Origin of the sequence: Flavobacterium tyrosinilyticum, assembly GCF_023656565.1 — a bacterium.
GTDB lineage: Bacteria > Bacteroidota > Bacteroidia > Flavobacteriales > Flavobacteriaceae > Flavobacterium > Flavobacterium tyrosinilyticum.
On the sequence record NZ_JAMOKG010000001.1, the window covers coordinates 1,195,383 to 1,310,725 of the forward strand.

Sequence of the window (115,343 nt, forward strand, 5' to 3'; positions counted from 1 at the left end):
AGTTCTGCTTTGAGAGTTCTGCTTTGAGAGTTCTGCTTTGAGAGTTCTGCTTTGAGAGTTCTGCTTTGAGAGTTCTGCTTTGAGAGTTCTGCTTTGAGAGTTCTGCTTTGTGAGTTCTGCTTTGAGAGTTCTGCTTTGAAAGTTCTGCTTTGAAAGTTCTGCTTTGAAAGTTCTGTTTTGAAAGTTCTGTTTTGAAAGTTCTGTTTTGAAAGTTCTGTTTTGAAAGTTCTGTTTTGAAAGTTCTGGTTTGAGAGTTCTGGTTTGAGAGTTCTGGTTTGAATGAAGTAAAATGTTTCACGTGAAACATTTTTATTGATTCCAGAATTTGAGAATTCCAGTTGACACGTTTCAGTTTGAACTTGAAACTTGAAACTTGAAACTTCAAAACTTCAAAACTTCAAAACTTGAAACTTCAAAACTTGAAACAAAATATAAAGTTCCACGTGGAACAAAGAAAGAAATAAATCTAATTCTAAAAACCGCGTTAGCGGTTTTTGGAGAATAATAAAACAAAATGTTTTTAGAAGAATACGATGTTATTGTGGTTGGTGCAGGCCATGCTGGTTCTGAAGCTGCGGCTGCGGCTGCAAATTTGGGATCGAAAACTTTATTGGTTACAATGAGTTTGCAAAACATAGCACAGATGTCTTGTAATCCTGCGATGGGTGGAATTGCAAAAGGACAAATCGTTCGAGAAATTGATGCGCTTGGAGGATATTCAGGAATTGTTTCTGATAAGACTGCAATTCAGTTCAAGATGCTGAACAAATCAAAAGGACCTGCAATGTGGTCGCCAAGAGTTCAAAGTGATAGAATGCGTTTTGCAGAAGAATGGAGAATGATGTTGGAGGCGACTCCAAATCTTGATTTTTATCAAGAGATGGTAAAAGGATTAATTATTGAAGACGGAAAGATAAAAGGAATTAGAACTTCACTAGGAGTGGAGATTCGTTCCAAATCTGTGGTTTTGACAAATGGTACTTTTTTGAACGGTTTAATTCATATCGGAGAAAAACAATTCGGAGGAGGAAGAGCAGGAGAAAGTGCTGCAACCGGAATTACAGAAGATTTGATCAAAGCAGGTTTTGAAGCTGGAAGAATGAAAACAGGAACGCCACCTCGAGTAGATGGGCGTTCTTTGGATTATTCTAAAATGAATGAAGAAAAAGGAGATGCAAAGCCAGCTAAGTTTTCTTATTCAGATGTGACCGCTCCATTAACGCATCAACGTTCTTGTTACATGACATATACTTCGTTGAATGTTCATGATATTTTGAGAGAAGGTTTTGATCGTTCTCCAATGTTCAACGGAAGAATCAAAAGTTTAGGACCAAGATACTGCCCATCGATTGAAGATAAGATTAATCGTTTTGCAGATAAAGAACGTCACCAATTATTTGTTGAGCCAGAAGGATGGAATACTTGTGAAGTTTATGTAAACGGATTTTCAACTTCACTTCCAGAAGATATTCAATTTAAAGCGCTTCGTTCTGTTGCAGGTTTTGAAAATGTAAAATTCTTTAGACCTGGTTATGCTATCGAATATGATTTCTTTCCACCAACGCAATTGAAACATACTTTAGAAACGAAATTAGTTGAGGGATTATATTTCGCAGGACAGATTAACGGAACGACAGGTTATGAAGAAGCAGCTTCTCAAGGATTAATGGCGGGAATCAATGCGCATTTAAAAGTGCACGAAAAAGATCCATTAATTTTAAAACGTGATGAAGCATACATCGGAGTTCTAATTGACGATTTGATTACAAAAGGAACAGAAGAACCATATCGTATGTTTACATCGCGAGCAGAATATAGAACATTGTTGCGTCAAGATAATGCCGATTTCAGATTGACTCCAATGTCATACGAAATTGGTTTAGCTTCTGAAGATCGTTTAAGAAGAATGGAAAAGAAACTAAACGAATCTGAAAAGATGGTTCAATTCTTCAAAGAAACAAGTGTTACAATTGCCGAAACAAATCCGATTTTGGAAGCGAAAGAATCAGCACCAATTTCTCAAGGAGATAAAATGTTCAAGATTTTTTCTCGTCCACAAATTGAATTGGAAGATATGTTGAAATTTGAAAAAGTTTCATCGTATGTCGAAGAGAATAATCTGGATGAAGAAATTGTAGAGCAGGCAGTAATTCAAGTTAAATATTCTGGTTATATCGAAAAAGAAAGAAATAATGCAGATAAGTTGAATCGTTTGGAAGAAGTAAAAATTCCAGACAATTTTGATTATAATAAAATTAAATCCATGTCTATTGAAGCAAAACAGAAATTAAGCAAGATTCGTCCTGTAACTATTTCGCAGGCTTCAAGAATCAGCGGAGTATCACCAAGTGATATTTCCGTGCTTTTGATTTATATGGGAAGGTAAATAATTTTAGATTTTAGATTGCTGATTTCAGATTACTGTAATATTTTGAAAATGACTTGTTCCACGTGAAACTATTTTTCGGTTTTTTATTTTCAGAATCCATTATAAATCTAAAGTCAGAAATCTAAATTGTAGCTGTTCCACGTGAAACCTTTTGAAGATTTTAGTGAAAGAGTAAAACAGTATTTGATAAAAGCAACTTTACAGGTATGCTGAATTATAAAAAGTGAAAAGAAATCTAAAGAAGAATTAAAAATAAAAAAGACAAAAAAATCCTAAAAGCGTTATAATTTCGTTTTTAGGATTTGCTATAAATTAAACCCAATATCTATAAAATTAAAAAATGAACGTTTTAAACAAAAAACATTTTCTTACGGTAAAAGACCATTCTGTTTCAAAAGAAATTTTTGATTTGTATTACGATGAAGAATTAGATATGCTAATTACTTCTCCACAACCTGAACTTCAAAATTTAGGTAAATATTACGAAAGCGAAGATTATATTTCGCATACCGACAACAAACGTTCGTTATTTGAAAAAGCATATCACTTTGTGAAAAATATTGCTCTTAAGAATAAATTGAATTTAATTAATAGCCAACAACCACAAAAAGGAAAACTTTTAGATATTGGAGCAGGAACTGGAGATTTTCTTCTAACTGCAAAAAATGACGGTTGGGAAACGATTGGAGTAGAGCCGAGCGATCGAGCTAAAAACATTGCAAAAGAAAAAGGAATTTCTTTTGTAGAAGAATTAAGCACTTTAGAAAATCATTCTCTTGATGTAATTACTATGTGGCACGTTTTAGAACACGTTCCAGATTTAGAATATCAGATCCAAGAATTGAAGCGTTTATTAAAACCAACTGGAACATTAATTATTGCGGTTCCGAACTACAAATCATTTGATGCAAACCATTATCAAACTTTTTGGGCTGCCTATGATGTGCCAATTCATTTTTGGCATTTTTCAAAAAAATCAATTCAAGTGCTTTTTGAGAGAGAAGATATGAAATTGGAAAAAGTTCTTCCAATGAAGTTCGATTCTTTTTACGTAAGCCTTTTGTCTGAAAAATACAAAACAGGAAAGATGAATTATGTTAAAGCTTTTTTCATTGGTTTAAAATCAAATTGGAAAGCGAAGAACTCAAAAGAATATTCATCGCATATTTATATTTTAAAAAATAAATAACACAAAAATATAGAAGGCCATTTTACCCTAAAAGGACAGAGTGGCTTTTTCTGGTTGATATAAAAAAAGCAAAAAAGCATCTAAAATAGTGCGATAGCGTTGGTTTATGATGATATTTTTTTTAATAAATAAAAACAATATCATAAATTTTACGCATTTTTTAAACTTTATGTTGATGCTATTGATTTTTTTATATTTTTGTCTTCAATACTTAAAAAAATAGAATTTAAAAAAATGAAAAAAGCATTAGTTATTATCGCACTTTCAGTTTTCGCAGTTTCTTGTAACAAAACAGCAGAGGTAAAGGAAGTAAAAACAGCTTACGTGGATACTTCGGTTTTGATGAAAGAATACACTGAGGCAAAAGATTTAGAGGCAAAGTACAAAGCTCAAGCGGAAGAAAAAGGTAGACAATTACAAGCTGAGATTTCACGTTTTAAACAAGACGCTGCTAATTTTCAAAGCCAGGCACAAGCAAACGGTCAAGCTTGGGCACAGCAAAGAGGAGCTGAATTGCAAAAGAGAGAGCAGCAATTAGGTTATGCACAACAAGCATTAGCACAACAATTACAACAAGAAAGTGGTGTTGAAATGGATTCTCTTGTTAGCGGAGTTAAAAAATTCATTAAAGACTACGGAAAGAAAAACGGTTACTCTTACATCTACGGAACAGGAGATGCTGCTACAATTTTGTATGCTGAAGAGAAATACGATATTACAAAAGAAATTATCAAAGCTTTAAATGATAAATACAAAGCAGAGCCAAAAACAGATGCAAAACCAGCAGCTGAAACAAAAGAAGGCGAAGCTAAAAAATAAAACTACCAAACTAACTAAATTACTGAAAACCTAAATCCACTGCGATTTAGGTTTTTTCTTTTTATAAAAATGCGGTAATTTTATTTTTTTAATACAAGCCCAATGCAGAACGTTTCAGAAGCGGCAGCTTATACTTTGCAATTCATCAATCAGACCCAGAAATCTATTTTCCTTACGGGAAAAGCAGGTACGGGAAAAACTACGCTTTTACGCGAAATTATTGCCACAACGCATAAAAATACTGTGGTCGTTGCACCAACCGGAATCGCTGCTTTGAATGCGGGTGGCGTAACCATTCACTCCATGTTTCAACTTCCGTTTTCTGCGTTTATTCCATCGTATGATGTAAGCGCGCAATTTACAGAAACGGTGAAATTTGAAAACAAAGAATCACTTCGCCGCCATTTCAAAATGAATAACGTCAAGCGAAATGTAATCAAAAACATGGAGCTTCTTGTGATTGATGAAGTGAGTATGATGCGTGCCGATTTGTTGGACGCTGTCGATTTCATGATGCAGACGGTTCGAAGAAATACTCATCCGTTTGGCGGAGTTCAAGTTTTGTTTATTGGAGATTTGCTGCAATTGCCGCCAGTGATTCGCGATGAAGAATGGCGAACACTGAAAAACTACTACCGTGGGAAATTCTTTTTCCATTCTCATGTTCTCCAAACGTATCCGCCGATTTATATCGAATTGTCAAAAATTTACCGCCAGACCGATGATGCTTTTATTTCGGTTTTGAACAATTTGAGAAATAACCAGATCACTCCAGAGGACATAACTATTCTAAATCAGTATGTTAAGCCAGATTTTGACTTCAAAGAGAACAAAGGCTATATCACGCTGACAACGCATAATGCTAAGGCTGATTCTATCAACTCGCAGTCAATCAATGATTTAGATGGTAAAGAATACATATATACGCCATTTGTGGTAGGAGATTTTCCAGAAAAGATATTTCCTGTTGAAGAAGAATTGAAATTGAAAGTGGGTGCGCAAATCATGTTCGTCAAAAATGACTTGTCTTTTGAAAAGAGATACTTCAACGGAAAGATGGGTGTAATCAAATCGCTTTCTGATGAAGAAATCTTTGTTCACTTTCCAGAAGAGAACATGACACTCGAAGTGGAGAAGTACGAATGGAAAAATATCCGTTACAAAGTTAACGAACAAACCAAAGATATCGAAGAAGAGGTTTTAGGAACTTTTGCGCATTATCCAATCAAGCTAGCATGGGCGATTACGGTGCACAAAAGCCAAGGTTTAACTTTTGACAAAGCAGCGCTCGATGTATCGCAAGTTTTTCTTCCTGGGCAGGCCTATGTAGCACTTTCGCGTTTGCGTTCGTTAGAAGGGCTTATTTTGCTTTCTCCGATGCAGATGAATGGTATTTCGAACGACCAAGATGTGATGGATTACGCTTTGAACAGGGCAACTGAAGAAACTTTGGAGAAAGCGCTTCACTTCGAAACCAAAAATTTTATTCATAACTATTTGATAAACAGTTTTAATTGGGGAGAATTAGCGCAGGAATGGAGAAATCATCGTTTCAGTTATAACGAAAATGCGGCCGGTTCCGAAAAAACGAAACATGCGGTTTGGGCGCATAAACGAATGGAAATCATGGAACAGCTTTTAGATCCTTCGCAGAAATTCATTTCACAGCTCAATAAAATCTTCAGCAAGGAAACGGTCGATTTGTTTTATGTGAAAGAAAGGGTAGAGGCGGCCTACGATTATTTTTTCAAGCCGATGGACAAATTGGTCGATGATCTGATTTACAAAATGGCTGAAATTCAAAAATTTAAAAAAGTAAAAGAATTCTACGAAGAGCTTAACTTTTTGGAAGATCTGCAGACCAAAGCGGTTTTGAGATTGATGAAAGCCAAGTTATTGATCGAAGTAGTTGTGGCTGGCGAAGAAATCAGTAAAGAAAAGTTAACATCGCCAAATATTAAAAATTACAAAACGAACAAAGCAGAAAGGATTCGAGAAGAGCTGAAAACGACAAATACGGACATTTTTAGAGCCGAAGAACCAGTTGTTCGATACAAATCAACTAAGACGGAGAAAAGTGAGCTTAAAACGGCTAAAAAAACGACAGTCGAAGAAACATACGATTTGTGGATGGAGAAAAATTCGGTTGAAGATATTGCAAGAATGCGTAAATTAAATGTTCAAACGATCGAAGGCCATTTGATAAGACTTATTCAGTCGAAGAAAATCGAAATTACTGATGTTCTTCCGTATGATAAAATTTTGGCTTTGCGAGAAGCTTTTCAGTTTTATCAAGAAGAATCTTTGAGTCCTTTGAAAGAAAAATATGGAGATGAATTTACTTGGGACGAACTAAAAATGTTCAAAGCGAGCATCAATTGATTTTATGAACGTCCTACTTGAAACACGGTTTTCTTTTTTTCAAAAATCTAATTCCTAACGTATTAAATTATTTTTGACATGAAAAGATTTAAAATATTTCTAACAATTCTGGTATTTAATTCTTCATTTTTGATTGCCCAGGATTTGAAACCAGAATATCAAAAGTTCATTTCGAAATTTATTTTAGAAGTGAAAAACGGCGATAAAGAAGCAATTGCAAAACGTATAAAATTCCCTTTAAGCGAGATTATCCAATTCCTTCGGTGAAGGATAAAGCAGATTTCGTGAAAAGATATAACCAAATTTTTGATAAGGTTTTAATTGAAAAAATAACAAAATCGGATCCAGCAAAAGATTGGTCAGAAGTGGGATGGCGCGGAATTATGCTAAATCGTGGAGACATGTGGATCGATATTGATGGAAGAATTATCAGCATCAATAATCAATCGGAGGAAGAATTGAAATTGAAAAATTCATTAATCGCAAAGCAGAAAAAAAGCGTAAATTCTTCACTTTCAAATTTTAAAGAACCTGTTGCAGTTCTTGAAACCTCTAAGTTCAGAATTAGAATTGATGATTTAGGAAATGATAATTATCGCTATGCTTCTTGGTCGATCAAACAGGAAATGACTGAAACTCCAGATCTTGTAATCGAAAAAGGAGTTTTTGTTGCAGACGGAACGGGAGGAAACCATTACTTCGATTTTAAAAAAGGCAATTTCAAATACCGATGCTATTTTATTGTTTTGGGAGAAAAAGATTCGCCGCCAGCAATATTGACCGTTTATCAGTCTGGAAAAGAAATCCTATCTCAAGACGCCAATATTGTTTCACGATAAACATTAGAAAGAAGCTATTTTAAAAAGATATTTAATTTCCACATAGAATTATATGCTGAACCTCAGAGAGGTTAAATATTTATAGAATCAAATAAAACAAATGAAAAAAGCTCGAGCGGAGCGACATATTTATTATAAAATTATGTCGCTCCGCTCGAGCTTTATATTGTAAATATTTATTCTTAGCTATAAATATTTTGCTTCTCCGAAGCTTAAAAAAGAAAATGTTCTTTCTATTAAAACGCTATTTAAATATTTGAGATTATTTTTTCTAATTCTTTTTCTTGAGAAATTTGCGTAAGCTTCAATTTCTGAATTGTAACTTCATTCTCTTTGGTTTTAATTTTTTGCTTTTGAATCTCTTCGTCAGAAACCGATGTAGTTGAGATTTTGTTTTCGATTTTCTGATTAGCGATTTCCAACTTTTCAATTTTATCTCTAGTCGATTTTAACTGGTTTTCAGCCTTAACAAGAGTGTTCTTTTTGGTTTCCAATTCTTTCTGTTCTTTTTTGAGTACAGCAATTTTGTCATCAAGCTTTTTATAATTTTCTTTAAGAACTTGCTGTGTTTGAGCTTCGTTCTTCTTTATTTGATTTTCTTGATCAGAATTGTTTTGTTGTGCAAAAATGGACTGAGAGCCAAGTAGTAATAAAAAAGTAAAGGTTTTAAAAATTGTCTTCATGATTGTATTAAATTTTATGAAGACGAATTTATTTGAATAGAGTTTAAGAAGTGTCCATTCAAAGATTTTAAAACAACAGAATAAGACAAAAAAAAATCCTGCTCTTTCGAACAGGATTAAAAGGTATTTTATAGATTTTCGACCAGAATCCAAGCTTGTGGATTTTCGCCTTTTTGTATTTCTTTTTGAGCTTGTTCTGCTTCTTTCATTGTAGCATAACTTCCGTACAAAACAGGAAATAAACCGTGTTTGTTTTCTTTTAGCATCCTGGCTTTGAAACCATCTTTAATTAATTGGTTATAAGCTTTTCTAGCATTTTGTTCACTTCTAAAAGCACCCGCCATAATGTGGTAAGGCATTGTGGTTTCGACAGTTTCAACAGCAGCAGAATCTACAGAAAGAGTTACAGCCGGAAGTGGACTTTTGATAAAGAAAGTGGCTTCTTGAATTTTGTTTTGCACTTTTTTCTGAACTGCTTGTTCTACAACAAGTGTTTGGTTATCAATTTGATTTTGGTATAATGGATAACCAATGCTTCCTGTAATTCCTAGTCCTAAAACCAGAATTGCAGCATATCGCAAGAACGGATTCGAAGATTTGGTTTCTTCTTCACTTTCGTATATCAAAACAGCATCTTTTTCTTTTGCTGCAATTTTTTCGATTTTTTTCTCGAATGCCTCTTTTTTCACCATTGGAGAAACAAAAGGACTCAATCCAAAAGAAGCAGATAAATAGTTGGTCTGATCGTTTGGCTTGAAAACAATGTTGCTTTCAGAATTTAAACGTAGCTCTCCAATATTTTTTAAAAGAATTACGCCATCTTCTTCTAATGCTTTTTTCCAATTCAAAATTTCAAAAGCAATTGCGCTAACAGCAAAACCATAAGATGTTTTTTCTGCTTGAGCAATATGATTTGCCAACAATCCGTCGTTATTTTTGATACGGCTGTTAAAAGAAATGGTTTTTTTTGGTGGAAAAAACGAATTAGTGCTTTCATTTAGCTGCGCCGAATGAGTTTCTGTTAAAAATGCACCAAACCCTGGAACCGTTACACACTGATAACGATACAATAACTGTGAGATATATACTTCGATTTTCATAGTAACAAAGTTAGACAACGCGTATAGTTATCAAAATTTTATTCACAATTTTTATTAACAATTCAGAATTATTTTTAGGCAATTCGTTTTCAATTAATTAAGTGGTAGGTTTTTCTTATTTAAAAAGCATCACGAGAATTATTTTTAAAATTTATTAAGAAATTACTTTGTTTTATAGATATTTGCGCCTCATAAAAAGTAGATTTATTTTTTCTATTTTACATAATGTTAAAAACAATGAACGATCAGGAATTATTTAATTTACTTGCCTTATTAAAGGTTGATGGAGTGGGAGATATAATGGGCAAAAAGTTGCTTAATTCTTTTGGCGATGCTTCGGCTATTTTTAAAGCTAAAAGTTCGCAATTAGCAGCGGTTGATGGAATTGGAAGTGTTTTATTGAAAAATCTGAAAGATAAAAGTGTTTTTGAGAAGGCAGATAAAGAACTTTCGTTTATTAAAAACAACAATATTCAGATTTCTTTTTTTCAGGACGAAAACTACCCAGAACGGCTTAAGCATTGCATTGATGCACCAATTCTGATTTTTACCGCTGGAAATCTGGATTTCAAAAACAAAAAAATAATTAGCATTGTAGGTACACGCCAGATTACTTCTTATGGAACAGATTTCTGTAAAAAATTGATAGAAGATATTGCTCCTCTTGATCCTGTAATTGTAAGTGGATTTGCTTATGGAGTTGACATCGTGGCGCATCAGGCAGCAATGGATTTTAATTTGCAAACTGTTGGCGTTCTAGCTCATGGCTTAAATCAAATTTACCCGAGAACTCATAAAAAGTACATGGCCAGAATGGAAGAGAAGGGCGGATTCATAACCGAGTTTTGGAGTGATTCGAATCCGGATAAAGAAAAATTTGTTCGTCGAAATCGTATTGTTGCTGGGATGACTGAAGCTACAATCGTGATAGAATCTGCTGACAAAGGCGGATCTTTAATAACGGCAAATATGGCTAATGATTACAATCGCGATGTTTTTGCGGTACCAGGTAGAGTGACAGACAAATATAGCCAGGGCTGTAATAATTTGATTAAAACTCAGAAAGCAAATGTGTTAACAAGTGCCGCAGATTTGATTTATATGTTGAATTGGGATATTAAAGAAAATCCAAAAACGATTCAGAAACAGCTTTTTGTAGAATTAGAACCCGTAGAACAAAAGGTTTATGATTTTCTCCAGAAAAACGGAAAGGAATTACTTGATCTTATTGCAATTGAATGTGAAATTCCAATTTTCAAACTGTCAGGAATTTTGATTGGGATGGAATTAAAGGGCGTTATAAGGCCGCTTCCTGGAAAACTTTTTGAGTCAATTTAACGCAGAAAATCCTATATATTATTTTCTTGTAAAGTGTTTGTACAATCGATATAAAATGTAAATAAGCAATAAACCAAAAACGATATTTAGAATTTGAAATACATACGGTGGAACATTGTAATCTTCAATATACTTATCCATCTTTTTTATTTTTAAGAGGTTAATATACTTGAAGTTACGAAAAATAATATTATTTCATAAAAAAACCGCTAATCTATTTGATCAGCGGTTTTATTTTAATTTTCTTCATATTCAAAAAAAGCTTCTTCCGACCCAGCTCCATCTAAAAGACAAAAAGCGGCATATGAAATATCTATTAGCCAATTATCAATTTGTAAAATTTGCTGTTCTGTAATCAAATTATTGCTTTGTAGCATTCCTTCTGGATGAACTGCCCACATTCGACCCAAATGACAAATTCCCCAAATTGTATTAATTATTCTTTTATCTATAAAGTCTTTTTCCATTTCAGGAGCGAGAACCTTTAAAGATTTCATAATCAAGTGATAGTTTTCTTCATGCAAAATTCCCTTAAATGGACGTAATTGCCCCAGAAAACCATTTTGCCATCTTTCGCTTTCTATATTTTCGTGGTTACCACTCTGGTACATTAATTCCTCAATTGCATCTTCTTTCGTCATTAATAATGGATTATATTTTTTGATTATTTTGCAAAACCTAAAACCTCTCTAACCTTTGCCAAAACACCATCGGCAATTACAGAAGCTTTTGCAGCGCCTTTTTTCAACAAAGCGTCAACTTCTTCAAGGTTGTTGATGTAGTAATTATATTTTTCTCTTTCTGTTTTAAATTTTTCTGTAATCAATTCAAACAAAGCTTGTTTCGCGTGACCGTAACCGTAATTTCCGCCTAAATAGTTGGCTCTCATTTGGGCAGTTTGCTCTTCATTTGCTAGCAATGAATAAATAGCAAAAGCATTACAAGTATCTGGATTTTTTGGAGCTTCAAGCGGAGTCGAATCTGTTTCAATACTCATTACCTGTTTGCGTAATGTTTTGTCGTCCAAGAAAATATTGATAATATTATTGGCAGATTTACTCATTTTTCCTCCGTTTGTTCCTGGAATCAACATAATGTTTTCCTCAATTTTAGCTTCAGGAAGTACAAACGTTTCACCCATTTGGTGATTGAAACGAGCCGCAACATCACGAGTAATTTCTAAATGCTGCAACTGATCTTTTCCAACCGGAACAAATTCAGCGTCATATAATAAAATATCAGCAGCCATTAGCATCGGATATGTGAAAAGTCCTGCGTTAACATCGTCTAAACGATCTGCTTTATCTTTGAAAGAATGCGCTAAAGTCAATCTTTGAAATGGAAAAAAACAGCTCAAATACCAAGTCAATTCTGTAGTTTGAACCACATCAGATTGTCTGTAGAAAGTTACTTTTTCAGGATTTAATCCACACGCAAGCCAAGCCGCAGCTGTGCTATAAGTGTTTTCTCTTAAAGTCTTTCCGTCTTTAATCTGAGTGATGGAATGCAAATCGGCAATAAACAAATAAGATTCATTTGCTGGATCGTTTGATAATTCGATTGCCGGAATAATTGCGCCTAATAAATTTCCTAAATGCGGTGTTCCTGTACTTTGAACACCAGTAAGTATTTTTGCCATTCTCGTTTTTTCTTATTCTTGATCCGCAAAGTTCGTTTTTTTAGCGCAGAGTTCACAGAGTTTTTCGCAGAGTTTAAGAAGATTTTTTGAGTTTTTTGAAGTTCACAGTATTTTTTTACCGTTTTCAGTTGTTATTTATGACTCTTCTAATACCATTTTTCAAAAGAGTTTCGTTAAAGTTAATTAGCAAACCTAATTTATAGTTTCCTAGTTTCAAATAGGTCAATGTTTGCGCTAGATGGTTTACCGTTAAAGCTTCAACTGCTTTTATTTCAATTATGAACTTGTTTTCAATCAGTAAATCGATACGATAGCCACAGTCTAGTTTTATTTCCTCAAAAATTAACGGCATTGGTTTTTCCTTTTCTACTATGAGGCCTTTTTGCTTGAGTTTATAGAATAGACATTCTTGATAAACATTTTCTAATAAACCGGGTCCAAGTTTTCTATGTATTTCGATTGCTAGACCAATTACAATAGTCGAAATTTCATTTTCATTCATTTTTTTATTTAATTTTAACGCAGAATTTCGTATAAATATATAAAAATTTATTCAATAGATTTTGAAAATTTGAGCTAAACTCAAGTGAATATAAATCTTTGTGAACTTTTACTTTAGTAAATCCCGAAAATTAAATTAAACTTCTTAACTCTGCGGAAAAACTCTGTGAACTCTGTGCTAGAAATAAAAGAGTGAGGAGAATAAATTCTATATAGAAAATTCATTTCGGTTTTCTTACTTTTGAAGCTATGAAAATATTTAAAATTGCTTTTTGGATTCTTTGGAGAGTTTGGTTTTACATTTTGATGGCCATTCCAATACTCATTATGTTGCCTTTTCTGGTAATTTCTATCCTTTCTGAGAAAGGATATCCATATTTCTTTAAAATGGCCCGCATTTGGGCTAAATTTATCCTTTTCGGAATGGGTTTCTTTTATACCGTAAAACGCGAACAGAAGCTCATTAAAGGCAAAAGTTACATGATAGTGGCCAATCATACCTCTATGACCGATATTATGCTTACGTTGGCTTTAATTAAAAATCCGTTTGTTTTTGTTGGGAAGAAAGAGCTGGTAAAGATTCCGCTTTTTGGATTTTTCTATAAAAGAACTTGTATTTTAGTTGACAGAAGTTCGTCTAAAAGTAAAAATGAAGTTTTTAAAAGAGCTCAAAATAGATTAAATCAAGGTTTAAGTATTTGCATTTTCCCAGAGGGTGGAGTTCCAGATGACGAAAGTATTTTGCTGGATGAGTTTAAAGACGGCGCATTCAGATTAGCGATAGATCATCAGATTCCGATTGTCCCTATTGTTTATCCAGATAATAAGGAACGTTTTTCGTATACTTTTTTGAGTGGAAGTCCAGGAAAAATGCGAGCTAGAATTTTACCTTTCGTAGAAACACAAGGATTGACAAGTGACAACAGAAAAGAATTAAGAGATCAAGTTAGAAACATGATTTATAATGGTTTAATGGATTATCAAAAGGAATAACTATAAAAACATTATGTAAAATACAAAAGCCGGTAGATTTAATTATCTACCGGCTTTTCTTTGAATTAAAAACCCCCTATTTTTATTCAAAAGTTATTATCTGTGAATTATCTTTTCTGAAATAAAACGCAATACTTTTTTAAATCTCAATTTGGTTTTTCTTCGGTTTTTACTGTACAACAATTCCATTTTTTCTTTCATGGTTAAAAATATTAATGGTTGATAATAAAGAGTTTAGTTAATAACTCAAGTTAATGTCACATTATTATAGATGTAGAAAAATTAAAAAGGTTGCGTCAAAAATTAAAAAATTTGATAAAACCCGTCAGATGAAGATGCCAACGGGTTTTTAATCAAATAACCAACCAACGTAAATTCTAAAAAAAACTCGAAATTGATATATGGCAGTACCAATTATAAACTGCTTTTTTATAGAGATGAAAGTTTTGTAAAAAGGTTGCGTTAAAATTTCATTTTTATTTTGAAATAAAAAAAGCCGAGTAATTTTTACATTACTCGGCTTTAAAAAAAGCGTCTTTTTTCGACTTATTTTTTAGGCATTTGCCAATTCTTTTATATGTTCTTTAATTTTAATTTCCAGTTCATCAGCAAGTTCTGGATTATCTTTAATTAAAGTTTTAACAGCGTCACGACCTTGACCTAATTTTGTATCGCCGTAGCTAAACCAAGATCCTGCTTTTTTAACGATATCAAACTCAACTGCTAAGTCTAAGATTTCACCCGTTTTAGAAACACCTTCTCCGTACATGATGTCGAATTCGGCAGTTTTAAATGGTGGTGCCACTTTGTTTTTAACGATTTTTACTTTAGTTCTGTTACCAATCACATTTTCACCATCTTTAATTTGAGCAGAACGACGAATATCTAAACGAACAGAAGCGTAAAATTTAAGTGCGTTACCTCCAGTTGTAGTTTCTGGATTTCCGAACATAACACCAATTTTTTCACGAAGCTGGTTGATAAAGAAAACAGTACAGTTTGTTTTACTGATAGTTCCAGTAAGTTTTCTCAATGCTTGAGACATCAAACGTGCGTGAAGACCCATTTTAGAATCTCCCATTTCACCTTCGATCTCACTTTTCGGAGTTAAAGCCGCCACAGAGTCAATTACAACGATGTCTATAGCTCCAGAACGAATTAAGTTTTCAGCAATTTCTAAAGCCTGCTCTCCGTTGTCTGGTTGAGAAATAATTAAATTCTCGATATCAACATTTAATTTCTCAGCATAGTTTCTATCAAATGCGTGCTCGGCATCGATAAAGGCAGCAATACCACCTGCTTTTTGAGCTTCTGCAATAGCGTGAAGCGTCAAAGTTGTTTTTCCAGAAGATTCTGGACCATATATTTCGATAATTCTTCCTTTCGGGTATCCGTTTACTCCAAGAGCTAAGTCAACACCTAGTGAGCCAGAAGAAATCGTTTCTACTTCTACAATGGCTCTGTCGCCCATTTTCATTACGGTTCCTTTTCCGTAGGTTTTGTCAAGTTTGTCAAGCGTTAATTGTAGTGCTTTTAATTTGGCTTCTTTCTCTGAACTCATTTTTTTCTAATATCTAAATTATTGTTTTGTCTTTCTGGATAAAAATAAGAAAATTCTTCCGTAATCTTATTGATCTGTTTTATAATTTGTAAAATTACTTCTTTTTTTGAAGTTTGATTGTTCCAAATTGTCACAAAATCGTTCTATAAAAATAAAGCCTTTAATTCTGTAGCATCAGAAGGTTTTATTTTTCCAGCAAGCAATAAACTCAATTGTTTGCGACGAAGCGCTGCATCAAATCGCTGAATTTCTAGCTCGGTTTCTGGAATAATTGCTGGTACTTCAACTGGTCTTCCGGTATCGTCAACAGCAACGAAGGTGTAAATTGCTTCGTTGGCTTTAGTTCTGTTTCCAGATTCGCGGTCTTCTACCCATACGTCAATAAAAACTTCCATCGAACTTTTGAATGATCTTGAAACTTTTGCCTCTACGGTTACAACGCTTCCAAGAGAAATTGCTCTATTGAAGGCAACGTGATTTACAGAAGCCGTTACTACAATTCGTCGCGAATGCCTGCGGGCTGCAATACTTGCGGCGCGGTCCATTCTGGCTAATAATTCACCACCAAAAAGATTGTTTAAAGGATTTGTTTCGCTCGGTAAAACTAAATCAGTTAAAATAGTAAGGGATTCTGAAGGATGTTTTGGATTCATTTTTTTAAATAAAATTTGTTTTAACGCCTAGAAAAAGGCTTTTTTTGCTACAGATTTAACAGATTAAAATGATTAGAAAAATCTGTCGGAATCTGTGAAATCTGTGGCATATTTTAGTTCAACCAATAAACAGCCATAACGGCTGGTATAAAATAAATAACAATGGTTCTCGCACCATCGTAATCTTTTGCAAGTCTTTGACCGAAAAGCATCATTAACAAACAGATGCATGAAAATATAGCTCCGTAAAAACCAAATTCTCTGCCATTATTTGTAAATAATTGTATTCCCCCAACAACACATAAAATTCCAGAAATTAGTTCCAAAATTAGTAAGTGTAAAAGAGCCAGAGGAACCTGATTTTTTAATGGTGTTTTGGCAAAGTGTTCTTTTAGCCAAGCTACATTATCTTTCCAATAAAAAATTTTTTCGTAACCCGATTGTAAAAAAGTTAAAGCTAGAAAAGCTAAAAGTAAAATTGAGGCAACATTGTTCATTATGAATTATTTTTTATGAATTAAACGAGTCAATTTGATAGATAAATCGGTAAGGATTATTTTTGCATTTCCATTTCTTTCAATATGATATAGGGCATCTGAAAGTTCTTTAAATATTTCGTGTATGTTATTTCCGTTTACGAAAGGAGCAAAATTTTCTAATTTGAATTTATCGACTTTCGGCTCTATATAAACCAAACTAGGCGTCTGATAATTTAGCATTAGAGCTTGTCTAAACATTTCGATACAATACTGAATAAATTTTTTCTGACTCTCGCGTCCCAACGTTGCAATTTGCTCACTCCAAGAAATTAAATCTTGAATGGCCGCAGCATTTCCTTTTGCTCTAAAAGCAGCACGAACCCAATTTACAAACCATTGTTCGAACGGAAGATCATCATCATCTTCTTTTAACAAATGCAATGCTTTGCTAAAATTACCTTGCGCCTGATGCGCAATTTTTTTGGCTAAGCCGGCATCTATATTTTCTTGGGCAATTAAAGCATCGGCAATAACTTTTTCTGGCAGTCCGTTAAAATGAATTACCTGGCATCGCGAACGTATGGTTTGGATAATATCTTCTTCGTTTTCAGAAATCAGAATAAACATGGTTTTTTCTGAAGGTTCTTCCAGAAGTTTTAGAAGTTTATTGGAAGCGGCGATATTCATTTTATCGGCCATCCAGATAATCATGATTTTGTATCCGCCTTCATACGATTTTAGCGCAAGCGATTTTAAAACTTCCTGTGCATCTTCAACACGAATTTCTCCTTGTTTGTTTTGTACACCCAGAATTTTATACCAATCGAACAAACCTCCGTAAGGCATTTCTTGAATAAAACTACGCCAATCCTGAATAAAATCTAAACTCTTAGGTTTTGTTTTTACGTCTTCGGTTGTAACGGTTGGATAGATAAAATGCAGATCGGGATGAGAGATGTTATCAAACTTTAGATTACAAGAATCGTTTCCGTTTGAATTTTCGTCGCCGGTATTGCTACACAAAATATATTGAGCATAAGCAATGGCAGTTATTAATGTGCCACTTCCTTCTGGACCAACGAATAATTGTGCATGAGGAATTCTACCAGAAGCAGCACTTTTTATCAAGTGGCTTTTGATGTAATCTTGACCTAAAATTTGAGAAAATTGCATTGCGCAAAGATAGAAGAAAATGTGTAGTCAAAAATTTTAGAGATAGATTATTTAGCAGTTCACAATTTTCAATTTCGGTGCCGAAGCGAGGAGATGATTTTTAAAATTTTCGGATCACTTTCGACAGAATTTTGTTAATAAATATCTTCAAGTGAGTAAATATCAAGATGTTTTTGTTAATATTTTTTTTCGAAATTCGACAAACGTAGGTTTTTTTTGGCTATTTATAGAGTTAATTTTTTATTTTTTATAGATAATCTCTTACGATTTTTTAATTAACATTTTTAACAAAAAGCCCGTTAAAACGCACATTTTCTCGACATAAGACTGGTTTTTAAGGTTTTTTTAAGGAAATTTTTTGAAAAAAAAATTCATTAGAGTTGTAATTTAAGTTAATTTCTATATTTTTGTTTTTATCAACAACCAATTATAAAATAAGAATCTATGAAAGGGAAAATTATTCTATTTAGTGCTTTTTTTATCTTAACTACTGCGGCTGTTTCAGCACAAGCTAAAAACGCACCGAGAAGTATTATTAGTACAACTGCTCTTATCCGAAAATACCATGATCAAAAAGAATTAAGTGGTATGCAAAAGGGTGAACTTTTGGAATTATACATCGAGCGTATCAAAGTATTAGTTAAAACTCTCCCTTACATTGCTTTGGTTACTAAACCTGGAGTTACTATGGCCGACCTTGGTATTCCAGACGATAGTGAACACAAAAAAGTTTTGGATGCTCAAGCAGTTGGTACAACAACATTTTTGGATACAACTGTAGAATTCCAAAGAAAAATGATGCCTTACTCTGATAAAGGAAATCTAATCGCGGCAATCTTGTTCTACGAAAGTACATTGAAATCATTACACGAGTTCAACGATTTGAACGAAATGTAATAAAGCATTTTTTTTGAAATTTTTTTCTGGAAAGTCTCAGTAAAATATTGCTTTGACATTCTTCGAAAACAAAATAAAAAAAACTCATTCTTGAGGGTTCTGTAAAATTCCAGAAAACTTGAGAGGAGTTTTTGTATTTGCGCATACCCAAATTTATTATTAACCGTAATACCCCCCTTATCATGAAAAAAATTACTCAATTGATCTGCGTTCTTTTGACAGTTACGAGTATGAGTGCTCAACAAGAGAAAGGAATTATGGGCTACACTAATTGGTTAAACAATTGGACCGAGTTTAAGCCTAATAAAGTTGACTATGGAGAAGCAAACCAAATTTTAGCAGGAAATATTTCTGTTAATACTAAATTGCTAAAAAGAAATATCTACGTTCTACAAGGAAACGTTTATGTTACAAACAATGCTGTTTTAACTATCGAACCTGGAACTGTAATTATTGGTGATTTCGAAACAAAAGGAACATTGGTAGTTACAAAAGGTGCACAATTAGTGGCTGATGGTTTAGAAACAGATCCAATTGTATTTACTTCAAACCGCAGCATGAAAAAAGCTGGAGATTGGGGTGGAATTGTAATCCTTGGAGATGCACCAATTAACAAATTCGGAAATGTTGGTTCTTATAACCTTGACTTAGATCCTACAATGACTACTTACGGTGGTGATAATGTAGCTTCAAACTCTGGAGTTTTAAGATTCGTTAGAATCGAGTTTGCTGGTAAAAAAGTAAAAGGTTTAGATACTTTCAACGGATTGACTCTTGCAGCTGTTGGAAACAAAACTGTTCTTGAAAACATTATGGTAAGTTACGCTGGAGGAGATTCTTTCGGGATCTTAGGTGGTGACTTAAATGCTACAAAATTCGTATCTTATAAATCAGTTAACGACGACTTTAAATTTTCTCAAGGAGTTCAATGTCGTTTCTTCAACTCTTTAGCAGTTAGATCTTCTTACTTCTCAAGTACTAAAGATGGATCTCGTTGTATGGAGGTTAAATCTTATGAGAAGAAAAGTGAAACAGACTTCACTAAAAAACAAACTTTAGTTGTTGCTAGTAATATTACAATGGTTAACGACAGCGAAAACATTAAAGCTGACATTCAAGCAGGTTTAGTAAAAGAGGCTGTTTATGTAGCAGAGAATGCTTCTCTTGAAATGAAAAGAAGTGTAATCTCTGGATTTAACCCTGCTGTATTATTAGATAGCAAAACTGAAATCAATGATGCCAACCTTAAAAAAATCAAATTTGAGGAAATGTATTTCAACTTATGTAATGGAAACATCTTTACAGAGTACAATTCTAACAATGAAGATCTAGAAAGCTGGTATGGAAACAGTGTTTTCTTTAACGTAATGTCACAAAGTGACAACAAAGAAACATTCATTGATATGTTCAATCCAAAAAAACCAGATTTTAGATTACAATTAGGAAAAATCACAGCTTCTAGCGGTAATAGATAAATAGTTTCGATTTTTATTTCCCACGCGTAAATTTTATTAATTAAGTCCCCAGACACAATTTATGTATCGTCTAAAGGGCCTAAATAAAGATCAAAACATAATGGTATCTACGAAAAAATATTTTTTATATATAATATTTTTGGTTTCGCCTATTTCGTTAACTCTATATGCACAGAATACAGCAGAACAACCTACAAAGGCTGTTGGTTCTGAGCACAGTTTAACTTTGGCTTGTAATAACCAAAAGAACAGTAATAATAGTGCTGTTATTGAAAACAGCAATTTTAATCAGTTTATAGTAGGGATGTCCAACCCCAAGGACAGCCTTACTATAGCGGCTGAGTCAAATACATTATCTAACGATTGTGAAGAGAATTCTACACTTGCGGCTACTTCAGTTCTTGCAAAAGAAGTGATTGAAAACTACAAGTATGATTTCTCAGAAACATTCATAGATATCTTGTTTTTTGAGCGTATAGATCTAGCAAGAACACGCACTATATGATTCAAAAAATTACTTTATCTTTTTTTAAAGTTTTAATATTATTTAGCATTTTACTATTTGCTAGATCGAATGCCTATGCCCAAACTATAGCGCCTCAAACCTTTGATGGGTTAGAAAAACTTTGTGCTGGTAATTCGTTCAACGAGTTTTATGCTTCTTTTAGTTATATAGATTTTCCCGCAGGTACTACCTTCGTAGTGGAGCTTTCAGACGCTGCGGGAAATTTTACTACCCCTGTTGCCACAACTTTGCTTCAAACGGTTGATGTTTCTGCAACTCAAAAAACAATTAAATATGCAGTGCCTACAAATTTAGTTGGTTCTGATACCTATAGTCTTAGAGTAAAAAGTTCAACAGGCGTTACGAGTTCAAGATTTAGAAATTCTTTAGGAAATACTGCATTTCCTGCATACTTCAAACCATACGAATCATCTTTCTTTATCAATGGTAAGACTGATACAGCGATGCTATGCGCTGGTGGTAGTTTAACCCTTTCTGTTAGTGCAGAGACTCCTTCTCCAATCAATATTTCTAATATTAAATATAAATGGTACAAAGACGATGTTCTTATTGCTGGACAATCTTCTAAAGATATCGTTATTAATAGTACAGGAAAATATTATGCAGAGATCGATTATGGTCAATGCTCTGATGTTAACTTTAGTTCTAATCGTGTTAATGTTGTCTCTTCTTCTAGTGGATCTAACGTGACAATTAATTCAAGTTTAGGAAACCCGTTTTGTGCTAGTGGAACAGGTACTATTTTAACTGCAACTTCTGGAAACAGCTATGCTTGGAAAAAGGATGGAGTCTTGATAGCTGGTGCTACTAACCGTACTTACTCTACAAACGAATCTGGAGTGTATTCTGTTGAAGTCGATTTTGGCGGATGTAAAGCAACAGGAACTATCGATTTGAAAAGCAATAGTTTCGACGCAAGTATTGATGCTGAGGATGGATATAAATTAAGCGAAGGAGAAACAGTAACGGTTACGATTACTACAGATGCGGCAGATGCAACTTACGAATGGTATTTAAACGATAATTTAATTCCTAACGAAACAACAAGATCTTATGTTGTAGCTGTTAAAGGTAATTATAAAGCTAAGGTTTCTTTGGCATCTGGATGTGTTTCTAGCAAAGAATTTACATTTAAGATAAATGGCGATTCAGGCCCATCAAGTGTTATTCCAAACATTATCAAATTAAGTGGTATGAATCCGTACTGGAATATTCCAGACGAATATAAAAATGCAAATACAAAGGTAATGATCATTAGTTCAAACGGAGATATGGTTTTGGATGTAATGAATTACCAAGGCGATTGGCCTCAAAACAATGTAGATTTTAAGAATGTAAATCCCGTTTATTACTATGTCATTCAATCCGACACAGGTGAAAAAAAAGGATCAATAACTGTTATAAAATAATATGAAGAAACTTTTACTATTCATCACGTTATTTTACGGTTTATCTAATGTACTCTATTCTCAAAACGCAAGTGAGGATGGAGTTGTTTCGTTTTCATTACCTATTAGAAATTCTTTGAAGTTTAATAGATATTTAATTAACCCGACATTTAGTTTTGTTAGAGAATCAAATCCATATGTAAGTTTCTATAACAAAAGGCAGTGGGTACAATTTGAGAATGCTCCACAGACGTATTTGGCCAATTATTCTGGTCGTTTTAGAGAAAACGAAGCATTTGCAGTGGGGTTATTTCAACAAAATTACGGGCTTATGACTGTTTTTGGCGGAGTTGCCAATTTCGCTCATAACATCGTTTTAGAAGAAGATAGTAACTTGACTTTTGGTTTAAATGCAGGTATTTATCAAAGCGGACTAAATACAGGAAAAATCATATCTGATGATTCAACGATTTTAACTGGAGATTTTCCAAAAAGCACACTTTTAACTGTAAATCCTGGGATTAACTATGGTACAGCGTTTTTAGATTTCGGATTGGCTATTAACAATTTAGTACTTTATAATTTTGGATCTGGAATGGTAAAAGAAGATCCAGAAAGAGCAATTCAATTGCACGCCATGTATACTGGATATATTGACAGTTATGGCTTTTTTGATAGAAGTAAATTCTCTGGATTGGTTAGAACAGAAATTAAAAAAGATAAAACAGTTATTTCTGGTCTAGGAATGCTTGCACTTCAACAAGGAGTTTGGGCACAAGTAGGCTATAATACATTATATGGAGTTTCGGCTGGACTTGGGGTTAATATTTCTCCAAGTATTGCTATAGAATACAATTACGAAAGAGGAATGGGCAATTTCTCTAATTTAGGTGGTTCTCATGAATTCGCTATTGCCTACAAATTCAAAAATAGAAATTACTATTACGGAGATGATGATGAAGGTTCGTTGATTGATCCTTCAAAACCAAAATCGGTACCAGCTAAACCAAAGTCAGAAGCAACTCAGGTTAACAGAACTGAAATTGCAGAAAAGAATAGATTAGCTGCAGAAGCAAAAGCAAAAGCAGATGCTGAAGCAAAACAAGCAAGACTAGCAGCAGCAGAAAAGGTGAGAGCCGACGCTGAAGCTGCAGCAAAAGCAAAATTAGAAGCAGACAATAAAGCTAAAGCAGATGCTGAAGCTGTTAAAATAAGATTAGCTGCAGAGGCAAAAGCAAAAGCAGATGCCGCAGCCGCAGCGAGAGCACAAACTGCAACAGCAAATAGAGCCGTTGCTACAACACAAAAAACACAAGCTCAGTTAGCTGCTGATAAAGCAAGAGCAGATGCAGAAGAGCGTAGAATAAAATTAGCTGCAGACAACAAAGCTAGAGTAGATGCAGCAGCAGCAGCGAGAGCACAAGCGGCAGCAAATAAACCAACAGCAACAGCTGCTCAAAAAACGCAAGCTCAATTGGCTGCTGACAAAGCTAAAGCTGATGCAGAGGCAATGAAACTGAAATTGGCTGCAGATGCCAAAGCGAAAGCAGATGCAGAGGCAGCAGCAAAAGCAAAAGCTGAAGCTGGAAAATCAGTTCAAGCAGAACAAAAAACAGCGGCACAATTAGCTGGTGATAAAGCTCAAGCAGATGCTGAAGCAATGAAATTGAAATTTGCTGCAGATGCCAAAGCAAAAGCAGATGCAGAAGCGGCGGCTAAAGCAAAAGCAGAAGCTGCAAAAACCGCTCCAGCCCCACAGAAAACAGCGGCACAATTGGCTGCTGATAAAGCAAGAGCAGATGCAGAAGCGGCAGCAAAAGCAAGATTAGCCGCAGCTGAAAAAGTAAAAGCAGATGCTGAGGCAGCAAGACAAGCTAGATTGGCAGCGGCAGAGAAAGCAAAAGCCGATGCTGAAGCAGCAAGATTGAAATTAATTGCAGACAATAAAGCTAAAGCAGATGCTGCCGAAGCAAAACGTAAAGCAGATGCTAAAGCAAAAGCTGAAGCTGCAGATATGCAGTCAATTTTAGCAGCAGATGCTAAAGCCAAAGCAGACTCAGATGCATTACAAGCAAGATTAGCTGCAGAAGCAAAAGCAAAAGCAGCTGCAGAGGCTAAAACTAAAGTTTCTATCGATGCAGCAAATAAAGCGAAACTGGCAGCTGATCAAAAAGCAAAAGCTGCTGAAGAAGCTGCACTTAAAGAAAAATTAGCTGCAGATGCAAAAGCAAAAGCAGATGAAGAAGCTAGACAAGCACTTATTGCCGCAGAAGCAAAAGCAAAAGCTGATGCAGAAGCGCTGAAAATAAAACAAGCTGAAGATGCACGCCAAGCACAATTGGCGGCAGAAGCAAAAGCGAAGGCCGATGCTGAAGCACTTCAGGCAAAACTTGTAGCAGATGCAAAAGCGAAAGCTGATGCCGAAGCTGCTGCAAAAGCGAAATTAGAAGCTGACGCAAAAGCAAAAGCCGATGCTGAAGCTGAAAAAGTTAGATTGGCTGCAGAAGCAAAAGCACAAGCTGACGCCGAAGCAGAGAAAGCAAGATTAGCAGCTGATGCAAAAGCTAAAGCCGATATGGAAGCTTTACAAGCTAAATTAATTGCAGATGCTAGAGTGAAAGCAGATGCCGAAGCAACGGCGAAGGCAAAAGCTGAAGCTGAAGCGAAAAAATTACAAGATGAAGAAAATGCTCGTCAAGCGAAATTAGCAGCAGACGCAAAAGCGAAAGCAGATGCAGAAGCTGAGAAAGCGAGATTGGCAGCAGAAGCAAAAGCAAAGGCTGACGCCGAAGCAGAAAAAGCAAGATTAGCAGCCGAAGCAAAAGCGAAAGCCGATGCTGAAGCATTACAAGCTAAACAAGTAGCTGAAGAAAAAGCAAGAGTAGAAGAAGAAGCTCGTCAAGCAAAATTAGCCGCTGACGCAAAAGCAAAAGCGGATGCTGAAGCAGAGAAAGCAAGATTAGCAGCCGAAGCAAAAGCGAAAGCCGATGCAGAAGCATTACAAGCTAAACAAGTTGCTGAAGAAAAAGCTAGAGTAGAAGAAGAAGCGCTTCAAGCGAAATTGGCAGCAGATGCAAAAGCAAAAGCCGATATGGAAGCTCTTCAGGCAAAACTATTAGCTGATGCAAAAGTAAAAGCAGACGCAGAAGCAACGGCAAAAGCGAAAGCAGAAGCAGAAGCTAAAAAATTACAAGAAGAGGAAGAGGCACGTCAAGAGAAATTGGCTGCGGATGCAAAAGCAAAAGCCGATGCTGAGGCATTAAAAGCGCAACAAGTTGCAGAAGAAAAAGCTAGAGTTGAAGAACAAGCTCGCCAAGCGAAATTAGCTGCAGATGCGAAAGCAAAAGCAGATGCTGAAGCTCTTCAAGCAAAACTAGCTGCAGATGCAAAAGCAAAAGCAGATGCTGAGGCTCTTCAAGCGAAATTAGCTGCAGATGCGAAAGCAAAAGCAGATGCTGAAGCTCTTCAAGCAAAACTAGCTGCAGATGCGAAAGCAAAAGCAGATGCTGAGGCTCTTCAAGCAAAACTAGCTGCAGATGCGAAAGCAAAAGCTGATATGGAAGCTCTTCAAGCTAAACTTCTTGCAGATGCAAAAGCAAAAGCTGATGCAGAAGCAACAGAAAAATTGAAAGCGGAAGAAGAAACTAGACTGTTAAGAGAAGAAGAAGAGCGTCAGGCAAAATTAGCGGCGGACAAAGCTAAGGCAGATGCAGCAGCGGCGGCACTAGCAGCGAAAGCGAAAGATGATACTGGAAAAAGTATTGAAAACTTGACTCAGTCTGTAGAAAGTACAAGTAAAGTACAAACAGATTTATTAGATCAGTTTAAAGCAACTGTTGCGAATAAGCAAAAAGACTTAAACGATTTAAAAGAGGAGAATGATTTAAGTGAAAAAGGTATTTATAAAGAGCCAAAACCATTTAAGAGTGTAGCGGCAGAAAACAGTCAGATTGAAGCATTAAAAGTTCAGATTGCTGATGCAAACAACAGCATGAAAAATGAAATTGCGAAGTTGACAAATCTTTATAACGAAAGAAGTAAAAAGTTCCCTAAAGATGATCCTTTGAATAAAGCTTATCTTGAAAAGATAAACGAATTGAAAGCGGCTCAGTTAAAAATGGAACGAGAAGGTGCAGCATTAATTGCCGATTTGGAGCGTATTAAAACAGACACAGAAGTTGAGCGTAAACGTAGAATTAAACGTGCAGCTTATGAGAATGATGAAGGAAGATATGCCCAGGACGTTGCCGCTCTTAAACGAATAAAAGAGACAACAAAAGTAAGTAGCACACCACTGAAAGCAAATGATTTTGATTTTGGTGAAGAGCAGTCAAACATGCAGATTATTAAAAATATTAAAAACTCTGATAGTGGATATTACTTGATTCTTGCCGTACACAACAGTGTGCAGAAACGAGATGAGTTTTTAACGAAAGCAGTAGCTGCGGGACTTACAGATGTGAATTTCTTTTATAATGTGACAACAAGTAAATATTACATCTATTATGAAAAATACGACGGTCTACAAGAAGCGACAAAAGCTTTAGAAGCGAAAGGGAGCAAGCCATACAACGGTAGAATGGCTGTCGTAAAAATTGAGAATTAATAGAAATATATATAGATAAGTTAGTCCTTCTGAGTTTCAGAAGGACATAAATAAAATGTTAAGAATGCTATGATTTATTTTTTAATGCCCCTTAAAAAATTAAAAAAAGGCCACAACAAAATGAAGACTATGAAAAAACCTACTATTTTTAAAGTATTTATTGCAGCTGTATTTCTCTTGCTCGGTATTTCTTCTTACGGTCAGTTAAGAAAGAATTTCGATCCAAGGTATAATACCAGTTTAAAAGGAGATATTTTAGTTATTGGAAACAATATCTTAAATAGAGATGGAGGTGGAAGAAACAACCGTCCAAATAATGCTTTCGATTCTCAAGGTACCGGTACTACGGCGAACGATAACTTGGATATGAAGTATATCGACATAGACAATGATGCAGCAACTTTCAATTCTAGTTCGGCAACATTGGTTATTCCAGATGCCAGTAAAGATTGTTACGAAATTGCTTATGCCGCTTTATATTGGTCAGGAACTTATCAAGGCTCTGATAGAAACAATATTAATAAGGTTAAATTAAAAACGGGCACTAGCGCTTATAAGGATATAACAGGAAGTATAATTTGGGATGAAGGAGCATCAGGAGTAAACAATGCCTATCTTTCAAAGCCTTATGCTTGTTTTAAAGAAATTACGGCAGAAGTTAAGGCTGCTGGTCCAGGTCTATATACTATAGCAGATTTAGTTTGTTCTCAAGGGTCACTTAATCCTGGAGGTGGAAACTCTGCGGGATGGAGTATTTACGTAATTTATAAAGATCCAAAACTGCCAAGTAAATATATTACTAGTTTTGATGGTTTCAGTATGATTAGAAGTACTGATCCTCCTTTGGATATTCCAATTAGTGGCTTTACAACTAATCCTGAAGGAAATGTAAATGTAAAATTAGGATTTAGTGCCTTAGAGGGGGATAATCCTTTAGAGGGTGACGGATTACAATTTAAAGGTGGAAAATCTACTCTATGGGGAGATGTATCTTCATTAGCTAGGCCAATTACGCCAGCTGTCCCTCCTTCTAGAGGTAACGCAGGAACTCCTGCAAAGCCTAACTTTTTTAATAGTACAATTACAGACGGTGATGCAATTATGACCAATCGTAATCCGGCCAGTAAAAATACATTGGGTTATGATGCCGGAGTGGTTAAAGTTTTAAATGACGGCAATAATATCATTCAAAATAATGAGACGAGTGCGACGCTAAGAATTAATACTTCGCAGGATTCATACTTTATGTTCTTTACTGCCATATCGGTTGAAATTATTGAACCTAAAATTGTACTTACAAAAATTGTTAAAAACTCGAACGGAGATAATATTGGAGGACAAACGGTAACATTAGGTCAGCAATTAAATTACGAAATTGGTTTTAAAAATACAGGTAATGATGATGCGACTTCTTTTACAATTCGTGATCAATTGCCTATCAATATTATCTTTAATTATCCAACAGATTTATTGCCATTACCTGATGGTGTAACAGTAAAAAGCTGGAATCCTGCTACAAGAAGTATTGTTTTTGATGTTCGTAGTGATATCGTTAAAGTAGGTTTAACTGAAAAAACAATAAAATTTAAAGTACAGGTAATTCCTGATTGTACAATGCTTGATGAAGCTTGTTCAAACAGTATTGATAACTCTGCGTACGCTACATATAAAGGTTCTCAAAATACCTCTTTCACAATATCGGATGACCCGAGTGTGGATACTAACACAGGATGTATTTTGGTACCAAAAGCAACCAACTTCTTAGTAGGTGTTGAGGGTTGTCAATATGATAGAAAACGTACTTTGTGTACAGAGACGTTGGATATTACTGCAGCAAATGGTTACTCAACATATACTTGGTATAGCGACAAAGAAAAAACAAAAAAAATAGGAACAGGACAGACTCTTACAGTTAAAGATCCTGGAACTTATTATGTTTACAATGAAGCACCAGCACCATGTAGATCTATTTTTGAGAAATTTACTGTTGAAAGATTTGGTCAAACTGCTAAGAATCCAGTATTGGATGTTGCAGATCAAATTGTAATTTGTCCTAATGACGGTAAAGAATTGCCAAAGATATTTTTGTGTGGAGCAAATGCGTCAAGGCTAATTAAGACAGGAATTAATGATAGTTCTAATATTGTTTGGGAAAGGCTTGACACAAGTAGCTGTAAAGCAGTAACGAACGAAAATTGTGCTAACGAAAGTACAGATTGTAAATGGATACAAGTAAGTACTGGTCCTGATTTTACTGCAAAAGATGCTGGACAATACCGTTTGACAATTAATTATTCTGGCAGCTGTTTCAACCGTTTTTACTTTAATGTTTTCACTAATCCATTAGCACCAACAGAAGAACATGTTGATCTGCTTTGTGGTAGCAATGGAAGTATTACAGTACGTGACGTTCCTGCAGGATATCAATATGCAATTAAAACAAGTCCAACTGCAACTATCCAAGATTGGGAATGGCAAGACAGCAATACTTTCCCTATTTACAATCCAGATTCGTATACCATTTATATTAGACAAAAAGGGGTAACTACAAACCCATGTATTTTCAAAATACCTAATATTTTAATCAGAAGATTAAACCTAACATTAGATGGTAAGAAAACAGATCCGATCTGTCCAACTGATTTAGGAAGTGCAAGTGTTGGAATCAAAAATTTTGAAGGACCATATTATATTTATCTTTATAATCAGGCAACTGGACAAATTGAAAAACAAGATGGTCCTGTTACAGCTTTAGATTATAGTTTCTCATCTTTAAGCTACGGAACTTATGGTAAAAATTATTATATCAGAGTTACAAGTAGTCCTATAGACCAGACTCCAGCACCAAAATGTGATGTGTCTTATTATTTTGAAATAAAAGCGCCTTCAAGCCAGTTAAAAGCATTTGCAACTTTGCAAGAACCTTTTACAGCTTGTAGTGATGGTAAACTATTATTATCAGCATCAGGAGGAAAAGCACCTTATGCTTATTTTATAAACGGATCTCCAACACGTGTTGATACCAATCCGGTTATTATTACAGAAGCAAAAACATACGAGATTAGAGTCGTTGACGATGCTGGTTGTTCTGCAACAACTTCTATTACTATACCAGAAGTTTCAAAACCTACTTTTGATGTGAATCATACAAGTAGTGTTTGTTATGATGGAGCTTCATCTATTAGAATAGAAAATATTGTAGCAAATGGTAATACTCTTGCTTATAGTATTACAAATGGCCAAAGTTTTTCAGCAAATCCTGTGTTCTTAAATGTAGGGCCAGGTACTTATAAAGTTGTTGTTAGATATAGTGTTACTTACACAGTAAACAATGTACAACAAAGAAAAGACTGTTTTACTGATCCAATCGACGTAACAATTACAGGACCAACTTCTGCACTTACTGCATCTGCAGGTGTAGCTGCTTTGGCAGGATGTAGTTTACCTGATGGGAATGGTGTAAATCAAGGAGGTAAAGTACGTATTAATAACGTAGAAGGAGGAACTCCGCCTTATCAATATGATTTTGGAGATGGAAAAGGATGGATTCCAAATAAAAATGAAGCAGATGTTTTACCAGGAACTTATGTATTAAGAGTTAAGGATAATGCGGGATGTATTTTTACCATTCCTTACGATGTTGTTTTAGGTCCAAAACCAGGAGACCCAACAATTGATGATCCAATTACAACTTATACTTGCGACGGAAAAGCTTCAACAACTGTAACTGTTAGAAATCCTCAAAACGCAAATTATACTTACGAGTATTATATAGACAATGTACCAAACACGCCTATAACTAATAATGTCTTTACTAATGTTAAGGCAGGAACGCACACTATAAAAGTGAAGTATAAAGTAACTTCTGTTCCTACTTACAGTAACTTATTAAGAGAAGATTTTGGTCGTGGTCCAGATGCTAAAATACCAGGTATTCACCCAGCTTATTGTTGGGAACCACAAGATGATGTAGAAGATTGTGGTGTAGGTGGTTATATGCCTATTTTATTAAATGATGGTGAGTATGTCGTGACGAAAGGACTTCTTCCTGCTCACGTAGGTGGTTTCAATTGGAATTTACCAAAAGACAATACCGCTGTAATCAATAATACTCCTGGAATTACCGATGGTAGATTCTTAGCAGTAAACGTTGGTGGAGTTGTGCCAATTGGTGGTGTTTTATATAGTAAAACAATTAATGATGTTATACCAAATCAGGATATTCAGGTATCATTGTATATGCTTAACTTATTAAGTAAGAATAACAATTTGCCATCTCCTAGATTAACTATTCAGCTTCAAAAGAATGGTCAAGTTATAACAGGTGCATCTAAGGATACGCAAGAAATTCCAAGAGATGAAAAATGGCATAACACTACCGATTTAGGTAATGGTCAGGTTTTAACTTTAAATCCAGGAAATAATACCTCTTTAGAATTTGTAATTTTATCTTATAGCCAAGTAATTGATGGTAACGACTTAGCGGTTGATGATATCTGGGTACGCCAGATTCCTGAAACTTGCGGTGCAGAGAAAGATTTTACAGTTATTGTAGAGGATAGCAAAGGCTTTAAAGCCGATACGCCAATTGTTGATAACTTGACTTGTATTGATAAAGCTGACGGAATAATTACAATTCCGGTTAGTAACTTTAATCCTGCAACAGGATATTATTATACAGTAAACGGTGGAGGTTTACAAAATTCAAGTGCTTCACCTCTAGTTTTAGATAAATTAGCTGCAGGAAATTATACAGTAGTTGTTCAGTATGATACTGCTGGAAATTGTTCTACAAGTTATTCAAGAAGTGTAACTGCTCCAGAAGCTGTTACTGCATTGGCTACTGTAACGACTCAGCCAACTTGTATAGATGGTGCTGTAATTAAGGCTTCTGCAAAAGGCGGAAAACCAAATTATAAATATCAGTTAGAACGTCCAGATGGAACAATTGTAATAGCATTCCAGACTGAGGATACTTTCAACCTACCAGTAACTACTACAGGTGACTTTGTAGTGGTAGTAAAAGATTCTGGAGATTGTTCTTCAGCAGCTTCTGATAAGGTAACTGTTGTTGGAGCAGTACCTCCTACAGCGACTTTAGATCCTAGTTCAGATCTTTGTTATGATGCTGGAAACAAAGCAACTTTGGTTGTAAGTGTTAGCGGCGGAAAAGCACCTTACCATTACAGTTTAGATGGTGTGAATTATCAGGATTCAGAAAAATTCGAGAATTTAGGTTCAGGTAATTATACAATCTACGTTAGAGATGCAAATGGCTGTAACGCTACGCCACTTACAAATATTGCGATAGGAACACAAGTTACAGCATACGCAGAGGTAACAAAAGCATTGGATTGTACAAATTCGCCAAACGCGCAGATTACAATTACAGCTCAAAACGGAACACCAGGCTATACTTATGAAGTATCGGTTAATGGAGCTCCTTTTGCAGCGATCGGATCTAATGTTTACCCAGCGTCTGCAACTGGATCATATGTATTTAGAGTTACAGATTCTAAAGGATGTCCTGCTTTAACAACTGCAGTAACTGTAGATGCTAAACTTACACCGACAGGATCTACTACTCCAATAAACCCTAAATGTTATAACGGTAATAACGGAAGTTTTACAGTTATACCAGCTGGCGGAAATGGTGGACCATACGAATTTAGTTTTGACGGAGGTAATTTTACCACTTCTGCAACACATTCTAACTTAAATGCATTTGTTGGTGCAACAAATACAAAAACGTATAAATATCAAGTAAAAGATGGTAAAGGATGTCTTTCACCTATTTACGATGTTATATTAACTAACCCAACAGAGGTTAAAGTTTCTGGTAGCTTCCCTGCTAATACTACATGTAGCTCTACAGCAGTAATTACAATTATTGGTGCAGGAGGTGCAGGTAACTATACGTACAACTTTGATGGAGGTACAAATTATAATGGTGTAACGACTAAAACAGTTACTTTAACAAATGCTGAGCAAACGATTAAATTCTATGTAAAAGATGGAAATGGATGTACAGCAGAAGGTGAAGTTAAAGTTCCGGCATTTAACCCGCCAACAGGAATTACAATTTCTAATCCTGCTGCAATTACGTGTAATGCAGGAAGCACAACAACAAGTCTTACATTAACAGCAAATGGAGGCATTGCTCCGTATACATACGAAGTTACTGCTGGACCAGTTACGCCAGCAGCGCAAACTGGAAACACAGCTACATTTACTGGTCTAACAGCAGGCTACTATGAATTTAAAGTAACAGATGCAAGAGGTTGTACAGCTACAGGATCAAAAACTATTGCTGATGGAGTTAAAATCAAAGCTGAGGGTTCTAAAACAGATGAGCTATGTGTGGGTTCTAAAAACGGTAGTGCTACATTTACTGTTTCTGATGTAAGCAGTACGGGTAATTTTACTTATACTTTTACGCCTAATACAGGTACGCCAAATGTTAATGGTAATAAAGTTACCTATACAAATTTAGCACCTGGAACGTATACTTTCGTGGCTACAGATAGAGCAACAGGTTGTATTTCTGATAGCAAACAAGTAACTGTTGGTGCAGCTACTCCAATTACTTTTGATGTTGCTGCTTCAAAAATTAGCTGTAATAATAAATTTACAACAATAACAATTTCAAATTTACAGGGAGGAACAGGCAACTATTCTTATGCATTTGCAGCAAGTGGTTCAACTGCTCCATCAACACCTTACGGAACAACTTTAACAGTAGACACATCAGTTCTTACAACAAGTATTGATGTATACGTTAAAGATGCAAATAATTGTGCTGTTAAGAAAACAGTTTCTGTTGGAACAGAGGATCCTCCAAGAATGGATCCTATTGCAGCACAATGTTACCCAGGAAGTCCAATTTCTGTAAAAATTACAGGTGCATATGCATTGCCAGCAACATTTAGTAAGGATGGTACTAATTTTGGAACAGCTGATACATTTAATTTAACGCCTGGAACTTATAAATTAACGGTAAAAGATAAATTCGGTTGTACTGATTTTATTAATTATATCGTTCCTGAGCAATTAACAATTACTCCAAAAGTAGAAGAAGATATTACTTGTACAGCAAATACAACTATTACTCTAACTTCTGCAGGAGGAACAGGAACACGTACTTATGCAGTTTCATTCAATGGAGGAGCTTACTCAACAGTAACAAGTCCTTACACAGCAACTGCAGCAGGAACTTATAAATTTAGAGTTAACGATACTGCAAATCCAGTTTGTTATGCTTACACAACTGATATTCCAGTTACTTTAAAACCAACAACTTTAACAATAAGCACATCTAAAGTTGATGTACTATGTAATGGAGCATCTACAGGAAGTATATTGGTTACACCAACTTCAGGAAAAGCTCCTTATACTTATAGTATTACAAAAACTACAGCACCATTTACAAATTATACTGTAAATAATCCTTCTGGATTAAGCGCAGGTACATATACTATTGTGGTTACAGATGCTATAGGATGTACTTCACCAGCGACAGCTTCAGTTACGATTAATGAAAATACAAAGGTAACTGCATCTGCAGTTGTAGATCCGTTTACATGTAATACTTCAAATGTTAAGGAGTCTAAAGATGTAACCGTTACAGCAGGTGGAGGAGTTGGTCCTTATACTTATAGTTTTAATGGTGGTTCATTTGAAACTAGTAATAAATTTGAGGTTAAAGATAATCAAGCTCCACAAACAGTAAAATTTACTGTAAAAGATAGTAAAGGTTGTTTAAGCGATGAGGGAACTATTTCTATTACACCTCTTAGTTTACCTGAGATCGACAAAGTAGATGTAACGCCTATTTATTGTGATCCAGTAGCAAGCAGAACTAGTACAGCGACTATTACATTATCAAAAGGATCTGGAACATATACAATTGTTTCAGGACCAACAACTAATACCACAGGAGCAACAAATGGAGTCTTCACAGGCCTTACTGCTGGTGATTATGTTTTCAGAGTAACAAACGCGAATGGTTGTTATGATGATTTTTCTAAAAATATTCCTGCTTTAGTTTCTATTAAAGCTACAGCAACAAAGCAGAATGATGTTTATTGCTTCAATGGAAATACAGGAAGCATTAAATACGATTTAAGTAATTTTACTTCTTACAGTTATACAGTAAACGGTATAGCAACAGGAGCAAATAAAACTGATGCATCATTCGTATTGTCTAACTTAGCAGAAGGTAATTATGTTGTAGTGTTTACAGATGACACTACTTTATGTACAATTAGTACAACAGTTAGAATTAACCAGCCAACTGCAAAAGTATCTGCTGTTGTAGCTCAGGTAAATGCCAATTGTAAAACTGCGACTTCAAAAGTTACGGTTACTGCTAGTGGTGGTACACCTGACTATAAATATGCTTACATGCAAAATAATGTTGTACCAGCTGATGGAGACTATATTTTATTAGCTTCAGCAGATTTAGATCCAACAGTTAATACGCAATGGGATGTTTGGGTAAAAGATGCTAATGGATGTACAGAAAAAGTAGATGTTACTATTACTACAGATCCTGTACCTTCAGTAAGTGCTGTTGTAGCGAATCAGTGTACTGCTTCAGGAAGTAATTTCCAAATTGTTGCTACAGCATTAAGCGGAGTTGCTCCTTACACGTATACAATTAATACAGGTGTTACACCTAGTCCTGCAAATACATTTACAGTTCCTGCAGGTACATATACAATTACAGTAAAAGATGCCAATGGTTGTCCTGCAACTACGGTGGTTACTGTAAATGATCCATTAACTGCTGAAGCAGTACTAGATAAAGATATTACTTGTGCTTTACCAGCCGAAGCAAAAATTGATATTGAGATATTTGGAGGAAAAGCACCTTTTGGATACCGAGTTAAAATTGGAGCAGGCGCTTACAGTGGTACTCCAAATCCAATTACAGGAAATACTTTCTCTTATTATCCAACTTCATTAATTGGAAATACATACGAGTTTGAAATTACAGATTCGAATGGTGTGCCTTGTACAACTATTACTAAAGTTATTACAACAAATACACCAGCTACAGTTACTGCTTCTGCCGTAAAAGTTGATCCTACTTGTAATGGTTTTGACGATGGTTCTGTTGAAATAACAGCTACTGCAGGAGTTTCTCCATTTCAATACAATTTCAATGGTCTTGGTTTTGGTACAAAATCTGTTTTTGGTGGGCTAATTGCTGGTACTTACAGCTATCAAGTTAGAGACGCAAAAGGTTGTGTTTCTACACCTCAAGACATTACATTGGTTGACCCTGCTAAAATTGTTGCATTAGTTACTCCAACTATCATTGAATGTAATGATAACAAACCAGGTAGTATTACAGTTGATATTACTTCTGGCGGTGTAGCACCTTTTACATATACCATTTATAACAATACATTCACACAAGTAGTGCCTCCAGTTGTTACGAGTGCAACTTCAGTAACTTTTGGTGGAGATCCATTGGATCCAGCAGTTCTAACTTATGGGGATTATTACATAACAGTTGTTGATAGTAAAGGTTGTGAGTTTAAAAGCGCAAAAACACGTATTGAAACTAGACCATATATTGAAGCAACAGGTATAGCTTCTTCTGGAACATGTGCTGCCGGTGCATCTGTTACAATCAATGTATTAACTGCGGCTTACCCAGTAACGTATTCAATTTTTGGTCAGCCTGCTACAGCAGTAGGTCCAACGATGGCTACTTCAAATACATTTAATGGATTAGATCATGGTACAACATATCAGTTCCAAGTAATTGATAATGGTGGATGTTTCACAATTGTTGAAGTTACAACACCTCCTTCACCTTCATCTATTGCACTTGATCCAATTGTTAAAGAAGATGTACTTTGTTTTGGAAATGCTTCAGGTAAAATTGATTTTACAGTTAGAAACTACGGAGCTTTAGTGTCAGAGATCAGATACGAAGTTCGTGATGAATTGACAAATGTTTTAGTTCCTGGTTTTAGCGGAGCTTTTACAGGATTAACTGGAGCACCAGCTTTTGGAACTATAACAGGACTTAAAGCAGGTAATTATACTTTATATTTAAAAGAATTCGACGGAACAGAATGTAACGTTTCTCAAAAATTCCAAATTACGCAACCAGTTCAAGGACTTACATCTAGTGTACTTTCTAATAAACCTGCTACTTGTGACAAACCTGCTCAGGTTACATTAACAACGACAGGAGGAACAGGGCCGTATACATATTCTTATGCTGTAGCACCTGCAACATCTACTACATTTGCTTCAGGAAATGTTTTAAACTTAGATCCAGGAGCTGCAGGAACAGATTTAGTGTGGAATATTACAGTTAAAGATGCGAATGGTTGTACATTCCCATTACAAGTAACTATTACAAAAGATCCAAGTCCAGTAATTGCGTTAAGTGTAGTTAACAAATGTGCTGCGCAAGATGCATTTACAGTAAGAGTTTCTGAAGTAACTCCAGGTAAAGGAGCTTATTCTATTAGTGTAGACAGTAACAACGCCTATACAAGCATTACAGGTGGATTACCATACGATGTTACAGGATTGCATTCAGGTTCTCATACTATTTACATTAAAGATGCAAATGGCTGTATTGATTCTAAAACAATTTTAATTGATGCACCTATAAAAGTTGTGCCTGAACTTGGTACATTGCCAGACTGTGGAGTTAGTAATGGTTCAATTACTTTAACGCCATCAGGAGGTTCAGGAGCTTATACCTATACAATTTCGCCAACTTATCCAAGCGTTGTAATCGCTGGAAACACAATAAGTGGCTTACCAGATGGTACTTATACAGTAACCATGACGGATAATAATAATAATGATAATACAGGTGTTGCATGTATCACTTCAGCTCAAATAACATTACCAAAAGGAATTGATGTTACTTTTGATGCTCAAGTTGTAAATGTTGCTTGTAAAGGTGATGCTACAGGAAGTATAAAAGTAAACTTGCTTGCGGGTAATACTGATACTCCGTATACTTACCAAATAGCATTACAATCAGGAGCACCTTTACCATCAGGTATTGTGCAGACAGATAATGTATTCTCTAATCTTCCAGCTGAGACTTATATCATTACGGTTACTTCTGGAAGAAAATGTTCTCTAGCTTTACCTTATACAGTTAGTGAGCCAACAAATCCATTAACAGCTTCGCCTTCAGTAACGCAATATGCTTGTTCAGGTGGTAGCGATACACCAGAAGCGGCTATTATTACAATAAATGCTTTAGGTGGTGCTGGTGGATACAAATATAATTTTGATGGCGGTACTGACTATTACGATAGCAATGTATTGCTAGTAAGCGACGATAAGAGTACAACACCAAGAACGTTTAATTATTATGTAATAGATAAAAACGGTTGTAAAACTAATGGTACAGCTACAGTTGATCCTTTTGTGAAATTGTCAGATATTGATTTCGCTGTAACAGTGGCTCCAACTTGTCCATTAAATGTTGCTACAATTACTTTAACGGCTATCGACGGTAATACACCAATTGCCAAATACGAAATGGTTTCGCCTACAAGTATCGATAACGGACCAGTTGCTGTATTTAATAATATTCAGCCAGGCGTTAATTATATCTTTAGAGTTACGGATTCTAAAAATTGTTCGATCGAAAGACCTTATAAATTAGATCCGATCGCTCCAATTGATATTGTTAAAACATCACAAATCAATGTAAGCTGTAACACAATAAATGGAACCAATAACAACGGTACAGCAACTTTCACAGTTTCAGACTTTAGTGCTTCTGGTTACACAGTTGCAGTTACAAGTACTCCAGCTTTGTTACCTTTCAATCCTCCAACAACAGCTGGTAACATTGTTACCGTAACAGGTCTTGTTGAAGGAACTTACACGATAACCGTAACAGATAACACAACAAATTGTTCTAAATTTGCGGATGTTATCATTACAATGCCAGCGCCAATAGTGTTTACAGCATCTGGTACTAAAGTTTATTGTACAAATACAGATTCTCAAATTACAGTGACAAGTGTAGTTGGAGGTACGTCTCCATACACTTACGCAGTTGTACCAGGAGGTACAGCTACTGCGCCAACAGCATTCCCATATGCTATCAACGCGCCAGCGACAGTTAGTACAGGTTTAACAAACTTATCTTGGGATGTTTATGTTAAAGATGCAAATGGCTGTATTGCCGGACCAGAAAACGTAGTTATTATTTACAATGCTGCGCCAGTTCTTAATATGCCAGCACAGCAATGTTATGTAGGAACTGATTTAACAGTAGATCTTGATGCTCTTGCTACAACTTACAACAACGTGAAATCATTTACAGTTGATGGAGTTGCTACAAGTAGTCCTGCAACATTTACAAAGGCAGGAAATTACAAAATCGTCTTAACAGATGATAACGGATGTACTGCGGAGCGAGATTATATTATCGAAGAGCGCTTAACAGCTGCAGCAACAGTAGAGAAAGATCTTTATTGTGAAGTAGGTAATGAAGCAGCAAAAATTGTTGTTGAAGTAAAAGGTGGTGTAAAAAATTATACATACCAAATGTACTTAGACGGTGTTGCGGTATTCCCAGCTCCAAAAACAGCTACGGGTGATTTTACAGAATTTGTAACTGCTGAAGGAGATTACACTTTTGAAATCTCAGACAGTAACGTACCATGTACATTTACAACTATTCCTGTAACGGTTACAGATCCAGAGCCAATTACTCTTGGAGATTCGCATACAGATGTATTATGTTGGAATGACAGCAATGGAACTTTAACAGTTGTACCAACTGGTGGAGTAGAACCATATTCATACGTGCTTTCTGGAACAGTTACAAATACAACAGGAGATGTAAGTGGTGTTTATACCGATTTACCTGAAGGTACATATACGGTTCAAGTTACAGATGGTAAAGGTTGTACGACTACTTCGGCTAATATTATAATTATTCAGCCAGATGAATTAAAAGCAACACCTGAAATTACACCAAATAATGCTTGTAATACATTTACAGAAATTGTAATTACTGCTACAGGTGGTAAAGGAAAATACCAATACAATTTTGACGGAAATGGATACGATGATACAAATAGTATCTCTGTACCAAATGACGGTTCAGTTCTATCGGTTACGTATACAGTTAGAGATGCTAATGGTTGTGAAACACCACCAGTAACAGTTCCGATTGTTCCATTAAACAAACCAAAAGCTTTAGCATTCTTAGCAACTGCTATTACTTGTAATCCTGCAAACGCTACTAGTACTGTTACAGTAACTGCGACAGACGGAGTAGGTGCATTAAAGTTTAAAATTATAGAATTCAATGGTGCGGCTACTACGCTTTATCCTCCAGTTTCAACAACTGGAAGTGCAGATCCAGCCGTATTTACAGGATTGCCATTTGGTGAGTACAAATTTGAGGTAACAGATAGTTTTGGATGTTCATTCACTGATATATTGACTATCAAAGACGTTGTTAAAATCCAAGCTACAGGTGATGCTTTCGCGAAATCTTGTATTGGTACAGACGACGGAAAAGTAGTCTTTACAATGTCTGATTTCAAAGGAACATATACGTATTCAGTAACTAAAGACGGTGCTGCTTTTGTTGGACCAATTACAACTGCTGATACAGAGGTTACTTTAGCTAACTTAGCAAAAGGTGATTATGAGATTAGTGTAGTTGATGATATAACAACCTGTCCAACAACTTTCAAAGTTACAGTTAACGATCCTATCGATGTAACTGTTTCCGAAGAAGGTAACGTAAATGCTAATTGTAAAATTGGTGCTGTAGTTACAGTTCTAGGACACGGAGGAGCTGGAGATTATACCTATTCTTTTGTTGTAGCAGGTGCAACTTACGGTGCATTTGAACCAGAAGCTACTAGAGTATTAGATCCTGCTACGCCTAGCTGGTATGTATATGCGAAAGATAAAAACGGATGTATCTCTCAACCAATAACAGTTAACATTACAACTGATCCGTTGCCAAGTAACTTTACAGCAAAAGTTACATCACATTGTGCGGATAGTAATGGAAATTATGAAATTGTAGTAGACGATTCTGCTGCGATTGGAGTAGGTCCATTTACATATAGTATTGGTGGAGGATTCCAAATTTCTAAATCATTTACAGTGAACGTAGCAAAAGCTTACGATATCACAGTACGCGATAAATTTGGTTGTGAAACTAAGTTCCCAGCATTAGTGACTATTTTACAGCCTCTAGAATTGAAAACTGAAATTTTAGATTGGCCAAGTTGTAAGGAAGGAGACGGAAGAATTAGTGTTACAGCAACTGGTGGTTCAGGAAATTACAGTTATTCAATTGACAAACAACCAGCAGTAACGACTACGACAGCTGAATTTACAGGTTTAGATTCTGGTTCTCACACAATCGATGTGATTGATACAACGACTAAATGTCCAATTTCAACAATGGTAGTTATCGCTCCTGCAACCAAAATTATTGGTTTTGAAGCAAAAGCTACGCCTGTGACATGTTTCAGTTATACAGATGGTAAAATTAGAGCAAGTATTACTCCAGAAGTAAACGACAACCCTATATACAAATATAGAATCAACAACGGTCCACTTCAAGAAAGCGGATTGTTTGAAGGATTAGCAGCTGGAGATTACAGAGTTGAAGTATTCTCAGGAAGAGGTTGTACAGCTTTTATTGATGTAGAAGTAAAAGGACCTAAAGCAATTGTGGTTCCAGATCCAGCTGTGGTGCAGTACTTATGTACTAGCGGTAACACTAGCAATTTTGCAACAATCACAGTAACTGGTGTTACTGGAGGTTCTGAAAATTATGATAAGTACGAATATGAGTTTATTAAAAATGGTGTAAGAGTTTACAAAGGAGAAAGAAATGTGTATACTCAAACCGATTTTACAGGTGGAAATTTCGTAGTAAAAGTTTATGACGAAAATGGTTGTGAGGGTACCAATCCAACAACTTGGGTAATTAATCCATTCATCCGTTTAGACAAAGTAAATGTAAGAGTTGATGATGCAATCACTTGTCCTACTAAAGAAAACATTACAGTATCAGTAGATGCGACAGGAGGTACACCAACTAACTTAGAATATTCAATCGCTTATTCTTCTGGTGCTACTGTACCAGGAAATGCGCCAAATGCAAATGGAGTATTTACAGATTTAGGAATTGGTGAATATATCATCACAGTTCTTAATAAAGATACTGGCTGTTTATTGCAGAAAGTTCACAATGTGTTTGATCCAAATACATTCAGTATTCAAGCAGTTGCTGTAAATGGAGAAATTTGTTTCAATGCTACTGATGGAAGCGTAGATTTAACTTTTGTAGACAATCAGATAGTTCCAAAAGACGATGCTGGTAGATTTGATTATGTAGTGACTGGTCCGTCGCCAAGTACAGCGGTAGTAGCTTCAGGTCAATCACCAACAGCAGGTCCACAAAGAGTTTCTAATTTGAGCGCTGGTTTATACAAAGTTGTGGCTACTTTAGTAGGTGATCCTAGATGTTCAGTAGAAACATTATTTACGATCAGTCAGCCAAACGAAGCATTAGTTGCAACATCAGCAAAAGTGGATATTACATGTATTGCTGGTAACAATGACGGTGAAATCTCTGTTAGTGCAACAGGAGGTTGGAACACATCTTACCAATATGAATTAGTAAAAGATGGAAGAGTTGTAGAAAATTATTCAAGTAAGACAAACTATCCAGGTCTAACAGCAGGTGTTTATACCATAAACGTTAAAGACGCTAAAGGTTGTATGGCATCTACAAGTCAGACTTTAATAGTGCCACTGCCTATTAATGCTACAGCAAGTGCAAACGTTACGACGTTACCATGTTTTGGAGATAAATCTGGTGTAGTTACCGTGAGCCCTCCAACAGGTGGTCAAGGAAGTAACTATATGTATACTTTAAATATACTTTCTGAAGATCCTGTAATTTCATCAGGACCATTCTCTTCTCCAGTTTTCTCTGGATTAGGTGCAGGAAGATATAGTGTAACAATAACAGATGGATTCTCTTGTGAGTTTACAACTAATGAAGTTGAAATAAAAGATCCACTAAAAGTATTAGCTACTTTAGTAGAGTCTAGAGCACAAACTTGTCAGACTTTAACACAGCTTACGCTAAGTGCTGAAGGAGGAACAGGACCATATACTTATAGTGCAGATGGAACAACGATTTTAGGTTCATTCGCTTCTTCAATTTCATTTGAAGTGCCAGTAGGTTCTTATAAGTATTTTGTTTTTGACTCTATAGGATGTAGAAGTGTTGTCTCTAATACAGTTACAATCTATGCATTAACTCCATTAGATATTAAATTGGATGTTTCAAGCGCAGTTGTAAAATGTACTGGAGAAGCTACAGGGGTAATCACTGCAGAAGCAGTAGGAGGCTTAGGTCATTATTCTTATACATTGTTAAACGCGACAGACGGAATTGTTCGTCCAGCTCAAGACAATGGAGTATTTGCTGATCTTCCAATTGGAACATATCGAGTAGCAGTTGAAAGTGTGGATTGTAATGATAGATCTGAATTGGTTGTTATTACAGAACCAAGAGAAGCTTTACAAGCTCAATTTAAACCAACTGATGTTACTTGTTTCGGTGAGAATAATGGTAAACTTGAAATAATTGCTTCAGGTGGAACAGGAGTTATTAAATATGCAATTTCTCCAAATCTGAATCAATTTGATACTAAAGTATTATTTGAGAAATTAGCGCCTGGTGACTACCAAGCAATAGCTCAGGACGAAAACGGATGTTTTGTATTGTACGATTTCACAATCTCACAACCAAGACCTGTAGTTGTAACTGAGGTTCCAAACTCAATGATACCAGAAGTTTGTGACGGAGATAAAGATGGTGCATTTAGTATCGAAATTAAAGGTGGTACTTTACCTTATAGCGTAAGTTTAGATGCTCCAAACGGACCATTTACTGCAGGTACTGCAACACAAACAGTGTTTGACTTTACAAACCTTAAAGGTGGAGCACATACAGTATATGTGAAAGATGCAAACAACTGTCCAGTAGATTTCGTAGAGAATATGCCAAATGCTGTAATTCTTAACCCAACTGCAGAAGTAACATATGATTGTGTTAACAATGCACAGGCAAACATGGTAGTAGTAACAATCGATGCTTCTATCACAAACCCTGCAGAGGTAGATTACTCTCTTGACAATAATGGAACATTCCAACCAAGTAACATTTTCACAAATGTTGCTCCAGGAAGCCACTTCATTGTTGCTAGACATACTAACGGATGTGAAGTGCCAACTCCAATTTTTGAAGTAGCAGCTGTTGATCCAGTAAGTTTAATTGACGTTACAAACCAAAGCAAAGACATCAACACAATTGTTGTTAAAGCTTCTGGAGGAGTTGCTCCTTACGAGTACAGCTTCAATGGTGAATCATTCTCATCATCTAATAGCTATAGAATCTACAAATCGGGTGATTATGTAGTGATCGTAAGAGACAAAAATGGTTGTGAGGCAACAATTACAGTTCAGGGTACATTCTATGACTTCTGTCTGCCAAACTACTTCACTCCAAACGGTGACGGACAAAATGATACTATTGGTCCAGATTGTGGTGCATTAGCATACAAAGAGCTAACGTTCGATATTTATGATAGATATGGTAGAGTAGTTGCGAAATACCATGTAGGTGAAAAATGGGACGGTAGATATCATGGAAACGAATTGCCAACAGGTGATTACTGGTATGTTCTTAAATTAAATGATCCGAAGGATCCAAGAGAATTTGTTGGACATTTCACTTTATACAGATAACAAAATTATAGCCCCAATGATGTTATCTAAAAATATTATTACAATGAAAAAGCTTATTTTATCCTTAGTACTCATGGCTGTAACAACAAGTTACAGCCAAGAGTTAAACCTACCGGTGTTTACCCAGTATTTAGCTGATAACCCTTTTATTCTTTCTCCTGCTTATGCTGGTATTGGAGATAATCTCCGTATTAGAGCCAATGGTTTAACACAGTGGGTCGGAATTAAAGACGCACCAGATAACCAATCATTGTATGCAGATTTTCGTGTTTTAGATCGTTCTGGAGTTGGTTTGTCATTGTATAATGATAGCAATGGTAATACAAGACAAACGGGAGCCAAAGTGTCATTTGCGCACCACTTGATCTTAGATTATCGTACAGAACAATACCTTTCATTTGGTATTTCGTATAACATCAATACTTTTCGTTTAGAAACCAATAATTTTACGGGAACTGACGGAGGGATAACAGACGATCGCCGTACATCAAATAACAACTTTGATCTTAGTGCGCTGTATCGTAACAGAGGGTTTTATTTTAGTTTCAATGCCAACAACGTATTGAAAAAGAATATTAGTCTTGAAAGAGCAAATGAACCAGATCTTTTATCGAACTTTCAGGTATATTCTGGATTTACTTTTAAAGATGGAGAAAACAGACGTATCGAATACGAACCATCGGTTTTCTTACAGTACTTTGCAAATGACCAGCGTTCTACAACCGATTTTAACTTCAAGTACAGACGTTACAATCGTTACGAAGATTACTATTGGATTGGAGTGTCTTACCGTTTCTTAAATGACCAGTTCCCAAAACCATTGGCAATGGGACCAATGGCTGGTTTTATGAAATCTAAATTCTATTTTGCATACTCTTACCAGTTAATGTTTAATGGACTTGGAACGTATAACACAGGAACACATTCCATCACAATCGGATTCGATTTCTTACAATCTATCAGTAACTGTCCTTGTACACAAAGTCCAGTTCACGATTAGACAAGTAATTTTTATCATTTTTGAGAATTATTTTGTTTGTTTTCATAATTTACAACGTTTTCGTTTTTATTAATGGATTATTTTTAGTTTTTTGAAATTTAGACTTCATTAAAAGTTCTATATTTGTTATTCTTTCAAAAAATTAAAAAAATTAGCAGATGAAAACTTTAAACGATTTCGATTTTAAAAATAAAAAAGCAATTATCCGTGTTGACTTCAACGTGCCATTGGATGAGAATTTTAATGTAACAGATACAACACGTATTGAAGCTGCAAAGCCAACAATTGATGCTATTTTAGCTCAAGGCGGAAGTGTGATTTTAATGTCACACCTTGGAAGACCAAAAGGAGCAGAAGAGAAATACTCTCTAAAACATATCTTAAAAACAGCTTCTGATATTTTAGGAGTTCAAGTAAAATTTGCTGAAAACTGCGTTGGAGAACCAGCTCAAACTGCAGCAAAAGATTTAAAACCAGGCGAAGTTCTTTTATTAGAAAATTTACGTTTCCACGCTGAAGAAGAAGCAGGAGATGTAGCTTTCGCTAAAGAATTAGCTTCTCTTGGAGATATTTATGTAAACGATGCATTTGGTACAGCTCACAGAGCGCACGCATCTACTACAATTATTGCACAATTTTTTGAAGACAAAAAATGTTTCGGAACATTATTGGCAAAAGAAATTGAAAGTTTAAATAAAGTTCTTAAAAACAGTGAAAAACCTGTAACTGCTGTTCTTGGAGGTTCTAAAGTTTCTTCTAAAATCACTGTTATCGAAAATATCTTAGATAAAGTAGATCACATGATTATTGGAGGAGGAATGACTTTTACTTTCATTAAAGCGCAAGGAGGAAAAATCGGAGAGTCTATCTGCGAAGATGACAAATTAGATTTGGCTCTAGAAATTTTAAGATTAGCAAAAGAAAAAGGAGTTCAGGTACATATTCCTGTTGATGTTATTGCTGCAGACGATTTCTCAAACAATGCAAATACTCAGGTTGTAGACGTAACTGCAATTCCTGACGGATGGCAAGGTTTAGATGCAGGTCCAAAATCTTTAGAGAACTTCAAAAAAGTTATTTTAGAGTCAAAAACAATTCTTTGGAATGGTCCATTAGGAGTTTTTGAAATGGAAACTTTCTCTAAAGGAACAATCGCATTAGGAGATTATATCGCTGAAGCTACAGAAAATGGAGCATTTTCTTTAGTAGGAGGTGGAGATTCTGTTGCAGCAGTAAAACAGTTCGGATTTGAAGACAAAATGAGCTATGTTTCCACTGGTGGCGGGGCAATGCTAGAAATGTTAGAAGGAAGAATTTTGCCTGGAATCGCAGCGATATTAGACTAAAATATCACAATTAACATTTTTTTAAACACTTTTCTTCAATAAAGGGCTTAGATTTGCAAAAATACAACTCTTGTAATAGATTGAATTACAGAATTTTAAAATAATGTTATATGATTGTAAAAAAATTATCATTAGTGGTTTCCGCTTTCTTTTCTTTAGCTGTCTGTGCACAGGAAACGGCAAAGACAGATGTAGAACTGAAGCCAGAGGTTAAGCTTTCATATTTAGATTCTATTAAAAGCACATTCAAGAAAGATCATTTAGCTACAAAAGTAGACAGTCTTTGGATGAACGAATTGGTAAGTCTAGATATTTATGATGATCTGACCAAAGACATTCAAACCATTAACAAAGATGTTACTGTTGATGAAGAACTCCCAACCGAATTGCTAAAACAGCGTTTGGCGGCGATGAATCAGAAATCACCTTTTGAGATAGAATACAATCAAGGTTTAGAAAATATAATAAAGTCATTTCTTAAGAACCGTAAAAAATCGTTTTCTCGATTAATGGCTTTATCAGAATATTATTTCCCAATGTTCGAGGATGCTTTTGCCAAACAAAACGTTCCTTTGGAAATAAAATATTTAGCCGTTGTAGAATCTGCTTTAAATCCTAAAGCAGTTTCTAAAATGGGCGCTACGGGACTTTGGCAGTTTATGTACGGAACCGGAAAACAATACGCTTTAAAAATCGATTCTTATATCGACGAAAGAAGTGATCCTCTTAAAGCTACAGCAGCAGCTTCAGAATACATGACCAAAATGTTCAATATTTTTGGCGACTGGGAACTGGTTTTAGCCTCTTACAACTCAGGTCCAGGAAATGTTACTAAAGCAATTCGTCGTTCTGGAGGAAAAACAAAATACTGGGACATTCGTAATTATCTTCCAAAAGAAACTCAAGGTTACGTTCCCGCTTTCTTAGCAACAATGTATCTTTTTGAATACCACAAAGAACACGGAATCAATCCGGAAAGAGCTGTGGTTAAAAATTTTGAAACAGATACTGTAGCGATCAAAAATCAAATGTCTTTCAAACAGATCGCCGATTTGTTAGACATGCCACAATCACAGATTCAGCTTTTAAATCCGTCATACAAAATGGGAGTAGTTCCATTTTATCAGGGTGAACAGCATTTTATCAGACTTCCGAAAGATAAAGTAGCAACCTTTGTATCAAACGAAGAGCAAATTTATGCTTATGTAAAACACAATACAGAATTTAGATCAACATCTTCTAGATTAGCTGTAAAATATGCTCCAAAAGCAAAACCTGCAACAGTTAAACCTGCTGCGATTGAAAGTGGAGATTTTGAATTTTATAAAGTTAGAAAAGGAGATAATTTAGGTGCAATCGCTTCTAAATATAATGTGAGCATTGGCGAGATAAAAAAATGGAATAATTTAAAAACAAATGCCGTTGCAATTGGCAGAAGTTTAAAAATTAAATCGGAAGAGCCAACACCATCAGCTATTAAAGCAAATGCAATTGTAGATAAAAAAGAAGAAGCAATCGCAGCTGCTGAAAATAAAGAGAAAACAGCTGTCGATATGGACTATGTTGTAGTAGCTGGAGACAATTTAGGTAGCATTGCAAAGAAATTCGGTACGACTATTGCGGAGTTAAAAGAACTTAACGATTTAACTTCAAATAACATTGGTTTAGGAAAAACACTTATTATTTCTAAAGCAGCAATAGTTATAGAAGAGCCAGCTTCAACAGCAATTGCATCAAACTCGGTTGATTCATTCAAGAAAAAAGCACCTTCTAAAAACGTTAGTGAAGATTATTACGTTAAAAAAGGAGATTCTTTATACAGCATTTCTAAAAAATATCCTGGAGTAACAATTTCAGATATTAAAAAATGGAATGGTATTAAAGATGAAGATATTAAACCGGGAATGAAACTTAAAATAAACGGATAATAGAAAAATCTTATTAAATTTGGGTTTTATTTCATAAATTAAAAAAATGAATAAAACCCATTTTTTATTGCTATTAATTCCATTTTTCCTAACTGCTTGTTTTAAAACTGAAAAACAAAGCGAAACAGTTTCTGGAAAGACCAATACTATATCGGTCATTATTGATGATCAGTTGTGGTACGGAGAAGTAGGCGATAGTATTAGAAATAAATTTGCCTCACCGGTTCTTGGACTTACTCAAGAAGAGCCACTTTTTACCATTAATCAATATCCTGCGAGATTGCTTGAAGGTTTTGTTACCGACAGCCGAAGCATCATTGTAGTCAAAAAAACAAACGCAGAGAAATTCGAAATCATTCGAAGCACAACCCTTCCTCACAATACCTTTCGCATTTACGGAAAATCGGTAGACGATATTATATGCAGTCTTGAACTGAACGCACCGCAAATAATCAAAATTATTCACGATGCCGAAATTCAGAAAATTCAAGAAGATAATAGTGCTTCATTGCTAAATAAAGCAATTATTAAGAACAAATTTCACATCAATATTCAAATCCCGACAGGATATGAATACATGTTGCATAAAAAGAAATTCATTTGGCTTAAAAAGGAAATTATCAGTGGTAATACCAGTTTATTAATTTACCAGATTCCGCTATATAATTTCAAGAAGAAAAAAGACGTTGTAAATGCTATTGTCAAAATGCGTGATTCAATCGGTAAATACATTCAGGGACGTGAACCCAATACACAAATGATTACCAGCGAAGCTTACGCACCTTATTTCTCAAAAATAATGTTGGACAATAAAGAAGCCTTTGAAACAAAAGGAACATGGGAATTGAAAAATGATTTCATGACTGGACCATTTATCAATTATGCCATTATAGACCCAACTTTTAATCGTGTTTTGGTTATTGAAGGATTCTCTTATTCACCCTCACATCAAGAACGGGATCTAATGCTAGAACTTGAAGCCATTATTAAAACAGTCAGAATAGACAAACGATAGGGGATTTGTTTTTTGTTTCAGGTTTCAGGTTTGAAGTTTCTTTGCGATTCAATTCGTTCAGTATGTCAACATGAAACTTGAAACTTTAAACCTGAAACAAAAAATTTCGTACTTTTATTCATAACAAACATAAAAACAATTAGTTATGAAAAAATTAACCACAACCTTAGTACTAATAACACTGTGTTTTATTTCTTGTAAAAAAGAAGTGAAGGAAGAAGCCACACCTACAACAGCGACAGATTCTATTAAAACGGAAGAACCAGTTGCTGAAGCACCATTAGATTCTGCAGCGCAGATGAAAGCTTGGCAAGATTATGCAACACCTGGAAATCCACATAAAATACTGGCTGATGAAGTTGGAACATGGAATTGTGATATGACATTTTGGTCGGATGCCAATGCAAAACCTGAAAAAGAAACTTGTGTAGCCGAAATTAAAATGATCTTAGGCGGACGCTTTCAAGAAGCAACTTACAAAGGAACTATGATGGGACAGCCATTTGATGGTAAAGGCACTGTAGGCTATAATAATGCGAGTAAAGAATACATCTCCACATTTATTGATAATATGGGAACTGGAATGATGATTGGCAAAGGAAAGTATAACGAAAGTACCAAGAGTATAGATTACGACGGAGAAATGGCCGATCCAGTAACAGCAAAAAATACCAAGTACAGAGAAGTTTACACTATCGTAGATGCTAAAACCCGAAAAATGGAAATGTACGATACAAAAAATGGAACTGAATATAAAAGCATGGAAATAGTAATGACGAAAAAGTGATTTTCTAGTTAGTTACAAAGAAGCAAGGCGCAAAGACACAAAGATTTATTCTAGGAAATATAACTTTGTGTCTTTGCGATTTCTATAAGAAACTTTAGCACAGCTAAAAAAATATATAACTTAGCGCCTTCGCGCCTTTGTGGCAAAAACAAAGTAGAATGGAATTAAAATGGAAAATAAAGCCTTTTGAGGCGTTAACGGTTCATGAGTTATATGATTTGCTCAGATTGCGAAGCAAAATCTTTGTAGTCGAACAAAATTGTGTTTATTTAGACCTTGATGGCAAGGACAAGAAAGCATTACACCTTTTGGGGGAATTTGAAGGTAAAATAGTAGCTTATTCGCGCTTATTTGATGCGGGGATTAGTTTCGATAACGCTTCGATCGGAAGAGTCGTTGTAGATCAAAATTACAGAGACAAAAAATGGGGACACGAATTAATGCGAGAAGCTATAGCTCAAATTCAATCCAATTTTGGAAAAGATAAAATTACTATAGGAGCACAATTGTATTTGAAGAAATTCTACGAAAGCCACGGTTTTGTTCAAACAAGCGAAATGTATTTAGAAGATGATATTCCGCATATCGAGATGATTCGAGAATGATTAAAATGAAGTAAAAAATCCACAAGGGTTTTTTAGCATATTCCAATAAGTAAAAAAAACTTAGAATCTTAGCATCTTAGAATCTTAGAAAAACTAAATTTTAGTAATCACAAACTCCACCCGCCGATCGTAAGTATCGCCTCGGCCTAAAGGATATCTATTGCCGCATCCAATATAGGTCATGCGGCTTTTGGATACTTTTTTAGACATTAGATAATGAAAAACAGTTTTGGCACGATTCCAAGAAAGTCTCCTTTCTTTAGTAGCTCTATCAATTCCGTCGCTGTAAATTTCGGGTGTACAGCAAACGTGTCCGCGTATTTCAAAATTTAAGTTTCGATGATCTTGAAGCGTTGTCGCAATTTTATCTAGTTCTTTTTTAGAATTGGGAGTTAGTTTGGCGCTTCCAATTTCAAACAAAATAGATTCCAGACAAACTTTATCGCCTACTTTTAACTTGTCTTTAAAAGAAGTGTGAATTCCTTTTCCGAAACTATTCTTTTTAACCACAATTAAGTCCACCCGCCGATTTCGGAGACGTGTTTCGTACAGATTTTCTATCGTATCTGCTTTTACAACAACACGTCCTTTTCCTTCCAGAATAACAATTTTACTTTGATTGAATCCTTTTTTGATCAACAGATCCTGAATCGTATTGGCTCGATTGTTTGACAATCTAAAGTTATACTCATCATTTCCTCGATCATCACAATAGCCATAAATCTGTATAGACTCTACTTTAGAAGTGTCTATGTTTTTTATAAAATTAGAAACCACACTGATTTGCTTTTCTGTCAAATCATACTTGTCGAATTCGAAATAAATAGTCTCAACAGGTTTTTGTTGTGCGTTTACTGTATAATATGAAAAAAGAATCAGAGCTAGAGTTATCTTCATTCACTACATTTTTAAAATCGTCTTATATTCTGTCTGGTTATTTAATACGCTAACTGCTCTTTTAATTTCAGAATTGTTTTTTAAGTAATACTGATATAAACCTTCCTGATATTGGTATCTTTTAATCAATTCTTCCAAAATCATGTTTTTAATCTCTTTTTGGTTTTTATCTAGTAAAGTAGTTTCGCTTTTTTCTAAAGCATTTAACAATTGCTGATATTCGGCAGTAATGGTCTCGTCTATTTTTTCTTTTTTAGCCGCAGCTAAAGTATTTTTTAAAGCCACTTCGGTGTCTGTGTCAAAAGTGATTTTGTTAGTTTTAAGATATTGTTTGAAAGCAGTATAATCTGCATCGGTCAAAGTCGGAATCTTATCACCCAAATTTGGATTTTTGTAATAGTATGTTGTGGCATAATCAAAAACACCATCATTTTTGATTAAAGCAGTAGCAATTGAGCTGGTTTTTGCTTCTTCCAATTCTATGTCTGGTAAAACTCCTCCGCCATCATAAACCGTTCTGCCTTTTCTAGTTTTAAAAGCATTATAGTTTTTGGCATCCGTTTTTTGCGCTACGCCATTTTTGTCTTTGTGTGCATAATCCAGAGCCTGAATACATCTTCCAGAAGGCGTATAATATCTTGAAATGGTTACTTTTAATTGAGTTCCATAAGTTAAATCAACAGAACGCTGTACCAAACCTTTACCAAAACTTCTGCTTCCTAAAACAACTGCACGATCCAAATCCTGCAAAGCACCCGAAACAATTTCTGAAGCCGAAGCACTTCTTCCGTTTACTAAAATTGCCAAAGGAATTTCAGTATCAACTGGTTCTTTCTGTGTTTTATAAGTGTTGTTGTGTTTTTCAATTCTAGATTTAGTCGTAACAATTACTTCATTTTTCGGAACAAACAAATTGCAGATATCAATGGCTTCGTTTAATAAACCACCTGGATTTCCTCTCAAATCCAAAACAATTTGTTTGGCACCGTCGGCTTTTAGTTTTTCCAATGCGTCTTTCACTTCGGCAGAAGCTTTTCTGCTAAAATGTGCCAAAACTATATAACCTGTTTTATCATCTATTTTTCCGTAAAAAGGAACCGATTTAATATCTACTTCATCTAAAACCAAAACGGTAGTATTTGGTTTTCCTTGACGAAGGTATTTGATGTTGATTTTAGTGTTTTTTGTTCCTTTCAATAATTGAGAGGCATCATCTTTAAAATCAGCAATCAGAACATCGCCAATCTGAATAATTTCATCTCCTGCTTTTAGTCCCGCTTTATCGGCAGGATAATTTTTATAAGGTTCACGAACAATTAAGCGATCTTTTTTTCTCGAAATCAAAGCGCCAATTCCAGTATATTCTCCGGTATTATTGATTTTAAAATTAACAACATCTTGCTCGTTAAAATAAACGGTATACGGATCCAAACTTCCCAGCATACTTTTGATCGCTTTGTCCATCAAATCTCCGGGATTGGTTTCGTCAACATAATTGGTATTTACGGCTTTAAACAAAGTGGTGAAAATCTCAATTTGTTTGGCAATCTCAAAAAAGTCTTCTTTAAAACTGGTTCCAACAAACAACATTCCCGCCGCAGCGACTGGTATAATAAATTTCTTTTTGAAATACGGATACATGATTATTCTTTTTTTCTTCTTTTTAATCTTCTTCTTATAAAATAGGCAAATACAACAAATAATATTACAAACGGCCAAACGCTGATTAAGGAAATTAAAAAATCGGATAAACTGAAAAATCCAGATTTGACAGCGTTCCAAAGTTTTGAACCGTAAGATATCTTAACGCCTTCTTTTTGGGCAATCGTTTTATAAAATTCAATGGTAACGGTACTTAAAGAAACTCGACTTTCCAAATATTTCAGCTCACTTTCTTTAGCTTCTATTTCTTCTCGAATCACTGAAATTTGTTTCTCAATTTCTAAAATCTCGCTGACTTTGTTTGCTTTCTTTAAAATTTCAAGATAACGTTCTTCGAGTTTCTTTTTTGTTTTTAATCTTGAGTTAATATCAATATATTGGTCTGTAACATTTGTTGCAGAGATTTCTTTTCTTTCGAAAAATGAAACGCCTTTTGAAATTGAATTTACAAATTGATCAAAATTTTCACTCGGAACTCTTACAGTGATATTTCTATATAATGAGTGATCATCTTTTCCCTCAGAATCATTCAAGACAATACTTTTATTCTCTTTTATTGCATTTTGAATTTGCGAAAATGTTTTTTCAAGATCATCTGTTTCAAACCTTATTGAAGCATTTTTAATAATTTTTTCAGGAACATCCAATGAGTTTGAACTTAAACTTTTTTGTCCTGGAGTTACTTGACTAAGTGTGATGCCTAGAGATTCAGATTCCTTTTCTGAAAATTTAGCTTTACTGCATCCAGAAAGAATCAACAAAAAAACACATAAAAAGAAAAGTTGACGCATAAAATTTCAATTTAGAGCTAAAACTACGATTTTTTTGTCTAACTTGATTAATAATCTTACGTTTTGAAATTTACGCTTCTGTTTTCGTATCAGAATCTTGTGGTTTGTTGATTTGAGCTGCAAATTTCTCAAACAATTGAATCATTTTAGTATTGATTTCTTCGTAAGATAAACGGTCTTTGGTCTGATAAAAAAGCATTATCGAATATGGCTGATCCAGATTATCTAAAAGTAAATGTTTGTTTAATCGATAGGTTTCTCTCAAAACTCTTTTGAAATAATTTCGATCAACGGCTTTCTTAAAATATTTCTTAGAAACCGAAACGCCAATTTTGGTTTGTTCTTCTGAATTTGCTTCCGCTTGACGGTAAACCAAACGAAGCGGGTATTTGGACACCGATTTTCCATTAGAAAACAGTAATCCAATTGTCGTTTTGCTTTTTAAACGCTCGTTTTTAGGGTAAGTAAAGTTCATTTAATTCAGAAAAAATTTGCAAATTCTAGTGCAAAGGTACAATTAAACCATAAAAACAGTTATTGTTTTCAATTTTAATAAGTCTAAAAATATATTTACTACTTTTGCGCATTAATTTTTGAAGCATGGAAAAAATTATTTCTTATCCCATATCGGTAATTTACTATTTATTATTTGGTTTGTGTTTGGCTGTTTTTCACCCAATTCAGTGGATTTGTTTAAATGTTTTTGGTTACCAGGCTCACAAAAAAAGTGTTGATTATTTAAATTTCTGTCTTTTAAAATGTACTAATCTTGTCGGGACAAGATATACAATTGAAGGAGTAGACACGGTTCCGAAGGGTGTGCCGATTATTTTTGTGGCAAATCACCAAAGTATGTACGATATCGTGGCAATGATTTGGTACTTTAGACGTTTTCATTGTAAATTTGTAAGTAAGAAGGAGTTAGGAAGCGGAATTCCAAGTGTTTCTTTTAATTTGAAATACGGAGGATCTGTTTTAATTGACCGAAAAGACCCTAAACAAGCGATACCCGTTATTAAAGGCTTGTCTGAATATATCGAAAAAAACACAAGATCTGCCGTTATTTTCCCAGAAGGGACAAGAAGTAAAACGGGAGTACCAAAAGAATTTGCGCAAAGCGGTTTAAAAATTTTATGCAAATATGCACCATCTGCGTATGTTGTGCCAGTAGGCATCAATAATTCTTGGAAAATGGTAAAGTTTGGTTTTTTTCCTGTTGGTTTAGGAAATCACCTCAAGTTTACTGCTCATAAAGCTTTGGCTGTTAAAGATTACAAGTTTGAAGAGCTGATGGAGATTGCTGAAAAAGCAGTTAAAGAAGGAATAAATGAATATAAACAAGTTTAAGTTTTAGTCCGAGCTAAAACGTACAACTCAAATCTATAATAAGTAATGTCTATAAAAAACATTAGATTAGAAGTAATGCAGTTTTTGGAAAAAAACGTGGATAGCTTCGTTGAACAGTATTTAATTCCAGTGGAAAAAATTTGGCAGCCGTCGGATTTCTTACCAAATTCTCAAGGAGAAAACTTCTTTGAAGAGGTAAAAGAATTACGCGAGATTGCTAAAGAACTTCCATACGATTTCTGGGTTACTCTTGTTGGAGATACCATCACAGAAGAAGCTTTGCCTACCTACGAGTCATGGTTAATGGATGTTGAAGGAATAGATCAGCAAGAAGGAAATCAAGGAAACGGTTGGGCTAAGTGGGTAAAACAATGGACTGGAGAAGAAAACCGCCACGGAGATCTTTTAAATAAATACTTGTATTTGTCTGGTCGTGTGAATATGCGTGAAATCGAAATGACTACACAGCATTTGATCAACGACGGTTTTGATATTGGAACTGGAACTGACCCATACAAAAACTTTGTATACACTAGTTTTCAGGAATTAGCAACTTATGTTTCGCACAATAGAGTAGCTCAGATAGCTAAGAAATTTGGCGATAACAAGTTGTCTAAAATGTGTAAAATGATTGCTGGAGACGAAATGCGTCACCACCATGCATACAGCGAATTTGTTACTAGAATTTTCCAAGTAGATCCAAGCGAAATGATGTTAGCTTTTCAATACATGATGAAGCAGAAAATTGTTATGCCGGCTCATTTCTTGAGAGAATCTGGTCAAAAAATAAGCACAGCTTTCGAACAGTTTTCAGATTCAGCACAGCGTATTGGTGTTTACACTGCAAACGATTATGTAGATATCATGCAGAAATTAATTAACAAATGGGAAATTGATAAGATTTCTAATTTGACTGATGAAGCAGAAAAAGCTCGTGATTACTTAATGAAATTACCAGCTCGTATGGCGAGAATTTCAGAAAGAATTGTGATCCCACAAGAATCGCATATTTTTAAATGGGTTGAACCAGCAAGACTTTAAATTTTAGATTTTAGATTGGAATTTGGAATTTAAAAAATTTGGAATTTAAAAAAGCAACAATGTTGCTTTAAAACATATTTGTTGATTGTTGGAGATTCAAAATCTTTGACAATCAACATTTTTTATAAACTGTAAAAACCTCTATATGAGCAATTCACAACTGATTATTAAAACTATTGCTTTTGTTAAAGAAAAACTAAATGATGCCGAGGGTGGACATGATTGGTTTCATATTGAGCGAGTTTATAAGAACGCAATTTTGATTGCCAAAGAAACAGAGTGCGATCTTACAGTGGTGCAATTGGGTGCTTTATTGCATGATATTGCAGATAGTAAATTTCACAACGGAGACGAAACAATCGGGCCAAAAACAGCAAGAGCATTTTTAGAGAAAGAAAATGTTTCTGAGGACACAATTGCCCATGTTGTTAAAATCATTGAAAATATCTCTTATAAAGGCGGAAATTTCGAAAGAAAGTTCTCTTCTGTCGAATTGGATGTTGTTCAAGATGCTGATCGTCTTGATGCAATTGGTGCAATTGGTGTTGCAAGAGCCTTTAATTATGGAGGATTTAAGAACAGAGCTTTATACAATCCAGAAATTGAGCCTGTAACCAATATGACAAAAGAGGAGTATAAAAAGAACAATGCTCCAACCATTAATCATTTCTACGAAAAGCTTTTACTGCTTAAAGACAAAATGAATACCGAAAAAGGAAAAGAAATCGCGGCAGAAAGACATCGTTTTATGGAAACTTTTCTAGCTCAGTTTTATGCCGAGTGGGAAGGGTTGAAATAGAAATTACATTCAGATTATAAAAATAAAAAACGGCTCTAATCTAGAGCCGTTTTTTATTTTGTGATAGGGTATATCAGAAGCTTTATAGGATTATAATCGGGATTTTAGAAAGCACATTATTACAAAAGCGCATAAAAAACCAATTGAAAACCATAGTATCCTAGTTATGTTGATATTTCTGATCATTTCCCTTTTTTCAAACCTTGTCATTTCAAATGTATTTTTAAAAATTCAAAAATAATTTTACTTACGGTGTGATGGTGCCTTGAAAAGCTTTTAAACCATTATAATAAGACATTTTTTAATCACAGTTTTCAGTCTCAGTCAAAGTTACAGTCTATATTCTTTGTTCTATATTCTTAATTAGATAAAACCGAGAAAAAACTAATGATGATGTTTCATTATCAAATAAGTAATAATGGTTGCGCAGAAAAAACCTATTGCAAACCACAGTAATCGAGCTACTCTGTTGTCTCGTATTACTTCCATTCTATCTTCTGGTGTCATTTTTTAATAAATTTAGAAGACAAAAATAGTTTTAGGAAATATACTAATAAGTTATTCTAGGTTTTTAAAATAACAGAATAAGACATTTTATTCATAAAAAAAGCCATTCAAAATGAACAGCTTTTTTTACTTTGTATCTGTGAACCTTTGTTCCTTTGTCCCTTTTTAAGAACATCCACAATCGGTTCCACTACCGCAGTCTTTTTTCTTTTTTGATTTAAAGAAGAACTTTTTAATCAAAAAAGCAACTGCAATTCCTAATATGGCAAAGGCTATTATTTCCTGAAACATAACTTTTTATTTTAAAAGTTGATACGCAATTAATGCGGTAAAATAAGCGAGACCACTCATTAAAAATAGTTGCATGGCAGGCCATTTCCATGAATTGGTTTCTTTTTTGGTAATCGCCAACGTACTGGCGCATTGCATAGCAAAAGCATAAAATAGCAATAAAGAAATTCCAGTGGCAAAATCAAATATTTTTTTTCCGGTATCTGGCCAAACTTCTGCCTGCATTTTGCTTTTTATAGTCGATTCGTTATCGGTATCTCCAACACTGTAAATGGTTGCCAGAGTTCCCACGAAAACTTCGCGGGCAGCAAAAGAACTGATTAAAGCAATTCCGATTTTCCAATCGTAACCCAAAGGCTGAATTACCGGTTCGATCGCGCGTCCCATTAATCCAATATAGGAATTCTCTAATTTTTGAGAATTAACTTCATTTTCAAACTGAGTTTCGTCTAAAGTCGTATTGGCAAATCTTTCTTTTACGATAGTTTCGGCTTCGTTGAATTCTTTTCCAGGTCCGTATGAGGCCAAGAACCAAAGAATAACAGAGATCGCCAAGATAATTTTACCTGCACCAACAACAAAAGCTTTTGTTTTTTCTACTACATTGATTCCAACATTTTTTGGAAGAGGCATTTTGTAACTTGGCATTTCAACAACAAAATATGTTTTTGAGTCTAATTTTAGAACCTTATTCAAAATGTAAGCCGATAAAATGGCCATAAAAAATCCTAAAACATAAAGTGACATAAGTGTTAATCCTTGAAGATTTAATACTCCAAAAATTCTTTTGCTCGGAATAACCAATGAGATAATAATCGCATAAACAGGTAATCTTGCCGAACAAGTCGTGAATGGCGTTACTAAGATCGTAATAAGGCGTTCTTTCCAGTTTTCAATATTTCGAGTTGCCATAATCGCGGGAATTGCACAGGCAGTTCCAGAAATTAAAGGCACGACACTTTTTCCTGAAAGTCCAAATCGGCGCATGATTTTGTCCATTAAGAATACGACACGACTCATATAACCGCTTTCTTCTAAAATAGAAATAAATAAAAACAAGAAAGCAATCTGCGGAATAAAAATAATAACTCCGCCAATTCCAGGAATAATTCCTTGCGAAAGTAAATCGGTCAAAATACCACTTGGCAGTTCTGCTGCAACCCAGCTGCTTAAAGAAGCAAAGGTGCTGTCAATGAAATCCATTGGAATAGTTGACCAGCTAAAAATCGATTGGAAAATCAAGAATAAAATGGCAAAGAAAATAAAGTAACCCCAAACTTTGTGCGTTAAAACGCGATCCAATTTTGCTCGGATATCTTTCGCCATCGAAGCATCAATCTTTAAACCTTCTTTTAAAACATCATTGATAAATTGATATCTTTTGATGGTCTCTTTCTGTTGTAAACGTTTTAATTCTGAATGTGATTTGGTAAAAGTGCTTCGGATTTCATTACGGTCTAAATTCAAGAAATTGACATCTTGCGTAATGACCAGCCACAATTTATACATTAATTGGTTTGGAAATGCTTTTTGTAATTTTTCAAAATATTCAGGATCAATTACAGAAGCATTCAAACAAGGTTCGTGTGGAAGTGTTTTATAAGAAACAATCAGTTCTTTTAATTCTTCAATTCCTAAACCTTTTCGGGAACTTACTAACGCAATTTTTGTTTTTAGTTTTTCTTCTAAATACGGAATATCTAAAGAAATTCCTTTACGCTCCATACGATCTGACATATTGATAACCAAAATCGTCGGAATTTCAAGATCTTTTATCTGTGTGTAGATTAGTAAATTTCGTTTTAGATTTTCGACATCTGTTACAACAACCGCTACATCTGGATATAGTTTATCGTTTTTGTTTAGCAAGAGTTCGATTACTACACTTTCGTCCATCGAACTCGCATTCAAACTATACGTTCCAGGCAAATCTAGAATGTTAGCTTTTACGTTATTAGGTAATTTGCAAAATCCTATTTTCTTCTCAACCGTGATTCCAGGATAGTTTCCAACTTGTTGGTTAAGACCTGTTAATTGATTAAAAACGGAAGTTTTTCCGGTATTGGGATTTCCGATAAGGGCAACATTGATATTCTGAACACTCATTACAAATTGGTTTTGATAAGTTCAACTTCAATTTCACGAGCTGTTTCAATTCGAATGGCAACATGAGAACCATTAATATCTAAATATAATGGATCGCCAAAAGGAGCAACCTGAAGCAATTCAACTAAACTGCCAGGAAGACAACCCATTTCTAATAATTTAAGTGGAATAAGATCGATATCAAAATCTTTGATAATGGCTTTTTCGCCTTTTTTCAGAGTGTGTATTGTATTTTGCAAGCTTATTTAGATTGAATTTAGATTGCAAAAGTAGGCAATTATTCTCTATTTCAAGGCATTTAACACTTCCACAAATGCTAAATGTTTCTAAAAATAAGGGATTTTACTCTTGAGAAAGGAATTCGATGTCTTCCAAAAGACGTTTTATATCTTCTTTGTTTGTTCCGTCATAAAAACCTCTAACGCGGCGCTTTTGATCAACCAAAACAAAATTCTCAGTATGTACCATATCATAAAGCTGATCTGGTCTTCCTAATTTAACAGCCAAATACGATTTTCTGGCCATAGTGTAGATTTGTTTTTTGTCACCAGTAACCAAATTCCATTTGCTATCGACAACTCCATATTTAATGGCATAAGCTTTTAAAACAGAAACACTGTCAACTTCTGGAAAAACGGTATGAGATAGCAACATTACTTTCGGATTGTTCAAAACCGCTTTTTGAACATCAACAAGATTGGTTGACATCTTTGGGCAGATCGATCCGCAAGTGGTAAAGAAGAAATCGGCAACATAAATTTTTCCTTCGTAATTTTTCTGGGTAATCGTATCGCCATTTTGATTGATAAAAGAAAAATCGGCAATTGTGTGGTATTTGCTTTTATATTGAACTGTACTATCTACCAATTCAGGATTAACATCAGCTGGATTATAAATAGGAAGTGTCTTTTTGGGTTTTAAAGCCGAGTAAAACAAAGATATCGTAACAACCGAAAATACTATTAGAACAATAAAGAATTTACGGTATTTATATAAAAGCGATTTCATAAAAATAATTTGGCGCAAAAATACAAAAAGCAGATTCTAAAAACTTTACTGAATTATTTTTTTAACAGGCTTTTGTAACTTTTACGAGTATCTGTATACATATATCTCAGTGTTCAGGTTGTATTTGTGAAATTTATCTGTCTTTTTGGCTTTACAGTTAGAATTTTAACACAATTTTTGAAATAATAACAATATGTTTGTATTTTCCCTTAAACTATAATTTTTTATGAAAAAACAATTTGCTAAACCTGTGTTTGGTGTGATATCTGCAATGTTTGCAATTACCGCAGCCCAAGCTCAAACAGCGCCAAAAGAGCCAGGTATTAATGTGTCTTATATGGATACGAAAATAAGCCCAAGTCAGGATTTTTTCAAATATGTAAACGGAACTTGGTTAGAAAAAACAGAAATCCCAAGTGATCGTACGACATGGGGAAGTTTTAATGAGCTGATTAAAAAAACGGACAAAGATGTAATGGCAGTTTTACAAGAAGCTTCAAAAAATCCAAAGTATAAATCAAATACAGATCAAGGAAAAGCAGTTAACCTGTTTAATACTTATCTAGATTCTATCGGAAGAAATAAAAGAGGAATCGAGCCATTAAAACCATATCTGAAAAAAATTGACGCAATTAAAAACATTGCCGATGTTCAGAAATATTTGGTTGAAATGGAAAAAGAAGGAAATGCTGGATTTTTCGGAATTTACATTGGAGCTGATGATAAAGACAGTTCTAAAAACTCTGTAAATTTAGGGCCAAGCCAATTAGGACTTTCAGATAAAGATTATTACACTTCTGATGACAAAGATTCTAAAGAAAAACGTGCGAAATATGAATTGCATGTTGCAAGAATGCTTCAGTTTATTGGAGAATCTCCAGAAAAAGCAAAACAAAGCGCTGCTGAAATTTTAGCTCTTGAAACAGAATTGTCAAAACCAAGATTAAACAGAGTTGAAAGAAGAGACAGTCGTTTGCAATATAATCCAATGACAGTTGCTGAACTTCAAAAATTGACTCCTGCTATTAAATGGAACGAATATTTTGCTGGCTTAGGAATTACTAATTTACAGAATGTAATTGTTTCTGAGCCTAAATATATGACTGCTTTAGAAACTGTTTTCAAAGAAAACAAAGTTGCACAATGGAAAGAATACCTAAAATGGGATTTATTAAACAATTCTGCAAGTAAATTGACAACAGCAATTGATCAAGCTAATTTTGATTTTTACAGCAAAACATTAAGAGGTGCAATTAAACAGCTTCCGGCTGAAGAAAGAGCACTGAATGTTGTTAACGGAAATGTTGGTGAAGCTCTTGGAAAACTGTATGTAGAGAAGGTTTTTCCAGCTGAGGCTAAAACTAAAGCGATTGATATGATTCATAATGTTATCACGGCTTACCAAAACCGTATTAACAATTTAACTTGGATGTCTAAAGACACTAAGGCAAAAGCAATCGAAAAGCTGAACAAAATAACAATTAAAGTTGGATACCCTGATAAATGGAAAGATTATTCTGCTTTGGAAATTAAAAGTATTGCAGAAGGAGGAAGCTATTTTGAGAATTCTAAAAACCTGGCGTTATGGAGATTTAAGAAAAGCATCGATAAATTGTCTAAGCCAGTTGATAAAACAGAATGGCACATGTCGCCTCAAACGGTAAATGCTTACTACAATCCATCTTATAACGAAATTGTATTCCCAGCTGCAATCCTACAGCCGCCTTTCTATAATTATCAAGCTGACGAAGCAGTTAATTATGGTGGAATTGGTGCTGTAATTGGTCACGAGATTTCTCACGGATTTGATGATTCTGGTGCACGTTACAATGCAGAAGGAAATTTGGTTGACTGGTGGACAGAAGATGATTTGAAACAATTTACTGCTCTTGGAACAGATTTAGCGAATCAATACAGTGCTCTTGAGCCTCTGCCAGGAATTCACGTTGATGGTAATTTTACTTTAGGTGAGAACATTGGTGACTTAGGCGGAATCAATGCTGCTTATGACGGTTTGCAATTGTATTTGAAAGCTCATGGAAACCCAGGTTTAATCGACGGATTTACACCAGAACAACGTTTCTTTATTTCTTGGGCTACGGTTTGGAGAACAAAAACTAGAGACGAAGCGATTAAAAATCAAGTAAAAACAGATCCGCACTCTCCAGGTATGTACAGAGCTTACGTTCCAATTCAGAATGTTGATGCTTTCTACAAAGCTTTCGATATTAAGAAAGGTGATAAAATGTATGTTGAACCAGAAAAACGAGTTAAAATCTGGTAATCAATTTTAATAATTCAAAAAAGGGCGGTTCCGAATTTGGGAACCGCCCTTTTTGATTATTTTAAGATATTAAAAAGATGTTCCGTAGGAACATAATCTGATCTGTGATTATTTTAAATGACTGTAAATGTATGCTTCAATTGCTTTTAATTCTTCGTCAGACATTGCCTGCGTAATAGCAAAATTGGTTTTCATTACCTCAAACTGACTCGGATCTACAATTGGTTCTGCATTTCCTTTTAAGAAAGTAACGATATTGCCATTTTTGTCTTTGTAGATTTTGGCAATTTCTTTAATGCTTGGGCCAATCACTTTTTGATCTGGCTGATGGCATGCAAAACAATTTCCAGCTCCCTCAAAAAGTTGTTTTCCTAATTCCTCTGGTGTTTTGGCTTTCGCCGATTCGCCTTCAGAAACCGATTCTGTTGCTGTATTTGTAGATTCAGAAACTTCTTTTTTACAAGAAGTCAAAGCTAAAACAGCAGCTAAAAATAAAACCTTTTTCATCTTATTTATTTAAAAGTATTGCCGCTTCTTTAGCAAAATAAGTAGAAATAAGATTAGCACCCGAACGTTTAATGCACATTAACTGTTCCATCATAATCTTGTCGTGATCTAGCCAGCCTCTTTCAGATGCGGCTTTAATCATGGCATATTCTCCAGAAACCTGATAAACGGTTACAGGAACGTGTACGGTATTTTTTATTTCGCGAACAATATCCAAATAAGCAATTCCAGGTTTTACCATAACCATATCAGCACCTTCTTCTACGTCTGACAACGCTTCTTTAATTGCTTCGATACGATTAGCATAATCCATTTGATATGTTTTTTTATCTTTTGGAACCACAACATCAGCTTCTCTTGGAGCCGAATCTAAAGCATCTCTAAAAGGACCGTAAAAAGCTGAAGCATATTTTGCAGAATAGCTCATAATGCCAACATTCTGAAATCCGGCAGCATCTAAACCTTCGCGAAGGCGTAAAACACGTCCGTCCATCATATCACTTGGCGCAACAAAATCGGCACCCGCTTCTGCGTGAGAAATGGCCATTTTTACTAAAGCATCAACTGTACTGTCATTTTCTACATCGCCATTTTTTATAATTCCATCATGACCATAAATGGAATAAGGGTCTAAAGCCACATCTGGCATTACAATCATTTCTGGACAAGCCGTTTTTATGGCACGAATAGCTTGCTGCATTAATCCGTTAGAATTCCAAGCCTCTTTTCCAGTATTGTCTTTTAGGTTTTCGCTAACTTTTACATAAATATTTACGGCGCGAATTCCTAAATCATAAAGTTCTTTTACTTCTTCAACTGTTAAATCTATAGATCTTCTGAAAATTCCTGGCATTGACGGAATTTCGACTTTTACATTTTCGCCTTCAGCAATAAACATTGGAAACATAAAATCTGATGGACTTAAACTGGTTTCGCGTACTAAAGAACGAATGGATTCATTTACTCTTAATCTTCTGCCTCTTTGTAATGGGAACATATAATTTTAGATTTTAGATTTTAGATTTTAGATTTTTTAGTTGATTTCTTTGAAACTCAGACTGAGAATCTATTTCTAAAACTGCAGTTGTTTTTATTTTTTTTTGAAGTTTATCTCAATTTTTAATGAGTGGCGCAAAGTTAAAGAAAAAGGAACAAAATAAGGCGTTTAGCTTGCTGTAGAATGAGTTAATATTATCTAAAAATTTGGTTTGATGTTTTTATTTGAAGTAGATTTGTAAAATTAGGAAAAATCTTATTTTTAAATGAATAATGAGAGATATAAACGAAATAAATCAATTATACATAAAAGCTAGAGAGCTTTGCAAACGCGACATCTTTGATATTGAAAAACCGGTCAATGAAAAGGCTATTTTACCTTTGCAGGATTTAAAACAAATACTAAATAATTATTTGATAGATAATCCAAATAATATAATTGCTTTGAGATTAATGTGTTTTGTAGAATGTTACTTGTCTGATTTTAATACTGCATTAATTTATTTAGAAAAAGCAGTTATGTTAAATGGTGATAATAAAGACAAGTTTAAATTAAGCAAATTGGCAGAGATTGCAAGAAATCAGAATATTCTAATGTTAGATTTGAAATCGATGGGTGCTAAACAATTAAATTTCCATAAAACAATTAAATCCATAATTACTAATATCAAGAACGAACTTGACAAAGATCCTTCAAGTATGATTTTTGCACAATTTTCATCAGGATTAAAGGGAATTTCTAGAAAGGAAGCCTCAAATGTAGGTATTTATTATGATTTTTTGCAAATATCTAATGTTGTCGATGTGGGATTATTGATTTATGGGATTATGATGATTTATTTAGAAATAAATGGGTGGTAGAACATAGACAAAATGAAAAAAAATCATTGATTTCAATAGGTCAAATTCTTTATGAACCATTAATATTAGATACAATAAGCGGAAATGTCTATATTTTTAGTAGAGATGATGACGATGAGATGCCAATGACTAAAAGAGGAGATTTGGAGTATTTTTTAATTAATTATGTTTTTGGAGATAAATATCAAGAAATTATACCAGATTATGAAGGTGACGAATGGATGTTATTTCTTAAACATAATAAGATTACTTAAAACCCAATAGCACGGATTGCAAATCAGCTTTATGAAATAGATAATTTACAATAATGTTAGAATAAATTATGGAAAAAGAAGTTATATCAATAAACACTAAATTCGGAAAATATAGATGTTTATTAATTGATCATGAGTGCATCAATGAAAGTTTAAGGTGTTTCATTAAGGAAGAATGTATTAACGGATTTGCAATAAGAAGTGAAAATCGCTTTGTCAATGATTTGTCATTCTTGAATAATATTGAAGAATTAAAATATTTAAATTTAAGAAGGTATTCTTATGTGAGTTTAAAAGATATTGAGAGTTTAAAATCTTTGGAAAGTTTAGAATTTAAAGGGGAATGTGAAAATGGGATTGATTTTTCTAATTTCAATAATCTAAATGATTTAACAATATTGTACCAAAAAAAGTTTAAAAATATCTTTAAGTGTAAAAACTTAAATCAATTAATTATTCATCATTATAATAATAAAGAAAAAGATATTAAGGAGTTTTTAGAATTACAAAAACTTCAAATTTTAGAAATTTGGTCGTCTCCAATAAAAAATATAGATTCTTTAATTACTCTGAAAGAATTAGAAAGTTTGCAGTTAAGATACCTTCGAAATTTAGAGTCAATAGAAGGTTTAGCGAATCATTTTAAAATATCTGAACTGAGGATTCAAAATTGCAAGAAAGTAAAAGATATAGAATTAATAGGAACGCTTGAAAATTTAAGTGTTTTAACTATCGATTCTTGTGGAGATCTTCCATCTCTAAATTTTCTTAAAAAATTAAAAAAATTAAAATCAATCAGATTAGTTAATACAAAAATTTTAGATGGTAAACTGTCTTGGCTTTTAGAAAAAGAAAGTATGCAGTATTTAGGTACGTCTGTCGATAAACATTATGATATAACATATGAGAAATTGACTATGTTTAATAATTTTTGATACACGATAACGATGATTTACAAACCCGATAGCGCGGATTTGCAATCCGTGCCCGCAAAGATTGATTTTTTGCTTTGAGAATTAGTATTGGGTCTCACTGTTGCGGGCACGGATTGCAAATCCGCGCTATTGAGTTAAAATATGTTTAATTAATTTAGAAATCGTTCACGAGCAAGATGCTCGCGCTAGCGGGGCGACAATCGAAACGTAATCGAAGCCCGATAGCGCGAATTATTAAAAGTTTAAATAGTTAAAATTACACTGACAATCAATGAAAAAAATGCTCATTTTATCCTGCTTTTTATTCCTGACAAGTTGTTTTGCAAAAAAAGAGCAAATCGAGCATGACGAGGATATATCTGTTCAGTCATTATATCGAAAAGCCCTTGATCAATATTTTCTGGAAAAACTGGATTTAAAAAAATATGATAGTCTTCTTGCAACTAGTAAATTACGATTTATTATAAGAACGACTGAAAGGCAAAATGTATATCAGCAGACTTCGACTCTTTCTTTAAATTATATTTATTTCCGCAATAACATTTATATTGAAAGGTTAGATAGAAAAACATTAGATTTTTTACAAAGTAGAATTGACAATTACAAACTTAATGTAGATGATGAATTGATAAAGGTTGTGAGAGAAACGTATTCAAAAATTGTTAAAATGTTTCCCGAAGAAAAATCCTCCATAAAAGTATTATACAGTAAAAATGATAAAAAGATAGCGTTCAATAACGCTGTGGTTTTTGAAATTGCACATCAATCGGAATTTGATGAGGAAGGTAATTACGTAAGCCGTGAAAATGAAGCTCGTAAGAAAACGTATTTAAAAGAAGAATTAATTCCGCATTTGGAAATGGAATTTTCAGAAAAATTAAGTTGTCCGGTTACTATTTTTATTGAAGAATAGGATAATAATTCAATTAGCACCCGATAGCGTGGATTTGCAATCCGTGCCCGCAAAGATTGATTTTTTTGCTTTGAGAATTAGTATTGTGTATCGCTGTTGCGGGCATGGATTGCAAATCCGCGCCCCGCTAGCGCGAGCATCTTGCTCGTGCACATAAGGATAAAATATGTTTAATAATTAGAAATCGTTCACGAGCAAGATGCTCGCGCTAGCGGGGGAAAAATCTTATTTTTATTGTTATGAAAATAAAAGCAGGTATTCTATTTTGTATTCCTCTATTTATGGAGAGAAATGATTGGAAGCTTAAAGTAAAGCTATCTGAAGATGATTTGGATAAACATTTTGCTTTTGGAAGAGTTATAGAAACAAGTTCTTCTGTATTAGTTGAAATATTTAAAAAAACAGGTTCTGCTAAAACAGATATAAATGAAATTATAAATTCTGGTATTATGTTTTCACCTGTTCAGATATTTTGGGATGGAATTGTGAAAAAGAGATGGAGAATTATCGGGCAAACGGAAGATTATGAGAAGATTCAAGATTCTAATTATAATAATCTTAAAATGGTTTACGGAATGGATGAAGATTTTAGATTAAGAGATTTAAGTACTGAAAAGGAATGTAATATTTCTCGAGAGGATATTGAAAAATATGAATTTTCGACAGTATGGTTTCCAATTGATTTAGAAAAAAGAATTTTAGAAAAAATAAGTGAAAGCAGCTAGCGCGCATTTGCAATCCGTGCCCGTAAAGATTGACTTTTTTGCTTTGAGAATTAATTTATAATTGAAATGTATATGAATGATCCATTTTTTGAAAAAATAAATAATATTGAATGGTTTTCTAATTGTGGAAAAGAGTTTTCCATTTCAGATTTTCCTTTTAAAATTCAGTTTTTGAGTTCTCTAGATGAAATGCAAAAGAATATATCTTCTCAAAAATGGGAAGATTTCACATTGGAAGCGACAAATAGATTAACAGTCTATCTACATAAAAATAATCGCAATAATTATCTGGATTGGAATAGAATTACAGAAATTAAAAAAAGTAATTTGAAACATGTGGAAACTACTGCGAAAAAATTTGCAGAAAAACATAATCTTGACAAAAACATTGTTGATGATGTATTATGGAATGTTCTCGGAGCAGCGATGGAAGATTATTATATTTCTATAAACAAAAGGATTCCGATATTTTTTAAACATCTATTAGAGATTTATTCTAGAGGAAATATTCCATGCGGTGTGATAGGTAATATAAAGGAAGATTTTGATGGAAATCAAATTAAGTTTTCTGATTTTGTATTGCTCGTATATTAAATATAACACCCACTAGTACAGATTTGCAATCCGTGCCCGCAAAGATTGATTTTTTTGCTTTGGGAATAAGTATTGGGTCTCACTGTTGCGGGCACGGATTGCAAATCCTCGTTAGCGAAACTATCGAACTAAGAATTTAGACATATCATGGGTTTTTCAGAATATTCCATCTAAATTTGTCTAATGAAGAAAATTCTCGCTTTATTATGCTGTTTGCTCTTAACGAGTTGTTTTGAGATAACAGAAAGAATCAAACACCACGACGATCAAAGTGGTGAATATACTCTTATCATCGACTTTTCGCGATCTTGGTTTAAAACCAAATCGGCTATTTGGTTGGAAGAAGTTGATGGTGTAAAAATTCCCAACGAACAGGAAATTACCGCGAAACTCAGTGATTTTAAAGAAAAAGCTTTAAAGATTAACGGAATTTCCAACGTTAGCACCAAAACAGATTTTGATAATTATGTTTTTATCATCAAATTGAACTACGCCAACCTAAAAGCACTCAATGCTGTTGTAAATACAATCAACAATCAGCGCGATCAGATTCACTTTAGCGGAAGCGGCAAAAATTTCGAAAGAATTGCTTCTTATCCAGTTCCAGAGAAAGTCGTAAATGATCCCAAGAAAAAGAAAGATCTTGAAGACGCTAGCATTATCGCTATTTATAGTTTTGATAAAGATATTATGTCAACAAACAATCCGAACAGTAAAATTTCGGCAAACAAAAAGACGGTTTTTTTAAAACAAAGTATGTACAGCGTTTTAAAAAAATCTACATTAATGAATAATACCATCCAATTAACGCCTTGATTTCATGAAGCATTTTTACACACTCATTTTTCTATTCGCCACGTATTTCTCTTTTGGGCAGACCGTTCCAGAAAAATACGATTATTTTGTACAGTTTAACGGAAGCCAGCTTTCTAAAAAAGTCAGCGTCGATGAGGTTTTAAATCATCCGATTTTAACCAAATACATCAGTAAGAAACCTGATTTTGATCTTCGTAAATATGCTGCTATTATTAAATTGAATGAAAAAATTACCATTCACGGGAACTTCTTAGATTCTGTTCCGTTTTACCAAGTTACGATTCCAGTCAAAAGCAAAGAAGCGGTTAGAAAATATTTAATCGAAAAGCAGGGAGCAAACGGAACGAACAGTTCTATTGAAGATTTTGGAAAATACGAAGTTTATACACCAAGTGGAGTAAAAAGATCGTTTGTTTGGAACGACAATTATTTGGTTGTTATTGAATTGACAAAACGACTTCCTTCTAAATTTTATGATGTTGCAGAAACTGCTGTAGCAACAGATTCTATAGCAATATCTGAACCTTATGAAGAAACTACTGTGATTGAAGCACCAGTTTATCCACCAACAATTCCTGTACCTCCAGCAAAAAGTACCGATTCAATAGTATTTGAAGAACCTGTAGAGAATGATTCTTTGTACGATGGAAATCCGTATGAAGAATATACTGTTGAACAAGCAGAATTTGATAAAAAATTAGCTGAAAAGCAGCGAGAAATCATAAAAACGTTATTCGAAAACGGATTTACAGCTCCGATTTCTCCAAAAATAAATGTTGCTGCTGATATTTCTTCTTGGGTAAATTATGGCGGAATGATGTCTAGTTTGTATTCCATGTATAATTATCCGCTTTCGTTATTTGGCGGTTATGATAAATATTTGCCAATGCAGAATAATTTTGGGAATTTTATAAAGGGCATCAATTTAGATTTTTATTTTGATAATGATAATGCCCGAATCGAAGAAGAGGTAGAATATTCTCCAGAGATTGCCAATGTTGTTAGCAAAATTAGCAATAGAAAAATCAATAAAAATATCTTTACTTATTTCCCTGCTCAGAAACCTTTGGGGTATATTTCGTATCATGCTAATACAAAAGCGGCATTAGAAAACTTTCCGTCATTAATGACAGAATTATTTCAAAATTCGAAATTCGCCAAAGAAGATATTACACTTATTACAGACTTGATTTCGACAATTGTAGATGAAGAAGCTACAGCAAAGCTTTTTGATGGCGATTTAAGCGCTTTTTTATACGATACGAAAGAAGTTGAGGTATTGAGCAAAAAATACGGTTATGACGAGAATTATGAAGAAACAATAACGGAAGAAAAAGTGAAAAAAGAGATTCCGCTGTTTTCTGTAATTTTTACTTCTTCGCACCCCACATTTGGAGATAAATTATTGCAATTGGGTGTTCGCAAAAAAGTATTAGTTCAAAATGGAAATATCTACACGATTATTGGAACTCAGGAATATGATAATATATTTATTCTGAAAGATAAAGACGTGGTAATTGTTGCCAATACAAAAGAGTATTTTGGTGCTGGAAACGGATCTTTTACAAAAGACACTAAGAAAGATTTGAGCAAAAACTACATTTCTGGAAAACTGAATATTGCACAAACAGTTAAAACATTTGGTAAAAATGCAAAAGACTCCGAATTGGATCGAATGACTAAAATTTCTTCTCAGTTTTCGGATATTGCTATAGAATCGCCTAAAAAGTTAATTGATAATAAATTGAAATTTGTTTTTAAACTGAATTCTTTCAAGTCTGATAAAAATATCATTTTACAGACTTTAGACATGGCCGCAGAAATGACTTCTAAATAATCATAAAAAAAATCCCTGAAACTCTTCAGGGATTTTTTTTATGATTTTATTGAATGGAAGCTTCGTAAATCTCTTTAATTGAATTTCCTAGTTGCGAATTAAATTCAGCCTCAGATTGCCCAGCGCTAAGTCCTTCTGATAAAGCTCTTGAAAAACTCGCAATCAATCCATGGTTTTCTGCTAGTTTCTGATTGGCATCTTCTCGAGAATATCCGCCAGAAAGCGCTACAACATGAACCACATGAGGATCGGTCATTAAATCGCCGTAAAAATTGTTTATAGTCGGGATAGATAGTTTCAGCATAACTTTCACGTCTTTATCTAAAGAATTTAGCTGTTTTTGAATTTCATCTTTCAAAATCTGTTCTGATTTTTCTTTATCAGGACTGTAAATATCAACTTCAGGTTCGATAATCGGGACAAGGCCTTTCTTAAATATCTGCAGTCCAACTTCAAATTGCTGCTTCACCACTTCCTGAATTCCTTTTGGATTTGCTTCTTTAATAACAGAACGCATTTTGGTTCCAAAAACATTTCGCTCTACAGCGCGATCAAGCAGTTCGTTTAAATTAGAAATCGGTTTCATTAACTGAACGCCATTGGCAAGATCAGCAAGACCTTTGTCTACTTTTAGAAACGGAATAATATGTTTTTTCTCCCAAAGATAATCCGCTGTCCATTGTCCGTCAATTTTTCGATCCATTGTGTTTTCAAACAAAATTGCGCCAAGAATATATTGGCTATCAAAAACGGGACTTTTGATAATTCGGGTTCTCATTTCATGTACAAGAGTGTACATTTCTTCATCATTTGTATATTGACTTTCTTCAACACCATATTGCGATAATGCCTTAGGTGTACTGCCGCCACTTTGATCTAATGCTGCAATAAAACCTTTTCCAGAATGCATGAGATTTAACTGTTCGCTGTTTATACCTTTCATAACAATGAATTTTAGTTTTTATAAATCTATGTAATTTAAGCATTTTAATTGGGCTTCATGCTTATTTCAAGTTAAGATTTCTTACAAACCTATTTTTTTATTGACATTGTCGTAGACTTCTTTTACTTTTTTTGGAGGATCAAATCGGTAACCAACAGAAAGTTTTACCGTAGCAATATTGTCATTCAATCTTGGATCGACTTTTTCATCTTGCGCAAAACTTACGGTATTAAGACTGGCAAAACCAAAGAAACGGTCTTTGTTGTAGGCGAGTTTTAAATTGAAATCGGCTTGGTATAAAGCTGAGGTTTCTTTATCAATAATATTTAATCCGCCACCTAAAGCAAGTCCTGCGCCAATTAAAACGCGATCACTAATTACGAAATTGTAAAAATAGGCGGGAGCCAAAGTGAATACATAAATGTCACCAGGAGATGAATCGGGAGTATTTAAATCGAGATTGGTATAATAAAAAGAAAACGACGGGATAAAACTTCCAGAGCTTTTGGTTTGCCATTCGTTTTGGCTGACCAATGTTTTAAAAGAGAATTTATCGTTAAAAATGTAAGCTGTCGATCCGCCAATTTTTGTTGTGCGCATGTTTGGCAGCTGTGCAATGATATTGTCATCGCTAATGTAAAATCCTTTTTGGTTGATAAAAGTAAAAGACTGCATCCATTTTTTATAGTAAAAACGGGTGTTGAAATTAAAATTTTTGGAATGAGAATCACCCTTGTTCTGACTTAGAAATTTGGGAGCAAAACCAATTGTAATATCAACGATTTTATAATTTAAGGTAAAACCGATCTGTTCTCGCCGATTCGGAATTAGATTAAGATACGTTGTCGAATCCTGTCCTGAAGCAATCTGAAAACTATTGGAAGTATCTAAATAATAAACGCTGGCAGTGATTTTATCGTTATAAGATTTAAAATACGGATTTTGCAGGGAATCGTTTTGGGCAAAACATCCAAAAAAGCTGATAAAAAATGCGATGTAAATCAGTTTTAAACGCATAGAAACATAGTTTTAGATAATTTTAAAAGAAGTTTCATTCGAATAATTCTCATAGAGCTATGTGAAAAAATATAATTTTCTAAAATTAGCCCTAAGATAGTGCTTTAAATCTATGTTTCTATGTGTTAAATAAATTTTAGACTAAAGAAACCCATTCAATAGGGTTCTGCAATATATTGATCAATTTCTCCTCTACGCTTCCTGCCTCTGGATGATGATCGTAAACCCATTGAACATGCGGAGGCAAACTCATCAAAATACTTTCAATTCTTCCGTTGGTTTTTAAACCGAACAAAGTGCCTTTATCGTGAACCAGATTAAATTCAACATAACGACCACGACGAATTTCCTGCCAGTTTCTATTTTCTGGGGTATACTCTAAATTCTTTCTTCTTTCTACAATTGGTACATAAGCTTCCAGGAAACTATTTCCAACTTCGGTTACAAAATCGTACCAGTTTTCCATTGACATTTGCTCATTTGCTTTGCAATAATCAAAGAACAAACCGCCAAGTCCTCGGGCTTCATTACGGTGTGCATTCCAGAAATACGAATCGCATTGTTTTTTATATTTCGGATAAAACTCTGGATTGTGTTTATCGCAAGCCGTTTTGCAAGTTTGATGAAAGTGTTTTGCGTCTTCTTCAAACAAATAATAAGGCGTTAAATCCTGTCCGCCACCAAACCATTGTTCGATTACATTTCCAGATTCGTCATACATTTCGAAATATCGCCAATTGGCGTGCACAGTAGGAACCATCGGGTTTTTCGGGTGAATAACTAAGCTTAATCCGCAGGCAAAGAAATCGGCTTCGCCAACGCCAAACATTTTCTGCATTGTTTCAGGAAGTTTTCCGTGAACGGCAGAAATGTTTACGCCACCTTTTTCAAAAACATTTCCGTTTTCTATAACGCGCGTTCTCCCGCCTCCGCCTTCAGGACGTTTCCATAAGTCTTCACGGAATTTTGTAGTTCCGTCAACAGCCTCTAATCCAGCACAGATCTGGTCTTGTAAATTTTGTATGTATGCGTAAAATTTGTCTTTCATGTCTTAATTTTCATTTTCTGGTATAGTATCGTGATACTTGAATGCAACATTCATATCAATTACTATTGTAGTATCTTTTTTAAAGATTTTTACAAATCTTGAATTTACTTTTTTAAATAGCGAATCTCCTATTTCAGCTTTTTCCCAAAGAACAGGATAAACATATATTGGAGTCGAATCTTTTAGAATAAATTTTTGAGACATATGGTTATGTTTATCTAAAAATTTTTTCACAATTATCCCAGAAAAATTTTTATGAAACATTTCTTTATATGCGTCTTTACTAATTTTGGCTTCATTTGAAAAATAAGAACAAGTACTAGCAAATACCGCAAAAAATACCATTACAAAAAAACCTTGATATAATGGATTCAATTTTTCAAAATTAAAATCAGCAATATCGTTTAAAATTTTTTCTAAATAACTCATTTAAATTTTAACAAAGCGATTTTATTGTTTATTCCAAAAGAAAAAACCTTGCTTTCCTGCTGAATATATTGATAAACTGCCAAAGCTTTAGCTGTAAAATTATGGTTTTCTTCTTTTGAGAATTCTATTAAAATATCAGCAAATTGTTCTAATTGATCCCAATCAAAATGAAGACGGATTAATAATGTGATTAATTCGTCATTGGAATAATCGACTAAAGTTTGAATGTTTAATCCGAATTCTTTCAATTGATTTTCAATTTCTGTTTTTTGTAAATCATTTAAAGGATAAGGCACAAAAATAAGAGTTCGTAACGTCTTAAGGACATTATCAATTCTTATTTTCTCTTCGTCTCGTAAACCTTTGTTCAGCATATTTTTTTAGATTTCCTGCAAGGTTTCCAAAACCTTGTAGGTATTTGTTGTCAGACTTTAAATTAAAAAAAATATAATTATATAGACCCTGATAAGGTTTTAAAAACCTTGCAGGACAGAATTGAATTATTCAAAAGTATAAGTTTCATTCAAAAACTCATTTTTTTGATTATGGCAAAAAATAAAATTTTCTAAATCTCCAAATAGATTTAAAACTTCATTTCGTTCTATTTTTGTTTCTTTATTTGATAGAAAGGCTTGATAAGATGAAAATTTAAAGCCAGCAAAATCCGAATCAAAATGATGTTTTGGATTTAAATGAACGTAAAGGATAAGTTGTTTTAGATAATTTTCATCTTTCAATTTTATTCTTTTAAAATGTTTTTCAAATAAGCTTCCAGTTCTACCGTTTTGTTTATTGTATGCTTTCGCGTAAGAATTAAATAGATTTGAAAATGCTTGCGTTACTTCTTTTTCTTCAGAGTTTAGTCGAATAACTAAATGAAAGTGATTATTCATTAAACAATAAGCAAAGAGGGATATTTTATTCTCCAAGTATTTTGCTAATTGTTGCAAGAAATAAAGTTTATTTATGTTGCTGTCAAAAATATTTGTTCCGTTAATTCCGCGATTATAAACATGATAATAGCAATCTTTTTGCAACACTTCAAGTTTCATTCTTAATTGTTTTTATTTTATTGTAGGTTTTTACTGTAAATATAAAAACAACTTTTAAACCTACAAGGTTTTCAAAACCTCATAGGTGTTTTTTAAAGTATGATTGTTGCTTAGTTTATACCTACAAGGTTTTGGAAACCTTGCAGGAACTCAACCGAAAACTGCGACTGCAAACATAACACTTAATTCCCGTATTCCTTCACAGCGTCAATAAACGCTTTGGCGTGATCTACAGGGATATTTGGTAAAATTCCGTGACCTAAATTTACGATATATTTATCTTTTCCGAACTCATCGATCATTTCATGAACCATTTTTTTGATAGTTGGAATTGGAGAAAGTAATCTTGACGGATCAAAGTTTCCTTGTAAAGTAATATTTCCACCAGACAAATAACGGGCATTTCTAGCCGAACAAGTCCAGTCAACTCCTAAAGCAGAAGCTTTACTTTTACCCATTTCGCCAAGAGCAAACCAGCATCCTTTTCCGAAAACAATAACAGGTGTAATATCTGCTAAAGCGTCAACAATCTGGTTGATGTATTTCCACGAAAATTCCTGATAATCAACAGGAGAAAGCATTCCGCCCCAAGAATCAAAAATCTGAACGGCATTTACTCCCGATTTTACTTTTTCTTTTAAGTATAAAATAGTCGTATCGGTAATTTTTTGCAATAAAGTATGTGCTGCGGCTGGGTTTGAAAAGCAAAATCCTTTTGCAGTGTCAAAACTTTTAGAACCTTTTCCTTCAACAGCATAACAGAAAATTGTCCAAGGAGAACCAGCGAAACCAATCAATGGCACTTCGTCGTTTAACATTTCCTTAGTCAATTTCACAGCGTCAAAAACGTAGCCTAAAGTCTCATTTACATCTGGAACGTAAACTTTATGAACATCTGCCAAAGAACGAATCGGATTTGGAATTATTGGTCCCAAATTATCTTTCAATTCTACATGAATTCCCATAGCACGTGGAACAACCAAAATATCCGAGAATAAAATCGCAGCATCTGGAGCGATTCTTCGGATAGGTTGAACTGTAATTTCAGCAGCTAATTCTGGAGTTTCACAACGCGTAAAAAAATCATATTTATCACGAAGTTCTCTAAATTCAGGTAAATATCTTCCTGCCTGACGCATCATCCATACCGGCGGACGTTGCACAGTTTCTCCTTTTAATGCTCTTAAAAATAGGTCGTTTTTTAACATCTCGTATTTGTTTTTCCTGTAAGGTTTTCAAAACCTTGTAGGTATTGTTTGTTGATTTATATTTAAACCTACAAGGTTTTGAAAACCTTGCAGGATTTGGTAAACATTATTTGTATTCGTGAATTACATCTTCAATCACGTCTTCAATTGTGGGCTGATCTGCGATGATGATATTCTTTGTGATTTTTGATAGAGCTTCTGCAGTAGTGTCGCCAATACAGAAACAGATTTGTTTATTGATGGTATTATGTTTCAAGTAACTTTTAACGCCAGACGGACTAAAAAACAAAATTGCTTCAGGATTTGCTTTTATTTTCTGCGGTTGCAGTGTAGTTTCGTAAACCTGAATTTCGTTGAATTTAATTCCGTTTTCTTTTAAAGCTTCCGGTAAAGTGTCTCTTCTAAGATTTCCGCTAAAAAAAGTATAACTTTGATTCGCATAAATCAAAGTGATAATTTCGGCTAAATCTGATGCATAACCGGTGTAAGCCACAACATTAAAGCCATTATCGCTTAAAAGCGTTTTGGTTTTAAGGCCAACGCAATACACATTTTTCTTTTTTAGTTCTTCTGATTTTGGATCTGATAAAACACTATGAACAGCGTTCTGACTTGTAAAAATCAGACTTTCGTTAATGTCTTTTAATTCGAAAGGTTTGTTTTCGGTTTTAATGAAATCGGCTTCGATTAATTCGATGCCATATTTCATCAGCTCTTGTTTATGAAGAGGAGATAATATTTTAGTGGATAGTATCTGGATTGGATTTGCCATTATTTCTTCAGGGATTCTTTAATCTGTTTCATTAATTCCGTTCCGCCATTATTCAAAATTTCCTGAGCAGAATTAAAACCTAATTTTTTCCATTCAGAAATATCAACTGTTTTATCGATTTCCAGTTTTTGTTTTCCGTCTATAGAAAGTAAGACACCTTGAAAATGCAAAGTATCTTCATCTTCATTATAAGTTACTAGAGCACCAATTGGGGCAGTACATCCGCCTTCAAGCGTTCTTAAAAACTGACGTTCGATATAGGTACAAATTTCAGTTTCGATATCATTTAACTGCGAAAGGGCATCTAGTGTATAATTGTCATTTTCCATTCCCACGACAAGCATTGCGCCTTGTGCTGGAGCAGGAATCATCCAATCTAAGTTGATGTAATTTTCAGGTTTTAAGTTGATGCGCTCTAAACCTGCAGCTGCAAAAACAGCTCCATCCCAATCATTATCTTGCAATTTTTGCATACGCGTATTCACATTTCCGCGTAAATCAACAACTGTATGATTTGGGTATTTATTGAACCATTGTGCCTGGCGACGCAAACTTCCTGTTGCAATAGTACTCGGATTTGTAAAATCAGGATTTCCTTTATGAACTAAAATGTCCAGAACATTGGCTCTTGGTAAAACAGCACCCTGAACGATACCTTTTGGTAGAGCTGTTGGAACATCTTTCATAGAATGCACTGCGATATCAATATCGCCATTGATCATGGCAATGTCAAGCGTTTTGGTAAAAATTCCGGTAATCCCTAATTCATAAAGAGGTTTATCCAGAATAATATCACCTTGAGATTTAACCGCAACAATTGAGGTTTTATAACCTAAATCGTTAAGTTTTTTCTCGACAGTATGGGCCTGCCAAAGTGCTAATTCGCTGTCACGCGTTCCAATTCTGATTGTTTTTTCAGCCATGTTTTTTTATTTTACCATTAAGGCATTAAGAGAATTAAGCCTTTGTGTAGAATTTAAGATTATTAAGCGTGTTATAACTTGGCTTAATTCTCTTGAAAAGATTGACTTAAATTATCTTAATCTCTTAATGGTTTAATATTTTATGAATCAATTAATCTTGCGAAATAATCATTCACAAGTGGTTTCATTGATTTTGTTATGTTTGTCGTGTTGAAATTTATCAATAGACCTTGAGGTCTTTCTAATAATTTCATGTATGTTAATAATTGGGCTTCGTGAATTGGTAATAGGTTTTCTATTGCTTTTAATTCAACAACAACACAATCGTTTACAAGTAAATCTATTCTTAAATCAGATTCAAATTCAAGATCGTAATAATCAATTTTAACAGATAATTGTTGTTTTACATCATATCCGTTTTGTTCTAATTCATATTTGAGGCACTTCTCATATATGCTTTCTAAAAGTCCAGGTCCCAAAGCTTTATGCACTTTTATAGCAAAACCTGTAATTTCATAAGCCAATTGAGTTACCTCTTTTTTTGTCATAGAACTTTTTTGTTTTTTACCATTAAGAGCATTAAGAGAATTAAGCTTTTTGTCTTGAATTTTAAGATTATTAAGCTTTGTGTTACAGCGACGCTTAATTCTCTTGACAAAGATTGGTCTTAATTTCCTTAATATCTTAATGGTTTAAATTAAAAACTAAGATGCTTTTATTTTGAAGACTTTCTCGATCCATTCGATGCTTTCATCTACCATGGTATCGTCGTCTTTTAAATGATTTGCGAAATGCGTAGTGATTTTTTGAATGATTCTGTTACTGATGATTTCAGCTTGCGCCTCATTAAAATCGGCAATTTTTTTGCTTTGAAAATCTAGTTCCGAAGCTTTAATAGCATTTAATTTTTCTTTTAAAGCATTGATTGTCGGAGCAAATTTTCGGCCTTTCATCCAAGTAACAAATTCTTCTTTGATTTCTTCGATGATTGCTTCAGCTGCCGGAATGTGTAATTTTCTGTTTTCCAAAGTTTCATCTGTCAATTGAGACAAATAATCCATGTGGATTAAAGTTACACCTTCTAATTCCTCTACGTTTTCATTTACGTTTTTCGGAATAGACAAATCCAGAATCAGCAAAGGTTTTTTAAGATTCAAAATCGCTTTGTCAACTGTTGGGTTTTGCGCGCCTGTTGCCACAACGACAACATCGGCTTTTTGAAGTTCTAAATGCAATTCAGAGTAATCTTTAACAATCAGATTTAACTTTCCTGCTAATTTTTCTGCTTTATCTTTAGTTCTGTTGATCAAAGTAATGTGTTCGTTTTTGGTATGTTTTACTAAATTCTCACACGTATTTCTTCCGATTTTTCCAGTTCCAAAAAGTAAAATATTTTTGTTGCTGATATCTTCAACATTTTTCAAAATATATTGTACAGATGCAAAAGAAACCGAAGTAGCACCAGAACTAATTTCTGTTTCCGTTTTAATTCTTTTGCTTGCCTGAATTACCGCATTGACCAATCTTTCCATAAAAGCATTGGCTAATCCCATTGATTTTGAATGTGTAAAACTGGTTTTTATTTGAGATATAATTTCAAAATCGCCTAAGATCTGACTGTCTAAACCAGTTCCTACGCGAAACATATGATTAATCGCTTCTTGATTTTTGTAAACGAAACCAACTTTTTGAAAGGCATCAACAGAACCATTGCTGTTGTCGCAGATCAGTTTTATTAATTGAAATGGATGTTCGGCAAAACCGTAGATTTCGGTTCTGTTGCAAGTTGAAGTAACCAGTAAACTTTCTATTCCATCGTTTTTAGCTTGTTCCAGTAAACGTGTTTTCGCAACGGCATCCAAACTAAATTGACCTCTAACCTCAGCATCAGCTTTTTTATAACTCAGACCAACTGAGTAAAAATAAAGGTGTTTCGGTACGTTATTGTTTTCCATAAATTCACTTTCATAAAAGTGCAACAAAATTATTACTATAGCATCGATAAAAATAACGCTAAAAGTACTTTTTATGTCGCTGTATGTTTTTTTGAACCTAAATAGGTGTTTTTGAGTAAAAAGGACTACTTTTGTAGCAAAATCAACTCATTTGAAGTGATTAGTTTAGAGTCGTTCTAAATAACATTTTGAGTTTGTTTCGATTTTTGATTCAAAAAAATATCGCTATGGGTTCTCAAGAAATTATAAAAATTGAAGACGACTTTACGCTGATCCGTTTTCAAAATGACGGTCTGGAGCCATTTTATGCACAGCATGAAATAATAGGTACTGGCCTGATACAGTTTCACTTCGGGATAAAAGGAAATGCAAAATTTTTATTCAATCAAGGCAATTATGCTTTAGAATTGAAAGAAGAAAAATCACTGCTTTTATACAATCCGCAGAAAGAATTACCGCTAAATTTAGAATTGGCTCCAAACTCTTGGGCGATTTCGGTAATTGTATCGATTAAAAAATTTCACGCGTTGTTTTCTGCTGAAGCCGATTATATTACTTTTTTGAGTCCTGATAATAAAGACAAAAAGTATTATAACGAAGGAAATATCAGTCCGTCAATGGCGATTGTGCTGAGTCAGTTGTTTCATTATAATCTTCATCCGTCTATAAAAAACCTTTATTATAAAGGAAAAGGATATGAATTATTGAGTTTGTATTTTAATAGAACAGAAGATCCAAATGCAGAACAATGTCCGTTTTTAATTGATGAAGATAACGTTTTAAAAATCCGAAAAGCCAAAGAAATTATTATCGCTAATATGGCCGAACCGCCAGGACTGCAAGAACTGGCAGATGAAATTGGTTTGAATTTGAAGAAACTTAAAATGGGTTTCAAACAAATTTACGGCGATACGGTATACGGTTTCCTTTTTGATTACAAAATGGATTTCGCCCGAAAACTTTTAGACAGCGGATCTTATAATGTAAACGAAGTAGGTTTGAAAATAGGTTACAGTACAGGAAGTCACTTTATTGCGGCATTTAAGAAAAAGTTCGCCACGACTCCAAAGAAGTATTTAATGTCGATTAATGCGAATGTTTAATGCTTAAAAGATATTCAATAGCTTTATTGTTTTTTCTAATGCTGTCTTGTAAATCAAAAGAAGAAAAAATGTTTTTTGATTTTGACAGTGTTGAATATTATTCATTGAATAAAAGCAAAGAGGAAGAAATGGGAGAGAACAATAGTAAAAGTATTGACAATGGTATTTTTGATAAAATTTTCTTCGATGATTATCCAGACAAGATAAATAATGGTATCTTTTATAAAACAATTAATTCAGAAGGATTTTCTAAGTTTAAGTTATCTCAAAAAGACGCCGAATATTTAAAAAGCGATATTTTTTTGGAGAAATCTTCTTTAAAGATGTTAGAAAATGTATATGCTTGTGCTCCTCAGTATAGAGATATTTTAGTTTTTAAAAAGAAAAATCAAATTTCAGGTATAGCTAAGATTTGTCTTTCCTGCCGTCAATTTTATCTTATTAGTTCTAAAAAAGAAATTGAAATAGAAAATTTTGGAACAGAGAAAGAGTTTAAATTGTTAGGAAAACTATTCGATAAATATAAAAAAGATAAAAATTAAAGATGTTTTCAAATATCAATTTTATAAATAAGTACATAATTAAAAAGTAATAAATATCATATTTCGGTAAAGTATCATGAAATACTTTTGACGAAATTTAAAAAACAAATAAAAAGCTTAAAGCAAAAGAACATAATGAAAGGCGTATTATTAGTAAATCTTGGATCTCCAGAAAGTCCAACTCCAAAAGATGTAAAACCATATTTAGATGAATTTTTAATGGATAAATACGTGATTGACGTTCCGTATTTATTGAGAGCATTATTAGTTCGAGGTATTATTTTAAGAAAAAGACCAGAAGAATCTGCGCACGCTTACGCAAAAATCTGGTGGGAAGAAGGTTCACCGTTAGTTGTTCTTTCAGAAAGAATGCAGAAAAAAGTACAGCCTTTAGTAAATGTTCCAGTTTCTTTAGCAATGCGTTATGGAAGTATGACCATTGAAAAAGGGCTTCAAGAATTGAGCGATAAAGGAGTTACAGATGTAATGCTTTTTCCATTATATCCGCAATATGCAATGGCTTCTACTTTGACTATTTTAGTAAAAGCAGAGGAAATTCGTAAGAAGAAATTCCCACACATGAAGTTTACAGATGTTCCGGCATTTTACAACAAACCTGATTATATCAAGAATTTAGCCGATTCAATCCAGAAACATTTAGTTGGTTTTGATTATGATCATTTATTGTTTTCTTACCACGGAATTCCAGAGCGTCATATTCGCAAAACGGATGTAACTAAATCGCATTGTAAAATTGACGGTTCTTGTTGCAACACGCCTTCACCAGCGCACGAATTTTGTTATCGCCACCAATGTTACGAAACAACGAAACAAGTTGTAAAGTTATTGGGACTTCCTGAAGATAAATACAGCCTGACATTTCAATCGCGTTTAGCGGGAGATAAATGGTTGGAACCTTATACCGATGTTGAAATTGATAACATGCCTGCAAAAGGAATCAAGAAATTGGCAGTTGTTACACCAGCTTTCGTTTCAGATTGTTTAGAGACTTTAGAAGAAATCGCCATGCGTGCCAAAGAAGATTTTGAAGCAAATGGAGGAGAAGAGTTCTTAGCGATTCCATGTCTGAATGATGATGATGAATGGTGCCAGACAGTTTCTAATTGGATTAATGATTGGGCGAAATAATATTTAGTTTCAAGTTTCAGGTTTCAAGTTTTTCTCAAAGTTGATAACTTGAAACTTTAAACCTGAAACTTTAAACCGAAAATAATGGAATACTATAATTACTTAAAATCACTGCACCTCATTTTTGTAATTACTTGGTTTGCGGGTTTGTTTTATATTGTGCGTTTGTTTGTGTACCAAATTGAAGCCAATCAAAAACCTTCGCCAGAAAAAGAGATTTTACAGGCGCAATACAAAATAATGGCCTACCGTTTGTGGTATATTATTACATGGCCTTCGGCGGTTTTGGCGAGTATTTTTGCTTTTTGGATGTTGTTTTTTACAGATGCAGGAAGCGTTTGGATCAAAATGCCGTGGATGCACGTAAAATTATGTTTCGTTTTTCTTTTATATTTATATCACGGAAAATGTCATCAGATTTTTAAACAGCTGCAAAACGATGAGGTAAAATATACCAATAATTTTATGCGTTTATGGAATGAAGGTGCAACGATAATTTTGTTTGCCGTTGTCTTTTTAGTAGTTTTAAAAAGTGCGATCAACTGGATTTTCGGCGTAATCGGAATTATATTATTCTCCGTTTTAATTATGCTGGGATTTCGTTTTTATAAGCGCATTCGAGAAAAAAAATAAAATCAGTTTGCCACGAGTTACACGAATTAGCACGAATTTCTTTTTGTAATATTTGCCACAGATTAAATGGATTTTAATGATTTTTTAGCGTTGCGTATAATCCCATTAATCATTTTAATCTGTGGCAGAAAAAAATAATTAGCGTAAATTCGTGTAACTCGTGGCAAAAAAGAAAATTATGCTAAACAACTTCAAAATGACAATGCTTTCGCTTCGTACCAGGATTTTCCTGTCGATGATTGTATTGATTGTGGTGGCATCTTTTTTATTGGCTTCGATTTCGATTATTCAGTTTAAAACCGAAGCCAAAGAATACCATCAGGAACGTTTAGAACGAAAAGAAAATGCCGTAAAAGAACACATCAATTATGTTCTGGCGACTACAACTTATCCGCTAAAAACTCAGAATTTAGATTTAATCTTTAAAGATAAAATCCACGAGTTAGCGCAGATTCATAAAATTGAAATCAACATTTACAGTTTGGATGGAAAACTTTTAAAATCATCCAAAGAGTCTTTTGCTGTAGATAAAATTGCACCGCCAATTCCGGAATATATTCTGAAACTAGTTCGTTCTTCCATCGAAAAACGTTTTGTGGATATTAAAACCATCGACGGAGTCAAAAACCGCTCTTCATACAGTTTAATTAAAGACGAAAAATTCAAACCGCTTGGAATCCTGAATCTTCCTTATTTAGAAGACGATGGTTATTATGATAACGAATTGAATACTTTCCTAATTCGTCTGAGTCAGGTCTATTCTTTTATGCTGATTGTTGCTTTTGCATTGGCGTATTTCCTTTCAACGTATATCACGAAATCATTAAAAACGATTTCAGAGAGACTAGAAGAGACTAATCTGGATCAGAAAAACGAAAAAATTGTTTTGGAAGCCAACAGTAAAGAAGTTAATTTCTTGATTAGAGCTTATAACGGAATGGTAGACAAACTGGAAACCAGTGCTATCAAACTAGCGCAAAGCGAACGTGAAGAAGCTTGGCGTGAAATGGCGAAACAGGTCGCGCACGAAATTAAAAATCCGCTTACACCGATGCGTTTGACGGTTCAGAGTTTCCAAAGAAAATTCGATCCTGCGGCTCCAGATGTAAAACAAAAAATGAATGATTACTCCGAAACTTTAATTCAGCAGATAGATACAATGACAGCTGTTGCTTCCGCATTTTCGAACTTTGCTTCGATGCCAGCACAGCAAAATGAAACGCTGAATGTAGTTGAGGTTGTCGAATTGGCTTTGGATATCTTCAACGAAGATTATATTTCTTTTGAAAAAGAAGAAGAAGAAATCATTTCCAAAATGGATCGTACGCAATTGATTCGCGTAATTACCAACTTGGTTAAAAATGCTACTCAGGCTATTCCAGAAAGTCAATTTCAGAAATCGATAGTAGTTTCGGTAAAAAGGCGAAATAACGATGTTGAAATTGCTGTAAAAGACAACGGAATCGGTATTCAGAAACAAGATATCGGAAGAATTTTCGAACCAAAATTTACTACCAAAACCAGCGGTATGGGACTTGGACTCGGAATTATCAAAAACATTATCGAAAATTACAAAGGAACAATTACCTTTGAGTCAACTTACGGAAAAGGAACAACATTTACGGTTTCTCTCCCTATCACCAACTCATAAAATATAGCGTCATGGATTACGAAAATATCTTAATTTCAATTGTAGAAAAAGTTGCTACCATCACTATTAACAGACCAACTAAATTAAATGCTTTAAACAAAGCAACCATTAGTGATCTGAGTAATGCTATTCAATCATTATCTAAAAATGATGATGTTCGTGTTATTATTTTAACCGGAAGCGGAGAGAAAGCCTTTGTTGCTGGAGCAGATATTTCGGAATTTGCAAATTATACTACTGTTGAAGGCGCACAATTAGCGGCAGAAGGACAGGAGTCTTTATTTGATTTCATCGAAAATCTTAAAAAGCCAGTTATTGCAGCCGTTAATGGTTTTGCTCTTGGTGGCGGATTAGAATTGGCAATGGCATGTCATTTTAGAGTTGCTTCGGATAATGCAAAAATGGGACTTCCAGAAGTAACTTTAGGATTAATTCCTGGTTATGGGGGAACACAGCGTTTACCGCAATTAGTTGGAAAAGGCCGTGCAATGGAAATGATTATGACCGCTGCAATGATTACTGCTGAACAAGCAAAAGATTACGGTTTGGTAAATCATGTTGTGCCTCAAGAAGAACTGTTGTCATTTACAACCGTAATCGCTCAGAAAATTATCAAAAATGCGCCATTTGCAATTGGAAAAGCAATCAAAGCGATTAATGCCAACTTTAAAGACGGTAAAAATGGTTTTGATACGGAAATAAAATCATTTGGAGAATGTTTTGGAACCGAGGATTTTAAAGAAGGAACCACAGCATTCTTAGAAAAACGTAAAGCTGAATTTACAGGAAAATAAGTTATTTCACAAAGTTACACAAAGACTTCGCAGAGATTCACAAAGAAAAAAAATTATATAAATCTTTGTGTAACTTTGCGAAGTCTTTGTGCAACTTTGCGGTAAAACACTAGACAAAGTTTGAAAACTTAGAATCTTAGCATCTCAGAACCTTAGCAACTTAAAAAAAAATGTACGAACCAATATTTGCCCTTTTTTGTGAACGAGTTAAAGAAAGCATCCAAAAAGGAACTTTCGCCAAACTGACTTTGGCAAAAACCATGGGCGATACAGAACTCAAAAATGTGTATTTCCGATTGGTTCTCAATGAAGATAATACATTCTCAATTTCGCTGACTTTTAGATATAAAACAGAAGAAATAGAAAGCATTCATACTTTAGATGAAGCCTTACTAGTTTTAGGCACTCACATTAAAAATCCTTTTTTGACGGCACTTTTATTTACAACTGAAGATGATGTGACTTTCAAAGTAAATAAAAAGAACGCTGGAAGTATAATCGAACAAGCACCAACTTTTAAAAATGCTTCGCCAGTTATGCTGGAAATGATTGAAAAGGGAATTGTTTAATAATAATTAATTTGTCAGGCTGAGCGAAGTGGAAGCCTACGTTTGCTGAATCGCTTTGCGGTGCTTCGACTTCGCTCAGCCTGACAGAAAAAACCTTGTTCAAACTCTTAGCGTATCTCTGTGAAACTTCTTTGTGAATCTCTGCGAAATAAGAATTAAACCAGCTTCACAAACAAATTAGAAGCAATTTTATTTGAAATCGATAATTCGGTACCATTTACTTTAATTTTAACCGATAAATCGAAAGATTCTTTAGAAAGGAATTCGATTTTAGACCCTAAAGCAATTCCTTGTTTGTCTAGATATTTTAAAAATTCTGAAGAAGTATCTTTTACGCCAACACAAACTCCGGTTTGATTCTCTTCAAGCTCTGATAAAAGCTGTTTTTCGATTTTGATAATTCTTCCATTCGCGTCTGGAATTGGATCTCCATGCGGATCTTCGGTTGGATTTCCAAGAAAATCATCCAGACGATTAATCAATTGTTCCGATTTGATGTGTTCCAACTGTTCTGCAATATCGTGGACTTCATCCCAGCTAAAGTTTAGTTTTTCCACCAAAAACACTTCCCAAAGACGATGTTTTCTCACAATCATTTTAGCAGCCAGTTTTCCGTTTTCGGTTAAAGAAACCCCTTGGTATTTTTTATAATTTACTAAATCTTTCTCAGCCAGTTTTTTAAGCATATCGGTTACAGAGGAAGCTTTCGTTTCCATAATTTCCGCAATAGCATTTGTGCTCACTTCGGTTTCTAATGCCGCTGTCAAGTGATAGATCGATTTAAGGTAATTTTCTTCTGAAAAGGTCATTTTTTTAAGCTTCTAAGTTTCTAAGATGCTGAGGTTCTAAGTTTTCTTTTCAGGCTTTTTAATAAAAACCTTAGAATCTTAGCAGCTTAGCATCTTAGAAACTTTATTTAACAATCAACAAAGGTATTGAAATTTTATGTCTCAATTTGTCTACTGTTGTGCCAAAAAGAATATCTTTCAATCCAGTGTGGCCGTGGGTTCCCATGACTAGAATGTCAAAATTTCCTTCGTTTATAATTTTCGGAATTATTTTGTTTGGTTTTCCAAAACCAAGTTCTGTTTTGATCTTGAATCCTTTGTCTGAAAGCATGTCCTTGTATTTCAGCAATAATTTCTCATCGATTGTGGTTTCGTGATCGTGAACATGAACGCCATACATTAAGGCTCCGACCGTTTCTACAATGTGAATGAGGGTATATTCTGTGTCAATGCCACCCAATTCGAAGGCTTTGTTTAAGGCAGCTTCATCGGCATGTGAGAAATCTACAGAGACTGCAATGTTTTTGATGCTTTGGCTTTCTCTTGGCGAAAACTTCAATTTTAAATTGTGCGGTGAATGATTTATTGCTTTTGATTTGAATTTGGCAATAAATGGTTTGAAAACAATGTACAGCAATAAAACGGAGAATGCGATAGCTAATGGAACAACCGTAAACCAAAGAACCATTGGGTGATTGGAGCTTGCTAACCACGAAGTAATTTCGTCATAAACCAATTTCGCGTTTAGAGAAACAATGATCGTCGCAATAATCCATGAAACAACCTGAGTCGTTCTAGAAATATGAAAACCATTCATTTTCGATTTATCACTCACAAAATGGATAAGCGGAATAATAGCAAAACCCAATTGCAAACTCAAAATGACCTGACTAAGGATTAACAGTTTTCCGGTCACGCTTTCTCCATAAATCAAAATCACGATTACGGCAGGAATAATGGCGATTAAACGTGTAATGATTCTTCGTACCCAAGGCTGAATTCTAAAATGCAGATACCCTTCCATTACGATTTGACCTGCAAGTGTTCCTGTTACGGTCGAACTTTGTCCGGCAGCAATTAGCGCAATAGCAAATAAAGCTGGTGCCCATTTTGTTCCCAGTAGTGGTTCTAAAAATTTGTGCGCGTCTTGAATTTCAGCCACTTCATACATTCCGTTTTTATGGAAAGTGGCTGCTGCCAGAATTAAAATAGCTGCATTTACAAAGAAAGCAAGATTTAAAGCGATAGTAGAATCTATAAAGTTATATTTTAAAGCTTGCTTGATTCCAGCAGGAGTTCGATCAAATTTTCTTGTTTGCACTAAAGACGAATGCAAGTAAAGGTTGTGAGGCATTACAGTTGCACCGATAATTCCGATTGCAATATATAAAGCAGCTGAATTTGGAATGGAGGGAATTAGTCCTTGTAAAACTTTGCCCATTTCTGGTTCTGCAAAAATCATTTCGAAAATAAAAGAAAATCCAATTATGGCAACCAAAGCGATAATGAAGGCTTCCATCTTGCGAATTCCTTTATTAATCAGGAAAAGCAGTAAAAAAGTGTCTAAAACGGTAATTAGAACGGCTTCAAGTAATGGAATTCCGAAAAGCAGATTAATTCCGATTGCCATTCCAAGCACTTCTGCCAGATCGCAGGCTGCAATGGCAATTTCAGCAAGAAAATATAAAATGTAATTGATGTATTTGGAATAGGTTTCTCGAGAGGCTTGTGCGAGGTCGCGCTGTGTTACAATTCCGAGGCGCGCACTTAAGCTCTGTAAAAGCAACGCCATTAAATTGCTCATTAATAAAACCCAAACCAAAGTGTATCCGAATTGGCTTCCGCCGGCAATGTCAGTCGCCCAGTTTCCTGGATCCATGTAGCCAACACTTACTAAATATGCAGGGCCTAAGAAGGCTAAAATTTTTCTAAAACCTTTTTTTTTGTTTTCTGTAGAAACCGATTCGTGGACTTCTTCTAAAGATTTGGTCATTGTAAAAGTATTGTTTTCACAAATATAGAGAAAAATTATATTCGCGAAACAATATTTTTAGACGAGTCTAAAAGTTAAATGTTAGAATTTAAACAATTCGGACATAATCCTGATAACGTAAAATTGATTTCGTTTACTTTATAATTGTGCGGCATAATGTAACTCGGCTTTACAGTCTCAAGGCAAGTAATCTCATGACAATTCTCGCAACTAAAGTGAGCATGGTTATGAATGTGTACACGCTGATGCGAATGATTGCATTTGGCATACTTTACCGTTCCATCCAAATTCGAAATTTTATGAATTACATCTTCATTAATCAAACGATCCAAAATTCTGTAAATGGTAACGCGATCGCATAAATCATTTAATTGTTTCTGAATTTCGGTATGCGAAAGAGCCGTTTTAGATTTCTCAAACACCTCTAAAACAGCCGTCTTTGCTGCGGTATTACGTGTAGTCTTCATTTTTTACGAAATTAAAATTTAAACGCAACAATGTTGCAATTGATAAAATTGTATATATTTGCAACAAAATTGCATTAAGCAAAAGTACACATAATGAAGAAAATAAGCACATCCTTTTACGATATTTTAGGAATTTCGAGCGCGACCATTTGTCTGGTGCATTGTTTGATTTTTCCTCTTTTAACGATTCTTCCTTTAGGATTGAGTCACAACCCAATTATAGATTTGCTATTTGCTTCGATAGGATTATTTGCAATTCTCAAAATTATAAAAAAATCAGCTCTGTTGGTATCGTCAATTTTGGTTGTTTCAATGGCGTTGATTTGGATTAGTATTTTGACAGAACTCTTTTTCGAAATTCATCTTGATCTGATTTATTTTGGAGGAATTGGAATGATCATCGGGCATTTAATCAATTACAAATTACACAGAAAACAAAATCATTAAAAATAGAAATATGGAACAGAAGCATTTTGAAGTGATTATCATTGGTGGCAGTTACAGCGGATTATCTGCCGCAATGAGTTTAGGACGTTCATTACGTCAGGTTTTGGTTATCGACAGCGGTTTGCCTTGCAACAGACAGACACCGCATTCTCATAATTTTATTACTCAAGATGGCGAGAAGCCAGCAGTTATTTCGGCGAAAGCCAAATTACAAGTCGACATTTATAAAACTGTTCAATTTTACAATGGACTTGCGATAAAAGCACTTAAAACAGAAGGCGGTTTCGAGATTACAACCGAATCTGGAGAAATCTTTACAGCAAGAAAAGTATTGTTTGCGACGGGAGTTAAGGATCTGCTTCCTGAAATTGAAGGTTTTGCAGCTTGTTGGGGAATTTCGGTTTTACATTGTCCGTATTGTCACGGCTATGAAGTTAAAAACAAGAAAACTGCGATTATAGCCAATGGAGAAATGGGATTTGAATTTGCTAAATTAATCTCCAATTGGACAAAAGACTTGAGATTATGCACCAACGGAAAATCGGAATTGAGTTTAGAACAAACACAAATTCTTAAAAATCATGGTGTTCAGATTTTCGAAGAAGAAATAGATTCTTTTGAGCATAATGAGGGTTATATTAAAAGGATCATTTTTAAAAACGGAGAAAAAGTGGAGGTAAAAGCTATTTATGCTAGGCCGCCTTTTGAACAGCATTGTCCAATTCCTGAAACTTTGGGATGCGATAGTAACGAACAAGGTTTGTTAAAAGTAGATGGCATGCAGAAAACAAATATTGCTGGAATTTTTGCTAGCGGAGATTGCACAACACAAATGCGATCTGTAGCCATTGCGGTTTCTACAGGTTCTTTTGCTGGCGCGGTAATTAATAAAGAACTTATTGACGAAGATTTTTAATACATGTGCAAAATTATCTCGCAAAGACGCAGAGTCGCAAAGCTTTTTTTTATAGAACTTGGCGACTCTGCGTCTTTGCGAGATTAAATAAAATTAATTACGATTCTTAAAAATGGAAATGTAACAGATTGAACTCAATCAGTTTGAAATTTTTGTTTTAAGAATGAATGTTTGTCGAATTTAATTTTTAGTTTTGTCTAAATTTAATTTTACAACAATGAAATATTTATTTTTGACAATATTAATAATTTCAACACAAAGCATTTTCTCTCAGAATATTTCTGGAAAAGTAGAAAGTATAATTCCTATTGGTCAGGAAATTACCATTCGTTTATTAAATACAAACTTTAGAACACAAACCGATTCTTTAGGACTTTATAAATTAGAAAATATTCCTAGCGGGACATATAAAATAAATGTAACCTCAACAGGATTCAAACCCATAACGCAAAGAATTTCAGTTTTAGAAAATGAAAATCTGAATTTGGATTTTGAATTAGAAGAAGATCAAAATGAATTGAACGAAGTGGTAGTTTCAGGAACTTTAAAACCTGTAAAACGATTAGAAAGTGCCGTTCCTGTTGAGGTATATTCGCCAACTTTCTTCAAGAAAAACCCAACCCCTAGTATTTACGATGCGCTTCAGAACATAAATGGTGTCCGCCCGCAACTCAATTGTGGCGTTTGTAACACAGGCGACATTCATATAAACGGATTGGAAGGTCCGTACACTTTGGTTATGATAGACGGAATGCCAATTGTAAGCAGCCTTTCGACAGTTTACGGTTTGTCTGGAATTCCGAATTCTTTGGTGGAACGAATCGAGATCGTAAAAGGTCCAGCTTCTTCTCTTTACGGAAGCGAAGCGGTTGGAGGTTTGATTAATATTATCACTAAAAATCCAACGAATGCACCAACTTTTTCTGCTGATTATTTTACAACTTCTTATTTTGAAAGCAATCTCGATTTAGGAACGAAATTTAATGTTGGAAAAAAAGCAACTTCGCTTATCGGAATTAATTACTTCAACTACGATCAAGTTATAGATAAAGACAAAGATAATTTTACCGATGTTACGCTTTCTGAACGTATTTCGGTTTTTAATAAATGGAGTTTTAAACGAAATCATAACCGATTATTTACCATTGCAGCGCGCGGAATGTACGAAGATCGTTGGGGCGGAGATATTCGTTGGGAGAAAAAATACCGTGGTGGCGATGAAATTTACGGCGAAAGCATTTACACCAAAAGAGCTGAATTAATTGGAAGTTACCAATTGCCGTTTGAAGAAAAATTGATGCTTTCCTTCTCTGGAAATGTTCATTATCAGGACAGCCGTTACGGGACAACATCTTATATTGCCAATCAGAAAATTGGATTTTTACAGCTGACTTGGGATAAAAAAATTGGTCGAAACGATTTATTAGCAGGAATCGCAAGCCGATATACCTATTATGACGATAACACGACTGCAACCAAAGAGGCTGAAAATACTTGGCTTCCAGGAATTTTTGTTCAAGACGAAATTACCTTTTCTCCAAAAAGTCAGGTTTTGTTAGGAATGCGTTACGATTATAACTCCATTCATGGCTCTATTTTTACACCAAGATTTGCTTACAGATTTAAGGCAAGCGAAAACACCATTTTTAGATTAAATGCTGGAACGGGTTTTAGAGTTGTGAATTTGTTTACCGAAGATCATGCGGCGTTGACGGGCTCAAGAGATGTTATTATCAAAAATGATTTGAAACCAGAACAATCTGTAAATGTCAATTTGAATTATATTCAGAAAATCAATTTCGGAAACGGAACGTTTATGGGAATTGAAACGACTGCTTTCTATACGAGATTCAGTAATAAGATTATTTCAGATTACGAAACCAATCCAAACGAAATTATCTACGACAATATTGATGGTTATGCGATAAGCCAAGGAATCAGTACAAATGTCGATCTTAATTTTCCTTCTGGATTAAAATTTATTGTTGGAGCAACGGTTTTAGACAACAAAAATGTCGAAAACGGCATTTCGGAAAGGCCTTTTTTGACTGAGAATTTCACTGGAACTTGGAGTGTTTCATACAAAATTCAACCTTGGAATTTATCCATGGATTATACGGGAAATGTTTACAGTCCGATGAAATTGCCTTTGTTGAGCGAAACCGACCCAAGAAGTCCAAATTCGCCTTGGTATAGCATTCAGAACATTCAGTTTACGTATTCAGGATGGAAAGATTTTGAAGTTTATGGAGGAATTAAAAACTTGCTGAACTTTACACCAAAACAAAATAATCCGTTTTTGATTTCAAGAACGAATGATCCTTTCGATAAAAATGTGCAATATGATTCGGCAGGAAAAGCATTAGTAACACCAGATAATCCATACGGTTTGACATTTGATACGACTTATGTTTACGGACAGAACCAAACTATTCGCGGATTTTTGGGATTGCGATATACTTTTAGGTAAATTTATAGGCCACAGATTACACAGATTAAGAGGATTATACTTTTTGTCAAGCTGAGCGAAGTCGAAGCCCACGTCTAATTGGAACGCCTTTCGACTTCGTTCAGGGGACAAAAATTAATCAAAAAGCTTAGAGAATAAAAATCTTTTTTAATCATTTTAATCTGTGGCTAAAAAAACAAAAAAATGAAAAAACTGTTTCTATTTATTTTCTTCTTCGGGATAACTTCAACAGGATTCTGCCAATTAAAAAGCAGAACTTTTGAAGAAATAGATAGCTTGCAACAAATTCAGAAACGAAAAATCATTGTTTTCATCCATACCGATTGGTGTCAGTTTTGCCAAAGAATGAAAGCGACAACTTTCAAGAATCAAGAGATAATAGAAAAACTAAACTCCGATTTCTATTTTATTGATTTCAATGCAGAGGAAAAACGAGATGTTAGATTTAATAATCACAATTTTAAATTTCAACCTTCGGGTAATAATGTTGGTGTTCATGAATTGGCATTAGAGCTTGGAACGATAAACAACCAAATAGCGTATCCTATTTTATGTGTTTTGAACGATAAGAATGAAATTATCTTTCAATACAACAATTATATGGCACTAAAAGATTTTAAAGTGCTATTAGAAAATCTGGAAAAGTAAATTTTCTTATTTTTGAGAATGAATTCTTCACAAATCCCACATTTCGACTACATTTTTACAGGAACTGGACTAGCATCTTTGATGACGGTTTATAAAATGGTTTTGTCTGGAAAATTCTCCGATAAGTCAATTTTATTGCTCGATAAGAATTCGAAGAAAATCAATGACAGAACCTGGTGTTTTTGGGAGAAAGAAGAAAGTGTTTGGAATTCGGTTATTTCAAAAAAATGGTATTCGGCCTTATTTGCCAATGAAAATTTCAAACGTGATATGGATCTCAAACCCTATTCATATAATAAAATTAAGGGTTTAGATTTTTATGATTTTGTTTTTAAAACCATTTCAAAACAATCCAATATTACTTTTTTAAACGAAAAAGTGACCGATATCAACGAATTGGAAACGCACGTTTTTGTTGGAACAGAAGAGAATCGATATACTGGCAATTATCTTTTCAATAGCATTTATACTAAGGCTTTCGCCGAAAGGCAAAACAAATATCCCGTTTTACAACAGCATTTTGTGGGTTGGTTTGTGAAAACGAAAAAGGAAGTTTTCAATGCAGAGGAAGTCACTTTCATGGATTTTTCTATTGAACAAAAAGGAAATACGAGATTTATGTATGTTTTGCCAACTTCAAAAACAGAGGCTTTGGTTGAATATACTTTATTTTCGGAAAAACTCCTTCCGAAAGAAGAATACGAAAAAGCAATTGAACTTTATCTGAAAAAATTAGGAACAGAAAACTACGAAATTCTCGAAAAAGAGGAGGGAAGTATTCCAATGACTTGCTATCCTTTTTGGAATAAAAACACCAAACGGGTTTTGAATATTGGCACAGCTGGCGGCTGGACAAAAGCCAGTACAGGTTATACTTTTAAAAACGCAGATAAAAAATCTTCAGATTTGGTGGAGTTTATTCAAGAGAAAGATTTCGAAATGAAAAGCTTTCATAAAAAGTCTAAGTTTTGGTTTTACGATTTATTGCTTTTGGATATTCTCTATCGTCATAACGAACTGGGAAGTTCTATCTTCTCTTCCTTATTTCGAAAAGGAAACCCAAAACTGATTTTCAAATTTTTAGATGAAGAAACAAGTTTTTCTGAAGATGTTAAAGTTATTTTAAAGTGTCCAAAAATCCCATTTATTAAAGCGTTATTTAGAGTGATTTTTCTTTCAAATAAATCTAACTAAACGTAACCATTGAAAAACATTATTCTAGGATTCAGTTTATTTTTTACTCTTTTATCGTTTGGACAAGTGTCTAAAAACAAAGCGCAAGATGAGATTGTTACTCAATATCTCGACAGTTGTGCTTATAAGCATAATTATGTTTTTGAAATGTCTGAATGGCAAAATTGTATTAACGAGGGCTTGAAAAAAGACAGTACAATTGCCTATTTATGGCAACAGAAAGCAATGCCGTATTTTAAATGTAAAAAGTATGAAGTTGGAATGCCATATTTAGATAAAGCAGTTTTCTATGATAAAGAACGCTGGCTTTCTTATCGCGCTTTTATGAAATGCATTTTTTCACATGATTACAAAGCGGCCATTGTTGATTTTGATGAAGCTATAAAATTATACGGAAATAGCTATGTTATGGACCATTCTTTTAATTTTTATAAAGCGCTATGTTATCTTCAGTTAAATGAATACGAAAAAGCAGAAAAGCTTTTGGATGATTATGTGAACGATATTTACAAAAACAGACAGCAATTAGAACATCCTACAGCTTACTTCTATCAAGGAATTGCAAAGTATGAACTTAAAAAATGGGATGAAGCAATTGCTATTTTTGATAAAGCATTAAAAATATATCCAGAATTCTCAGATGCTAAATATTTTAAAGCGATTTGCTGGCTCAAGCAAGGTAAATCTCGAGATGAAGTTATCGCATTGGTTGGCATAGCAAGAGAAGATGCCTCAAAAGGATTTTCGATAAACGAAGACAATACTATTTATGAGATGTATCCGTATCAAAAGAAATTTGGTAAGTAGTATTTTATAATCGTAAAAAATAGTTGATAGCCCCAAGAATGTGGTTTTTATTATGGATAAATAGAAGCTGGTGAGAATAAAATGTCTTATTGTTTTATTGTAAAAACTTTCAAGGGTAATTATAGATTTACATTCTATCTAGATTTGTTCATTGTCTAAAGACATAATATGTCTGTTATGATAGACAATTAACGATAAAAGAATTTGTAAATTAATAAGAATGGCCAAGCCTCTAAAATTTGATGAAGAAACGGAAGCAATAGCTGAAATTTGTAAAGCCCTCGGGCATCCGACAAGAGTTCAGATTATGACTCTTCTTTGGAAAAGAGATCAAAGGACTTGTGGTGAAATAGTTGAATTAATTCCATTGGCACAATCCACGATATCCAAGCATTTGTTAGAGCTAAAAAAGGCAAATCTGGTTCAGATACAATATGAAGGCAAGAAGACCATTTATTCTGTTGGAGTAGATAATATTAATGCCCTAAAAAAATATTGCAGCAGTTATCTTTCGACAATTGAAATTTCTGAAGAAAATAAAGAAACAGTTTTAACTACGAAGCATAAAGTAAGAGGAAGGAATAGTCATTTGAAGAAATATAATTATCAGTTTCCGCATAAAAAGCCAAAAGAGGAAACCGAAGGGATTGCCGAAAATTGGAGTAAAGAGGGCGAACACATACTATATAAAATTTAATATTAAACTATAACAAAACTTTATACTTCAAATTAACTAGTTGCGAGTAAACTTTGTAACTTTGCAGTTCAAAAAGTACAATTTAAAACAAAAGAATATGTATCCACTAGATATGGTAAAACCAATGGAAGCTGAATTAACAGCAGCTGGTTTTCAAGATTTACATAGTGCTGAAGCTGTTGAGAATGCTATCAAAGCTGAAGGTACCACTTTAGTTGTTGTAAACTCTGTTTGCGGGTGTGCTGCAAGAAATGCACGTCCGGGAGCAAAAATGAGTTTGGATAATGCTAAAAAACCAGATCATTTAATTACTGTTTTTGCAGGTGTTGACAAAGAAGCTGTTGATGCTGCAAGACAACATATGTTTCCATTTCCTCCATCTTCGCCATCTATGGCTTTGTTCAAAAACGGAGAATTGGTTCACATGTTAGAGCGTCACCACATCGAAGGACGTCCAGCTGAATTAATTGCTGAGAATTTGCAAGATGCGTTTAACGAGTTTTGTTAATTTTAAGATACTAAGTTGCTAAGATTCTGAGATACTAATTTTAGGATTAAAGTGACAATGATTTAAAACTAAAAAGCACTATTTTAATAGTGCTTTTTGTTTTTTTATACGTCTCGCTTCAAAAAACTTAGAATCTTAGTATCTCAGAATCTTAGCAACTTAGAGATTCCACCCTCCTCCAAGTGCTTTGTACAATTCAACCATGGAGCTTAATTGTCTTTCAGATAATTGTGCTAGACTTAACTGTGCGTTGAAAAGATTGGTTTCTACATCTAAAACTTCTAAGTAAGAAACGTAACCGCTGTCATATCTTTCGCGAGATAGTTTAAAGTTTATTAAAGCTGCCTGAACTTGTCTGTTGCGGGCTTTCCATTCTTCTTGATAAGTTCTAACATTTTGTATCGATTGTTCTACTTCAGAAACGGCACCGATATAGGTTTGTTGATAAAGAAACTTAAACTGTTCTGCTTGTTGTCTGTTTATTTCAACTCTTCTTTTGTTTTTTCCGAAGGCAAATATTGGTCCTGCAATTCCACCAGAAGCATTTTGCATATACGAACTTCCTAGAAACAGATTGCTCAAATCGGCACTGGCAAATCCTGCAATGGCCGCAAGATTAATAGACGGAAAACGCATGGCTTGAGCTACGCCAATTCTTTCGTTTGCTGCTGCATATCTTAATTCGGCTGCTTTGACATCGGGTCTGTTTTCTAATAAGGCAGACGGAATTGACAATGGAATTTTACTGACGATTTGCAACTCGGTATTGCTTTTCCCTCTAGGAATTTCAGAAGGAAGCTGACCGGTAAGCAACGCAATTGCATTTTCTTGATAGGTTATTTGTCTTTCAATGTTAGGAATTGCAGCTTCGGCAATGGCAACCTGCTGTTCAATCTGCACTTTGTCTACTTCAGAGATGTAGCCTTTTTCGAATCTTTCGGTTATAATCTGATAGTACTTCTCTCTTGTTTCAAGGGTATGTTTGGTTATTTCCAGCTGATCATCAAAATTTCGCATCTGAAAGTACGCTATTGCAATATTGGCAACAATATCAGACAATATTACTTTACGAGCTTCCTCTGTGGCAAGAAGTTCATTTTTAACAGCATTGTTTTCATGACGATATTTTCCCCAGAAATCAAGTTCCCAAGACATGCTAGCACCGGCTGTAGATGGAGTAATATATTTCTTGTTGCTGTTTATAGTAGTTCCATATTGAAAAGACGGAAATAAATCGGCTTTAGTATAACCCAATTCAGCACGAAACTGCTCAATTCTCGAAACCGCAATTTTTAAATCGTAATTATTCTCAAGACCTTTTTGTATAAGACCTTTTAAAACATCATCATTAAACAGATCAAACCATTTTAAATTGGTTACCGAAGCGACACTGTCTAAATTTCTTTCGTTTCTATAAGAATCTGATTTTAACTGCTCAGGTTTTTTATATTTTGGTCCGACCATACATCCTACAGGAAATAAGGAAAGAACCAATACAATAACGATTATCTTATATTTCTTACTCATGGTCTGTAGTATTTGATTCTACATTGTTTTCTCCTGTTGTGATTGTTTCTTCTTTCTTATGTCCAATTTTTTCAATCATAACAAATAGACCTGGTACAATTAACACACCCAAAACGGTGGCGATCAACATGCCGCTAAACACGGCCATTCCCATTACAATACGAGCTTGTGAACCCGCACCTGTAGCGGTCAGTAACGGAACTACTCCAAGGATGAAAGCAAAGGCAGTCATCAGGATTGGTCGAAAACGAAGTCTCGCCGCAACCATTGCAGATTCGTAAAGAGGTTTTCCTTTCTCATATTCTTCTTTGGCAAACTCGACAATAAGGATAGCATTTTTTGCAACGAGTCCGATAAGCAAAACGAGCCCAATTTGCGCAAAAACGTTATTGACATAAGCATCACTTGCAAATCTTGCCAAAAATAATCCTAAAAATGCTCCAAATACAGCGAATGGAGCTCCTAAAAGTACACTAAAAGGTAATTTCCAGCTTTCGTATTGTGCGGCCAGAATTAAAAACACAAAGACTAATGCCATAGCAAATACTGTACCTCCCCCAGGAGAATGTTTCTCCTGATAAGATAAGTTAATATAATCATAACTCATATCCGATGGTAGTGTTGTTTTTGCAACTTCTTCTAAGGCATCTAATGCTTGCGCGCTACTATAACCATCGTTTGGAGCGCCTCCAATTTCTGCAGATCTAAATAGATTAAGACGATTGGTAAAGTCAGGCCCAGATACTTTTGTAGCCGTAACTAAAGTAGATATTGGTAACATATCACCTTTGTCATTTTTTACATAAATTAAATTTAGATTTTCTGGTTTAACACGATCAACAGCTTCGCCCTGCAAATAAACTTTGTATTGGCGACCAAAACGGTTGAAATCATTTACATAAGTTCCTCCTAAAAAAGTACCTAATACTTCGGTGACTTTTGAAACAGGCACGCCTAATTTCATTGCTTTGTCGTTGTCAATTTCTAATTTGATTTGAGGAGTTCCTGCGTTATAAGTGGTGTAAATTCTTTTTATTTCAGGACGTTTTTGAGCTTCAGCTATAAAAGCCTGAGTTTGTTGTGCCAGATATTGAGGTGTATTTCCACCCCTGTCCTGCAACATCATACTGAATCCTGCAGATGCTCCTAATCCTTGAATTGCTGGTGGACCAAAAGCCATCACTGTAGCATTGGTAATTTTTGTCGCAAACTGGGCATTGAGTTTATCTGCTATTTGTTTTGCCGTATGTGTTCTTTCTTCCCAAGGTTTTAATGCTATAAATATAAAACCATTTGCTGGTAAATAGGAACTTGTTAGTAAACTGTACCCGTTAATTGTTGTATAACAATCGAGTGTTTCTTCTTTTGATAAAATAGATTCTATCTTTCTTGTTACTTCATCAGTTCGCTGTAAAGATGAAGCAGGAGGAGTGCTTATATTTACCAATATATAGCCCTGATCTTCTTCAGGAATAAAGCCCAAAGGCACTTTCTTTCCTAATAAAACAACAGCACCTAAAACGACGACTAATAAAATAATAATTCGTAAAGATTTTTTTGCAAAGAATGTTGCCCCATTAATATATCTGCCTGTAACATTTTCGAAGATTCTATTAAAACCAGCAAAAAATTTAGCGAGCCAACCTGTTTGTTCTTCTACAGGTTTAGTTGGTTTTAAGAGCATTGCACAGAGCGCCGGACTTAGTGATAAGGCACTAAACGCAGAGAATGCGACCGAGACGGCAATGGTTATGGCAAATTGCTGGTAAAAACGACCAGTAATTCCGGGAGTCATTGCTACGGGAACGAATACTGCAATCAAAATTAAGGCAATAGCGATTACTGGTCCAGATACTTCCCGCATGGCTTGAATAGTTGCTTCCTTTGGCGTTTTACCATGTTCTATATGATGTACAACAGCTTCTACAACCACAATAGCATCGTCGACCACAATACCAATTGCCAATACCAATCCTAGAAGCGAAAGTGTATTGATTGAAAATCCTAGCATTGGAAAAACGGCAATAGTACCAATTAATGATACTGGAACGGTAATCAATGGAATAAGTGTAGCTCGCCAGTTTTGAAGGAAGATAAATACCACAAGTATCACTAATAAGATAGCTTCAAAAAGCGTGTGAATAATATCTTCAACCCCAGCAGTAATTGCTGTTGTTGTATCTAAAGAAACTTGATATTCAATATTTTCAGGGAATCTTTTGGATATTTCCTCCATAGCTTCCTTCGCTTTTGCGGCAACATCTAAAGCATTACTTCCCGGCATTTGGAATATTCCGATTGCAGCACTAGGTTTTCCATTTCTTCGGGCAGTTGAACTGTAATTTTCGGTGCCAAGTTCAATTCTGGCTATATCGCTAAGAAGTACTTTTGCTCCGTCTTCTTTGCTTTTTACTATAATTTCTGAGAATTGTTTTTGAGTTACAAGTCGATCCTGAAGGGTTACACTATAAGTAAAATCAGTACCAAGAGGAGCAGGCTCTGCACCAAATTTTCCCCCAGGCGTGATCATATTCTGATCGTTTAGTGCTTTTTTAACCTCGTCAACTGTAATTCCCAAACTGCTCATTTTTCCTGGCTGAAGCCAAATTCTCATTGAATATTCGCTTCCAGCAAATAGGATACAGTCTCCAACACCTTTAATTCTGGCAAGAGCGTCAATAACGTTGATATATGCATAGTTGTTTAAAAATACGCCATCATATTTAGGATCTGATGATGTTATGGTAAAAATCATCATCGGAAAGGATAGTGATTTTTTAATAGAAACCCCCTGTTGTTTAACACTCTGAGGTAAAAATGGTTCGGCCTGCTTTTCCTTATTTTGGGTAAGCATGTTGGCATTATCCAAATCTGTACCAACATCAAAAGTTACTTCGACAGTAAGTGCTCCGTCAGAAGTATTGATGGATTTCATGTATAGCATGTTTTCTACACCATTTACTTTCTGTTCGATTGGTGTAGCAACAGCCTGTTCTACATTTATGGCATTTGCTCCTGTAAAAGAAGTAGTAATTTTTACTAAAGGCGGAACAATATCTGGATATTGAGCTACAGGTGTTTTCTGTAAAGCCAGTAATCCGAGTATAATAATAATAATACTGATTACCATGGCAACAATTGGTCGTCTAACAAAAAATTCTCCCATAATGATGTTTCTAAATTATTTAGTTAGTACAGAATTAATTAATTGCTTTTCCTGGAGTCCATTCTTTAATTTGAGGCGTTACAACATTGCCACTTTTTAATTGTGAGGTTCCTCCGAGCGCAATTTTGTCATTGGCTGCTAATCCATCAATAACGATATAGGAGTCTTTGAATGCTGGACCCAGTTTTACTTCTTTCATTTCAACCTTATTGTTTGCGCCCAAAACATAAACTTGAGTAATTCCTTGCATTTCAATAACAGAACGTTGAGGTATAATTAATGCATTTTTATAAATATCAGTAACAACATGAATTTTTACATATTGCCCTGGACGAATCAACTGCTGTGGATTTGCAAATGCGGCTTCAAAAGTTACAGCGCCTGTCGCGGGATCAATTTGTCTGTCTGCAAAACTTATTTTTCCTGTTTCAGGATATGGTGTACCATCTGATAGTAAAATAGAAATTGATTTTGCTTCTCCTCTTAGTTGCGAATTTTTCTGTGACATTTCTCTGAAAATTCGAAGAAATTCTTGTTCGCTCATAGTAAATCGAACTCTAACATCACCTAAATCAGAAACTGTATTTAAAACAGAAGCTGGGCCTGGGCGAACATAATCACCAACTCTAACTTTTGATATTCCAATTAATCCGGAAATTGGTGCTGTAATATTAGAATAACTCAATTCTATTTTTGCATTTTTCACATTGGCAGATGCTGCATCAATTGATGCTTTGGAAGCATTATAAGCTGCTTTGGCTCCTATAAACTCTCTTTGACTGATGGCATTCATTTTGGCCAATGGTTCCATCATCTCGTAATCAGATTTGGTTTTAGCTAATCTGGCCTGCATTTCAGCCAATTTTCCTTCTGCTTCACTTACTTTAGTCTGAAATGGAAGAGGATCAATAGTATATAATAACTGTCCTTTGGTGACTAAACCACCTTCTTTGAAATTAAGACTTTGGATAACACCATCCACCCGTGGGTTAATTTGAATGTCAGATTGTCCATAAGTTTGGCCTGTAAATTCTGATTCCAGTTTTACATCTTGCTGTAGAACCTGAACAATTGGTATTTCAAGTGGCTTAGGACTTGGTGGTGTTTCTTTTTTGCAAGAAAGCATCAAAAGACTTAGTAAGATTGCTGAGGAGTAGATTTTGTTCATTGTTAAATTCTTTTAGATAAAATTCATTAAATACAACTAATTAAAAACCAGTAAAGTGCATTAGCTAAGTTAGCGTTTTTTTGTTTAGGTGGTTAAATATTGTGCGAATTTTGTTAATTTTAGTTAAAATTACATCTATCTGTTTATCAGTTGGTAATGGAAAGTCGGATGAAACGGCATTTATTGCCGACAAACGGCATTTTTGTAAGAATAGATTATTCAATGAACAAGTAATAATAATTCAAAAACTTTTGTAATCATGTCAAAGAATAATAAGAAAAAACACAAAAAGAGAGAAGAGGATGATAATGATTTAAAAAAATTAACTAAAAAAGAATTATTACATCGGGCAAAGAAATTTTCTGAGCAATATTGTGTAGGTGATAATAAGAACTTCACTTTAAGGGATAAACCAACTTCTTATTCTATAGAAGATGACAATATCTCGGTTCGAAAAACATTAAGAATGGGAGTCAAAGCACTTGCAGCCATGCAGGATATTTTGTACGCACAAGATAAATGGTCGGTTCTTATTATTTTTCAAGCGATGGATGCTGCTGGAAAAGACGGTGCAATCAAACATGTAATGTCAGGAATAAATCCGCAAGGCTGTCAGGTTTCTTCTTTTAAAGGGCCAAGCTCAGAAGAATTAGATCATGATTATTTATGGCGCTGTCAAAAACATCTCCCTGAAAGAGGCAGAATAGGAATTTTTAACCGTTCGTATTATGAAGAAGTTTTAGTAGTCCGCGTTCATGAACAGATATTAAAAGGCCAAAAAATCCCTGAAAAATTGATAAACGCGAACATTTGGGAGAATCGTTTTGAAGATATTCGAAATTTTGAAAAGTACCTCAATAGAAACGGAACGGTGGTCATTAAATTTTTTCTAAATGTTTCGAAAGAAGAGCAAAAAAGAAGATTTATTGAAAGGGTTGACAATCCTGATAAAAACTGGAAATTTAGTGCAGCCGATGCCAAAGAAAGAGGCTATTGGAATGATTATATGCATGCATATGAAGAATTAATTAAAAACACATCTACCAAAAAATCACCTTGGTATGTAATTCCTGCTGATGATAAATCGTATGCTCGAATTGCAATTGCTTCTGCAATAATTCATGCGTTAGACGAAATGGATTTGGAATATCCTAAAGTAAGTGTAGAAAAAATTGCTGAACTTAATGAGGTTAAGAAAGCATTGCTAGAAGAATAGGCAATAATTAATTATTCAGATCTGTTGAAATAGAGGGTTTTTGATTTCGTAAGCTGTTAAAAAAATCAGATAATTAGGTCAAGATCATTTTTAATCTCAAAATAAACCCTAAATTTGCCGCAGATTTAGAGAAAAATCTAAAAAAACATATATTCTTAACTTAAAACTGTTTATAGCATGCAACTGTATAACACTTTGAGCGCAGAAGAAAGAGCCATCATGATCGATGATGCAGGTAAACAACGACTAACGTTGTCTTTCTATGCGTATGCCAAAATTCAAGATCCACAAAAATTTCGTAACGACTTATTCGTAGCCTGGAATGCCCTTGACGCATTAGGCCGAATTTATGTTGCCCATGAAGGAATAAATGCTCAAATGAGTATTCCTGCCGAAAATTTGGAGGCTTTTAGAACCACTCTTGAAGTTTATGATTTCATGAAAGGCATTCGTTTGAATGAAGCTGTAGAACACGATGACCATTCGTTTTTGAAATTGACAATCAAAGTGCGTCACAAAATTGTTGCAGACGGTTTAAACGACGACACTTTTGATGTTACCAATATAGGCGTTCACTTGAAAGCCAAAGAATTCAATGAGATTTTAGATGATCCGAACACGATTGTGGTTGATTTTAGAAATCATTACGAAAGTGAAGTAGGGCATTTTAAAAACGCAATCACACCAGATGTGGAAACTTTTAGAGAGAGTTTGCCAATTATCAACGATCAGCTTAAAGATCACAAAGACGATAAAAATCTAGTAATGTATTGTACTGGAGGTATTCGTTGCGAAAAAGCAAGTGCTTACTTTAAACACCAAGGCTTCAAAAACGTTTATCAATTAGAAGGCGGAATCATTAATTACGCTAAACAATTGAAAGAAGAAGGTTTAGAAAGTAAATTCATTGGTAAAAACTTCGTGTTTGATAATCGTCTAGGCGAAAGAATTACAGATGATATTATTTCGCAATGTCACCAATGCGGAAAACCTTGTGATAACCACACAAATTGTGAAAATGACGGTTGTCATTTACTATTTATTCAGTGTGATGAATGTAAAGCGGCAATGGAAAACTGCTGTTCAACAGAATGTCTAGAAATTATCCACATGCCTTTGGTTGATCAAGTTCGTTTAAGAACTGGAAAACAAGTTGGAAACAAAGTATTCAGAAAAGGTAAATCTGAAAACTTGAAATTCAAACATTCAGGAGAATTGCCAGAGACTGCATTGGCAACGGCGCAAAAACCAGCTGATATCCGTCAGAAAGTAAAAGTAAAAAAAGTACTTCTTGGAAAAGCTGAACATTATTATGTGAAAGCGCAAGTTGGACAATTCACTATAGAAAATCAAGAACTAAATAGAGGTGATAAAATCCTTATTTCTGGTCCTACTACTGGAGATCAGGAATTGGTTTTAGATAAAATCATTGTTAACGGCGCAGAAACTCAATCTGCGAAAGTTGGTGATAAGGTTACTTTTGAGGTTCCATTTCGTATTCGTTTGTCAGATAAATTGTATAAAATTGTAAATTAGCAAAATTTTTATGTTAATTTAATTATGTCACAATCGTTTACCAAATTATGGATTCATGTAATTTGGGCTACCAAAAACCGTAAGGATCTGATTGATTTTTCAATTGAGAAAACTCTTTATGATTGCATTTGGCAAGAATTAACAGAACTTGGATGTCCAGTTAGAATCATTAATGGAATGCCAGACCATGTACATGTTTTATTTTTACAAAATCCACAAAAAACTATCGCAGATATTGTAAAGCAAGTAAAAGGAAGTTCTTCTCATTTTATGAATAGAGGAGAATTTATCCTTGAAAAATTTGCATGGCAAACTGGGTTTGGTGCTTTTTCTGTCAGCGAATCTCAGTTAAATGCTGTTACAATTATATTAAAAATCAAAAACAACATCATCTTAAAAAAAGTGGAGAAGATGAATTTGATGAATTTGTAAAATTGCATGGGTTAGGGGATAAATGATCGCTTGACGCAACGATATGTTTCCCGTGGTTGAAACCACGGGCTATATTTGAAAAACATTTGCAGAAAAACATAGCCTGCGGTTTCAACCGCAGGAGCGCAAAGAATGTCCACAACGATTTACGGATAATTTTTAAAATATAGACTATGATATATATCATAGGAATCTAATCTATACCCACATTATTTTTGTCATTTGAATAATAAATCAAAAATGACGATTAACAATACAATTGAACTCATGGCTCCCGCTGGGAACTTTGAGTCGCTTCAAGCTGCTTTAGATAATGGCTGTGATTCAGTATATTTTGGTGTTGAACAGCTCAACATGCGTGCAAGATCTACCGTTAATTTTACTATTGAAGATTTAAAAGAAATAGCTAATCGATGTGAAGAAAAAAATGTTAGAAGCTATCTTGCTTTAAACACCATTATTTACGATCACGATCTATCTGTTGTAAAAACATTATTGACAAAAGCTAAAGATGCTAATATTACTGCAGTAATTGCATCAGACCAAGCTGTAATTGCAATGGCAAGATCGATTGGAATGGAAGTTCATATTTCGACCCAATTGAATGTGACCAACATCGAAACCATTAGATTCTATAGTTTATTTGCCGATACGATGGTTTTAAGCCGTGAATTGAGTTTACGTCAAGTAAAGAAAATAACAGAACAAATAGAAAAAGATCAGATCAAAGGGCCTAACGGAAATTTAGTAGAAATCGAAATTTTTGGTCACGGAGCTTTGTGTATGGCAGTTTCAGGAAAATGTTATTTGAGTTTACATTCACACAATTCCTCTGCGAATCGTGGTGCCTGCAAACAAAATTGCCGAAAAAAATATACAGTTATCGATCAAGAAACGGGTTTCGAAATTGAATTGGATAACGAATACATGATGTCGCCAAAAGATTTATGTACTTTGGATTTCTTAGATCAAGTGATTGACTCTGGAATTCAGGTTTTAAAAATCGAAGGCCGCGGACGTGCACCAGAATATGTGGCAACGGTCATTAAAACCTATCGTGAAGCGATCGATGCCTATTACAAAGGCACTTTCTCAAAAGAGAAAACGGCAGTTTGGATGGAAGCTTTGAATACCGTTTACAATCGCGGTTTTTGGTCAGGCTATTATTTGGGACAAGAATTAGGAGAATGGAGCGATATTCCTGGATCTGCGGCAACTCAAAAGAAAGTTTATGTTGGAAAAGGAACGCATTATTTCCCAAAAGCCGAAGTTGGACAATTCAAAATTGAAGCTTACGATATTAAAGTCGGAGATAAAATTTTGGTAACAGGACCAAGTACAGGAGCTCAGGAAATGATTATCGATGAAATGTTTGTGAACGATCTTACAGCAGAAAAAGCAACAAAGGGAGACGATTGTACTTTCAAGCTTCCGTTTAGAATCAGAATGTCGGACAAGCTATATAAAATCGTTGAGGCATAATGGTTATTATTACTTTACAGAGGGACAAATGCATTGGTTGTAATTATTGCGTCGAAATGGATCCAGTTCATTTCCAGATGTCAAAAAAAGACGGAAAATCGGTATTGCTTCATTCGCAGAATGCAAAAGGATTTTTTACTTTAAAATCTTCGAATCATGCTATTGTAGAAAGTTGTGAACTGGCTGCAAAAGCTTGTCCGGTGAAGATTATTACGGTTAAAGAAACATAGAATATATAAAAATGGAAGAGCTGCAGTTTGCAGCTCTTTCTTATTGCAGTAAATTTATTCTTTAACCATATTTTTAAAGCTACTATTTGATAATAAAGACAAACTTCCTTTTTTAGTAATTCCCTGCCAATCTGATAGTTTTCCGTTTACATAAATTTTGATTCCAATGTCTGTGGCACTTTCATAAATTATATATTTTATGCTGCCACTATTAAATTCCAATTCATAAGCTGTATTTTGTTTTCGAAATTTAAATCCTGCTTTGTCTGCTTTTTCAGGACTTGATGGGTGGGCAAAAGAAACAAATTTATATTCATCATTTTGCCGAAATGCATAATACAAAATACCGTTATGCTTAAATAAAATTATGCGCCCCTTACCATTTTTAGTGTCAAAAGTAACTACTTTGTCTAAGTTTGGCTCGTAAACAGATAAAGTCGAAAAGGGTATAAAATCATTACCTTTTCGCTTTTTGCCAGTTATTTTTAAAAACGGAAAAGAATATCCGTCTTCCTCAAAAGTGCATTCTTCTTTAGCTTCCAAACCAGAAACACTATAATAGGAACAAACATGAAGGGCTGCACCGCCGCTGCTCGAGGTTATAAGACGTTTGTTTTTAGCATCAATTTCAAATCCTCCACCTCGTACACAAAAGGAATTGTAATATAAGTCGCTAATACTATTGCTGAGCACAAAAGAATTGGACCTATTAATAAAGATATACGCTGTTGCTTGCGGTGTATAACAACCTTCATCGTCATTTTTCTCGTTGTTAAAAAGGATAACGTCGGTACGTCCGTCAAAGTTGACATCTCCTAAAACGCGAATATTAGATTCAGGAATACTTTTGAACGCCGTGATTTTGGCTGTTTTGCTTAGTTCCGATTTAGAAAGTTGCTTAGAACCATATTCGAGTACCGTTTTCTTTGTTTGATTCTCTGTAAGCCTATAATATTCTTCTGTTTTCGAATTCTTAGTTTGTTTGGCAAAATACAAAGTATAGCCTTTCAAGAAATCATTAACGACATAAGCTTTTTGCGCATTTGTAATATAGCTTTGCGCAAGTAGAAAAATGACGAAGTAAAACTTTATTTTCATATTGTATTCAGAATAAGGATCATGAAATTATTCGTCAAAAAGATCAAGCTCATCAAAATCTTTAATTTCAGATAATTTAAGAAGTTTTGTTCTTTTGATTTTACTTTCGCTTTTTTCAAAAACTTCATCTTCATCATAGGTGTTTTCATTGATGTTTTGATCTACAATCTTTTTTCGAGTAAGAAAATTAATGCTGGTTTGTGTAAGCACAATAGGTCCTCGATTACTGCTGGCATCATAACCAATTAGTTCAAAGTCTGAATTTTGATATCTAAAAGTATACTGCCAATAGCCATATCTTCCATGAGCATAATTAATGTATAATTTTCCGTCTTTTATTTCAAAGTCAAGTTCGGGAGCATAATAAACACCTCCATCTTCATTTTCAGAAGAAAAACAGTCATAATTTTTAGCGGCCAGTTCGTAGCCGTTATTTTTATTTAATAATGCTATAATTCCTCTGCGGTTTCGATCTAGCTCTCCACGATATTCATGCTGAATGACTTTACTTTTATCAGTTCCTTTAATGATTAGAATATAATCTTCCAGTCCGTCTTTATTAAAATCTCCCTTAATGGTATCAAAAGGAACATATCCTTTCGGAATAAAATCTTCAGGTTTTTTCTTTATTTCGATTGAAGCTGTATCTGTTTCAAAAACTTCTGGAACAGTTGGAATTTCTGTAACCTGAGAAGATTCGGTTTTTTCTTTGCTTTTGTTACAACTTGAAAGTCCCGTAAATAGTAAAATAAGGACTATAATAAGTAAGTTTCTAATCATAATAGTTTTTTAGATTTCATAAGAAAAACACTCTGGTATCGTTCAAAATGTTTTGTAGTCTTATCTTTTGTAATTGGGTTCGCTTAGCAAAATGGGTGTCGTATTGGCAAGAACCCATTTAGTTGCGAGTTCGCATAAAAAATTAAGCTCATCGATTTCTGCGTCTCCATTTTTGCGAACATATTTTATAATCAAATCTGCTTTTTCAAGTTCGTTATCAGACAGTGAATTGTTCGAGGACAAATGGATAAAAAAGGCATCTAACATTTTTTTAAAATCGATATTCCAATTACCACCGCCATTTCTATATATTTCATCTCGTACCTTTCCTGAAATGCGCACGACTTCGCCTTGTACGGTTTTTGAACTGCCCTTTGACGGTATTAAAAGTTCCCATAGTTCTTCGAATTGTTTTTCCCAGGTTGTACCAGTTACAGAAATAGGAGACACACCGTCGTGCAGAATACGTCTTTTTACAGGCGGAACATGAAACATTTCATAAAGTTGCTTTAATGCATGGTCTGTTTCTTCCAAATAATCTTTGTTGAAATTTTCCCTATGAAATTCAAAATCTTCTCCTCTTCGAACAACAGCATTTTTCATGGACTGAGTTATTTCGACATCAGATTTTAAAAGTATTTTTGATATTTCGGCCAAATTTTTAAGGTCGATGTTATTTGCTCTAACCAAAGCACGTTCCAAAGGAGTTTGTTTGTAGGTATTCAAAGCATTGGTATCTGCTCCATATTCTATTAGTTTTTGGACAGCATCTACGTTAAAGCCACTTCCAGTTGCAAAATGTAAAGGTGTATCTCCATAATTGTCCCTTGCATGTATATTGGCACCGAGTTCTAATAAAGTTGAAATCTTACCAGTTCGTATCATCGCGTTTTGATGCAATGCAGTACGGTTATAAGTATCAACTGCTTCCAAATCTGCGCCATTTTCTACTAGCCAAATTATAAGCTCATTGGGAATGCCCCAAAAGCTTAAAGCAGTTGTTTTTCCGTAGCCGCCTCTTGCATCCAATTCGCAGGTGTCAAATACAGCTTTCAAAGCTTCAATGTCTTTCTTCTCAATTAATTCGCTAAAATTTTTCGGAAGCGTTTTCTTTTTCTTTGCCATTCTACCTATTTCTTTTTAAAATCATTTGTCAAGATATTTGATTTCAGACTCCAATTTTAGCATTAATGTTATGCTTTTCAACATATGCTTTTGCTGCATTCATCAGTTTTGCAAATTTTGCATCGATTTCACTTTGGGTTGAGGCGTCAAAATCTGAGATTGCTTTTTGTATTTGCTCTGGTGAAGCTTTTTCGTCTTTTAGTTTAGCAATCGGCAAATAGCCTTCTTTTTGTTTGGCAATTGCATAAGAAAATAAATCTTTTGAAGCCTGAAGAAGTTCTTTATTGTCATCGTCTTCAGCAATATCTTTAATAGATTGAAAACGTGTTTCCAGATTGGTAATATCATATTTAAAAGCATCGTAGTAAGAAGAAGGAATCATCTTTTTTTGGTTCTCATCATAAACTTGTGCTTCCGATTGCAGTTTTTCATTGATTTCTTTGCTTCCAAAACGTGACAATAAATTCGAATTTAAAGCAGCAATTTCAAAGGTTTTTTCTGGCGAAAGGTTGGTACAAGATGTAGAAACTATGCTCGAGGCAATTAATACTAAAAATAGAGTCGTGGCATTTAAGATTTTTTTCATTTGTGAGTTTATTTATTATTTATCCTTTTAAAATTTTACTTTTCTCAGCATCAAATTCTTCCGAAGTTAAAATGCCAGCATCTAAAAGTTCTTTTAAGTCTAATAGGGCTTTTTTCTTGGCTTCCATCGAATTTGAAGTGTCTGCTTTTGGAGCTTCGGTCTGCGGTGCAGTGTTTATTGGATTTACAGTAGTTCCAGAAGGAGCATATTTCAAAATCAATTCTGTAATTTCATTGAAACCTTTTACATTCGAATAGTCAATTGCTTTTTGCTCTTTTACATTGACGATTGAAGCATCGGCTTTATTGTCTAATAGATATTTTACAACATCTTTCTTTCCGTTTGCAGCGCTATAGTGAAGGGGTGTATTTCCGGATTCGTCTTGAATATTGATATTTGCTCCAGCTTCAATTAGTAGTTTTACCATACTCAGATTGCCTTTTTTGGTTGCAACATGTAAAAGACTTTCTCCTCCGTAAGTATAAGAATTATTTAGGGTGAAACTAGATTCGTTAGAAATATTGGTTGCGCTGACAATCCAATCGAGATAATCATTCATTGAAGAAGTATCATTGGCAACTGGTTTGCTGTAATTCACATCGACACCATTTTCTAAAAACAAAGCTACGATTTCCTTTTGATTATTCGCGCAAGCGTACCAAATAGGAGAATGTCCATTGTTACTTGAAGTGAATACATCTGAACCTCTTTCAATCAATAATTTAGCTAACATTCTATTGGTTTCGTAGCATGCAATTAAAAGCGCATTTTCCCCAGAATGATTCGTATGATTGATAGCCGCGCCGTTGTCCAAGAGTAACGTTACCATTGGCAATGACTTGGTATAACATGCGTAAAGTAATGGCGTATTACCTTGTTTATCGGTCGCATTAATGTCGGCACCTTTATCTAAAAGCAATTGGATAATTTCACGGTTTAGTTTTGCAGAAGCCAATAACAGCGGAGTTTCTCCATTGTTATTCAGTAAATTAACATCAATTCCTGCTTCAAGCAACTTTGTTGCAATTTCTACTTGAGCCGTCTGTACAGTCAAGTGTAACAGGCTGTTACCGTTTTTATCGTTGATTTCGATTTTGGCGCCATTCTCCAACAAAAATAAAGCGGTCTGTTTTTGCTTTTGCAGACAAGCAAAGAACAAAGGTGTTTCTCCCGCGTGATCTTCATAATCGATATCGGCTCCATCTTCAACTAATAGTTTTACAATATCCAGATACCCTCTGTGTGCGGCATAATGCAAGGCTGTTCTTCCTCTTTCGTCGGTATATTTTACATCTACTTCTTTATTTTGAAGCAGTAATTCAGCTATTTTTCGGTTGCCGTTTTCACAGGCAATTATAAATGACATTGACATAGAATCGTGATTTTATAAATTTAGGTTTTCATTAAAAGCTCAACAGTTTTAACTTTCAAATTGTCTGTAGAAGCAAGCGCAAGAGCAGTTTCGTCTTTATCGTTTGTAATCTCTTTGTCTGCACCATTCTCCAGAAGCAATTTTACTTTTCTGTAAATTTCTTTCGCCGCTTCGGGATCATAATTTACATTGTAGGCGCAGACTTTGTGCAAAATGGTATTGCCTTGATTGTCTTGTTCGTTAACGTCAATTGCACCACTGTCTAATGCCGATTTTAAAATACCCGATTTTTTCTCAGCAATATAATCGATGCCTGATTTCGGATTTCCGTAATATTGGGCACAGTGATTTAAGTCGGCACCATCAGATAATAATCTTTGTAAAGAATTGAGATCATTCTCCGAATCAGACATCATTCGGATAAACTCAGTCAGTAAAGTTCTTCCGTCTTTGTTGATGCTGTTGAAATCTGCTGAAGAGGATTCGGCTAAAAGCTCGTACATCGGAATAGAAAACTGCTCGCCAACCGCGTAATAAAAAGAACTGTTTTCCTGATTGTCTTTTTCATTCGGATCTGCTCCATTTTCTAATAAGGTCGGAATGTATTCTTTT

95 protein-coding genes and 1 pseudogene (1 of these 96 only partly in view) are annotated in these 115,343 nt (G+C 34.4%); 51 read left to right on the forward strand and 45 right to left on the reverse strand.

Translation table 11 applies throughout. The features are described from left to right. The coding region (locus tag NCC77_RS05330) for a hypothetical protein (RefSeq protein ID WP_250834658.1) at nucleotides 1-298 on the reverse strand (298 nt) is incomplete at its 3' end. A 216-nt stretch (nucleotides 299-514) separates the two neighbouring features. Between NCC77_RS05330 and mnmG the strand changes: the two genes are divergently transcribed. The 5 genes from mnmG to NCC77_RS05355 all read left to right on the forward strand — a co-directional run bounded on the left by mnmG (nucleotide 515) and on the right by NCC77_RS05355 (nucleotide 7,618). Further along, nucleotides 515-2,386: a tRNA uridine-5-carboxymethylaminomethyl(34) synthesis enzyme MnmG gene (mnmG, locus tag NCC77_RS05335; RefSeq protein ID WP_250834659.1), complete on the forward strand. Its 1,872-nt coding sequence runs from the start codon at nucleotides 515-517 to the stop codon at nucleotides 2,384-2,386. 343 nt (nucleotides 2,387-2,729) lie between these two features. Continuing rightward, nucleotides 2,730-3,578, forward strand: a complete 849-nt coding sequence (locus NCC77_RS05340) for a class I SAM-dependent methyltransferase (protein WP_250834660.1) — start codon at nucleotides 2,730-2,732, stop codon at nucleotides 3,576-3,578. 234 nt (nucleotides 3,579-3,812) lie between these two features. Continuing rightward, entirely contained in the window at nucleotides 3,813-4,397 is a 585-nt protein-coding gene (locus NCC77_RS05345) for an OmpH/Skp family outer membrane protein (RefSeq protein ID WP_095930173.1), read from the forward strand. A 102-nt stretch (nucleotides 4,398-4,499) separates the two neighbouring features. After that, nucleotides 4,500-6,779 carry a helix-turn-helix domain-containing protein gene (locus tag NCC77_RS05350; protein ID WP_250834661.1) on the forward strand — a complete coding sequence of 760 codons (2,280 nt, stop codon included), beginning with the start codon at nucleotides 4,500-4,502 and terminating at the stop codon, nucleotides 6,777-6,779. A 284-nt stretch (nucleotides 6,780-7,063) separates the two neighbouring features. Beyond that, complete coding sequence (locus tag NCC77_RS05355) at nucleotides 7,064-7,618, forward strand: hypothetical protein (RefSeq protein ID WP_250834662.1); 555 nt, start codon at nucleotides 7,064-7,066, stop codon at nucleotides 7,616-7,618. 248 nt (nucleotides 7,619-7,866) lie between these two features. Here the strand turns inward: NCC77_RS05355 and NCC77_RS05360 are convergent, their stop codons facing one another. After that, entirely contained in the window at nucleotides 7,867-8,301 is a 435-nt protein-coding gene (locus NCC77_RS05360; RefSeq protein WP_250834663.1) for a hypothetical protein, read from the reverse strand. Between the two features lie 128 nt (nucleotides 8,302-8,429). Continuing rightward, a complete protein-coding gene (locus tag NCC77_RS05365; protein ID WP_250834664.1) occupies nucleotides 8,430-9,401 on the reverse strand; it encodes an HU domain-containing protein in 972 nt (323 codons plus the stop codon). 237 nt (nucleotides 9,402-9,638) lie between these two features. Here NCC77_RS05365 and dprA point away from each other — a divergent pair, with 237 nt between their 5' ends. Beyond that, nucleotides 9,639-10,739, forward strand: a complete 1,101-nt coding sequence (dprA, locus tag NCC77_RS05370; RefSeq protein WP_250834665.1) for a DNA-processing protein DprA — start codon at nucleotides 9,639-9,641, stop codon at nucleotides 10,737-10,739. Between the two features lie 18 nt (nucleotides 10,740-10,757). Here dprA and NCC77_RS22945 read toward each other — a convergent pair whose 3' ends face one another. The 4 genes from NCC77_RS22945 to NCC77_RS05385 form a co-directional block, all read right to left on the reverse strand. Beyond that, nucleotides 10,758-10,880, reverse strand: coding sequence for a hypothetical protein (locus NCC77_RS22945; protein WP_284705077.1), 123 nt, complete (start codon nucleotides 10,878-10,880; stop codon nucleotides 10,758-10,760). A 95-nt stretch (nucleotides 10,881-10,975) separates the two neighbouring features. Continuing rightward, complete coding sequence (locus NCC77_RS05375) at nucleotides 10,976-11,380, reverse strand: hypothetical protein (RefSeq protein WP_250834666.1); 405 nt, start codon at nucleotides 11,378-11,380, stop codon at nucleotides 10,976-10,978. Nucleotides 11,381-11,403: 23 nt separating this feature from the next. Continuing rightward, nucleotides 11,404-12,378, reverse strand: a complete 975-nt coding sequence (trpS, locus tag NCC77_RS05380; protein ID WP_250834667.1) for a tryptophan--tRNA ligase — start codon at nucleotides 12,376-12,378, stop codon at nucleotides 11,404-11,406. Between the two features lie 124 nt (nucleotides 12,379-12,502). Beyond that, the gene (locus tag NCC77_RS05385) at nucleotides 12,503-12,880 is read right to left on the reverse strand and encodes a GxxExxY protein (RefSeq protein ID WP_250834668.1); all 378 of its coding nucleotides are present in this window, start codon (nucleotides 12,878-12,880) and stop codon (nucleotides 12,503-12,505) included. 248 nt (nucleotides 12,881-13,128) lie between these two features. On the opposite strand from NCC77_RS05385, the gene NCC77_RS05390 reads away from it, so the two are divergent. Then, a complete protein-coding gene (locus tag NCC77_RS05390) occupies nucleotides 13,129-13,872 on the forward strand; it encodes a lysophospholipid acyltransferase family protein (RefSeq protein WP_250834669.1) in 744 nt (247 codons plus the stop codon). A gap of 553 nt (nucleotides 13,873-14,425) precedes the next feature. On the opposite strand, the gene recA is transcribed toward NCC77_RS05390, so the two are convergent. The 4 genes from recA to NCC77_RS05410 all read right to left on the reverse strand — a co-directional run bounded on the left by recA (nucleotide 14,426) and on the right by NCC77_RS05410 (nucleotide 17,738). Beyond that, nucleotides 14,426-15,433: a recombinase RecA gene (gene recA / locus NCC77_RS05395; protein ID WP_250834670.1), complete on the reverse strand. Its 1,008-nt coding sequence runs from the start codon at nucleotides 15,431-15,433 to the stop codon at nucleotides 14,426-14,428. Between the two features lie 143 nt (nucleotides 15,434-15,576). Next, the gene (locus NCC77_RS05400; protein ID WP_095930181.1) at nucleotides 15,577-16,086 is read right to left on the reverse strand and encodes an acyl-CoA thioesterase; all 510 of its coding nucleotides are present in this window, start codon (nucleotides 16,084-16,086) and stop codon (nucleotides 15,577-15,579) included. A gap of 113 nt (nucleotides 16,087-16,199) precedes the next feature. Continuing rightward, nucleotides 16,200-16,583 carry a DoxX family protein gene (locus tag NCC77_RS05405; RefSeq protein ID WP_095930182.1) on the reverse strand — a complete coding sequence of 128 codons (384 nt, stop codon included), beginning with the start codon at nucleotides 16,581-16,583 and terminating at the stop codon, nucleotides 16,200-16,202. A gap of 6 nt (nucleotides 16,584-16,589) precedes the next feature. After that, nucleotides 16,590-17,738: a DNA polymerase III subunit gene (locus NCC77_RS05410; protein WP_250834671.1), complete on the reverse strand. Its 1,149-nt coding sequence runs from the start codon at nucleotides 17,736-17,738 to the stop codon at nucleotides 16,590-16,592. A 444-nt stretch (nucleotides 17,739-18,182) separates the two neighbouring features. On the opposite strand from NCC77_RS05410, the gene NCC77_RS05415 reads away from it, so the two are divergent. The 12 genes from NCC77_RS05415 (at nucleotide 18,183) to NCC77_RS05470 (ending at nucleotide 51,119) form a co-directional block, all read left to right on the forward strand. Continuing rightward, nucleotides 18,183-18,635, forward strand: a complete 453-nt coding sequence (locus NCC77_RS05415; RefSeq protein WP_095930184.1) for a hypothetical protein — start codon at nucleotides 18,183-18,185, stop codon at nucleotides 18,633-18,635. Between the two features lie 182 nt (nucleotides 18,636-18,817). After that, nucleotides 18,818-20,110: a hypothetical protein gene (locus NCC77_RS05420; RefSeq protein ID WP_250834672.1), complete on the forward strand. Its 1,293-nt coding sequence runs from the start codon at nucleotides 18,818-18,820 to the stop codon at nucleotides 20,108-20,110. A gap of 100 nt (nucleotides 20,111-20,210) precedes the next feature. Further along, entirely contained in the window at nucleotides 20,211-20,615 is a 405-nt protein-coding gene (locus NCC77_RS05425; protein WP_250834673.1) for a hypothetical protein, read from the forward strand. Then, nucleotides 20,612-22,045, forward strand: a complete 1,434-nt coding sequence (sprC, locus tag NCC77_RS05430) for a gliding motility protein SprC (protein WP_250834674.1) — start codon at nucleotides 20,612-20,614, stop codon at nucleotides 22,043-22,045. The genes NCC77_RS05425 and sprC overlap by 4 nt, the downstream gene beginning before the upstream one ends. A 1-nt stretch (nucleotide 22,046) precedes the next feature. Next, nucleotides 22,047-26,630 (forward strand): PorP/SprF family type IX secretion system membrane protein, encoded by a 4,584-nt coding sequence (locus NCC77_RS05435; protein WP_250834675.1) that lies wholly within the window; start codon nucleotides 22,047-22,049, stop codon nucleotides 26,628-26,630. A gap of 129 nt (nucleotides 26,631-26,759) precedes the next feature. Further along, nucleotides 26,760-44,438 (forward strand): T9SS type B sorting domain-containing protein, encoded by a 17,679-nt coding sequence (locus tag NCC77_RS05440; protein ID WP_250834676.1) that lies wholly within the window; start codon nucleotides 26,760-26,762, stop codon nucleotides 44,436-44,438. Nucleotides 44,439-44,481: 43 nt separating this feature from the next. Continuing rightward, entirely contained in the window at nucleotides 44,482-45,438 is a 957-nt protein-coding gene (locus NCC77_RS05445) for a PorP/SprF family type IX secretion system membrane protein (protein ID WP_250834677.1), read from the forward strand. Nucleotides 45,439-45,596: 158 nt separating this feature from the next. After that, nucleotides 45,597-46,784: a phosphoglycerate kinase gene (locus NCC77_RS05450; RefSeq protein WP_250834678.1), complete on the forward strand. Its 1,188-nt coding sequence runs from the start codon at nucleotides 45,597-45,599 to the stop codon at nucleotides 46,782-46,784. A gap of 110 nt (nucleotides 46,785-46,894) precedes the next feature. Beyond that, nucleotides 46,895-48,712 carry a LysM peptidoglycan-binding domain-containing protein gene (locus tag NCC77_RS05455; protein WP_250834679.1) on the forward strand — a complete coding sequence of 606 codons (1,818 nt, stop codon included), beginning with the start codon at nucleotides 46,895-46,897 and terminating at the stop codon, nucleotides 48,710-48,712. 46 nt (nucleotides 48,713-48,758) lie between these two features. After that, nucleotides 48,759-49,727, forward strand: a complete 969-nt coding sequence (locus NCC77_RS05460; protein WP_250834680.1) for a DUF4837 family protein — start codon at nucleotides 48,759-48,761, stop codon at nucleotides 49,725-49,727. Between the two features lie 145 nt (nucleotides 49,728-49,872). Next, a complete protein-coding gene (locus NCC77_RS05465) occupies nucleotides 49,873-50,514 on the forward strand; it encodes a DUF1579 domain-containing protein (RefSeq protein WP_250834681.1) in 642 nt (213 codons plus the stop codon). 158 nt (nucleotides 50,515-50,672) lie between these two features. After that, a complete protein-coding gene (locus NCC77_RS05470; protein WP_250834682.1) occupies nucleotides 50,673-51,119 on the forward strand; it encodes a GNAT family N-acetyltransferase in 447 nt (148 codons plus the stop codon). A 93-nt stretch (nucleotides 51,120-51,212) separates the two neighbouring features. Here the strand turns inward: NCC77_RS05470 and NCC77_RS05475 are convergent, their stop codons facing one another. The 4 genes from NCC77_RS05475 to rnpA all read right to left on the reverse strand — a co-directional run bounded on the left by NCC77_RS05475 (nucleotide 51,213) and on the right by rnpA (nucleotide 54,944). Further along, complete coding sequence (locus NCC77_RS05475) at nucleotides 51,213-52,016, reverse strand: OmpA family protein (RefSeq protein WP_250834683.1); 804 nt, start codon at nucleotides 52,014-52,016, stop codon at nucleotides 51,213-51,215. Nucleotides 52,017-52,019: 3 nt separating this feature from the next. Then, on the reverse strand, nucleotides 52,020-53,657 hold the full coding sequence (locus tag NCC77_RS05480; RefSeq protein WP_250834684.1) for a S41 family peptidase: 1,638 nt from the start codon (nucleotides 53,655-53,657) through the stop codon (nucleotides 52,020-52,022). Nucleotides 53,658-53,659: 2 nt separating this feature from the next. Next, nucleotides 53,660-54,325 carry a DUF4349 domain-containing protein gene (locus NCC77_RS05485; RefSeq protein WP_250834685.1) on the reverse strand — a complete coding sequence of 222 codons (666 nt, stop codon included), beginning with the start codon at nucleotides 54,323-54,325 and terminating at the stop codon, nucleotides 53,660-53,662. Between the two features lie 214 nt (nucleotides 54,326-54,539). Continuing rightward, entirely contained in the window at nucleotides 54,540-54,944 is a 405-nt protein-coding gene (gene rnpA / locus NCC77_RS05490) for a ribonuclease P protein component (protein WP_250834686.1), read from the reverse strand. A 125-nt stretch (nucleotides 54,945-55,069) separates the two neighbouring features. On the opposite strand from rnpA, the gene NCC77_RS05495 reads away from it, so the two are divergent. From NCC77_RS05495 to NCC77_RS05505, 3 genes are all read left to right on the forward strand, one after another. After that, entirely contained in the window at nucleotides 55,070-55,816 is a 747-nt protein-coding gene (locus NCC77_RS05495; RefSeq protein ID WP_250834687.1) for a lysophospholipid acyltransferase family protein, read from the forward strand. A 45-nt stretch (nucleotides 55,817-55,861) separates the two neighbouring features. Continuing rightward, the gene (locus NCC77_RS05500; RefSeq protein ID WP_250834688.1) at nucleotides 55,862-56,857 is read left to right on the forward strand and encodes an acyl-ACP desaturase; all 996 of its coding nucleotides are present in this window, start codon (nucleotides 55,862-55,864) and stop codon (nucleotides 56,855-56,857) included. 145 nt (nucleotides 56,858-57,002) lie between these two features. Then, the gene (locus NCC77_RS05505; protein ID WP_250834689.1) at nucleotides 57,003-57,656 is read left to right on the forward strand and encodes an HD domain-containing protein; all 654 of its coding nucleotides are present in this window, start codon (nucleotides 57,003-57,005) and stop codon (nucleotides 57,654-57,656) included. 384 nt (nucleotides 57,657-58,040) lie between these two features. Here the strand turns inward: NCC77_RS05505 and NCC77_RS22950 are convergent, their stop codons facing one another. The 5 genes from NCC77_RS22950 to NCC77_RS05525 form a co-directional block, all read right to left on the reverse strand. Next, complete coding sequence (locus tag NCC77_RS22950; protein ID WP_284705078.1) at nucleotides 58,041-58,163, reverse strand: hypothetical protein; 123 nt, start codon at nucleotides 58,161-58,163, stop codon at nucleotides 58,041-58,043. 165 nt (nucleotides 58,164-58,328) lie between these two features. Beyond that, nucleotides 58,329-58,454 (reverse strand): FeoB-associated Cys-rich membrane protein, encoded by a 126-nt coding sequence (locus NCC77_RS23045; RefSeq protein ID WP_095930202.1) that lies wholly within the window; start codon nucleotides 58,452-58,454, stop codon nucleotides 58,329-58,331. 6 nt (nucleotides 58,455-58,460) lie between these two features. Beyond that, entirely contained in the window at nucleotides 58,461-60,560 is a 2,100-nt protein-coding gene (feoB, locus tag NCC77_RS05515) for a ferrous iron transport protein B (protein ID WP_250834690.1), read from the reverse strand. Then, the gene (locus tag NCC77_RS05520) at nucleotides 60,560-60,799 is read right to left on the reverse strand and encodes a FeoA family protein (RefSeq protein ID WP_008465698.1); all 240 of its coding nucleotides are present in this window, start codon (nucleotides 60,797-60,799) and stop codon (nucleotides 60,560-60,562) included. Before NCC77_RS05520 ends, feoB begins: the two co-directional genes overlap by 1 nt. A gap of 103 nt (nucleotides 60,800-60,902) precedes the next feature. Next, complete coding sequence (locus NCC77_RS05525) at nucleotides 60,903-61,568, reverse strand: SCO family protein (RefSeq protein ID WP_250834691.1); 666 nt, start codon at nucleotides 61,566-61,568, stop codon at nucleotides 60,903-60,905. Nucleotides 61,569-61,794: 226 nt separating this feature from the next. Between NCC77_RS05525 and NCC77_RS05530 the strand changes: the two genes are divergently transcribed. Further along, the gene (locus tag NCC77_RS05530; protein ID WP_250834692.1) at nucleotides 61,795-63,852 is read left to right on the forward strand and encodes a M13 family metallopeptidase; all 2,058 of its coding nucleotides are present in this window, start codon (nucleotides 61,795-61,797) and stop codon (nucleotides 63,850-63,852) included. A gap of 108 nt (nucleotides 63,853-63,960) precedes the next feature. Here the strand turns inward: NCC77_RS05530 and NCC77_RS05535 are convergent, their stop codons facing one another. After that, nucleotides 63,961-64,359: a c-type cytochrome gene (locus NCC77_RS05535; protein WP_250834693.1), complete on the reverse strand. Its 399-nt coding sequence runs from the start codon at nucleotides 64,357-64,359 to the stop codon at nucleotides 63,961-63,963. A gap of 1 nt (nucleotide 64,360) precedes the next feature. Then, on the reverse strand, nucleotides 64,361-65,356 hold the full coding sequence (gene hemB / locus NCC77_RS05540; RefSeq protein WP_250834694.1) for a porphobilinogen synthase: 996 nt from the start codon (nucleotides 65,354-65,356) through the stop codon (nucleotides 64,361-64,363). Between the two features lie 272 nt (nucleotides 65,357-65,628). Here hemB and NCC77_RS05545 point away from each other — a divergent pair, with 272 nt between their 5' ends. From NCC77_RS05545 to NCC77_RS05580, 8 genes are all read left to right on the forward strand, one after another. Beyond that, nucleotides 65,629-66,216, forward strand: coding sequence for a hypothetical protein (locus NCC77_RS05545; protein WP_250834695.1), 588 nt, complete (start codon nucleotides 65,629-65,631; stop codon nucleotides 66,214-66,216). Further along, on the forward strand, nucleotides 66,210-66,470 hold the full coding sequence (locus NCC77_RS05550; protein WP_250834696.1) for a hypothetical protein: 261 nt from the start codon (nucleotides 66,210-66,212) through the stop codon (nucleotides 66,468-66,470). Before NCC77_RS05545 ends, NCC77_RS05550 begins: the two co-directional genes overlap by 7 nt. Before the next feature lie 68 nt (nucleotides 66,471-66,538). After that, nucleotides 66,539-67,405 (forward strand): hypothetical protein, encoded by an 867-nt coding sequence (locus NCC77_RS05555; protein ID WP_250834697.1) that lies wholly within the window; start codon nucleotides 66,539-66,541, stop codon nucleotides 67,403-67,405. Nucleotides 67,406-67,676: 271 nt separating this feature from the next. Continuing rightward, the gene (locus tag NCC77_RS05560; protein WP_250834698.1) at nucleotides 67,677-68,318 is read left to right on the forward strand and encodes an outer membrane protein assembly factor BamD; all 642 of its coding nucleotides are present in this window, start codon (nucleotides 67,677-67,679) and stop codon (nucleotides 68,316-68,318) included. A gap of 239 nt (nucleotides 68,319-68,557) precedes the next feature. Then, a complete protein-coding gene (locus NCC77_RS05565; RefSeq protein ID WP_250834699.1) occupies nucleotides 68,558-69,043 on the forward strand; it encodes an Imm26 family immunity protein in 486 nt (161 codons plus the stop codon). A 72-nt stretch (nucleotides 69,044-69,115) separates the two neighbouring features. After that, nucleotides 69,116-69,637 carry a hypothetical protein gene (locus NCC77_RS05570; RefSeq protein WP_250834700.1) on the forward strand — a complete coding sequence of 174 codons (522 nt, stop codon included), beginning with the start codon at nucleotides 69,116-69,118 and terminating at the stop codon, nucleotides 69,635-69,637. A 183-nt stretch (nucleotides 69,638-69,820) separates the two neighbouring features. Then, nucleotides 69,821-70,453, forward strand: coding sequence for a hypothetical protein (locus tag NCC77_RS05575; RefSeq protein ID WP_250834701.1), 633 nt, complete (start codon nucleotides 69,821-69,823; stop codon nucleotides 70,451-70,453). 4 nt (nucleotides 70,454-70,457) lie between these two features. Beyond that, the gene (locus tag NCC77_RS05580) at nucleotides 70,458-72,290 is read left to right on the forward strand and encodes a hypothetical protein (protein WP_250834702.1); all 1,833 of its coding nucleotides are present in this window, start codon (nucleotides 70,458-70,460) and stop codon (nucleotides 72,288-72,290) included. Nucleotides 72,291-72,336: 46 nt separating this feature from the next. Here NCC77_RS05580 and NCC77_RS05585 read toward each other — a convergent pair whose 3' ends face one another. The 11 genes from NCC77_RS05585 to hemA all read right to left on the reverse strand — a co-directional run bounded on the left by NCC77_RS05585 (nucleotide 72,337) and on the right by hemA (nucleotide 81,637). Next, nucleotides 72,337-73,224 (reverse strand): fructose bisphosphate aldolase, encoded by an 888-nt coding sequence (locus tag NCC77_RS05585; protein ID WP_349306043.1) that lies wholly within the window; start codon nucleotides 73,222-73,224, stop codon nucleotides 72,337-72,339. Between the two features lie 90 nt (nucleotides 73,225-73,314). Further along, nucleotides 73,315-74,250: a DUF4421 family protein gene (locus NCC77_RS05590; RefSeq protein WP_250834704.1), complete on the reverse strand. Its 936-nt coding sequence runs from the start codon at nucleotides 74,248-74,250 to the stop codon at nucleotides 73,315-73,317. A 136-nt stretch (nucleotides 74,251-74,386) separates the two neighbouring features. Next, entirely contained in the window at nucleotides 74,387-75,298 is a 912-nt protein-coding gene (hemF, locus tag NCC77_RS05595; RefSeq protein ID WP_250834705.1) for an oxygen-dependent coproporphyrinogen oxidase, read from the reverse strand. 3 nt (nucleotides 75,299-75,301) lie between these two features. Further along, complete coding sequence (locus NCC77_RS05600) at nucleotides 75,302-75,727, reverse strand: hypothetical protein (RefSeq protein WP_250834706.1); 426 nt, start codon at nucleotides 75,725-75,727, stop codon at nucleotides 75,302-75,304. Next, the gene (locus tag NCC77_RS05605) at nucleotides 75,724-76,101 is read right to left on the reverse strand and encodes a hypothetical protein (protein ID WP_250834707.1); all 378 of its coding nucleotides are present in this window, start codon (nucleotides 76,099-76,101) and stop codon (nucleotides 75,724-75,726) included. Before NCC77_RS05605 ends, NCC77_RS05600 begins: the two co-directional genes overlap by 4 nt. Nucleotides 76,102-76,227: 126 nt before the next feature. Next, nucleotides 76,228-76,779 carry a transposase gene (locus NCC77_RS05610; protein WP_250834708.1) on the reverse strand — a complete coding sequence of 184 codons (552 nt, stop codon included), beginning with the start codon at nucleotides 76,777-76,779 and terminating at the stop codon, nucleotides 76,228-76,230. A 182-nt stretch (nucleotides 76,780-76,961) separates the two neighbouring features. Further along, nucleotides 76,962-77,987, reverse strand: coding sequence for a uroporphyrinogen decarboxylase (gene hemE / locus NCC77_RS05615; protein WP_111377708.1), 1,026 nt, complete (start codon nucleotides 77,985-77,987; stop codon nucleotides 76,962-76,964). Nucleotides 77,988-78,093: 106 nt separating this feature from the next. Beyond that, a complete protein-coding gene (locus NCC77_RS05620; RefSeq protein ID WP_250834709.1) occupies nucleotides 78,094-78,759 on the reverse strand; it encodes a uroporphyrinogen-III synthase in 666 nt (221 codons plus the stop codon). After that, nucleotides 78,759-79,682 (reverse strand): hydroxymethylbilane synthase, encoded by a 924-nt coding sequence (gene hemC, locus NCC77_RS05625; protein WP_250834710.1) that lies wholly within the window; start codon nucleotides 79,680-79,682, stop codon nucleotides 78,759-78,761. Before hemC ends, NCC77_RS05620 begins: the two co-directional genes overlap by 1 nt. Before the next feature lie 140 nt (nucleotides 79,683-79,822). Then, on the reverse strand, nucleotides 79,823-80,230 hold the full coding sequence (locus NCC77_RS05630) for a GxxExxY protein (protein WP_250834711.1): 408 nt from the start codon (nucleotides 80,228-80,230) through the stop codon (nucleotides 79,823-79,825). Nucleotides 80,231-80,386: 156 nt separating this feature from the next. Beyond that, nucleotides 80,387-81,637: a glutamyl-tRNA reductase gene (gene hemA, locus NCC77_RS05635; RefSeq protein WP_250834712.1), complete on the reverse strand. Its 1,251-nt coding sequence runs from the start codon at nucleotides 81,635-81,637 to the stop codon at nucleotides 80,387-80,389. Between the two features lie 227 nt (nucleotides 81,638-81,864). On the opposite strand from hemA, the gene NCC77_RS05640 reads away from it, so the two are divergent. The 7 genes from NCC77_RS05640 to NCC77_RS05670 all read left to right on the forward strand — a co-directional run bounded on the left by NCC77_RS05640 (nucleotide 81,865) and on the right by NCC77_RS05670 (nucleotide 88,078). Continuing rightward, complete coding sequence (locus tag NCC77_RS05640; protein WP_095930219.1) at nucleotides 81,865-82,740, forward strand: helix-turn-helix domain-containing protein; 876 nt, start codon at nucleotides 81,865-81,867, stop codon at nucleotides 82,738-82,740. 68 nt (nucleotides 82,741-82,808) lie between these two features. Continuing rightward, entirely contained in the window at nucleotides 82,809-83,282 is a 474-nt protein-coding gene (locus tag NCC77_RS05645; RefSeq protein ID WP_250834713.1) for a hypothetical protein, read from the forward strand. A 135-nt stretch (nucleotides 83,283-83,417) separates the two neighbouring features. Then, nucleotides 83,418-84,431: a ferrochelatase gene (hemH, locus tag NCC77_RS05650; protein WP_250834714.1), complete on the forward strand. Its 1,014-nt coding sequence runs from the start codon at nucleotides 83,418-83,420 to the stop codon at nucleotides 84,429-84,431. 84 nt (nucleotides 84,432-84,515) lie between these two features. Further along, on the forward strand, nucleotides 84,516-85,064 hold the full coding sequence (locus tag NCC77_RS05655) for a CopD family protein (protein WP_250834715.1): 549 nt from the start codon (nucleotides 84,516-84,518) through the stop codon (nucleotides 85,062-85,064). 235 nt (nucleotides 85,065-85,299) lie between these two features. Next, nucleotides 85,300-86,715 carry a sensor histidine kinase gene (locus tag NCC77_RS05660; RefSeq protein WP_095930222.1) on the forward strand — a complete coding sequence of 472 codons (1,416 nt, stop codon included), beginning with the start codon at nucleotides 85,300-85,302 and terminating at the stop codon, nucleotides 86,713-86,715. A gap of 11 nt (nucleotides 86,716-86,726) precedes the next feature. After that, nucleotides 86,727-87,509, forward strand: coding sequence for an enoyl-CoA hydratase/isomerase family protein (locus NCC77_RS05665; RefSeq protein ID WP_250834716.1), 783 nt, complete (start codon nucleotides 86,727-86,729; stop codon nucleotides 87,507-87,509). 170 nt (nucleotides 87,510-87,679) lie between these two features. After that, the gene (locus tag NCC77_RS05670) at nucleotides 87,680-88,078 is read left to right on the forward strand and encodes a hypothetical protein (RefSeq protein ID WP_250834717.1); all 399 of its coding nucleotides are present in this window, start codon (nucleotides 87,680-87,682) and stop codon (nucleotides 88,076-88,078) included. 155 nt (nucleotides 88,079-88,233) lie between these two features. Here the strand turns inward: NCC77_RS05670 and NCC77_RS05675 are convergent, their stop codons facing one another. From NCC77_RS05675 to NCC77_RS05685, 3 genes are all read right to left on the reverse strand, one after another. Continuing rightward, complete coding sequence (locus NCC77_RS05675; protein ID WP_250834718.1) at nucleotides 88,234-88,887, reverse strand: metal-dependent transcriptional regulator; 654 nt, start codon at nucleotides 88,885-88,887, stop codon at nucleotides 88,234-88,236. Between the two features lie 103 nt (nucleotides 88,888-88,990). Beyond that, the gene (locus NCC77_RS05680; RefSeq protein WP_250834719.1) at nucleotides 88,991-90,859 is read right to left on the reverse strand and encodes an Nramp family divalent metal transporter; all 1,869 of its coding nucleotides are present in this window, start codon (nucleotides 90,857-90,859) and stop codon (nucleotides 88,991-88,993) included. Between the two features lie 74 nt (nucleotides 90,860-90,933). Next, a complete protein-coding gene (locus NCC77_RS05685) occupies nucleotides 90,934-91,326 on the reverse strand; it encodes a Fur family transcriptional regulator (RefSeq protein WP_177211585.1) in 393 nt (130 codons plus the stop codon). A 93-nt stretch (nucleotides 91,327-91,419) separates the two neighbouring features. On the opposite strand from NCC77_RS05685, the gene NCC77_RS05690 reads away from it, so the two are divergent. The 8 genes from NCC77_RS05690 to NCC77_RS05725 all read left to right on the forward strand — a co-directional run bounded on the left by NCC77_RS05690 (nucleotide 91,420) and on the right by NCC77_RS05725 (nucleotide 99,013). Continuing rightward, entirely contained in the window at nucleotides 91,420-91,773 is a 354-nt protein-coding gene (locus tag NCC77_RS05690) for a MerC domain-containing protein (RefSeq protein ID WP_095930228.1), read from the forward strand. Nucleotides 91,774-91,783: 10 nt separating this feature from the next. Further along, entirely contained in the window at nucleotides 91,784-92,689 is a 906-nt protein-coding gene (locus NCC77_RS05695; RefSeq protein WP_250834720.1) for an NAD(P)/FAD-dependent oxidoreductase, read from the forward strand. Nucleotides 92,690-92,906: 217 nt separating this feature from the next. Then, nucleotides 92,907-95,159 (forward strand): TonB-dependent receptor, encoded by a 2,253-nt coding sequence (locus tag NCC77_RS05700; protein WP_250834721.1) that lies wholly within the window; start codon nucleotides 92,907-92,909, stop codon nucleotides 95,157-95,159. A gap of 183 nt (nucleotides 95,160-95,342) precedes the next feature. Then, entirely contained in the window at nucleotides 95,343-95,807 is a 465-nt protein-coding gene (locus NCC77_RS05705) for a thioredoxin family protein (RefSeq protein WP_250834722.1), read from the forward strand. Between the two features lie 18 nt (nucleotides 95,808-95,825). Further along, nucleotides 95,826-97,001 (forward strand): lycopene cyclase family protein, encoded by a 1,176-nt coding sequence (locus NCC77_RS05710; RefSeq protein ID WP_250834723.1) that lies wholly within the window; start codon nucleotides 95,826-95,828, stop codon nucleotides 96,999-97,001. 9 nt (nucleotides 97,002-97,010) lie between these two features. Continuing rightward, nucleotides 97,011-97,808 carry a tetratricopeptide repeat protein gene (locus NCC77_RS05715; RefSeq protein WP_250834724.1) on the forward strand — a complete coding sequence of 266 codons (798 nt, stop codon included), beginning with the start codon at nucleotides 97,011-97,013 and terminating at the stop codon, nucleotides 97,806-97,808. Nucleotides 97,809-98,028: 220 nt separating this feature from the next. Then, complete coding sequence (locus tag NCC77_RS05720; RefSeq protein WP_250834725.1) at nucleotides 98,029-98,505, forward strand: ArsR/SmtB family transcription factor; 477 nt, start codon at nucleotides 98,029-98,031, stop codon at nucleotides 98,503-98,505. Nucleotides 98,506-98,602: 97 nt separating this feature from the next. Next, nucleotides 98,603-99,013, forward strand: coding sequence for a BrxA/BrxB family bacilliredoxin (locus NCC77_RS05725; protein ID WP_111284876.1), 411 nt, complete (start codon nucleotides 98,603-98,605; stop codon nucleotides 99,011-99,013). Between the two features lie 159 nt (nucleotides 99,014-99,172). On the opposite strand, the gene NCC77_RS05730 is transcribed toward NCC77_RS05725, so the two are convergent. The 3 genes from NCC77_RS05730 to NCC77_RS05740 are packed head-to-tail and all read right to left on the reverse strand — an operon-like array spanning nucleotide 99,173 to nucleotide 104,874. Further along, a complete protein-coding gene (locus tag NCC77_RS05730) occupies nucleotides 99,173-100,540 on the reverse strand; it encodes an efflux transporter outer membrane subunit (protein WP_250834726.1) in 1,368 nt (455 codons plus the stop codon). Next, nucleotides 100,533-103,706 (reverse strand): efflux RND transporter permease subunit, encoded by a 3,174-nt coding sequence (locus NCC77_RS05735; protein ID WP_250834727.1) that lies wholly within the window; start codon nucleotides 103,704-103,706, stop codon nucleotides 100,533-100,535. The genes NCC77_RS05730 and NCC77_RS05735 overlap by 8 nt, the downstream gene beginning before the upstream one ends. 34 nt (nucleotides 103,707-103,740) lie before the next feature. Continuing rightward, nucleotides 103,741-104,874 carry an efflux RND transporter periplasmic adaptor subunit gene (locus tag NCC77_RS05740; RefSeq protein ID WP_250834728.1) on the reverse strand — a complete coding sequence of 378 codons (1,134 nt, stop codon included), beginning with the start codon at nucleotides 104,872-104,874 and terminating at the stop codon, nucleotides 103,741-103,743. A gap of 259 nt (nucleotides 104,875-105,133) precedes the next feature. Here NCC77_RS05740 and NCC77_RS05745 point away from each other — a divergent pair, with 259 nt between their 5' ends. From NCC77_RS05745 to NCC77_RS05765, 5 genes and pseudogenes are all read left to right on the forward strand, one after another. Next, entirely contained in the window at nucleotides 105,134-106,090 is a 957-nt protein-coding gene (locus NCC77_RS05745) for a polyphosphate kinase 2 family protein (protein ID WP_250834729.1), read from the forward strand. 177 nt (nucleotides 106,091-106,267) lie between these two features. Further along, complete coding sequence (gene trhO / locus NCC77_RS05750; protein ID WP_250834730.1) at nucleotides 106,268-107,626, forward strand: oxygen-dependent tRNA uridine(34) hydroxylase TrhO; 1,359 nt, start codon at nucleotides 106,268-106,270, stop codon at nucleotides 107,624-107,626. A 24-nt stretch (nucleotides 107,627-107,650) separates the two neighbouring features. Then, nucleotides 107,651-108,084 (forward strand): annotated as a pseudogene (gene tnpA / locus NCC77_RS05755) (IS200/IS605 family transposase). 214 nt (nucleotides 108,085-108,298) lie between these two features. Beyond that, complete coding sequence (locus tag NCC77_RS05760) at nucleotides 108,299-109,540, forward strand: peptidase U32 family protein (protein ID WP_250834732.1); 1,242 nt, start codon at nucleotides 108,299-108,301, stop codon at nucleotides 109,538-109,540. Then, the gene (locus NCC77_RS05765; protein ID WP_250834733.1) at nucleotides 109,540-109,770 is read left to right on the forward strand and encodes a ferredoxin; all 231 of its coding nucleotides are present in this window, start codon (nucleotides 109,540-109,542) and stop codon (nucleotides 109,768-109,770) included. The genes NCC77_RS05760 and NCC77_RS05765 overlap by 1 nt, the downstream gene beginning before the upstream one ends. Nucleotides 109,771-109,824: 54 nt before the next feature. On the opposite strand, the gene NCC77_RS05770 is transcribed toward NCC77_RS05765, so the two are convergent. The 6 genes in view from NCC77_RS05770 to NCC77_RS05795 are tightly spaced (at most 60 nt apart) and all read right to left on the reverse strand, a layout consistent with a single transcriptional unit that may run on beyond the window. Further along, nucleotides 109,825-110,868 carry an XAC2610-related protein gene (locus NCC77_RS05770; RefSeq protein WP_250834734.1) on the reverse strand — a complete coding sequence of 348 codons (1,044 nt, stop codon included), beginning with the start codon at nucleotides 110,866-110,868 and terminating at the stop codon, nucleotides 109,825-109,827. A 27-nt stretch (nucleotides 110,869-110,895) separates the two neighbouring features. Then, nucleotides 110,896-111,648: a hypothetical protein gene (locus NCC77_RS05775; protein WP_250834735.1), complete on the reverse strand. Its 753-nt coding sequence runs from the start codon at nucleotides 111,646-111,648 to the stop codon at nucleotides 110,896-110,898. Between the two features lie 60 nt (nucleotides 111,649-111,708). Next, the gene (locus NCC77_RS05780; protein WP_250834736.1) at nucleotides 111,709-112,773 is read right to left on the reverse strand and encodes an ankyrin repeat domain-containing protein; all 1,065 of its coding nucleotides are present in this window, start codon (nucleotides 112,771-112,773) and stop codon (nucleotides 111,709-111,711) included. Between the two features lie 43 nt (nucleotides 112,774-112,816). Continuing rightward, nucleotides 112,817-113,359, reverse strand: a complete 543-nt coding sequence (locus NCC77_RS05785; protein WP_250834737.1) for a hypothetical protein — start codon at nucleotides 113,357-113,359, stop codon at nucleotides 112,817-112,819. Nucleotides 113,360-113,378: 19 nt separating this feature from the next. After that, nucleotides 113,379-114,731, reverse strand: a complete 1,353-nt coding sequence (locus tag NCC77_RS05790; RefSeq protein WP_250834738.1) for an ankyrin repeat domain-containing protein — start codon at nucleotides 114,729-114,731, stop codon at nucleotides 113,379-113,381. A 20-nt stretch (nucleotides 114,732-114,751) separates the two neighbouring features. Further along, nucleotides 114,752-115,343 carry the 3' portion of an ankyrin repeat domain-containing protein gene (locus NCC77_RS05795; protein WP_250834739.1) on the reverse strand. It continues 590 nt past the right edge of the window, so the window shows 592 of its 1,182 coding nt (coding positions 591-1,182); its start codon lies beyond the right edge, outside the window — the gene reads right to left on this strand; the stop codon is at nucleotides 114,752-114,754.

Excerpts from the sequence above, each read along its gene's own strand:
- mnmG (WP_250834659.1), top strand. The coding sequence starts at position 515 with ATGTTTTTAGAAGAATACGATGTTATTGTGGTTGGTGCAGGCCATGCT.
- NCC77_RS05340 (WP_250834660.1), top strand. The coding sequence starts at position 2,730 with ATGAACGTTTTAAACAAAAAACATTTTCTTACGGTAAAAGACCATTCT.
- NCC77_RS05345 (WP_095930173.1), top strand. The coding sequence starts at position 3,813 with ATGAAAAAAGCATTAGTTATTATCGCACTTTCAGTTTTCGCAGTTTCT.
- NCC77_RS05350 (WP_250834661.1), top strand. The coding sequence starts at position 4,500 with ATGCAGAACGTTTCAGAAGCGGCAGCTTATACTTTGCAATTCATCAAT.
- NCC77_RS05360 (WP_250834663.1), bottom strand. The coding sequence starts at position 8,301 with ATGAAGACAATTTTTAAAACCTTTACTTTTTTATTACTACTTGGCTCT.
- NCC77_RS05365 (WP_250834664.1), bottom strand. The coding sequence starts at position 9,401 with ATGAAAATCGAAGTATATATCTCACAGTTATTGTATCGTTATCAGTGT.
- dprA (WP_250834665.1), top strand. The coding sequence starts at position 9,639 with ATGAACGATCAGGAATTATTTAATTTACTTGCCTTATTAAAGGTTGAT.
- NCC77_RS22945 (WP_284705077.1), bottom strand. The coding sequence starts at position 10,880 with ATGGATAAGTATATTGAAGATTACAATGTTCCACCGTATGTATTTCAA.
- NCC77_RS05375 (WP_250834666.1), bottom strand. The coding sequence starts at position 11,380 with ATGACGAAAGAAGATGCAATTGAGGAATTAATGTACCAGAGTGGTAAC.
- trpS (WP_250834667.1), bottom strand. The coding sequence starts at position 12,378 with ATGGCAAAAATACTTACTGGTGTTCAAAGTACAGGAACACCGCATTTA.
- NCC77_RS05385 (WP_250834668.1), bottom strand. The coding sequence starts at position 12,880 with ATGAATGAAAATGAAATTTCGACTATTGTAATTGGTCTAGCAATCGAA.
- NCC77_RS05390 (WP_250834669.1), top strand. The coding sequence starts at position 13,129 with ATGAAAATATTTAAAATTGCTTTTTGGATTCTTTGGAGAGTTTGGTTT.
- recA (WP_250834670.1), bottom strand. The coding sequence starts at position 15,433 with ATGAGTTCAGAGAAAGAAGCCAAATTAAAAGCACTACAATTAACGCTT.
- NCC77_RS05400 (WP_095930181.1), bottom strand. The coding sequence starts at position 16,086 with ATGAATCCAAAACATCCTTCAGAATCCCTTACTATTTTAACTGATTTA.
- NCC77_RS05405 (WP_095930182.1), bottom strand. The coding sequence starts at position 16,583 with ATGAACAATGTTGCCTCAATTTTACTTTTAGCTTTTCTAGCTTTAACT.
- NCC77_RS05410 (WP_250834671.1), bottom strand. The coding sequence starts at position 17,738 with ATGCAATTTTCTCAAATTTTAGGTCAAGATTACATCAAAAGCCACTTG.
- NCC77_RS05415 (WP_095930184.1), top strand. The coding sequence starts at position 18,183 with ATGAAAGGGAAAATTATTCTATTTAGTGCTTTTTTTATCTTAACTACT.
- NCC77_RS05420 (WP_250834672.1), top strand. The coding sequence starts at position 18,818 with ATGAAAAAAATTACTCAATTGATCTGCGTTCTTTTGACAGTTACGAGT.
- NCC77_RS05425 (WP_250834673.1), top strand. The coding sequence starts at position 20,211 with ATGGTATCTACGAAAAAATATTTTTTATATATAATATTTTTGGTTTCG.
- sprC (WP_250834674.1), top strand. The coding sequence starts at position 20,612 with ATGATTCAAAAAATTACTTTATCTTTTTTTAAAGTTTTAATATTATTT.
- NCC77_RS05435 (WP_250834675.1), top strand. The coding sequence starts at position 22,047 with ATGAAGAAACTTTTACTATTCATCACGTTATTTTACGGTTTATCTAAT.
- NCC77_RS05440 (WP_250834676.1), top strand. The coding sequence starts at position 26,760 with ATGAAAAAACCTACTATTTTTAAAGTATTTATTGCAGCTGTATTTCTC.
- NCC77_RS05445 (WP_250834677.1), top strand. The coding sequence starts at position 44,482 with ATGAAAAAGCTTATTTTATCCTTAGTACTCATGGCTGTAACAACAAGT.
- NCC77_RS05450 (WP_250834678.1), top strand. The coding sequence starts at position 45,597 with ATGAAAACTTTAAACGATTTCGATTTTAAAAATAAAAAAGCAATTATC.
- NCC77_RS05455 (WP_250834679.1), top strand. The coding sequence starts at position 46,895 with ATGATTGTAAAAAAATTATCATTAGTGGTTTCCGCTTTCTTTTCTTTA.
- NCC77_RS05460 (WP_250834680.1), top strand. The coding sequence starts at position 48,759 with ATGAATAAAACCCATTTTTTATTGCTATTAATTCCATTTTTCCTAACT.
- NCC77_RS05465 (WP_250834681.1), top strand. The coding sequence starts at position 49,873 with ATGAAAAAATTAACCACAACCTTAGTACTAATAACACTGTGTTTTATT.
- NCC77_RS05470 (WP_250834682.1), top strand. The coding sequence starts at position 50,673 with ATGGAATTAAAATGGAAAATAAAGCCTTTTGAGGCGTTAACGGTTCAT.
- NCC77_RS05475 (WP_250834683.1), bottom strand. The coding sequence starts at position 52,016 with ATGAAGATAACTCTAGCTCTGATTCTTTTTTCATATTATACAGTAAAC.
- NCC77_RS05480 (WP_250834684.1), bottom strand. The coding sequence starts at position 53,657 with ATGTATCCGTATTTCAAAAAGAAATTTATTATACCAGTCGCTGCGGCG.
- rnpA (WP_250834686.1), bottom strand. The coding sequence starts at position 54,944 with ATGAACTTTACTTACCCTAAAAACGAGCGTTTAAAAAGCAAAACGACA.
- NCC77_RS05495 (WP_250834687.1), top strand. The coding sequence starts at position 55,070 with ATGGAAAAAATTATTTCTTATCCCATATCGGTAATTTACTATTTATTA.
- NCC77_RS05500 (WP_250834688.1), top strand. The coding sequence starts at position 55,862 with ATGTCTATAAAAAACATTAGATTAGAAGTAATGCAGTTTTTGGAAAAA.
- NCC77_RS05505 (WP_250834689.1), top strand. The coding sequence starts at position 57,003 with ATGAGCAATTCACAACTGATTATTAAAACTATTGCTTTTGTTAAAGAA.
- NCC77_RS22950 (WP_284705078.1), bottom strand. The coding sequence starts at position 58,163 with ATGACACCAGAAGATAGAATGGAAGTAATACGAGACAACAGAGTAGCT.
- NCC77_RS23045 (WP_095930202.1), bottom strand. The coding sequence starts at position 58,454 with ATGTTTCAGGAAATAATAGCCTTTGCCATATTAGGAATTGCAGTTGCT.
- feoB (WP_250834690.1), bottom strand. The coding sequence starts at position 60,560 with ATGAGTGTTCAGAATATCAATGTTGCCCTTATCGGAAATCCCAATACC.
- NCC77_RS05525 (WP_250834691.1), bottom strand. The coding sequence starts at position 61,568 with ATGAAATCGCTTTTATATAAATACCGTAAATTCTTTATTGTTCTAATA.
- NCC77_RS05530 (WP_250834692.1), top strand. The coding sequence starts at position 61,795 with ATGAAAAAACAATTTGCTAAACCTGTGTTTGGTGTGATATCTGCAATG.
- NCC77_RS05535 (WP_250834693.1), bottom strand. The coding sequence starts at position 64,359 with ATGAAAAAGGTTTTATTTTTAGCTGCTGTTTTAGCTTTGACTTCTTGT.
- hemB (WP_250834694.1), bottom strand. The coding sequence starts at position 65,356 with ATGTTCCCATTACAAAGAGGCAGAAGATTAAGAGTAAATGAATCCATT.
- NCC77_RS05545 (WP_250834695.1), top strand. The coding sequence starts at position 65,629 with ATGAGAGATATAAACGAAATAAATCAATTATACATAAAAGCTAGAGAG.
- NCC77_RS05555 (WP_250834697.1), top strand. The coding sequence starts at position 66,539 with ATGGAAAAAGAAGTTATATCAATAAACACTAAATTCGGAAAATATAGA.
- NCC77_RS05560 (WP_250834698.1), top strand. The coding sequence starts at position 67,677 with ATGAAAAAAATGCTCATTTTATCCTGCTTTTTATTCCTGACAAGTTGT.
- NCC77_RS05565 (WP_250834699.1), top strand. The coding sequence starts at position 68,558 with ATGAAAATAAAAGCAGGTATTCTATTTTGTATTCCTCTATTTATGGAG.
- NCC77_RS05570 (WP_250834700.1), top strand. The coding sequence starts at position 69,116 with ATGAATGATCCATTTTTTGAAAAAATAAATAATATTGAATGGTTTTCT.
- NCC77_RS05575 (WP_250834701.1), top strand. The coding sequence starts at position 69,821 with ATGAAGAAAATTCTCGCTTTATTATGCTGTTTGCTCTTAACGAGTTGT.
- NCC77_RS05580 (WP_250834702.1), top strand. The coding sequence starts at position 70,458 with ATGAAGCATTTTTACACACTCATTTTTCTATTCGCCACGTATTTCTCT.
- NCC77_RS05590 (WP_250834704.1), bottom strand. The coding sequence starts at position 74,250 with ATGCGTTTAAAACTGATTTACATCGCATTTTTTATCAGCTTTTTTGGA.
- hemF (WP_250834705.1), bottom strand. The coding sequence starts at position 75,298 with ATGAAAGACAAATTTTACGCATACATACAAAATTTACAAGACCAGATC.
- NCC77_RS05600 (WP_250834706.1), bottom strand. The coding sequence starts at position 75,727 with ATGAGTTATTTAGAAAAAATTTTAAACGATATTGCTGATTTTAATTTT.
- NCC77_RS05605 (WP_250834707.1), bottom strand. The coding sequence starts at position 76,101 with ATGCTGAACAAAGGTTTACGAGACGAAGAGAAAATAAGAATTGATAAT.
- NCC77_RS05610 (WP_250834708.1), bottom strand. The coding sequence starts at position 76,779 with ATGAAACTTGAAGTGTTGCAAAAAGATTGCTATTATCATGTTTATAAT.
- hemE (WP_111377708.1), bottom strand. The coding sequence starts at position 77,987 with ATGTTAAAAAACGACCTATTTTTAAGAGCATTAAAAGGAGAAACTGTG.
- NCC77_RS05620 (WP_250834709.1), bottom strand. The coding sequence starts at position 78,759 with ATGGCAAATCCAATCCAGATACTATCCACTAAAATATTATCTCCTCTT.
- hemC (WP_250834710.1), bottom strand. The coding sequence starts at position 79,682 with ATGGCTGAAAAAACAATCAGAATTGGAACGCGTGACAGCGAATTAGCA.
- NCC77_RS05630 (WP_250834711.1), bottom strand. The coding sequence starts at position 80,230 with ATGACAAAAAAAGAGGTAACTCAATTGGCTTATGAAATTACAGGTTTT.
- hemA (WP_250834712.1), bottom strand. The coding sequence starts at position 81,637 with ATGGAAAACAATAACGTACCGAAACACCTTTATTTTTACTCAGTTGGT.
- NCC77_RS05640 (WP_095930219.1), top strand. The coding sequence starts at position 81,865 with ATGGGTTCTCAAGAAATTATAAAAATTGAAGACGACTTTACGCTGATC.
- NCC77_RS05645 (WP_250834713.1), top strand. The coding sequence starts at position 82,809 with ATGTTTTTTGATTTTGACAGTGTTGAATATTATTCATTGAATAAAAGC.
- hemH (WP_250834714.1), top strand. The coding sequence starts at position 83,418 with ATGAAAGGCGTATTATTAGTAAATCTTGGATCTCCAGAAAGTCCAACT.
- NCC77_RS05655 (WP_250834715.1), top strand. The coding sequence starts at position 84,516 with ATGGAATACTATAATTACTTAAAATCACTGCACCTCATTTTTGTAATT.
- NCC77_RS05660 (WP_095930222.1), top strand. The coding sequence starts at position 85,300 with ATGATTGTATTGATTGTGGTGGCATCTTTTTTATTGGCTTCGATTTCG.
- NCC77_RS05665 (WP_250834716.1), top strand. The coding sequence starts at position 86,727 with ATGGATTACGAAAATATCTTAATTTCAATTGTAGAAAAAGTTGCTACC.
- NCC77_RS05670 (WP_250834717.1), top strand. The coding sequence starts at position 87,680 with ATGTACGAACCAATATTTGCCCTTTTTTGTGAACGAGTTAAAGAAAGC.
- NCC77_RS05675 (WP_250834718.1), bottom strand. The coding sequence starts at position 88,887 with ATGACCTTTTCAGAAGAAAATTACCTTAAATCGATCTATCACTTGACA.
- NCC77_RS05680 (WP_250834719.1), bottom strand. The coding sequence starts at position 90,859 with ATGACCAAATCTTTAGAAGAAGTCCACGAATCGGTTTCTACAGAAAAC.
- NCC77_RS05685 (WP_177211585.1), bottom strand. The coding sequence starts at position 91,326 with ATGAAGACTACACGTAATACCGCAGCAAAGACGGCTGTTTTAGAGGTG.
- NCC77_RS05690 (WP_095930228.1), top strand. The coding sequence starts at position 91,420 with ATGAAGAAAATAAGCACATCCTTTTACGATATTTTAGGAATTTCGAGC.
- NCC77_RS05695 (WP_250834720.1), top strand. The coding sequence starts at position 91,784 with ATGGAACAGAAGCATTTTGAAGTGATTATCATTGGTGGCAGTTACAGC.
- NCC77_RS05700 (WP_250834721.1), top strand. The coding sequence starts at position 92,907 with ATGAAATATTTATTTTTGACAATATTAATAATTTCAACACAAAGCATT.
- NCC77_RS05705 (WP_250834722.1), top strand. The coding sequence starts at position 95,343 with ATGAAAAAACTGTTTCTATTTATTTTCTTCTTCGGGATAACTTCAACA.
- NCC77_RS05710 (WP_250834723.1), top strand. The coding sequence starts at position 95,826 with ATGAATTCTTCACAAATCCCACATTTCGACTACATTTTTACAGGAACT.
- NCC77_RS05720 (WP_250834725.1), top strand. The coding sequence starts at position 98,029 with ATGGCCAAGCCTCTAAAATTTGATGAAGAAACGGAAGCAATAGCTGAA.
- NCC77_RS05725 (WP_111284876.1), top strand. The coding sequence starts at position 98,603 with ATGTATCCACTAGATATGGTAAAACCAATGGAAGCTGAATTAACAGCA.
- NCC77_RS05730 (WP_250834726.1), bottom strand. The coding sequence starts at position 100,540 with ATGAGTAAGAAATATAAGATAATCGTTATTGTATTGGTTCTTTCCTTA.
- NCC77_RS05735 (WP_250834727.1), bottom strand. The coding sequence starts at position 103,706 with ATGGGAGAATTTTTTGTTAGACGACCAATTGTTGCCATGGTAATCAGT.
- NCC77_RS05740 (WP_250834728.1), bottom strand. The coding sequence starts at position 104,874 with ATGAACAAAATCTACTCCTCAGCAATCTTACTAAGTCTTTTGATGCTT.
- NCC77_RS05745 (WP_250834729.1), top strand. The coding sequence starts at position 105,134 with ATGTCAAAGAATAATAAGAAAAAACACAAAAAGAGAGAAGAGGATGAT.
- trhO (WP_250834730.1), top strand. The coding sequence starts at position 106,268 with ATGCAACTGTATAACACTTTGAGCGCAGAAGAAAGAGCCATCATGATC.
- NCC77_RS05760 (WP_250834732.1), top strand. The coding sequence starts at position 108,299 with ATGACGATTAACAATACAATTGAACTCATGGCTCCCGCTGGGAACTTT.
- NCC77_RS05765 (WP_250834733.1), top strand. The coding sequence starts at position 109,540 with ATGGTTATTATTACTTTACAGAGGGACAAATGCATTGGTTGTAATTAT.
- NCC77_RS05770 (WP_250834734.1), bottom strand. The coding sequence starts at position 110,868 with ATGAAAATAAAGTTTTACTTCGTCATTTTTCTACTTGCGCAAAGCTAT.
- NCC77_RS05775 (WP_250834735.1), bottom strand. The coding sequence starts at position 111,648 with ATGATTAGAAACTTACTTATTATAGTCCTTATTTTACTATTTACGGGA.
- NCC77_RS05780 (WP_250834736.1), bottom strand. The coding sequence starts at position 112,773 with ATGGCAAAGAAAAAGAAAACGCTTCCGAAAAATTTTAGCGAATTAATT.
- NCC77_RS05785 (WP_250834737.1), bottom strand. The coding sequence starts at position 113,359 with ATGAAAAAAATCTTAAATGCCACGACTCTATTTTTAGTATTAATTGCC.
- NCC77_RS05790 (WP_250834738.1), bottom strand. The coding sequence starts at position 114,731 with ATGTCAATGTCATTTATAATTGCCTGTGAAAACGGCAACCGAAAAATA.